This window comes from Citrobacter amalonaticus, assembly GCF_037053465.1.
Classification (GTDB): domain Bacteria; phylum Pseudomonadota; class Gammaproteobacteria; order Enterobacterales; family Enterobacteriaceae; genus Citrobacter_A; species Citrobacter_A amalonaticus_H.
Map to the genome: position 1 here is coordinate 57,672 of NZ_JBALIF010000010.1, position 92,910 is coordinate 150,581.

General features: G+C 52.8%; 82 protein-coding genes and 1 riboswitch (1 of these 83 cut by a window edge). Of the genes, 50 read left to right on the top strand and 32 right to left on the bottom strand.

Translation table 11 applies throughout. The features are described 5' to 3' along the window. The 3 genes from rhaD to rhaB all read right to left on the bottom strand — a co-directional run. A protein-coding gene (gene rhaD, locus WB371_RS16715) for a rhamnulose-1-phosphate aldolase (RefSeq protein ID WP_336221160.1) crosses the window boundary here: on the bottom strand, positions 1-593 show its 5' portion. It extends 235 nt beyond the left edge of the window; 593 of the gene's 828 nt are visible here — the first part of the coding sequence; its start codon is at positions 591-593; its stop codon lies off the left edge, out of view. Between the two features lie 149 nt (positions 594-742). Next, positions 743-2,002 carry an L-rhamnose isomerase gene (gene rhaA / locus WB371_RS16720; RefSeq protein ID WP_336221161.1) on the bottom strand — a complete coding sequence of 420 codons (1,260 nt, stop codon included), beginning with the start codon at positions 2,000-2,002 and terminating at the stop codon, positions 743-745. After that, positions 1,999-3,468, bottom strand: a complete 1,470-nt coding sequence (rhaB, locus tag WB371_RS16725) for a rhamnulokinase (RefSeq protein ID WP_336221162.1) — start codon at positions 3,466-3,468, stop codon at positions 1,999-2,001. Before rhaB ends, rhaA begins: the two co-directional genes overlap by 4 nt. Positions 3,469-3,768: 300 nt before the next feature. Here rhaB and rhaS point away from each other — a divergent pair, with 300 nt between their 5' ends. Beyond that, positions 3,769-4,605 (top strand): HTH-type transcriptional activator RhaS, encoded by an 837-nt coding sequence (rhaS, locus tag WB371_RS16730; RefSeq protein WP_336221163.1) that lies wholly within the window; start codon positions 3,769-3,771, stop codon positions 4,603-4,605. Positions 4,606-4,757: 152 nt separating this feature from the next. Beyond that, positions 4,758-5,606 carry an HTH-type transcriptional activator RhaR gene (gene rhaR, locus WB371_RS16735; RefSeq protein WP_336221164.1) on the top strand — a complete coding sequence of 283 codons (849 nt, stop codon included), beginning with the start codon at positions 4,758-4,760 and terminating at the stop codon, positions 5,604-5,606. Here rhaR and rhaT read toward each other — a convergent pair. Continuing rightward, positions 5,603-6,637: an L-rhamnose/proton symporter RhaT gene (rhaT, locus tag WB371_RS16740; protein ID WP_336221165.1), complete on the bottom strand. Its 1,035-nt coding sequence runs from the start codon at positions 6,635-6,637 to the stop codon at positions 5,603-5,605. The two genes, rhaR and rhaT, sit on opposite strands and share 4 nt — an antisense overlap. 288 nt (positions 6,638-6,925) lie before the next feature. On the opposite strand from rhaT, the gene sodA reads away from it, so the two are divergent. After that, positions 6,926-7,546: a superoxide dismutase [Mn] gene (sodA, locus tag WB371_RS16745; RefSeq protein WP_336221166.1), complete on the top strand. Its 621-nt coding sequence runs from the start codon at positions 6,926-6,928 to the stop codon at positions 7,544-7,546. A gap of 59 nt (positions 7,547-7,605) precedes the next feature. On the opposite strand, the gene WB371_RS16750 is transcribed toward sodA, so the two are convergent. Then, the gene (locus WB371_RS16750) at positions 7,606-8,496 is read right to left on the bottom strand and encodes a dihydrodipicolinate synthase family protein (RefSeq protein ID WP_336221167.1); all 891 of its coding nucleotides are present in this window, start codon (positions 8,494-8,496) and stop codon (positions 7,606-7,608) included. A 154-nt stretch (positions 8,497-8,650) separates the two neighbouring features. On the opposite strand from WB371_RS16750, the gene yiiM reads away from it, so the two are divergent. From yiiM to WB371_RS16770, 4 genes are all read left to right on the top strand, one after another. Then, positions 8,651-9,325, top strand: coding sequence for a 6-hydroxyaminopurine reductase (yiiM, locus tag WB371_RS16755; protein ID WP_336221168.1), 675 nt, complete (start codon positions 8,651-8,653; stop codon positions 9,323-9,325). A 229-nt stretch (positions 9,326-9,554) separates the two neighbouring features. Further along, the gene (locus WB371_RS16760; protein ID WP_336221169.1) at positions 9,555-10,259 is read left to right on the top strand and encodes a GntR family transcriptional regulator; all 705 of its coding nucleotides are present in this window, start codon (positions 9,555-9,557) and stop codon (positions 10,257-10,259) included. An 8-nt stretch (positions 10,260-10,267) separates the two neighbouring features. Then, the gene (locus WB371_RS16765) at positions 10,268-11,224 is read left to right on the top strand and encodes a sugar phosphate isomerase/epimerase family protein (RefSeq protein WP_336221170.1); all 957 of its coding nucleotides are present in this window, start codon (positions 10,268-10,270) and stop codon (positions 11,222-11,224) included. A gap of 115 nt (positions 11,225-11,339) precedes the next feature. After that, positions 11,340-12,590, top strand: a complete 1,251-nt coding sequence (locus WB371_RS16770) for an MFS transporter (protein WP_336221238.1) — start codon at positions 11,340-11,342, stop codon at positions 12,588-12,590. A gap of 40 nt (positions 12,591-12,630) precedes the next feature. Here the strand turns inward: WB371_RS16770 and cpxA are convergent, their stop codons facing one another. Both cpxA and cpxR read right to left on the bottom strand, forming a co-directional pair. Continuing rightward, a complete protein-coding gene (gene cpxA, locus WB371_RS16775) occupies positions 12,631-14,004 on the bottom strand; it encodes an envelope stress sensor histidine kinase CpxA (RefSeq protein WP_336221171.1) in 1,374 nt (457 codons plus the stop codon). Next, positions 14,001-14,699: an envelope stress response regulator transcription factor CpxR gene (cpxR, locus tag WB371_RS16780; protein WP_336221172.1), complete on the bottom strand. Its 699-nt coding sequence runs from the start codon at positions 14,697-14,699 to the stop codon at positions 14,001-14,003. Before cpxR ends, cpxA begins: the two co-directional genes overlap by 4 nt. A gap of 150 nt (positions 14,700-14,849) precedes the next feature. Here cpxR and cpxP point away from each other — a divergent pair, with 150 nt between their 5' ends. The 13 genes from cpxP (at position 14,850) to WB371_RS16845 (ending at position 28,832) form a co-directional block, all read left to right on the top strand. Then, positions 14,850-15,350 carry a cell-envelope stress modulator CpxP gene (gene cpxP / locus WB371_RS16785; RefSeq protein ID WP_336221239.1) on the top strand — a complete coding sequence of 167 codons (501 nt, stop codon included), beginning with the start codon at positions 14,850-14,852 and terminating at the stop codon, positions 15,348-15,350. A 262-nt stretch (positions 15,351-15,612) separates the two neighbouring features. Further along, on the top strand, positions 15,613-16,626 hold the full coding sequence (locus tag WB371_RS16790; RefSeq protein WP_336221173.1) for a DNA-binding protein: 1,014 nt from the start codon (positions 15,613-15,615) through the stop codon (positions 16,624-16,626). Positions 16,627-16,635: 9 nt separating this feature from the next. After that, positions 16,636-17,100, top strand: coding sequence for a type II toxin-antitoxin system death-on-curing family toxin (locus tag WB371_RS16795; protein ID WP_336221174.1), 465 nt, complete (start codon positions 16,636-16,638; stop codon positions 17,098-17,100). A gap of 236 nt (positions 17,101-17,336) precedes the next feature. Further along, on the top strand, positions 17,337-18,239 hold the full coding sequence (fieF, locus tag WB371_RS16800) for a CDF family cation-efflux transporter FieF (protein ID WP_336221175.1): 903 nt from the start codon (positions 17,337-17,339) through the stop codon (positions 18,237-18,239). A gap of 184 nt (positions 18,240-18,423) precedes the next feature. After that, a complete protein-coding gene (gene pfkA / locus WB371_RS16805) occupies positions 18,424-19,386 on the top strand; it encodes a 6-phosphofructokinase (protein ID WP_042998908.1) in 963 nt (320 codons plus the stop codon). A 222-nt stretch (positions 19,387-19,608) separates the two neighbouring features. Then, on the top strand, positions 19,609-20,598 hold the full coding sequence (gene sbp, locus WB371_RS16810; protein WP_336221176.1) for a sulfate/thiosulfate ABC transporter substrate-binding protein Sbp: 990 nt from the start codon (positions 19,609-19,611) through the stop codon (positions 20,596-20,598). Between the two features lie 100 nt (positions 20,599-20,698). After that, positions 20,699-21,454, top strand: a complete 756-nt coding sequence (locus WB371_RS16815; RefSeq protein WP_336221240.1) for a CDP-diacylglycerol diphosphatase — start codon at positions 20,699-20,701, stop codon at positions 21,452-21,454. A gap of 268 nt (positions 21,455-21,722) precedes the next feature. Continuing rightward, the gene (locus WB371_RS16820; protein ID WP_336221177.1) at positions 21,723-23,057 is read left to right on the top strand and encodes an MFS transporter; all 1,335 of its coding nucleotides are present in this window, start codon (positions 21,723-21,725) and stop codon (positions 23,055-23,057) included. Between the two features lie 10 nt (positions 23,058-23,067). Beyond that, a complete protein-coding gene (locus WB371_RS16825) occupies positions 23,068-24,012 on the top strand; it encodes an aminoimidazole riboside kinase (protein WP_336221178.1) in 945 nt (314 codons plus the stop codon). A gap of 24 nt (positions 24,013-24,036) precedes the next feature. Further along, complete coding sequence (locus tag WB371_RS16830; protein WP_336221179.1) at positions 24,037-25,077, top strand: ADP-ribosylglycohydrolase family protein; 1,041 nt, start codon at positions 24,037-24,039, stop codon at positions 25,075-25,077. 60 nt (positions 25,078-25,137) lie between these two features. Further along, on the top strand, positions 25,138-25,860 hold the full coding sequence (locus WB371_RS16835) for a GntR family transcriptional regulator (RefSeq protein WP_336221180.1): 723 nt from the start codon (positions 25,138-25,140) through the stop codon (positions 25,858-25,860). A gap of 83 nt (positions 25,861-25,943) precedes the next feature. Continuing rightward, positions 25,944-27,248, top strand: a complete 1,305-nt coding sequence (locus WB371_RS16840) for an SLC13 family permease (RefSeq protein WP_336221181.1) — start codon at positions 25,944-25,946, stop codon at positions 27,246-27,248. A gap of 111 nt (positions 27,249-27,359) precedes the next feature. Then, entirely contained in the window at positions 27,360-28,832 is a 1,473-nt protein-coding gene (locus WB371_RS16845; RefSeq protein ID WP_336221182.1) for a DASS family sodium-coupled anion symporter, read from the top strand. 40 nt (positions 28,833-28,872) lie between these two features. On the opposite strand, the gene tpiA is transcribed toward WB371_RS16845, so the two are convergent. Together tpiA and WB371_RS16855 are read right to left on the bottom strand one after the other, a co-directional pair. After that, positions 28,873-29,640, bottom strand: a complete 768-nt coding sequence (gene tpiA, locus WB371_RS16850) for a triose-phosphate isomerase (RefSeq protein ID WP_103779982.1) — start codon at positions 29,638-29,640, stop codon at positions 28,873-28,875. 229 nt (positions 29,641-29,869) lie between these two features. Further along, positions 29,870-30,469 (bottom strand): YiiQ family protein, encoded by a 600-nt coding sequence (locus WB371_RS16855; RefSeq protein ID WP_336221183.1) that lies wholly within the window; start codon positions 30,467-30,469, stop codon positions 29,870-29,872. Between the two features lie 100 nt (positions 30,470-30,569). Here WB371_RS16855 and WB371_RS16860 point away from each other — a divergent pair, with 100 nt between their 5' ends. Beyond that, positions 30,570-31,004 carry a DUF805 domain-containing protein gene (locus tag WB371_RS16860; protein WP_336221184.1) on the top strand — a complete coding sequence of 145 codons (435 nt, stop codon included), beginning with the start codon at positions 30,570-30,572 and terminating at the stop codon, positions 31,002-31,004. Positions 31,005-31,052: 48 nt separating this feature from the next. Here the strand turns inward: WB371_RS16860 and fpr are convergent, their stop codons facing one another. The 4 genes from fpr to glpF all read right to left on the bottom strand — a co-directional run bounded on the left by fpr (position 31,053) and on the right by glpF (position 35,534). Continuing rightward, positions 31,053-31,799: a ferredoxin--NADP(+) reductase gene (gene fpr / locus WB371_RS16865; protein ID WP_336221185.1), complete on the bottom strand. Its 747-nt coding sequence runs from the start codon at positions 31,797-31,799 to the stop codon at positions 31,053-31,055. Positions 31,800-31,895: 96 nt separating this feature from the next. Next, a complete protein-coding gene (glpX, locus tag WB371_RS16870; RefSeq protein WP_336221186.1) occupies positions 31,896-32,906 on the bottom strand; it encodes a class II fructose-bisphosphatase in 1,011 nt (336 codons plus the stop codon). A 252-nt stretch (positions 32,907-33,158) separates the two neighbouring features. After that, positions 33,159-34,667: a glycerol kinase GlpK gene (gene glpK / locus WB371_RS16875; protein WP_336221187.1), complete on the bottom strand. Its 1,509-nt coding sequence runs from the start codon at positions 34,665-34,667 to the stop codon at positions 33,159-33,161. A 21-nt stretch (positions 34,668-34,688) separates the two neighbouring features. Then, positions 34,689-35,534, bottom strand: coding sequence for a glycerol uptake facilitator protein GlpF (gene glpF, locus WB371_RS16880; RefSeq protein WP_336221188.1), 846 nt, complete (start codon positions 35,532-35,534; stop codon positions 34,689-34,691). A 388-nt stretch (positions 35,535-35,922) separates the two neighbouring features. Here glpF and zapB point away from each other — a divergent pair, with 388 nt between their 5' ends. The 3 genes from zapB to WB371_RS16895 all read left to right on the top strand — a co-directional run bounded on the left by zapB (position 35,923) and on the right by WB371_RS16895 (position 37,385). Continuing rightward, positions 35,923-36,168: a septal ring assembly protein ZapB gene (gene zapB / locus WB371_RS16885; protein WP_336221189.1), complete on the top strand. Its 246-nt coding sequence runs from the start codon at positions 35,923-35,925 to the stop codon at positions 36,166-36,168. A gap of 165 nt (positions 36,169-36,333) precedes the next feature. Next, the gene (locus WB371_RS16890) at positions 36,334-37,002 is read left to right on the top strand and encodes a hypothetical protein (RefSeq protein ID WP_336221190.1); all 669 of its coding nucleotides are present in this window, start codon (positions 36,334-36,336) and stop codon (positions 37,000-37,002) included. Further along, a complete protein-coding gene (locus WB371_RS16895) occupies positions 36,999-37,385 on the top strand; it encodes a hypothetical protein (RefSeq protein ID WP_336221191.1) in 387 nt (128 codons plus the stop codon). Before WB371_RS16890 ends, WB371_RS16895 begins: the two co-directional genes overlap by 4 nt. A 35-nt stretch (positions 37,386-37,420) precedes the next feature. On the opposite strand, the gene rraA is transcribed toward WB371_RS16895, so the two are convergent. The 7 genes from rraA to priA form a co-directional block, all read right to left on the bottom strand. After that, positions 37,421-37,906: a ribonuclease E activity regulator RraA gene (gene rraA, locus WB371_RS16900; protein WP_042998924.1), complete on the bottom strand. Its 486-nt coding sequence runs from the start codon at positions 37,904-37,906 to the stop codon at positions 37,421-37,423. A 92-nt stretch (positions 37,907-37,998) separates the two neighbouring features. Continuing rightward, positions 37,999-38,928 (bottom strand): 1,4-dihydroxy-2-naphthoate polyprenyltransferase, encoded by a 930-nt coding sequence (gene menA / locus WB371_RS16905; RefSeq protein WP_336221193.1) that lies wholly within the window; start codon positions 38,926-38,928, stop codon positions 37,999-38,001. Between the two features lie 66 nt (positions 38,929-38,994). Continuing rightward, positions 38,995-40,326 (bottom strand): HslU--HslV peptidase ATPase subunit, encoded by a 1,332-nt coding sequence (hslU, locus tag WB371_RS16910; RefSeq protein WP_336221194.1) that lies wholly within the window; start codon positions 40,324-40,326, stop codon positions 38,995-38,997. Positions 40,327-40,335: 9 nt separating this feature from the next. After that, positions 40,336-40,866, bottom strand: a complete 531-nt coding sequence (hslV, locus tag WB371_RS16915) for an ATP-dependent protease subunit HslV (RefSeq protein ID WP_015966504.1) — start codon at positions 40,864-40,866, stop codon at positions 40,336-40,338. A gap of 91 nt (positions 40,867-40,957) precedes the next feature. Beyond that, positions 40,958-41,941 (bottom strand): cell division protein FtsN, encoded by a 984-nt coding sequence (ftsN, locus tag WB371_RS16920; protein ID WP_336221195.1) that lies wholly within the window; start codon positions 41,939-41,941, stop codon positions 40,958-40,960. 85 nt (positions 41,942-42,026) lie between these two features. Beyond that, the gene (gene cytR / locus WB371_RS16925; RefSeq protein WP_336221196.1) at positions 42,027-43,052 is read right to left on the bottom strand and encodes a DNA-binding transcriptional regulator CytR; all 1,026 of its coding nucleotides are present in this window, start codon (positions 43,050-43,052) and stop codon (positions 42,027-42,029) included. A gap of 157 nt (positions 43,053-43,209) precedes the next feature. After that, positions 43,210-45,408 carry a primosomal protein N' gene (gene priA / locus WB371_RS16930; RefSeq protein ID WP_336221197.1) on the bottom strand — a complete coding sequence of 733 codons (2,199 nt, stop codon included), beginning with the start codon at positions 45,406-45,408 and terminating at the stop codon, positions 43,210-43,212. A gap of 204 nt (positions 45,409-45,612) precedes the next feature. Between priA and rpmE the strand changes: the two genes are divergently transcribed. Beyond that, entirely contained in the window at positions 45,613-45,825 is a 213-nt protein-coding gene (gene rpmE / locus WB371_RS16935) for a 50S ribosomal protein L31 (RefSeq protein ID WP_206164585.1), read from the top strand. A 51-nt stretch (positions 45,826-45,876) separates the two neighbouring features. On the opposite strand, the gene metJ is transcribed toward rpmE, so the two are convergent. Continuing rightward, on the bottom strand, positions 45,877-46,194 hold the full coding sequence (metJ, locus tag WB371_RS16940; protein WP_042325599.1) for a met regulon transcriptional regulator MetJ: 318 nt from the start codon (positions 46,192-46,194) through the stop codon (positions 45,877-45,879). A gap of 277 nt (positions 46,195-46,471) precedes the next feature. On the opposite strand from metJ, the gene metB reads away from it, so the two are divergent. Beyond that, a complete protein-coding gene (gene metB, locus WB371_RS16945) occupies positions 46,472-47,632 on the top strand; it encodes a cystathionine gamma-synthase (RefSeq protein WP_336221198.1) in 1,161 nt (386 codons plus the stop codon). 2 nt (positions 47,633-47,634) lie between these two features. Continuing rightward, a complete protein-coding gene (metL, locus tag WB371_RS16950) occupies positions 47,635-50,067 on the top strand; it encodes a bifunctional aspartate kinase/homoserine dehydrogenase II (RefSeq protein ID WP_336221199.1) in 2,433 nt (810 codons plus the stop codon). Positions 50,068-50,130: 63 nt separating this feature from the next. Here the strand turns inward: metL and WB371_RS16955 are convergent, their stop codons facing one another. Further along, a complete protein-coding gene (locus WB371_RS16955; RefSeq protein ID WP_336221200.1) occupies positions 50,131-50,502 on the bottom strand; it encodes a carboxymuconolactone decarboxylase family protein in 372 nt (123 codons plus the stop codon). Between the two features lie 89 nt (positions 50,503-50,591). Between WB371_RS16955 and WB371_RS16960 the strand changes: the two genes are divergently transcribed. The 3 genes from WB371_RS16960 to katG all read left to right on the top strand — a co-directional run bounded on the left by WB371_RS16960 (position 50,592) and on the right by katG (position 54,891). Next, positions 50,592-51,497: a LysR family transcriptional regulator gene (locus WB371_RS16960; RefSeq protein ID WP_336221201.1), complete on the top strand. Its 906-nt coding sequence runs from the start codon at positions 50,592-50,594 to the stop codon at positions 51,495-51,497. A gap of 157 nt (positions 51,498-51,654) precedes the next feature. After that, the gene (gene metF, locus WB371_RS16965; protein ID WP_336221202.1) at positions 51,655-52,545 is read left to right on the top strand and encodes a methylenetetrahydrofolate reductase; all 891 of its coding nucleotides are present in this window, start codon (positions 51,655-51,657) and stop codon (positions 52,543-52,545) included. A 165-nt stretch (positions 52,546-52,710) separates the two neighbouring features. Next, positions 52,711-54,891 carry a catalase/peroxidase HPI gene (gene katG / locus WB371_RS16970; protein WP_336221203.1) on the top strand — a complete coding sequence of 727 codons (2,181 nt, stop codon included), beginning with the start codon at positions 52,711-52,713 and terminating at the stop codon, positions 54,889-54,891. A gap of 51 nt (positions 54,892-54,942) precedes the next feature. Here the strand turns inward: katG and gldA are convergent, their stop codons facing one another. The 3 genes from gldA to ptsP are packed head-to-tail and all read right to left on the bottom strand — an operon-like array spanning position 54,943 to position 59,234. Next, complete coding sequence (gldA, locus tag WB371_RS16975) at positions 54,943-56,046, bottom strand: bifunctional L-1,2-propanediol dehydrogenase/glycerol dehydrogenase (protein ID WP_336221204.1); 1,104 nt, start codon at positions 56,044-56,046, stop codon at positions 54,943-54,945. 12 nt (positions 56,047-56,058) lie between these two features. Beyond that, complete coding sequence (gene fsa, locus WB371_RS16980; RefSeq protein WP_336221205.1) at positions 56,059-56,721, bottom strand: fructose-6-phosphate aldolase; 663 nt, start codon at positions 56,719-56,721, stop codon at positions 56,059-56,061. An 11-nt stretch (positions 56,722-56,732) separates the two neighbouring features. Next, positions 56,733-59,234: a phosphoenolpyruvate--protein phosphotransferase gene (gene ptsP / locus WB371_RS16985; protein ID WP_336221206.1), complete on the bottom strand. Its 2,502-nt coding sequence runs from the start codon at positions 59,232-59,234 to the stop codon at positions 56,733-56,735. A gap of 308 nt (positions 59,235-59,542) precedes the next feature. Between ptsP and WB371_RS16990 the strand changes: the two genes are divergently transcribed. From WB371_RS16990 to WB371_RS17010, 5 genes are all read left to right on the top strand, one after another. Beyond that, complete coding sequence (locus WB371_RS16990; RefSeq protein ID WP_336221207.1) at positions 59,543-60,622, top strand: PTS fructose transporter subunit EIIC; 1,080 nt, start codon at positions 59,543-59,545, stop codon at positions 60,620-60,622. 14 nt (positions 60,623-60,636) lie between these two features. Then, positions 60,637-60,957, top strand: coding sequence for a PTS fructose-like transporter subunit IIB (locus WB371_RS16995; protein WP_336221208.1), 321 nt, complete (start codon positions 60,637-60,639; stop codon positions 60,955-60,957). A gap of 224 nt (positions 60,958-61,181) precedes the next feature. Next, positions 61,182-63,479, top strand: a complete 2,298-nt coding sequence (locus WB371_RS17000; RefSeq protein ID WP_336221209.1) for a formate C-acetyltransferase — start codon at positions 61,182-61,184, stop codon at positions 63,477-63,479. After that, the gene (locus tag WB371_RS17005; protein WP_336221210.1) at positions 63,445-64,323 is read left to right on the top strand and encodes a [formate-C-acetyltransferase]-activating enzyme; all 879 of its coding nucleotides are present in this window, start codon (positions 63,445-63,447) and stop codon (positions 64,321-64,323) included. Before WB371_RS17000 ends, WB371_RS17005 begins: the two co-directional genes overlap by 35 nt. Before the next feature lies 1 nt (position 64,324). Continuing rightward, positions 64,325-64,681: a PTS fructose-like transporter subunit IIB gene (locus WB371_RS17010; RefSeq protein WP_336221211.1), complete on the top strand. Its 357-nt coding sequence runs from the start codon at positions 64,325-64,327 to the stop codon at positions 64,679-64,681. Here the strand turns inward: WB371_RS17010 and WB371_RS17015 are convergent. The 4 genes from WB371_RS17015 to argE form a co-directional block, all read right to left on the bottom strand. Then, positions 64,668-65,519, bottom strand: a complete 852-nt coding sequence (locus WB371_RS17015) for an AraC family transcriptional regulator (RefSeq protein ID WP_336221212.1) — start codon at positions 65,517-65,519, stop codon at positions 64,668-64,670. The two genes, WB371_RS17010 and WB371_RS17015, sit on opposite strands and share 14 nt — an antisense overlap. A 414-nt stretch (positions 65,520-65,933) precedes the next feature. Then, positions 65,934-67,667 (bottom strand): phosphoethanolamine transferase CptA, encoded by a 1,734-nt coding sequence (locus WB371_RS17020; protein WP_336221213.1) that lies wholly within the window; start codon positions 67,665-67,667, stop codon positions 65,934-65,936. A gap of 207 nt (positions 67,668-67,874) precedes the next feature. Beyond that, positions 67,875-70,526, bottom strand: a complete 2,652-nt coding sequence (gene ppc / locus WB371_RS17025; RefSeq protein WP_336221214.1) for a phosphoenolpyruvate carboxylase — start codon at positions 70,524-70,526, stop codon at positions 67,875-67,877. A 337-nt stretch (positions 70,527-70,863) separates the two neighbouring features. Next, entirely contained in the window at positions 70,864-72,015 is a 1,152-nt protein-coding gene (argE, locus tag WB371_RS17030; RefSeq protein WP_336221215.1) for an acetylornithine deacetylase, read from the bottom strand. 88 nt (positions 72,016-72,103) lie between these two features. Between argE and argC the strand changes: the two genes are divergently transcribed. The 3 genes from argC to argH all read left to right on the top strand — a co-directional run bounded on the left by argC (position 72,104) and on the right by argH (position 75,377). Next, positions 72,104-73,108 (top strand): N-acetyl-gamma-glutamyl-phosphate reductase, encoded by a 1,005-nt coding sequence (argC, locus tag WB371_RS17035; RefSeq protein ID WP_336221216.1) that lies wholly within the window; start codon positions 72,104-72,106, stop codon positions 73,106-73,108. Between the two features lie 7 nt (positions 73,109-73,115). After that, a complete protein-coding gene (argB, locus tag WB371_RS17040) occupies positions 73,116-73,892 on the top strand; it encodes an acetylglutamate kinase (protein ID WP_336221217.1) in 777 nt (258 codons plus the stop codon). 111 nt (positions 73,893-74,003) lie between these two features. Continuing rightward, entirely contained in the window at positions 74,004-75,377 is a 1,374-nt protein-coding gene (gene argH, locus WB371_RS17045; protein ID WP_336221218.1) for an argininosuccinate lyase, read from the top strand. 104 nt (positions 75,378-75,481) lie between these two features. Here argH and araD read toward each other — a convergent pair whose 3' ends face one another. Next, positions 75,482-76,174 (bottom strand): L-ribulose-5-phosphate 4-epimerase, encoded by a 693-nt coding sequence (araD, locus tag WB371_RS17050; RefSeq protein WP_336221219.1) that lies wholly within the window; start codon positions 76,172-76,174, stop codon positions 75,482-75,484. Between the two features lie 444 nt (positions 76,175-76,618). Here araD and WB371_RS17055 point away from each other — a divergent pair, with 444 nt between their 5' ends. The 8 genes from WB371_RS17055 to oxyR all read left to right on the top strand — a co-directional run bounded on the left by WB371_RS17055 (position 76,619) and on the right by oxyR (position 85,758). Then, complete coding sequence (locus WB371_RS17055; RefSeq protein WP_336221220.1) at positions 76,619-77,428, top strand: DeoR/GlpR family DNA-binding transcription regulator; 810 nt, start codon at positions 76,619-76,621, stop codon at positions 77,426-77,428. A 145-nt stretch (positions 77,429-77,573) separates the two neighbouring features. Beyond that, the gene (locus WB371_RS17060; protein ID WP_336221221.1) at positions 77,574-78,578 is read left to right on the top strand and encodes a substrate-binding domain-containing protein; all 1,005 of its coding nucleotides are present in this window, start codon (positions 77,574-77,576) and stop codon (positions 78,576-78,578) included. A gap of 62 nt (positions 78,579-78,640) precedes the next feature. Beyond that, entirely contained in the window at positions 78,641-80,155 is a 1,515-nt protein-coding gene (locus WB371_RS17065) for a sugar ABC transporter ATP-binding protein (protein ID WP_336221222.1), read from the top strand. Next, positions 80,148-81,140 carry an ABC transporter permease gene (locus WB371_RS17070; RefSeq protein WP_336221223.1) on the top strand — a complete coding sequence of 331 codons (993 nt, stop codon included), beginning with the start codon at positions 80,148-80,150 and terminating at the stop codon, positions 81,138-81,140. The genes WB371_RS17065 and WB371_RS17070 overlap by 8 nt, the downstream gene beginning before the upstream one ends. Positions 81,141-81,153: 13 nt before the next feature. Beyond that, the gene (locus WB371_RS17075) at positions 81,154-82,200 is read left to right on the top strand and encodes an ABC transporter permease (RefSeq protein WP_336221224.1); all 1,047 of its coding nucleotides are present in this window, start codon (positions 81,154-81,156) and stop codon (positions 82,198-82,200) included. Next, a complete protein-coding gene (locus WB371_RS17080) occupies positions 82,200-83,117 on the top strand; it encodes an L-ribulose-5-phosphate 3-epimerase (RefSeq protein WP_336221225.1) in 918 nt (305 codons plus the stop codon). The genes WB371_RS17075 and WB371_RS17080 overlap by 1 nt, the downstream gene beginning before the upstream one ends. Continuing rightward, positions 83,092-84,576 carry an FGGY-family carbohydrate kinase gene (locus WB371_RS17085; protein WP_336221241.1) on the top strand — a complete coding sequence of 495 codons (1,485 nt, stop codon included), beginning with the start codon at positions 83,092-83,094 and terminating at the stop codon, positions 84,574-84,576. Before WB371_RS17080 ends, WB371_RS17085 begins: the two co-directional genes overlap by 26 nt. A 264-nt stretch (positions 84,577-84,840) precedes the next feature. Continuing rightward, positions 84,841-85,758 (top strand): DNA-binding transcriptional regulator OxyR, encoded by a 918-nt coding sequence (oxyR, locus tag WB371_RS17090; protein WP_336221226.1) that lies wholly within the window; start codon positions 84,841-84,843, stop codon positions 85,756-85,758. Here oxyR and sthA read toward each other — a convergent pair. After that, positions 85,741-87,141, bottom strand: a complete 1,401-nt coding sequence (sthA, locus tag WB371_RS17095) for a Si-specific NAD(P)(+) transhydrogenase (RefSeq protein WP_336221227.1) — start codon at positions 87,139-87,141, stop codon at positions 85,741-85,743. The two genes, oxyR and sthA, sit on opposite strands and share 18 nt — an antisense overlap. A 198-nt stretch (positions 87,142-87,339) precedes the next feature. Between sthA and fabR the strand changes: the two genes are divergently transcribed. Continuing rightward, complete coding sequence (gene fabR / locus WB371_RS17100; RefSeq protein WP_336221228.1) at positions 87,340-87,993, top strand: HTH-type transcriptional repressor FabR; 654 nt, start codon at positions 87,340-87,342, stop codon at positions 87,991-87,993. Beyond that, positions 87,990-88,349 (top strand): YijD family membrane protein, encoded by a 360-nt coding sequence (locus WB371_RS17105; protein ID WP_336221230.1) that lies wholly within the window; start codon positions 87,990-87,992, stop codon positions 88,347-88,349. Before fabR ends, WB371_RS17105 begins: the two co-directional genes overlap by 4 nt. Positions 88,350-88,441: 92 nt before the next feature. Here the strand turns inward: WB371_RS17105 and trmA are convergent, their stop codons facing one another. Beyond that, positions 88,442-89,542, bottom strand: coding sequence for a tRNA (uridine(54)-C5)-methyltransferase TrmA (trmA, locus tag WB371_RS17110; protein WP_336221231.1), 1,101 nt, complete (start codon positions 89,540-89,542; stop codon positions 88,442-88,444). A gap of 114 nt (positions 89,543-89,656) precedes the next feature. After that, a riboswitch (cobalamin riboswitch) is annotated at positions 89,657-89,851 on the top strand. 64 nt (positions 89,852-89,915) lie between these two features. Here trmA and btuB point away from each other — a divergent pair. Continuing rightward, on the top strand, positions 89,916-91,754 hold the full coding sequence (gene btuB, locus WB371_RS17115) for a TonB-dependent vitamin B12 receptor BtuB (RefSeq protein WP_336221232.1): 1,839 nt from the start codon (positions 89,916-89,918) through the stop codon (positions 91,752-91,754). Continuing rightward, positions 91,699-92,550, top strand: coding sequence for a glutamate racemase (gene murI, locus WB371_RS17120; RefSeq protein WP_336221233.1), 852 nt, complete (start codon positions 91,699-91,701; stop codon positions 92,548-92,550). The genes btuB and murI overlap by 56 nt, the downstream gene beginning before the upstream one ends. Positions 92,551-92,910: the final 360 nt, after the last annotated feature.

A 92,910-nucleotide genomic window follows, 5' to 3' on the forward strand; every position in this document is an offset into this window, starting at 1 on the left:
GCGGTGGCCTCGCCGATCTCGTCGGTACCTGGCACCATCCACGGCAGAATGCCCACGCCATCCGGGAATACCACCAGACACTCGGTACTGCCTTCCCACAGTTTGCGGGTAAAAAGCGCCGTCGTGTTTTCCAGCACATAGGTCAGGGCGATCAGGTTGGTGGCGTGGCAGTGCATGATCACGCGATCTTTACCGTGGGTTGTCCGGATGCGTTCGCAGTGAGAGAGGAAGTGCGCGGGCAGTTCAGAGGTGGGCACGGCGTCGTCCGTCAGTCCCCAGAGGATGTGGTAGCCCGCGCCATCGCTGTCCACTTTTACCACGCCTAAGTTAGCGGCGGGATCGAGCTGTACGTTGCGGAAGAATTTGCCGGAGCCCGTCACGATGAACGGCGTGTTCGCCAGCAGCGGCATTGGCTGGCTCAGGGCGATGTAGCGCGGCGTATGGTGGAAATCGGCGCTGAAGGGCGCGATATCTTTTTCATCGAGACGCAGCGTCAGGTTGCCGCCGTTGCGTTCGTCCCACCCTTTCAGCCAGGCGTCGGAGGTGGCTTTAATCATGCCCTGAACGAACCAGGCGTTGAGAATATTTTGCATGTTCGGTGTTCCTGTCTATTTTGTTGCCCGAAATCGCTCGGGTCTTATGTAGGCCGGATAAGCGCAGCGCCATCCGGCATTTGTTTTCTATTTATTGCCGGATGGTGTCGCGATGCGTCTTATCCGGCCTACAGACCAATGGCGTCCGGTTAACGACGTTTGCTCAGAATATCTTTCTCGTAGGCACGCACGCTTTCCAGCCACTGGCTACCGGCGGGCGTGTCATGGCGCTGGCAATACATCTCCCATACCGCCTGCCACGGCAGGGATTTCTGCTCTTCCAGTAGCGCCAGACGCGCGGTGTAATCACCGCTGGCTTCCAGTTGACGCAGGTGTTCGGTGGGTTCCAGCAGGGCGCGCAGCAGCGCTTTTTTCATGTTGCGGGTGCCGATAACCCATGCCGCGATGCGGTTGATGGAAGCATCGAAGAAGTCGAGGCCGATATGAACACGGTCGAACAGGTTGTGGCGCACGATCTCACTGGCAATCGCCTGAGTTTCATCGTCCAGCAGTACCACGTGGTCACTGTCCCAACGCACCGGGCGGCTGACGTGCAGCAACAGGCGCGGTACGAACAGCATGGCGGCGGAGATCTTGTCGGAGATCACTTCTGTTGGGTGGAAGTGGCCCGCATCAAGGCACAGCGCGGTCTGGCGGCTGGTGGCATATCCCATGTAGAACTCGTTGGAGCCGACGGTGTAGCTTTCTGCGCCGATGCCGAAGAGTTTGCTTTCCACGGCGTCGATATGGTGCGCCGGGTCCAGTTTTTCGCTGATGACTTCATCCAGTGCCGCCAGCAGGCGCTGGCGTGGGGCCAGACGGTCCACGGTGATATCTTTCATGCCATCCGGGATCCAGATATTCATCACTGACGGTGTGCCCAACTGTTCGCCAAAGTAAGCGGACACGCGGCGGCTGGCTTTGCAGTGATCGATCCAGAACTGGCGGATGTTGTCGTCGGCATGTGCCAGCGTGAACCCCTCCGCGCTCAGCGGGTGTGAGAAGCAGGAGGGGTTGAAATCCAGCCCCAACTGGTTGGCTTTCGCCCATTGCACCCAGTTTTTAAAGTGCTCCGGCTGGATTTTGTCACGGGCGACCGGGGTGTCTGACTCCAGGTAAATGGCGTGCAGGTTCAGACGTTTTGGGCCGGGGATGAGGCTAAACGCCTGTTCCAGATCGGCGCGCAGTTCATGGGCGTTGCGCGCTTTGCCCGGGTAGTTGCCGGTAGCCTGAATGCCGCCGGTAAGCGATCCTTCCGGGTTTTCGAAACCGGCCACGTCGTCGCCCTGCCAGCAGTGCATTGAGACCGGCAGACGATCGAGCTGGCGCAGGGCCTCCTCGACATCAATACCTACTGCGGCGAAGCGTTGTTTCGCCAGTTCCCAGGCTTGTTCCAGTTGAGTGGTCATGCGCAAAGCTCCTTTGTCTGTCGTTTGGAATGAAATTGCGCAACATAGCGGGCAATTTCACTGTCAGGATTCGGGATAAACGTCGTCAGGTTGTAGTTGGCGGCGATCACCTGACGGAAGTCATCGACGTTGTTCAGTTCATCCAGCGTCATCAACTGGATACCGATATTGCCGAGCGTGGAGGCCTCAATAGGACCCGCCATCACGCGGATTCCACAGGCATCGGCGCAGAGTTGGTTCAATAGCGCGTTCTGACTGCCGCCGCCGACAATGTGCAACTGGCTGAACGTTTCGCCGCGCAGCGTCGCCAGCTCCTGCAAAACGTCGGCATACAGCAGCGCCAGGCTGTCGAAAATACAGCGCGCCAGCTCTGCGTTGCTGTCGGGCACCGGCTGGCCTGATTCGCGGCACGCGGCCTGGATCTCGACGCTCATTTCGCTCGGGTTGATAAAACGATCGTCGTTGGGGTTGATCAGGAAGCGGCAGGCGGGCAACGCCTGTGTTTCGGCAATCAGGGCGGGCAGATCGTCAACTTGTCGCTCTTTCAGCACCCGTTGCAACAGCCACAGCCCCATAATATTTTTCAGTACGCGATAGCGGCCTTCCGCCCCGCCTTCATTGGTGATGTTCGCGGCAAGCGCAGCATCGTTGGTGTACGGCGTTCTGCTTTCAAAACCCATCAACGACCAGGTGCCTGACGAGAGATAGGCGCTGTGTTGATTGGCAAGCGGTGAGGCGATAACCGCACTGGCGGTATCGTGGCTGGCTACGGCCACCACCGGGATCTTATTTTTCTGCGGGCAAATCCAGTAACCGATGACGTTTCCCGGATGCGAGGGGCGACCAAACCAGGTTTTGCTGGCGCCGGTCCACGCCAGCAGGGTTTCATCCCAGTCGTCGCTGTTGATATTGACCAGTTGGGTGGTGGTGGCGTTGGTATATTCCCAGTTCAGTTCGCCCGTCAGACGGTAACTGAAGTAGTCAGGCATCAGCAGCGCATGCGCCACCTGCGCAACCAGTTCCGGTTGTTGTTCAACCAGCGCACGCAGTTGATACAGCGTGTTGAACGGCAGGAACTGGATCCCGCTGCGCTGATAAATATTGCTTTTACCGAGCTGTTCCTGCGCGCGTTGCATTACGCCGGTAGTGCGGCTGTCACGATAAGAAACCGGAAGCCCGACGCGCTGGCCTTGCTTATTGATCAGGACATAGTCCACGCCCCAGGTATCAATGCCGATGCTGTCAATGCGGATGCCTTCATCGCACACTTTTTCCAGCCCCAGGCGGATAGCGTCTTCCAGACTGTCGGGGTCCCACGTGTCGAAACCGTCCTGCTTTTGCAGGCCGTTCACGAAGCGGTGAATTTCCCGTAGCGTCAGGGAACGATGTTCACTGTCGTAACGCGCCAGCATTACACGTCCGCTGGAGGCGCCGAGATCGACAGCGACACAATGGCGAAAAGTCATAGCGAGGTCCTTCTGAGTTTCAATGCGCCCAGTCTAAAAAACCCCGGAATAGCGCACCTTCTCGTTACTGACAGGCAAAATTAGCCGTTGGCAAGAAAGCAAAGGTGAACGTGACGGCATTCACAGTTTCTGCGAATAAGCCGGTTTTCCCCTGATGTGACGGTGTCCGCATTTCCCGATCTTTCCCCGCTTTTCTTGAAAAATTGACCGGGTTTGCGCGATTTTGTGTCGAAAATTTAAGGTGCGGTAATTAACCCTTATTTACTATTTCGGGCATGTTCACTCGATCAGGAAGCCGTCATGACCGTACTGCATAGCGTGGATTTCTTTCCCTCAGGTAAAACGCCGGTAGCCATTGAACCCCGGCTTCCTCAGGCTGCTTTTCCCGAGCATCACCATGATTTTCATGAAATTGTCATTGTTGAACATGGCACGGGTATTCACGTGTTTAACGGTCAGCCCTATACCATTAGCGGCGGGACGGTCTGTTTTGTCCGCGACCATGACAGGCATTTGTATGAACATACGGATAACCTCTGCCTGACCAATGTGCTCTATCGTTCGCCCGATGCATTTCAGTTTTTGGCCGGGCTGAATCAGTTGCTGCCGCAGGAGCAAAATGGCTTATATCCTTCTCACTGGCGGGTGAATCAGAGCGTATTGCAGCAGGTGCGCCAGTTAGTGGCAAAGATGGAACAGGATGACGAGGAGATGGATCTTCCCGGGGTGGCAAATCGCGAAATTCTGTTTATGCAATTGCTGGTGTTGTTACGCAGAAGCAGCCTGATGGAAGGGGGGGATAATAACGATGCGCGTCTGAATCAACTGATGGCCTGGCTGGAAGATCATTTTGCAGAGGAGGTGAGTTGGGAAGCGCTGGCCGATCAGTTTTCGCTTTCCCTGCGCACGCTCCACCGCCAACTGAAGCAGCAGACCGGGTTGACGCCTCAGCGCTATCTGAACCGACTGCGGTTAATCAAAGCCCGTCATTTACTTCGCCATAGTGATGCAAGCGTTACAGAAATTGCTTATCGCTGTGGTTTTGGCGACAGTAATCACTTTTCGACGCTGTTTCGCCGCGAATTCGACTGGTCTCCGCGTGACATTCGCCAGGGACGCGATGCGGTGCTTCAGTAACGCGAAGACTATCAACGTTTTTCGCCGCCAGAATGTGAATAATCATCGATCTGTGATGCCGGATGGCGACGCGATGGCGTCTTATCCGGCCTGGGTGTTTACGTAATTTATCGGCCGGATAAGCCAAGCGCCATCCGGCAGGGAAGACGCGGGTGGCGAATCATCTGGTGCTTTTGAAAGACGACTTCTTTGCGAATGCCAAACAGGCCGTCGCCGTCGCCGATCGCTACCCGCAAAGTGTGTTTGCTGAACACTCGCATGACTTTTGTGAACTGGTGCTGGTCTGGCGCGGTAACGGTTTGCATGTGCTTAACGATCGTCCCTATCGTATTACCCGTGGCGATCTTTTTTACATTCGCGCCGAAGACAAACACTCTTACACCTCTGTCAACGATCTCGTCCTGCAAAACATCATCTATTGCCCGGAACGGCTGACGCTGAATCTGCGTTGGGAAAGCGCAATTCCCGGTTTTAACGGAACGCAAAAGCAACCGCACTGGCGGCTGGGCAGCACAGGAATGGCACAGGCGCGGCAGGTGATAAATCAGCTTGAGCATGAAAGTAATCAGCACGATCCGCTCGCCAACGAGATGGCGGAATTGCTTTTTGGTCAACTGGTGATGATGCTCAAGCGCTATCGTTATGCGACCGATACGCTACCGGCAACCTCCAGCGAAACGTTGCTGGATAAGCTTATCACCGCACTGGCAGGCAGCCTGGAGCGTCCGTTTGCATTAGACAAATTTTGCGATCGGGAAGGGTGTAGTGAGCGCGTACTGCGTCAGCAGTTTCGCAGCCAGACCGGGATGACCATTAACCAGTATCAGCGTCAGGTTCGTGTCTGCCATGCGCAATATCTTCTGCAACACAGCCGCCTGATGATCAGTGAAATTTCGATGCAGTGCGGATTTGAGGACAGTAATTACTTTTCCGTCGTGTTCACGCGGGAAACCGGGATGACGCCCAGCCAGTGGCGTCATCTCAGTAACCAGAGCGATTAGCTGGCCATTCCCAGACCGACGATGTTTGCGGCGATAATGATCACCACACATCCCAGACTCAGTACAGTCACGGGGCGTCGACCGGCGTTCTTCCATTCTTTCAGTACCAGACCGACGATGCCGCCGCACAGGACGTAGAAGCTCATGTGCAGCATCCAACTGATGTAGTCATACTGCGCCGGAATGCGGGCGTGACCCCAGGCGTAGAAAAAGAACTGCAAATACCACATCAGTCCACCCAGTGCGGACAACAGCACGTTGCTGATGATCAGCGGTTTTGCCAGCGAGAAGTCGGCTTTTATCGACAGATCCTTCACTTTTGCCAGACGGATAAAGCAGAATCCCAGGTTTACCAGCGCGCCGCCGCCCATGATGACCACGTAGCTTGGCAGCGCCACATACAACGGGTCTACACCGAGTGCCGCCGCTGCTTCATGCATCGGCTTCGCGGCATTCATCGCAAACGACATCCCTGCGGAGAAAATGCCACACATAATTGCCAGCATCAGCCCTTTTTTCAGGTTGAACTCTTCAGCTTTAATGCCCATTTTGCGCTCTTTGAGCTGGCCCGCGCGGGTGACAATCCCGACGCCAATCAGCGCAACCAGCACTCCGAGCAGGGTCATGCGCCCACCTTCGGTGTGAATCAGCACATCAAAGTTGCCATTGATGATAGGCGTCATCAGCGTACCGACAATCAGCGTGATGCCAATGGCAATGCCAATCCCCATCGACATACCGAGATAGCGCATGGTCAGGCCGTAGTTAATATTGCCGATGCCCCACATTGCGCCAAACAGGAAGACGGGAAGCAGCGTGGAGAGACTGAAAGAACGGTAATAAGCCCAGAAATCAGGCAGCAGCATGGCGCTGATGGCCCAGGGAAGAATCAGCCACGAGACAATCCCGCCAACCGACCACATCGTTTCCCATGACCATTGTTTAACTTGTTTGAACGGCGCATAGAAACAGGCCGCACTGGCCGCACCGATTAAATGCCAAAAGATACCCATCGTAATCGCGTTACTCATCACGTCATCCTCATTGTTTTTTTTCGTCGGTTTTACCCTTCCGACGTCATGAGTTTAAAAATTGCGCAGATGCATAACCTTTCGACAATTGCCGCAGTTCTTCTCTTTCTGGCAATGACTCCGTTAAGTGGGTGATTGGGTTCACATAATCAACAACAGGCGCAACGGAAATAACCTTAGCAAAAGTACGGCATTGATAATCATTTTCAATATCATTTAATTAACTATAATGAACCGACTGCTTACGCGGCGTTAACACCCGGCCGCTCGACAATAATGGAGATGAATATGAGTTATACACTGCCATCCCTGCCGTACGCTTATGATGCGCTGGAACCGCACTTCGATAAGCAGACGATGGAAATTCACCATACCAAACATCATCAGACTTATGTAAACAACGCCAACGCGGCGCTGGAAAGCCTGCCTGAATTCGCCAGCCTGTCTGCTGAAGAACTGATCGCTAAACTGGATCAACTTCCTGCGGACAAGAAAACCGTTCTGCGTAACAACGCGGGCGGTCATGCTAACCACAGCCTGTTCTGGAAAGGACTGAAAAAGGGCACCACCCTGCAGGGCGATCTGAAAGCGGCTATCGAACGTGATTTCGGTTCTGTTGATAACTTCAAAGCAGAATTTGAAAAAGCGGCAGCGACCCGCTTCGGTTCCGGTTGGGCGTGGCTGGTGCTGAAGGGCGACAAACTGGCGGTCGTTTCTACGGCTAACCAGGATTCCCCGCTGATGGGTGAAGCGATCTCTGGCGCGTCTGGTTTCCCGATTGTGGGCCTGGATGTGTGGGAACACGCTTACTACCTGAAATTCCAGAACCGCCGTCCGGACTACATCAAAGAGTTCTGGAACGTAGTGAACTGGGACGAAGCGGCTGCCCGTTTCGCAGCGAAAAAATAAGTCTTAGTTAACAAGACATCGCATTTCTATAGCCCCGCCAGCGCTGCTGGCGGGGCTTTTTAACGGCCAAATACCTCATCAATCGTGCGGCATTCATACTCACTCAGTTCCCCGCCCGCATTACGCGACACGCCAGTACAGTAACCATATTTACGCGATACCACGGTTTTGATAGTCGTAACAAAATCCTCACCGATGGCATAAATCGACATGTACACGCCAATCTTCTGCTGAATGTCGCGCAAAGTTGCCAAATCGCCGGCCTTAAACGCCTCGCGCGCGCTGACAAAAAGCTCCGGCATAACGTTGTTTAACCCGGAGATAATGCCAGCTCCGCCTGCCAGAAGATTAGGAATGAAATATTCGTCATAGCCTGAAAGTACGGCAAAATCATCACGCACCGCACGGGTGGCCTGGATCATACTGCGGGTATGCGACTGGCAGTCGACGGTATCTTTAATACCGGCAAAGTTCGGGAACTCGCAGGCAAGTGTTGCCACCAGTTCGGGGGTTAAATCGCAGCCAGTGCGTGCCGGGAAGTTATAGGCAAACCATTTCCCGCTAATCTTTTGCCCCAACTCGCGAAAGTAGCTCAATAACTGTTTCGGCGTTTGACCGTAGTAATACGGTGGCAGGACCATTACTGCATCGTAACCGGTGCGGTGCGCTTCCTGCGCCATCTGTAATACGTCGTGGACGCAGGTAGAAGAGACGTTAGCCACCATCTTCAGCGGGCTCATGGCACGCGCCTCGCGAATCAACAGTAGCCGTTCGTCAAGGGTGAAGGAAGCGAACTCTCCGATACTGCCCATCAGCAAAATAACGTCGATTTTTGCTTCAGTCAGGCGTTGAAGATGTTGCTTCAGACCGTTGAGGTCGATATTTCCGTCCTGGTCCATTGGCGTAATGGAGGGGCACCAGACGCCAGCAAACTGCGTTTGACTTGTCACGTTGTTGACTCCTTATTATGAAATGGTGTTTCAAAATCACCTGTTATAGATAGCATGCCTGTCTGCGCGTCGTGTGAACCGTGCTCTCATTTTGCACGGCTGAGGTTAAATAATTATGGTTAAATAGGGCAAATTCATCGGAGAGAGGGACCAGATGCGATATCCAGTAGACGTATTCAGCGGCAAAATTCAGGATTATCCGGGAAGCCGTCCCAGCGCGATTGGCAAAATTCAGGTTGATGGTGAGCTGATGCTGACGGAGCTGGGGCTGGAAGGCGATGAGCAGGCGGAAAAGAAGATCCACGGCGGGCCGGATCGTGCGCTGTGCCACTACCCGCACGAGCATTATCTGTACTGGGCACGAGAGTTTCCGGACCAGGCTGATCAATTCGTTGCCCCGGCTTTTGGTGAAAACCTCTCTACCGATGGCCTGACGGAACAACATGTTTATATCGGCGATATCTTTCGCTGGGGCGACGCGCTGATTCAGGTTACGCAGCCGCGTTCGCCGTGCTTTAAGCTCAATTTTCACTTTGGCATTAGCGATATGGCAAGTCTGATGCAAAATTGTGGCAAAACAGGCTGGCTGTACAGCGTTGTTGCGCCGGGCATAGTGTCAGCCGATGCGCCGCTGGAACTGGTCTCCCGCGTCAGCGATGTCAGCGTCCAGGAGGCTGCCGCCATAGCCTGGCATATGCCCTTTGATGATGAGCAGTACCATCGTTTGCTGTCAGCGGCGGGGCTGTCAAAGAGCTGGACGCGAACGATGCAAAAACGTCGGTTAAGCGGCAAGATCGAAGATCAAACCCGGCGTTTGTCGGGAAAGTAAAGTTACCCGTCTTTGCGATTAAATCAGGTGTCTGCACCTGATTTAATCTCCCTTCGATTTACTCCCCACATAGCGAAAAATCGGATAAAAACCCTGCCTGTTACGACGTGCTTTAAAGCCATTCCTGATACCTGGTCCACAAAAAAGAAGTTTGTATCGAAAAAAAACTTGTGTATTCCCTGCACTCAAATATCTTATCTACAAATTGGTTTAAACCAGATTGGTAAAGATGAAAAAGAAAAACAATGTTGATGTGCTCAGAGAGCGCTTTGAAAACTGGTTAAACGAGAAAAATTTACCTGCGGGCTCTAAACTGCCCTCAGAGAGGGAGTTATGTGAGTTGCTGGATGCAAAGCGCATGACCTTACGCCAGGTGCTTATCGAGCTTGAGATTGATGCACGTATTTTCAGAAAGAACCGCAGTGGCTGGTTTATTTCTTCGAAGCGATTTATTTATAACCCTAAATCACTTTCAAGCTTCAATGCCGAAGCGCGTGCGCAGGGGCGCGAGCCTTTTTGGGATTATTTAACAAAAGAAGCTGTTGAGTCGGTTCCACACCATGTTGATGATGTTTTTCTGTCTTCTGGCGATCGGTATCTTATTACCGGCTGGTGCGGCCTCGATTCACATAAAGTATTTTATCATGAATCCTATATTGATGCCGATGTTGCGCCAGGGTTCATTAACAAACTGGGAAATCAGTCTTTTGCCAGCGTCTGGGAAAATGCGTTTGGGCAGCTTTTAAACATTAAAGAAATGGTTTTTAAACCAGTTAATATGCCAGAAATTGCCTGCAAAGAGCTGGGGGTTGCACCTAATACTTATGGAATTTTAGTAGAGAAACATCGGGCTACCCGAGATAAAAAAGTGGTTCAGGTCGATTTTGAATACTGGCGGCTTGAATCTGTGGAACTAGTTATTCGTGATGAATGAGAAAAATAATGGGAAAATGTAACCATGAACTTCTTGCTGAACGCGCGAGAAATATACCACTGTATCTACATGCTTATGCCTTCCATCTGAACATGCGCTATGAGAGAGTCCTCCCGGGCGATCTTTTGGATATTGCACATCAGCAGAAATTAAAGGGTGTGAAAATACATGTTGAGGATGGTGAGTCCCAGTCATTGCAGAAACTGAACGCACAGCAGTTACAAGATTTTAAAGAGAAGGCTACGAAATATAATCTGGATGTGCATATCGAAACAAGTGCTTCGGACAAGGAGACGTTGACAGATGCTATCCGTATTGCGAAGGCTACCGGAGCAACATCAGTACGTTTTTACCCGCGTTATGAGGGATACCTGAACGATGTCATGTTGAAAATTGCCAATGATATAGGGTGGTTGTCGCAGTATGATGATTGCGGATTAAGTTTTACCATCGAGCAGCACGAAGATCTGCAAAGCCATGAACTGGTGAAGCTGGTTAAGAATAGTGGAATGAAGAACCTCTCTATCCTGTTTGATTTTGGCAATATGATTAATGCTAATGAGCAGCCACTTTCTGCGCTTGAGGTCATGTCTCCGCTCATCACTCAGGTACATATCAAAGACGCTAAAATTATTAAAGAGGGTAAAGGCTGGGGGCATGAGGCTTGTCGTTCAGGATACGGTGATTTACCGATGGAAGATATGCTTAAGGCATTATTACTTTTAGGTGAAGAACAACCGCAAGTATATGCATTTGGACTTGAAGAGGAGGTTGAATACTATGCTCCGGCATTTCGTTTCGACGATGAGGGAGATAATCCCTGGATCCCCTGGCGCGAGGCAAGTTATACACCATTACCCGATAGTAACATGATTGATACACGACTGGCACAGGAAACAGAAGATGCTCTTTCTCAAATTAAATACATCCGTAGTTTATGTGACAAGATTATAAGTAACAAATAAAATAATTAAAATGCATAGCTAATGTTTAAAGGGTTATGAAAATAACTCTCAGGTTATTATTAATAAAATAATTTAAATATTTCTCTCAACAAGCAATGAGGGTTAAATCATGTTCATGAATAAATGGGCAAGACTCTGCTTTCTGATTTTAGGCGGCGGTACAATATTCAAACTTTCAAGTATGAAAGATGTTTTTTATGTACCAATGCAGAATGACTGGGGTTTAACCAATACACAAATTGGTTTGAGTTTTACGGTTTATACGATTGTTCAGACAACGGGGCTTTTTCTTTCACTTTATATAGCCGACCGTTATTCCAAAAAAATATTATTACCGTTAGGTTTGATCGGTGTTGGGCTATGTGGCTTATATTTAGCGACACTACCCTCATTTATCGGGTATCTCGTTTGCTTTGCCGCAATGGCTTTCTTTGCCGATGTAGTTTATTGGCCGGTGTTGCTAAAAGCCGTTCGTCTGTTGGGTACGCAAGAAGAGCAAGGGCGCATGTTTGGCTTTTTAGAAGCCGGACGTGGTGTGGTGGATGTGATTGTCGCTTCCGGTGCCTTGTTTGTCTTCGTCCAGTTCGGTGAAGGAAAAGCAGGTATGCAGGCGGGTCTTCTGTTTTATACGGTAATTACGCTTGCAGCGGGTATTGTGACTTACTTTATTGTCGATGATGACAATGTGAAAGGTGGCGAAAAATCCAGCGCCAACATGGAAGTGCTCAAAGGTATCAAGCATGTTTTGTCCTGCCCTAACGTCTGGCTGGCTTCTTTAGGGATTTTCTTCGTTTACGCCGCTTATTGTGGGCTGACTTACTTTATCCCGTTCCTCAAGGATATCTATATGTTACCGGTTGCGCTCGTCGGCGCATACGGCATCATCAATCAGTATGCGTTAAAAATGGTGGGGGGACCGATTGGCGGACTGTTGGCGGATAAGGTCGCTAAATCACCGACGGTGTACCTGAAATGGACCTTTCTTATCTCAGCCGTTGCGATGCTTGTTTTCATGCAGTTACCGCATCAAACAATGAATGTGTATATCGGCATGGTGGCAACACTCGGGTTCGGGGCGATTATTTTCTCACAGCGAGCCATTTTCTTTGCACCGATGGATGAGATTGGTACTCCGCGTGAATATGCGGGTTCGGCTATGGCATTTGGTTGCATCATCGGCTACATGCCAGCGATGTTTGCGTACACGCTATACGGCTATTTGCTGGATAACAACAGCGGAATCACTGGATATAACTATGTTTTTAGCGTGATGATTGCATTTAGCTTAATGGGCTTTATCTGCTCGACGATTCTGGTTAAGCGGATTAAAAAGCAAAAGCTGGCGGCTACGGTGGCAGCAGCGTAAATTAAGGGCTTCCCCGGTACTTCATCACCGGGGAAGCATGTTACGAGCGCTTATACAGCGGCAACCAAATCACCAGTCGTAATCCCCCCAGCGGGCTGTCTTCGGCTTTTACCCAGCCGCGATGCTGCTGAATGGCGGTTTCCACAATCGCCAGACCGAGACCGGTTCCGCCGGATTCGCGATCGCGCGCTTCGTCGGTACGATAGAACGGGCGGAAAATCTGCTCCCGGTCTTCCGGGCTGACGCCTGGGCCGTCATCATCCACCGTTATCGTAATGCCCTCTTTATCCACCGCGAAGCCGACTTCAATTTTCGTATGCGAATAGCGCAGGGCGTTACGGACGATGTTTTCCAGCGCACTTTCCAGCGCGTTCGGGTTACCGTATAGCGGCCACGGGCCTGGCGGGAAATTCACCGTTAATGATTTCCCCATCTGCTCCGCTTCAAACGCGGCGTTATCCAGCACTTCGCTCCACAGATGATTGGCTTTCATGGTTTCGCTGACCAGCGCGTTTTTCTGCTGATTACGTGACATCACCAGCAGGTCGTTGATCATGCTGTCCAGACGCTGGGCTTCGGTCTCAATACGCTCCAGCTCTTTGCTCTCACCGCTGCGACGACGCAATAGCGCGGTTCCCAGTTGTAAGCGGGTAAGCGGCGTTCTGAGTTCGTGCGAGATATCCGACAACAGGCGTTGCTGGGTGGTCATCATCCGCTCCAGCGCAGTCACCATCTGGTTAAAACTGGCCCCGGCGGCAAGGAACTCCTGCGGGCCGGCTTCCAGCTCCGGATGTTGGCGCAGGTTACCCTGAGCCACCTCATCCGCTGCGTTTTTCAACTTACGCGCCGGTTTCGCCAGGCTCCACGCCAGCCACAACAGCAGTGGCGAGCTGACCAACATCGTGACAATTAACAGCAATAGCGGGCGGTCAAACAGCAGGTTGATAAAATCGGATTGGGAACTGCTGGCTGGTCGAATCAGGTAAAGCTGGTAGTTATCTTCCCCATCTCTGACGGAGAATGGCCCTACCATTTCTACGCGACCGTATTTTTTCTTCTGCGGATGATCGGCGTTATCCGCCTGACCAATAAAGTTGCGAATGATCTGCATTTCACTGCGTTCTGCGCCGATCACGCGCCCTTCGGTGGTCACAAGTAATAGCCGCTGTCCTGGCGGCGCCCACTTATCAATCGCACGGAACAAGCGACGCCACCACATTAAATCATTGGGTGGATCGTTCGCCAGTTCAGCTTCTACGTGTTGCTCAATCATCAACCCCTGGCGCTGCTCGCTGTCCAGTAGCTCGGTCATCTGGCGTGAGTCGAGCTTGGGTAACATCAGTACCAACATCAACACCAGTGCCAGCGTCAACCAGAAGATGGCAAAGATGCGTGCGGTTAAGCTCCCTATCATGAAGCGGAAACCATCAGATAGCCGCGACCACGCAGAGTTTTAAACCAGGGGTGTCCGTCTTTACGCTCCGGCAGTTTACGACGCAGATTCGAGATATGCATATCGATGGCACGGTCAAAAGGCGTCAGGCGCTTGCCCAGCACTTCCTGGCTCAAATGTTCACGCGAGACCACCTGGCCGAGATGCTGCGCCAGCAGATAGAGCAAAGTGAACTCGGTGCCGGTTAACTCCAGCGTCTGACCATCAAAGCTGGCTTCCTGGCGACCCGGATTGAGGCTCAGGGCATCCACTTCCAGCGTTGGTGAGCTGTTATCGTTACTCTGTTGCTGTTCGCTCCAGTGCGAGCGGCGCAAAATAGCGCGGATACGCGCGACCAGTTCGCGATCGTTAAACGGTTTGGGCAAATAGTCATCCGCGCCCAGTTCGAGGCCAAGTACGCGATCCAGTTCGCTGCCGCGAGCGGTCAGCATAATAACGGGGGTCTGGTGTGTCTGGCGAAGCGCTTTGAGCGTATCAATGCCGTTTTTCTTCGGCATCATCACATCAAGCAAAAGTAAATCAATGCTGTCGTCCAGAAGCTCAAGCGCCTGCTCCCCATCGTGGGCAACCAGCACATTGAAGCCTTCCATTTCGAGCAGCTCCTTTAGCAGGGAAGTCAGCTCTCGGTCATCATCAACTAACAGGATTTTATTCATCGTTTAAGTACCTCCGAGGCAGAAATTACGTCATCGGGCGTCGCTAATCCATGACTTTACGTTGTTTTACACCCCCTGACGCATGTTTGCAGCCCGAATCGTAAACTGTCTCTCGTTGAATCGCGACAGAAAAGATTTTGGGAGCAAATGATGCGCAAAGTTACCGCTGCCGTCATGGCCTCAACGCTGGCACTCAGTACTGTTAGCCATGCTGCTGAAGTCGTTACAGGCGATAACTGGCACCCGGGCGAACCCCCTGCGCCGCGCACTGTACAAAGCCATATGTTTGACGGCATAAGTTTAACCGAACATCAACGTCAACAGATGCGAGATCTGATGCAACAGGCCCGACATGAACAGCCGCCTGTTAATGTTAGCGAAATGGAGACGATGCATCGTCTTATTACCGCAGAAAAATTTGATGAAACCGCTGTACGCGCTCAGGCAGAAAAGATGGCGCAGGCACAGGTTACCAGACAGGTCGAAATGGCTAAGGTGCGTAACCAGATGTATCACCTGCTGACGCCGGAGCAGCAAGCGGTTTTAAACGAGAAACATCAACAACGAATGGAGCAGTTGCGCGACGTGACGCAATGGCAAAAAAGTTCATCGTTGAAGTTATTGAGTAGTAGCAACTCACGTTCCCAGTAGCAAACCCTGTTTTCCTTGCCATAGACACCATCCCTGTCTTCCCCCACATGATGTGGGGGTTTTTTTTATCAATAACTTAGAAAAAACCCTTAAAAATCAGCCTATCATTAAACCGCTATAAGCAGTTGTAAGGTGCCTGGAGCGTTTGATGTAGACATTATGTAGACAGCATGTATTCCTGAAAAAGCGACTCCATAATCTAAAAAGCAGTGTAATTAAATGGTATCTTAACGGCATCAACACCCCTCTCAAAGGCATGGGTATGGCTAAAGATCTCACTACTTCAGCACATGACAGACAAAACATTCTCAATAATTCGTATGCACTTAAGCACGCCGAAAAGCATCTGGCTCTGGGAGGTGTGGAATTTGGAGGCGAAAAGGTTTTTACCAAAAATCAACTCGTTGAGTTATTTGCTGTAAGTGATGCAACGATCGAAAGATACATCACAAGTAATCTTGATGAATTGAAAAACAATGGCTACATGGTTCTGAAAGGAAGAACTCTTAGAGATTTCAAAGAGGTAGCTGATGGTACCCTCATGGGTGAGGGTACCAAAACATCAATACTTGGTGTGTTCAAGTTTAGAGCCGTGCTGAACCTGGCGATGTTGCTTGTAGAGAGTGAACAGGCAAAGATCGTTCGTACTCGTTTACTTGATATCGTAATTGATACATTGGCTGAGCGCGCTGGCGGGCAGACCAAGTATATCAATCAGAGAGATGAAGATTATCTGGTTGCAGCATTCAAAGAAGAAAGCTACAGAAAACAATTCACAGACGCTCTTAATGAGTATGTCGATGGGCCAGGATGGAAGTTTGGGAAACTGACTAATTCGATATACCAAAGTATTTTCCACGAGAATGCTAATGAGTACCGCACCGTATTGAAACTACATCAAAACGACAAAATTCGTGACACTATGTACTCGGAAGTATTGACTCTCATTGCAAGTTTTGAAGCTGGGCTAGCCCATGAAATCAAAGAAAAATCGGTCCAACTAGGCAGAAAACTGACATACAAGGAAGCCGAATCAATTTTGTTAATAATGGAAAAACATCCACTTTACGAACCAATGTTAGTGGATGTCAGGACCAAAATGGCGAGTCGTGATTTATGTTTTCGTGATGCATTGCACGAGAAGTTGGAAGCATATGTGAGAGCTGTTCCAGAAGGTGATTTCGAACGATTTCTGGGAGAAAAAAGTAAATCGCTGGAAGATAGACTCATTGATCCTGAGACCCTAGAAGTATTTAAACGATTGAAAGATCGATAAGGGGTTAAAATGGAAGAAATCCCGTTTATTTACTTTGATATTGAACATGCAATACGTGTGCATGATTGGATCATTGATAACACTGGTGGGCTTCATGGCATCAAGGATCGAGGTGTCCTTGAGAGTGTACTCGAACATGTGCAAAACGATTTGTATTACCCGAGCCTTGAAGAAAAGCTGACACATTTACTTTTTTCAATCAATAAGTTTCATGCTTTCTCCGATGGAAATAAAAGATCAAGTATTGCACTGTCAGCCTACTTCTTGGAAATCAACGGGCTTGGGCATTGTGTGCAACTTTTTGTCCATGAAATGGAAAATATTGTCGTTTGGGTTGCTGAAGGGGCCATAGACAAGGGGCTGTTGATGGGTATTGTTCATGATCTTGTTCTTTGCGAAGAGCTTCAAGAGGGAACTAAATTGGAGATAGCGATCACTGTTTCAGTTCATAGGGATCAAGTGGCAGGGCAATAAACTACCCTTGCCGCGAATTTTAAGCGGTCAAGGGTATATCGAAGTGTAGTCAAAATGTAGACGAAGATTAGAATAAATCCTTTTATTCCAGTTTGTTACGTGCTGAATATCTTCACCATCCCTGTCTTCCCCCACATGATGTGGGGGTTTTTTTTGCCTGAAAATTGTCATCATCATAATCACTGACTGTCTTACGTCATCCGTTATACTAGCGGCATAAGATGGCAGGAGTGTTTATGAATCAATCCTATGGGCGGTTGATCAGCCGGGCGGCGATTGCCGCAACAGTGATGGCATCGCTGTTACTTTTGATCAAAATTTTTGCGTGGTGGTATACCGGTTCGGTCAGTATTCTGGCGGCACTGGTCGATTCGCTGGTGGACATCGCCGCATCGCTCACTAACCTGTTAGTGGTGCGCTATTCGCTACAGCCTGCGGATGATGAGCATACCTTTGGGCATGGGAAGGCGGAGTCACTGGCCGCGCTGGCACAAAGCATGTTTATTTCCGGTTCGGCGCTGTTTTTGTTTTTAACGGGTATTCAGCATTTGATAACGCCAACGCCGATGAACGATCCTGGTGTCGGGGTTGTCGTTACGATTATTGCCTTGATATGTACTGTGGTTCTGGTCTCGTTTCAGCGTTGGGTGGTGAAGCGGACGCAAAGCCAGGCGGTACGGGCGGATATGCTTCATTATCAGTCTGATGTTATGATGAACGGTGCTATTCTCGTGGCGCTCGGGCTTGCGTGGTATGGCTGGCATCGTGCAGACGCATTGTTTGCATTGGGGATTGGCATCTATATTTTATATAGTGCATTACGCATGGGCTATGACGCCGTGCAGTCCTTACTGGATCGCGCGTTACCCGATGCAGAACGTCAGGATATTTTTGAAATCGTGACCTCCTGGCCTGGCGTCAGTGGTGCTCACGATCTCCGAACGCGGCAGTCAGGGCCGACCCGCTTTATTCAAATTCATTTGGAAATGGAAGATAATCTGCCGCTCGTTCAGGCGCATAGGGTGGCTGAACAGGTAGAGCAGGAGATTTTGCGGCGTTTTCCGGGTTCCGATGTCATTATTCATCAGGATCCGTGTTCCGTCGTTCCCACGGAAGACAAAAGGTTAGAGCTTTCGTAAGTGAGAGTAAAAAAGAGAGCCAGACCCGCATTTTGTGTATAAATTACCGCCATTTGGCCTGACCTGAATCAATTCAGCAGGAAGTGATTGTTATACTATCTGCATATTCGTTGGATCGTATCGATGTGCAGGATCGACTTCCGGCAACAGATTTCATTTTGCATTCCAAAGTTCAGAGGTAGTCATGATTAAGAAAATCGGTGTGTTGACAAGCGGCGGTGATGCGCCGGGCATGAACGCAGCAATCCGTGGTGTGGTGCGCGCAGCACTGACGGAAGGTCTGGAAGTCATGGGTATTTATGATGGCTACCTGGGCCTGTATGAAGACCGCATGGTGCAGCTTGACCGTTACAGCGTGTCCGACATGATTAACCGCGGCGGTACTTTCCTGGGTTCTGCGCGTTTCCCGGAGTTCCGTGACGAAAACGTCCGTGCCGTGGCTATCGAAAACCTGAAAAAACGCGGTATCGACGCGCTGGTTGTTATCGGCGGTGACGGTTCATATATGGGGGCAAAACGCCTGACTGAAATGGGTTTCCCGTGCATCGGTCTGCCTGGCACCATCGATAATGATATCAAGGGTACTGACTACACCATCGGTTACTTCACCGCGTTGGGTACGGTGGTTGAAGCGATTGACCGTCTGCGCGACACCTCCTCTTCTCACCAGCGTATCTCTATCGTTGAAGTGATGGGGCGTTACTGTGGCGACCTGACTCTGGCGGCGGCGATTGCCGGTGGCTGTGAGTTTGTGGTGGTGCCGGAAGTTGAGTTCAGCCGTGATGATTTGGTCGCTGAAATCAAAGCGGGCATCGCGAAGGGTAAGAAACACGCGATCGTGGCGATCACTGAGCACATGTGTGACGTTGATGAGCTGGCGCATTACATCGAGAAAGAGACGGGCCGTGAAACCCGCTCGACCGTACTGGGTCACATTCAGCGCGGCGGTTCTCCGGTGCCTTATGACCGTATTCTGGCGTCCCGTATGGGTTCCTACGCCATTGAACTGTTGCTGGAAGGCCACGGCGGTCGTTGTGTCGGTATTCAGAACGAAAAACTGGTTCACCATGACATCATTGACGCTATCGAAAACATGAAGCGTCCGTTCAAAGGTGACTGGCTGGATTGCGCGAAGAAATTGTACTGATCGCAATTGCCAGATGGCGGCTTGCGTCTTATCCGGCCTACAAGTGCACTATGTAGGCCGGATAAGCGTAGCGCCATCAGGCATAAAGGCGGAGTAATTCCCGCCTTTTTTACTTTCATTTATATTCCCCGTAGTTATAGCCAATCTTTTTTTATTCTTTAATGTTTGGATTCCTTTCTGGCACGCTTTATTCATCACAACACAACATAAGAGAGTTGGACGATGAACAAATGGGGCGTGGGGTTAACCTTGCTGCTGGCATCCGGCAGCGTTCTGGCAAAGGATATTCAGTTACTTAACGTGTCTTACGATCCAACGCGCGAGTTGTACGAGCAGTACAACAAAGCGTTTAGCGCGCACTGGAAGCAAGAAACGGGCGACAACGTGGTAATTCGTCAGTCGCACGGCGGCTCTGGCAAACAGGCGACTTCCGTTATCAACGGGATTGAAGCGGATGTGGTGACGCTGGCGCTGGCCTATGACGTGGATGCCATTGCGGAGCGTGGCCGCATTGATAAAAACTGGATTAAGCGCCTGCCGGATAACTCTGCGCCGTACACGTCCACCATTGTATTCCTGGTGCGTAAAGGCAACCCAAAGCAAATTCATGACTGGAACGATCTGATTAAACCCGGAGTGTCGGTTATCACACCGAACCCGAAAAGTTCTGGCGGTGCTCGCTGGAACTATCTGGCTGCCTGGGGCTATGCGCTGCACCACAATAACAATGACCAGGCGAAAGCGCAGGATTTCGTAAAGTCGCTGTTTAAAAACGTCGAAGTGCTGGATTCGGGCGCGCGCGGTGCGACCAACACCTTTGTGGAACGAGGCATTGGCGACGTACTGATTGCCTGGGAAAATGAAGCGCTGCTGGCGACCAACGAACTGGGCAAAGATAAGTTTGAAATCGTCACCCCGAGTGAATCCATTCTGGCTGAACCGACGGTCTCCGTCGTGGATAAAGTGACCGAGAAGAAAGGCACTCAGGCCGTAGCGGAAGCCTACCTGAAGTATCTCTACTCACCGGAAGGTCAGGAGATAGCAGCGAAAAACTTCTATCGTCCGCGTGATGCTGACGTTGCGAAGAAATACGAAAATGCGTTTCCGAAGCTAAAACTCTTCACCATTGATGAGGTATTCGGTGGCTGGACGAAAGCGCAGAAAGAACATTTCTCCAATGGCGGTACGTTCGACCAGATCAGTAAGCGTTAAGTTGTGATCGAAAGCTGGCCCGGTGATTCGTCGCCGGGCTTTTTTATTTGCCATCATTTTACGTTACTCTTGCAGGCCGTTGAAATCCAGGGAACGCGTGATGAGAAAAACAGGTTATGGACTGCTGGCCGTTGTGGTTATAGCGGCCGTAGCGGGGTTGGGCTACTGGAAGCTGGCGGGCGATCCGGATGCCTTGCGTAAGATTGTGCTTGAGCAATGTGTGCCCAACCAGCGGCAGCATCAAAACCCTGCGCCGTGCGCTGAAGTGAAGCCTGATGCCGGCTATGTGATTTTCAAAGATCGTAACGGCCCTCTGCAATATTTGCTGATGCCAACCTGGCGGATTAATGGCACCGAGAGCCCGCTTCTGCTGGAGCAGTACACGCCGAATTTCTTCTGGCTGGCCTGGCAATCGCGCGATTTCATGAGCAAAAAATATGGACAGGAGATTCCGGACAGCGCTGTTTCTCTGGCTGTCAATTCGCGCAGCGGACGAACGCAAAATCATTTTCACATCCATATTTCCTGTCTTCGTCCTGATGTCAGGGCGCAACTGAATGCCAACCAGAACAAAATTAGCACCCGCTGGTTACCGCTACCTGGCGGATTGCGTGGGCATGAATACCTCGCGCGTCGCGTGACGGAAAACGAGCTGGCGCAGCGAAGCCCATTTATGATGCTGGCTGAAGAGGTACCTGAGGCGCGTGACCATATGGGCAGCTATGCGCTGGCGATGGCGCGTCAAAGCGATGATGCGTTTGTGTTGCTGGCGACGAAGCGTAATCTGCTGTCGCTGAATCTCGCCTCTGCTGAGGAAATTCAGGATCACGATTGTAAAATCCTGACTCAGCCCTGATCCGATACGCCGATGTTCTGTCGGCGTTTTATTGTACAACCTCTCACTTCAGACTGACGATGATGTATCGTTGGTTAAAATATTGTGAATTTGATCAAAAGATATAAAGGTATACCTTTATATCTTTTGGGGTTCCATTACACTCCCTCATACCGCTTGAGCCTGTCTTTTGGGGCCAGGTGTTACTCATAAAAGCTTTTATTTCACGTAGTTACGTCATTCTTTTTTTCGACATTCTTGCGCTATACGGCGCAAAAGGAATACCGATATGAAATTGTCTATCGTGGAAAAAATAGGTTTCGGCGCCGGGGATATGGCGATAAACGTAGTGATTATTGCCATGCAGCTCCTGCTGGCATATTTCTACACGGATATTTACGGTTTACGCGCAGCCGATGTGGGTGTGCTGCTGGTTGTGGTACGGATGATCGATGCCATTATCGACCCGGCAATGGGGATGCTGACTGATAAAGTGTCGACCCGCTGGGGACGCTATCGTCCGTGGTTGTTATGGTTTGCCATTCCGTTTGGCTTTGCTGTCTATCTGATGTTTATCACGCCGGATATGGCTTATACGGCGAAGCTGGCTTGGGCCTATTTCACCTATATTCTGATGACGCTGGTCTATACGGCGATCACCATTCCCTATATCTCTCTGATTGGCGTTATCACTGACGATCCCGGCGAACGTTTGAGCGCTAACGGGTATCGTTTTGTGATGACCAAAATCGCGGCGTTTCTGGTAACGATTGTGGTACCCATGCTGGCGGTCTGGCTGGGACAGGGCAATAAAGCGCTCGGCTATCAGCTCTCCATGGGGTTAATGGGGGCCATGGGCGCGGTGCTGTTTATTTTCTGCTTTATGACCACCCGCGAACGCAGCGAGCCTGAACTCCCTTCACTGACCGTGAAACAGCAGTTTGCGAATTTACTGCGTAACGACCAGTGGTTGATTCTGGGCGTGGTCATTATGTTGTTGATGTGCGGCTATGTGATCCGCGGTTCAGTGGCTGCCTACTACGCCAAATATTACCTGAATGGCGGTGACAGCCTGATTTCGCCTTTCCTGACGGTGGGCGTTGTCGCGTCGATTCTGGCGATGATTGCAACCACATGGGTGACGAAGTTCTGGGACAAAATAAAAATGTTCCGCTACACCCAACTGATCACCTTCGCATTGAGCATTGCGATGTATCTCTGCGTCGGGCAACAGAATCTTATTCTCGCTTTTGTCTTTTACTTCCTCATCAACTTCTTCTGTGACATGCAAATGCCGGTGTTCTGGTCTTCTATCGCTGAAGCGGTTGACTACGGCGAGAAGAAAACCGGTCTGCGCGTCTCCGGTCTGGCTTTCGGCGGCATTCTGTTTTTCCAGAAATTCGGGATGGGGATTGCAGGCGGCGTGCTGGGATTCCTGTTAAGCCACTTCGGCTACCAGGCGGATGTTGAACAGAGCGCAAGTTCACTGACCGGTATTGCGCTGATGATGACGCTCATCCCCGCCGTCTTCCATCTGGTGATTGGTGTGGTGATGAAAAAATACCTCATCAACAACGACTATTACCGCGATATCCAGAATGAGCTGGCACAGCGCCAGGCCTGAGGAGGAGCACATGAATCATCTCAATAAAGTCTGGGTGATTGGCGATGCTTCCGTGGATCTGGTGCCGGAAAGAGCGGATTCCTATCTGAAATGCCCTGGCGGCGCGTCAGCGAACGTGGCCGTGTGCGTCGCACGGCTGGGAGGTAACTGCGGATTTATTGGTTGTCTTGGCGAGGATGATGCCGGGCGTTTCCTTCGCCAGACCCTTGCGCAAAACGGTGTTGACGTGGGTTCCTTGCGCCTCGACCCGCAACAAACCAGCGCGGTGTTAATTGTCAATCTGACGCCAGAAGGTGAGCGCAGTTTTACCTATCTTGTGCATCCCGGTGCGGACACGTTTGTCTCGGTGCAGGATTTACCCACTTTCAGCGCCAGTGAGTGGTTTTATTTCAGCTCTATTGGCCTGACTGACAGCCCGGCACGTGAGGCGTGTCTGGAAGGTGCCAGGCGTATGAAGGCCGCAGGGGGGCACGTGATGTTTGATGTCAATCTGCGCGTCAGCATGTGGCGGGATGTACGCGAGATAGCCCCCTTGTTGGCCGAATCTATTGCTCTGGCCTCGGTCTGCAAAGTGTCAGCAGACGAGTTGTGCTGGCTGGGAAAGGTCAGTCACTGGCGGGATGCGCGCTATCTGATGCGTGAGCTTGGCTGTGAAACCACGGTGATTTCTCTGGGTGAAGAGGGCGCGCTGTTGGTGTCGCCAGAGGGCGAGTTTGCTTTCCCGGCAGCGAAAATTTCCGTCGTGGACACTACCGGCGCTGGCGATGCTTTTGTCGGTGGCCTGCTTTATACCCTCTCACACACCGCGAACTGGGACATGCGCTTGCTGATGGAAGCGATTGGCACCGCTAACGCCTGTGGGGCAATGGCGGTCACGGCAAAGGGGGCGATGACCGCGCTGCCTTATCCTGAACAACTCGCCGCCTTTCGTGCCGCTCATCCGCTGGAAAAATAATGCAAAACTGTTAAGGAGTCATTTATGCACGTTGAAACGAATAAAATACTGGGCTGCCTGATTGGTGCCGCTGCGGCGGATGCAATGGGCGCGGCGACCGAAGTACGTACTCAGCAACAAATTCGCGAATACTTCGGTGGCTGGGTGACCGGTTTTGAGAAACCGCCTGCCGATACCTTCGGACGCTGTAACGAGGCCGGGATGTGTACCGATGACTTTATTCAGGCGAAGTACATCATGGATGCCCTGCTACAGCACGATCGCCAGGTAAGCGATGACGCGATGCGTGAAGCTTTCCAGCGCTGGTTAGCCTATCCGTATTATGCCAATTTTACCGGACCAACCACCCGGGCCGCGATGAAAGCCATCTTTAACGATAACCGCGCCTCGCTTCAGGGGGAGCTGGAAGGCGAAAAACAGTCGGTGCAAATCATTAATAAAGGCAACGCGGAAGCCACGAACGGTGCGGCGATGAAGATTTGGCCCGCTGCCGTATTGCATCCTGGCGATATAGAAAAAGCGATTCAGACTGCGCTGGATATCTGCCGCTTTACCCATAACAACGTGCTGGCGATGTCTGGCGCAGCGGCGATGGCGGCGGCGACCAGTGAAGCGTTGGGGGCTGTCGCCACGGCGGACAGTATTATTGCCGCCGGAATTTACGGTGCCGATCGGGGTTACGCGCTGGCGGCAGAGCAGGGCGCAATGAGGGTTGCCGGGCCGTCTGTCGCGCGTCGTATCGAACTGGCGGTGGCGATCGGCAAACGGCACGCCCACTGGGAGACGGCAATTGTCGAACTCGCTGATATTATTGGCTCCGGCCTGCATGTCAGCGAAGCGGTTCCGGCGGCGTTTGGCCTGTTCGCGTGTTGTCCGAATTCCGCCGTTGATGCTATTATTTCCGCCGTTAATATCGGCAATGATACCGATACCGTCGCCACCATGGTTGGGGCACTTTCCGGCGCCTGGCACGGTGCTGACGCTTTTCCTGCCGACTACTTAACTACCGTTAATCGTATGAATCATTTCGATTTGGCAGAACTCGCCAGACAGATTAAAGGGTAGCGGCTGCCCTTCGGGGGCGGCGCGACCGTCCCCGTCTGGCAGACTTTCGAGGTAAATGGCTTGCAGGTTGATAAGACGAGTTTTACTCCACTGTATAAGCAGTTGTTTTATATCATTTGCCAGCAGATCCAGAACGGCACTTTGCCGCTGGGTAGCCAGTTGCCTACGCAAAAGGCGATCGCGCAAACCTATAATGTATCGCTGATTGTCGTGAAGCAGGCGTGGAGTGAATTGATCAACGCCGGTGTGATTACCTCACAGCGCGGGAGTGGTTCCGTAGTCTGTGCAGTACCAGAAGGCGTCAGCTATGGGCATACCTTTCGCGGTATCACCAGCGATCTGCGCGATGCCAGCGTAGCGGTGGAAAACCGCATTCTTGATATTGCCACGCGACGCGCGCGTGACGCGCAGGAAGACGGTTTAAGCCTGCCGGCCCATCATCATTATCTCTACATCTCCCGGGTGCGATACCTGAATAATCGCCCGTTTAACCACGAGAAAATTTATCTCGATCTCTCTTTTTTTCCGGGATTAACTTTGACGGCGGAAGAACTGGCTCACACCTCGCTTTACCACTTGTTGAATGTGAAAAGCGATTCGGCGATCGAGAAAGTGGATGCGATTCTGCCGGGGCCGGATCTCTGCGAAAAGTTGCAAATTGCTGAGAACAAACCGCTTCTTTCCGTCGCGCGCCAGACATTTATGGCGGGAGAAACGCAACCTTTTGAGTACTGCCGCTACTATGTGCTGTCTGACTATTTTGGTGAAATCCATTATCACTAACCCTCTGCTTTTTTAGGGGGAGCCGCGCGTTTACAGAAGGGGAATGCCCCCGTATTCTTGTTGAAAAAAAACAGGAGACAGGCATGTCGCTCTGGCTTACACACCCGCTGTTCCTTCCCTCACTGGTGGTTGGCATCACCATCCTGCTCTGGGCAACCTCGCTGTTGCCGGAGTTCATTACTGCGCTGCTATTTTTCACCGTGGCGATGGTGGCGAAAATCGCCCCTGCGGACGTGATTTTCGGTGGTTTTGCCTCGTCGGCGTTCTGGCTGGTGTTCAGCGGCTTTGTGCTGGGTGTGGCAATCCGCAAAACCGGACTGGCGGACAGGGCGGCAAGGGCATTGTCTTCACGGCTCACGGACTCCTGGCCGCTGATGGTCTCAAGCGTGGTGTTATTAAGCTATGCCCTGGCGTTTGTGATGCCGTCCAATATGGGACGCATCGCGCTGCTGATGCCCATTGTGGCGGCAATGGCGAAACGCGCCGGCGTGCTGGAGGGAACACGCGCGTGGTACGGTCTGGCGCTTGCGGTGGGATTTGGCACTTTCCAGCTCTCGGCCACCATTTTGCCTGCCAACGTGCCGAACCTGGTAATGAGTGGCACGGCGGAAGGTTCTTACGGAATCCACCTGAATTATCTGCCCTACCTGTTGTTGAATACGCCGGTATTAGGCTGGCTGAAAGGCGCGCTGTTGATTGTGCTCATCTGTTGGCTGTTTCCCGGAAAACCCCATGCGCCGCGAGAGTTAGCGCCGTCTGAACCGATGAGCCGTGATGAAAAACGGCTGGCCTGGATGCTGGCGGTGGTGTTGGTGATGTGGGTGAGTGAAAGCTGGCACGGCATTGGTCCGGCCTGGACCGGACTGGCGGCGGTGGTCATTACTCTGCTGCCGCGCGTTGGCTTTATCAATGGCGAGGAGTTTTCCACGGGCGTTAACATTCGTACCTGTATTTACGTTGCCGGAATTCTTGGACTGGCGCTCACCGTGACGCAAACCGGAATCGGTGACGCCGTCGGTGAGGCACTGCTAAACGTGATGCCGCTTGACCCGGACCGGCCGTTCACCAGCTTTCTCGCGCTGACGGGCATTACGACCGCACTTAACTTCATCATGACCGCTAACGGCGTGCCGGCGCTGTATACCACGCTGGCGCAGAGCTTTTCCGACGCGACCCACTTTCCGCTATTGTCGGTGATTATGATTCAGGTATTGGGTTACTCGACCCCACTGCTGCCGTATCAGGCGTCGCCCATTGTGGTGGCGATGGCGCTCGGGAAAGTCCCGGCCCGGGCCGGGATGTTGCTGTGTCTGGTGCTGGCGGTAGCGACATGGCTGTTACTGCTTCCGCTGAACTATGCGTGGTTTAATCTATTAGGAAAATTGTAGGATAATTAACCAAATATTTTGCTTTTGTGAGAGGGTGATGAGATTTACCTGAACGAATGACGGTTAATAGCGAAGTGCATAAAGATGCACAGAAAACTCAAGGATTGATCCATGGACAGATTAACCCCCATTCGTTTTTGGCCAGCCATTATCTCGATCGCTATCACGCTGACCATCTGGTTCGTTATCCCTTGTCCTGCGGATGTGACCCCGCAGGCGTGGCATCTGTTGGCGCTGTTTATCGGCACGATCGCCGCTATTATCGGTAAAGCGATGCCAATTGGGGCCATCGCGATTGTGGCGATTATGCTGGTGGCGATGACCGGCGTGACCAACCCCGGTAAGCCTTCTGCTGCCCTGAACGATGCGCTAAGCGGTTTCTCTAATCAGTTGATCTGGCTCATCGGTTTATCGATTATGCTGTCGCAAAGCCTGCTAAAAACAGGACTCGGCTCGCGCATAGGTTACGGATTTATTGCCCTGTTTGGTAAGAGAACTTTAGGTATCGCGTGGGCGTTAACCCTCGCAGAAACGCTGATTGCCCCTGTTACCCCAAGCAATACGGCACGGGGAGGCGGAATTATCCACCCGGTCATGCGGGCCATTTCCGACAGTCTGGGTTCCAAACCTGGCGATCCTGAAAACGGGTCAACGGGCCGCTATCTGGCGCTGGTCAATTACAACATTAACCCAATCAGTTCGGCGATGTTTATCACCGCAACGGCCCCAAACCCGCTAATTGTCAGCTTTTTAACCAAGGGGACCGATGGCGTACTGAATATGACCTGGGGAATGTGGGCGATTGCCGCACTTCTTCCCGCAGTGGTTTCGCTGGTGGTGATGCCCATTGTCATCTGGTGGCTTTACCCACCGGCGATCACTCGGACACCTGATGCCCCGCAATTTGCCCGGCAGAAGCTGGATCTGCTGGGTCCCCTGTCGCTGGCTGAGAAGATCACGCTGGGGGTATTTATTTTGCTGCTTTGTCTGTGGGCGGGCGTTCCGGCGATGATCATGGGTAGTGGCTGGACCGTTAACCCCACCAGTGCCGCGCTGATCGGATTATCCATTCTGTTACTGACGGGCGTTCTGAGCTGGGAGGATATTCTGAAGTGCCGCGGCGCGTGGGATACCATCGTCTGGTTTGCCGCGCTGGTGATGATGGCGGATTTCCTCAGTAAGCTGGGGCTGGTTGGCTGGCTCGCGACCAGCGTTGGCACAGCAATCGACCATCTTGGTGTCCACTGGAGCGTGGCGACGCTGCTGCTGATCCTGCTTTACGTCTATTCACACTACTTTTTCGCCAGCACCACGGCGCATATCACGGCCATGTTCTCTGCCTTTTTCATCGCGGGTCTGGGACTTGGCGCACCGCCTGCGCTGCTGGGGCTGATGCTTGGCTTCTCCTCCTCGCTGATGATGTCGCTTACCCATTATGGTACGGGTACTGCGCCGATTATTTTCGGCTCGGGCTACGCGACGCTGGCAGAATGGTGGAAAACGGGGCTGGTGATGAGTGTGGTAAACCTGACTATCTGGGGCGTAACCGGGGCCTTCTGGTGGCACTGGCTGGGATACTGGTAATGTGGAGATAAGCCGGGGAAAGTTCCCCCGGCTGTGCAACTTAGGCCTGTTTTGCGGCTTCAGCAGCTTTTACAATCACAGCGAAAGCGTCGGCTTTCAGAGAAGCACCGCCAACCAGCGCGCCATCAATGTCCGGCTGAGCAAACAGTTCTGCTGCGTTGGATGCGTTTACGGAACCGCCGTACTGGATGATTACCTGCTCAGCAATTTTCGCGTCAGCTTTGGCAATGTGGTCACGAATGAATTTGTGAACCGCCTGTGCCTGCGCCGGGGTTGCAGATTTGCCAGTACCGATCGCCCAGACAGGTTCGTAAGCGATAACTACGCCTTCGAATGCCGCTGCGCCCTGAGTTTTCAGCACTGCGTCGATCTGGCGAGCGCACACTTCTTCCGTTTTGCCCGCTTCGTTTTCGGCTTCGGTTTCACCGATGCACAGAACTGGCGTCAGACCCTGCTCTTTCAGCACGGCGAATTTTTTCGCGATCAGTTCGTCAGACTCTTTGTGGTAAGTACGACGCTCAGAGTGGCCGATAATGATGTACTGCGCGCCGATGTCTTTCAGCATTTCTGCGCTTGTTTCACCGGTGAATGCGCCAGACAGGTTCAGGTCAACGTTTTGTGCGCCCAGGATGATATGGCTACCGGCCGCAGCGTGTTTCGCCAGGTCGATATACATTTCTGGCGGCGCAATGGCTACCGCACAGCCAGCAACGCCAGCCAGCTCTTTACGCAGGTTAGCAACCAGTTCGTTTACCATGTGGCGGCTGCCGTTCAGTTTCCAGTTACCCATCACTAAAGGATGTCGCATTTCTATTCTCCACGCTTTATCAGCGAATTAAGGAAGATGGCCGCCCTTCAGGGCAGCATGGTCTGTGAAACAGTATAGAGATCACTCCCCGGAAAGGCTTTGCTTTTTATCATCTCCCCGTCATTCTCCGCGTTGCAGGTGCGTTGGCTGTACTCTCTCACCCCAGTCACTTACTGATGTAAGCTCCTGGGGATTCGTTGCGTCGCCGCCTTCCTGAAACGTGGATAATTTAGGGGGAATTGGACCCGTCCAGGTTTTCCGATAACGCAAGCTTAATCGGTTCAACTGCGAAGGTCAGCCCTTTTTCGCCGTTATCTGCGACAATATAGCGAATGGCGCCTTCGGTCTCCGCGTAATAACGTTTATTTTTCCCTGCGGTAAGCAACATTTGCAGCTTTTTCTGGCTCTGCTCTTTGGTCAGTAAGGGCGCAACCGTGCGGATCACTGCCGCCATGTACTCCAGTGCTTTCGCTTTCGCTGCTTTTTGTTCCGGTCCCTGTATCGGCAGCCACGTCACCTGCATACTTTTAATCTTCAATGTCCCGCGTTCGAGGGCGGTAGACGCATAGAGATTTTCATTAATTTTACTGGCCGCACGGGTGAGATTAGCCTGGTCCCGGCTGCTGTCGATGGCGCGGAATTCATTTAAGGTAAGCTTCGGATTTTGTGTATTAAAGTTTTCGCGAAACTGGCTGATGGAGAGATCAAACGTGGGCGCACCGGCGAGTAAATACGGTGCGGTCGCCGCCAGCGGTTCGGCGGACCGCGCGGCGAGGCTGGCGGTCATTGCCGAAAACAATAATAAAAACAGTGTACATCCTGGCTTCATCAATCTTACCTTTCGTGATAACTGTACTCGATTAAAACGATAACCGCCTGGCTTGTCAAAAGGGTAAACTGTCGGGAATGGTAAATTTAAAGGAACCGACATGACCCTACAGCAGTGGTTATTCTCATTTAAAGGGCGCATTGGACGTCGTGATTTCTGGATCTGGATTGGGCTGTGGATTGTCGGCATGGCGGTGCTGTTTTTTCTGGCGGGTCGCGATCTCCTCGCGATCCAGACGGCGGCATTCTGCCTGGTTTGCCTGCTGTGGCCTACGGCGGCGGTCACGGTGAAACGTCTGCACGATCGCGGTCGCTCCGGGCTGTGGGCCTTGCTGATGATTCTCGCGTGGATGTTGTTAGCCGGTAACTGGGCGATTCTGCCGGGAATGTGGCAATGGGCGGTTGGGCGCTTTGTGCCGACGCTTATTCTCATCATGATGATTATCGATCTGGGTGCGTTTGTCGGCACCCAGGGCGAGAATAAATACGGTAAAGATACGCAGGACGTGAAGTTTAAAGCCGATCACCAGGCGTGAAGCAAACCGTACGCCGGAATGGCCCCACGGATATCCTCCGGCAAAGCATTACCAGTAATGCTCGGCGGTCATGTGACCCGGTCGACGGCGCAGGTGTTTGGTCATTTGCCGGGTTTCTTTCAGAAGCTGCTGTGTGTCGCGTACCATCTGCGGATTGCCGCACAGCATGACATGGCTGCTCTCCTTATCCATTGATAAACCGACCGCTTTTTCCAGTTCGCCACTCTCAATCAGCGCCGGAATGCGTCCGGACAGCGAATCAGCGGTCGTTTCACGACTTACCACCGTCTGAATGCGGAGCTTGCCTGCGTAACGTTTTTGCAGCGTCTGCATCAACGGCAGATAGCTTAAATCGGCGGCATAGCGTGCGGCATGGACCAGCACCAGATTTTGGAAGCGATCCAGATCGTTACCCAATTGCAGAATCGATAAATAAGGGCCGATGGCCGTTCCGGTTGCCAGCATCCACAGCGTGTCGCAGTCCGGCACTTCATCCAGCACAAAGAAACCGGCGGCTTCACTCACCACCTGGACTTCATCGCCCGGCTTGAGTGCCGCCAGACACGGACTCAGTTTGCCATCGGGCACGGTGACCAGATAAAACTCAAGATCGGGATTATTGGGGGCATTCACATACGAGTAAGCACGCTGGACGCGTTCGCCGTCAATCTCAAGACCGAGCTTGGTAAACTGACCTGCGGTGAAAGGTTGAACGGGGGCGTGAACGGTCAGACTAAACAAGGCATCGGTCCAGTTCTCTACCTTCGTGACTTTGCCTGTTACCCAATCTGCCATGGTTTTCTCCTGTACGGTTCTCGTCCCCTTATCTTCGTTTGTTGCAAGAAAGATTTCCAGCCCGGCGGGGCTGGAAGGCTCGAACGAACAAATCAATTACAGGATGTGCGCCTGCACGTCCGGGTCTTTACGGTCGAGATAGTGGATCGACTGAATACGGCGGATGGTGCGCGATTTACCGCGGATCAGCAGCGTTTCCGTGGTGGCGATGTTGCCCTTACGGCTAATGCCTTCCAGCAGATCGCCTTTGGTAATGCCCGTCGCGGAGAAGATGACGTTGTCGCTGCGCGCCATTTCATCCAGGCGCAGGGCTTTGCCAGCCTCTATGCCCATGGCCTGGCAGCGTGCCAGTTCCTGTTCGCCAATACGACGGTTCTCTTCACTGTCGCCTTTGACATGGTGGCGCGCCAGCAGACGGCCCTGCATGTCGCCGTCCAGCGCGCGGATCACCGCCGCAGACACCACACCTTCCGGCGCGCCGCCAATGCCGTACAGTACATCCACTTCGCTGTCTGGCATACAGGTCAGAATGGAGGCAGCGACATCGCCATCGGGGATCGCGAACACGCGCACGCCCAGCTTCGCCATTTCTGCGATCACCTCATCGTGACGTGGTTTCGCCAGAATGGTCACCGTCAGTTCACTGAGCGGTTTACCCAACGCGTTAGCGATATTGCGCAGATTATCTTCCAGCGACAGGTTGAGATCGATGCTGCCTTTGGCACCCGGACCGACAATCAGCTTTTCCATGTACATATCCGGCGCATTGAGGAAGCAGCCTTTATCACCGACAGCCAGTACCGCCAGCGCGTTGGCCTGGCCCATCGCGGTCATGCGGGTGCCTTCAATCGGATCAACCGCAATGTCCACCGCGTCGCCGCGACCGGTTCCGACTTTCTCACCGATGTAGAGCATTGGCGCTTCATCGATTTCACCTTCGCCGATCACGATGGTGCCGTCGATATTGACCTGATTGAGCATGATGCGCATAGCGTTAACCGCCGCGCCGTCAGCGGTATTTTTATCGCCGCGTCCTAACCATTTGTAGCCAGCCAGCGCCGCCGCTTCGGTGACGCGGGAAAATTCGATGGCAAGTTCTCGTCTCATAGCAAACTCGTAGCAGAAAGGAATTGGCGCGAAGTGTAGCACAGGGGAGGGGATGAGATTATTGATGTGTATGCGGGGTTACCCCCGCATCAATGTGACACAACCTGTAGGCCGGATAAGACGAAGCCGTCATCCGGCATTAACAACGCATTCATGCCTGATGGCGCTGCGCTTATCAGACCTACGTGGGAGTTTCAGGAACTGACGACATTGTAGGCCGGATAAGGCGAAGCCGTCATCCGGCAGGCAACATTACTCGTCGTGATCTTCCCATGCCAGTGCACGTTTAACCGCTTTTTTCCAGCCGCTATAACGGTAGTTACGTTCGGTGGTTTCGATGCCTGGGCGGAATTCACGTTCGATAACCGCTTTTTCCTGTAACTCATCGAGGTTCTGCCAGAAGCCAACCGCCAGACCCGCCAGGTACGCCGCACCCAGCGCCGTGACTTCTCGCACTTCCGGACGCTCAACGCGTGTACCGAGAATGTCAGACTGGAATTGCATCAGGAAGTTGTTGGCGACAGCGCCGCCGTCCACGCGCAGGGCGTGCAGGCGAATACCGGAGTCTGCCTGCATTGCTTCCAGCACGTCGCGGGTCTGGTAGGCAATGGATTCCAGCGTTGCGCGGATGATGTGGTTGGAGTTCACGCCACGGGTCAGGCCGAAGATCGCACCGCGTGCATATGGGTCCCAGTACGGCGCGCCCAGACCGGTAAAGGCGGGCACAACATACACACCGTTGGTGTCTTTCACTTTGGTCGCGAAATATTCGGAATCGAATGCGTCGCTGATGAGTTTCATTTCATCACGCAGCCATTGAATGGATGCGCCCGCCATGAACACGGCGCCTTCCAGCGCGTAGTTCACTTCCCCGGTCGGACCGCAGGCGATAGTCGTCAGCAGCCCATTTTCTGACTTCACTGCTTTCTCACCGGTGTTCATCAGCATAAAGCAGCCGGTGCCGTAGGTGTTTTTCGCCATCCCTTCCTTCACGCACAGTTGACCAAACAGCGCTGCCTGCTGGTCTCCAGCGATACCGGAGATAGGAATACGCGTACCGCCTTTACCACCAATGTTGGTCTGGCCGTAGACTTCGGAAGAACGACGCACTTCCGGCAGCATTGCGCGCGGGATATCCAGCGCATCCAGCATTTTGTCGTCCCAGTCCAGCGTGTGGATGTTGAACAGCATGGTACGTGAGGCGTTTGTGTAATCCGTTACGTGTACGCGTCCCTGCGTCATTTTCCAGATAAGCCAGGTGTCAACGGTCCCGAACAGCAGTTCGCCGCGACGAGCGCGTTCACGAGAGCCTTCGACGTGGTCAAGGATCCACTTCACCTTGGTGCCGGAGAAATACGGGTCAATCACCAGACCGGTGTTATTGCGGATGTACTCTTCCATGCCATCGCGCTTCAGTTGTTCACAGATATCCGCAGTACGACGGCACTGCCAGACAATCGCGTTATAAATCGGTTTACCGGTTTCGCGTTCCCAGACGATGGTGGTTTCACGCTGGTTCGTAATCCCGATTGCTGCAATCTGATCGGAACTGATGTCCGCTTTAGCCAGAACTTCCACCAGCGTAGAGCTCTGTGTCGCCCAGATTTCCATCGGGTCGTGTTCTACCCAGCCTGCTTTCGGGTAGATTTGCTCAAATTCGCGTTGTGAAACGCTCACGATATTCGCATCGTGATCCATCACAACAGCGCGAGAGCTGGTGGTGCCCTGGTCAAGCGCAACGATATACTTTTTCTCAGTCATAATTTTTGTCCCGTAGTCACATTACAGCGAAGCGTTTTGTTGTGAAGTGGTCGTGGTTTCCTTCTCTTCCACGGCACAGACATCGCACGGCAAATGGCGGCCGATCAGTTTGCGATAGGCGAACGCGCCCAAAATAGCGCCAACGATGGGGCCAAACAGCGGCACCAGGAAGTAAGGAATATCTTTGCCACCAGTGAAAGCAACGTTACCCCAGCCAGCAAGCCAGGCGAACGCTTTCGGGCCGATATCACGCGCCGGGTTCATCGCAAATCCGGTCAACGGCCCCATGGATGCGCCGATAACGGCAATCAGTAAGCCAATCAGCAGAGGCGCCAGCGGACCACGTGGTACACCGTTACCATCGTCAGTCAGCGCCAGAATAAGCCCCATCAGAATAGCGGTAATCACCATTTCAACCGCGAAAGCCTGCACAAAATTAATGTGCGGGTTTGGATACGTTGAGAAAGTGCCAGCCAGATCAACACTTTCGATGCTGCCACGTACAATGTGGTGCGTTTGTTCAAAGTCGGCGAAAAGATTGTAATAAAGCCCGTAAACTAACGCCGCTGCACAAAATGCACCGGCAAATTGAGAAAGGATAAAAGGAACAACTTTGCGTTTGTCAAAACAGGCAAACAGCCATAATGCGATCGTAACCGCCGGATTAAGATGTGCGCCAGACACACCTGCGGTCAGGTAGATAGCCATCGCTACCCCCAGCCCCCAGATGACGCTGATTTCCCACTGACCAAAAGACGCACCCGCGACTTTAAGCGCAGCGACACACCCTACACCGAAGAAAATCAACAACCCGGTACCGAGGAATTCTGCAATGCACTGGCCTTTTAAGGTTGATGTTTGACTCATAATCGGATCCTGAAGAGTTTAATGTTTATTGTAAGCGAGGAGGTCACTGACGTCCGCGATGCCCTGTCGGCATACTGTTAATTTATCGTTAACGCTCAAAAACGAGAAATATCGAAATTAAAATGTGTGTGCCACGTCAATAAAATGAGCGTTATCGCGCTATCTGGCGCGTTTTGTTATACATAAAGCCTATGAGCTGAATCAATTCATTAACCAATTTATTAACACTTACGAGTTAGACGAACATTGTCTGTCAGAGTTGACTGAAAAGAGTTGTTCACCGCAATCTACGCGGGATGGCGCTGGACAGGGACGACGGGGCTTCATACAATCGGCACTATATTTTGTGCGCGTACACATGTAGCGTCGCCTTGCCATTCAGGAGAGTATGACCATGTCTTTAGAAGTATTTGAGAAACTGGAAGCGAAAGTACAGCAGGCGATTGATACCATCACCCTGTTGCAGATGGAAATTGAAGAGCTGAAAGAGAAGAACAATAGTCTGGCGCAGGAAGTACAGTCTGCACAGCATGGCCGTGAAGAGCTCGAGCGCGAAAATCAGTCTTTGAGAGAACAGCAGAACGGCTGGCAGGATCGTCTGCAGGCGTTGCTCGGCCGTATGGAAGAAGTCTAATCCTCGTAATCGCTCATGCTGTTCTTTCCGTAGAGTAGGCCGGATAAGGCGCTTGCGCCGCCATCCGGCAATCAGCGGGAATCAATAAAAAAGGCACCTTTTGGTGCCTTTTTTATTTCAGTGAGAATAGAATCGCTTTTTATTGCGACTCACAAGGAATGCGATATGAGCAAAAGAAACGATATCATTGATGGTTCAGATAGATTTATTACTCGTGATATTACGCATGGATTAGTATACACAGAGAATCTGGGATGGATTGACTTAGGGCATGCGAATCCGAGCGGTGCTGAACACTTATGGTCACAAATGACGACATCTCATAGTAGTAATGATAGATATTTTGAGGTTAATTATTTTCAAAGTATGTCAACAAATATTGCTGGTATGAGAACTACAACAGGAATTTACAAGAAATTTCATGTGCGAAGAGGTTTAAGTGAACCATTATTAAAAAGTGTAGCTTTATCTATTTTTTTGAGTACATCCGTACAATTTGAGACACTACAAAATCTCTGGCCATATATAATCATTACAGATAGCGGCTATAGTGTCGAAGATCTCGTTTCAGACCTTTTTGGCTTTTACCAAGCTGTCGACTATGCAGATTATACCCCTTTTCTTCATATATGTTCCAAAGAAAAGGCTTACCGTATTTGGGACTATTATGGTCCAGTAGGACAGTTTAAAAACAAAAACATTCTTCCTTTACTTTTTCCAGATCCCCTCGATAAAAGTATAAAACATCAACCCTATTTCGGACATCTACCTGCGTTCATGTGCACGGTAAACCCTATAGCAGATCCAAATATTGTTCGTGAGGTATTCATATGAATAGGCTCATTATCATCATTTTAATTATTATATTTGCGTTGCTTTATTGCCTTTTTACTCTTATGCCATTTATCAATGAAGAATACATGCAAAGTGATTTTATTGAATATTATATTTTAACTCCGAAACCATTAAAATCAGCTCCCAGGGTAACAGCGAACTGGTATTTTATAAGCCAAACTGATGAGGGTAGTGGTCAAAAAATAAATTCTCTTATATTCACAGGGATAAAGACACAGAATCTTCAGAAGTTGCGTGAAGAACTAGATTCATATATTGAAAACTATCCAGATAATCATGTAATTATGTCTGTTTCAGAGGAAGTCGATAATGGAAACGTTCGTCTTCGCCTTAACTATTACGATAGCTTTGATGACAGATAAAAGAAAGGCCATCTTTCACAGACGGCCTTTTTTGATCACTCGATGTCGAGCGGGTCTTCGGAGAGGATGATTCCGGTGTTGTCGGCGTACAAATGGTCGCCGGAGAAGAACGTCACACCGCCAAAATTGACGCGGACATCGCTTTCCCCAATCCCTTCACCTGCGGCACCGACCGGAATCGCGGCAATTGCCTGAATGCCGATATCCAGTTCTTCCAGATCGTCGACCTGACGCACCGCGCCATAGATGACCAGACCTTCCCACTCATTCTGTACCGCCAGACGCGCCAGTTCGGCGTCGACCAGCGCACGACGGACAGAACCGCCACCGTCGACCAGCAGAATGCGACCACGGCCATTTTGTTCGAGCAGATCATAGAGCAACCCGTTGTCCTCGAAACATTTCACCGTGACGATTTGTCCGCCAAACGACGACCGTCCTCCAAAGTTAGAGAACAGCGGTTCAACGACGTTGACATCTTCCTGATAGATGTCACAAAGCTCGGAAGTATCGTATTTCATAGGCTTAACGTTCAGTTGCTGCGAGAATTTTTAGTATATCGCGCTATGTGTACTGTTGGCAAAATCATCAATTGTTAATTGATATTTGTCAGTTATCTGCCCCACTGACTTAAAAAGATACCCACGACAAACAGCAGGTTAGTTAGCAGCGCCGCTTTTACGGTGCGCTCAAGCATCGGGCGCATCGCCGACGGCTCCATTTGGCGCATCACGAAACGTGCCTGTTTCACCAGCAATGGCGCAGCCAACAGGAACAACCATCCCCACGGGCTTTGCAGTGAAAGTAGGTTAAACAACGCCAGACAAACCAGCGTTCCCATCAGCAGACAGGCATGGTAACGGCGGGCGTTGAGCGCGCCCAGGCGGACCACCAGCGTATTCTTACCGTTCTCACGATCGCTGTTGATGTCGCGCAGGTTATTGATATTCAGCACTGCGGTTGCCAGCAAACCACAGGCGGTAGCCGGAAGGATTAACGCTGGAATAAGCGTATGGGCCTGTAAATACCAGCTTCCCACCACGCTCAACCAGCCAAAGAAGACCAGTACGGAAATATCCCCCAGCCCAATATAACCATAGGGGCGATTGCCCACAGTGTAAGTGATGGCGGCGATAATCGATAAACCGCCCAGCACCAGGAAACCGACAAAATCGGTCAGAGTGTGACAGGCGACTGCGACCAGCGCCAGACCGGAAAGGCAGATCAGCACGACGGTGATAATCAGCGCCCGCTTCATCTCCTGCCGGGTGATCACGCCTTTCTGCATTCCCCGCAGTGGCCCAATGCGATCCGGTTTGTCGCTCCCCTTAACGGCATCGCCATAATCATTCGCGAGATTCGACAGGATTTGCAGAAGCCCCGCCGTAATCAGAGCCAGTAAAGCGACCAGCGGATCAAAGTATCCTTGCCACCACGCCAGAGCCGTACCGACGATGATCGCCGCGAAGGCGAGCGGCAGGGTCTTAGGTCGTAAACTTTCCAGCCAGGCCTGAGAGCGGCTAATTTGTTGTTGTTCAGTCATATTTAGCGCCAATAAAAATGGGGCTTATCAGCCCCATCAACAGTGATGAAAATGCATTGCACGCGATTATAGGATAAAACGGCTTAGATCTTCATCTGCGACCAGCGCATCCAGATGTTTGCTCACATAATCCGCATCAATTGTGATGTTCTGACCGTTCAAATCACTCGCATCATAGGAAATATCTTCCATCAGACGCTCAAGTACAGTGTGCAAACGACGAGCCCCGATGTTCTCGGTGGTTTCGTTAACCTGCCACGCCGCTTCCGCAATACGTTTAATACCGGATTCAGTAAATTCGATGTTGACGCCTTCGGTCGCCATCAGTGCTTTATACTGCACGGTGACAGAGGCATTCGGCTCCGTCAGAATGCGTTCGAAGTCGCCGGTGGTCAGAGCCTGCAACTCCACACGAATTGGCAGGCGCCCCTGCAGTTCCGGGATTAAATCAGACGGCTTGGCGATCTGGAACGCGCCTGAGGCGATAAACAGGATGTGATCGGTCTTCACCATGCCATGCTTGGTGGAAACCGTGCAGCCTTCAACCAGCGGCAGCAGGTCGCGCTGTACGCCTTCACGGGACACGTCCGGGCCGGAGGATTCGCCACGCTTACAGATTTTATCGATTTCGTCGATAAACACGATCCCGTGCTGTTCAACGGCGTCGATGGCTTCCTGTTTCAGTTCTTCCGGATTGACCAGCTTGGCGGCTTCTTCTTCAATCAGCAGCTTCATCGCGTCTTTGATTTTCAGCTTACGCGCTTTTTGCTTTTGCCCGCCCAGGTTCTGGAACATGGACTGCAACTGGCTGGTCATCTCTTCCATTCCCGGAGGCGCCATGATTTCCACACCCATCGGCGCAGCGGCAAGATCGATCTCGATTTCTTTATCGTCGAGCTGGCCTTCACGCAGTTTTTTACGGAATGCCTGACGCGCCGCTGAGGGTTCAGACTGCTGTTCAGACTGGCCCCAGTTATTTTTGGCCGGCGGGATCAGCACATCAAGGATGCGCTCTTCAGCCATCTCTTCTGCGCGATAACGGTTTTTCTCGATTGCCTGAACGCGCACCATTTTGATGGCGGCATCAGTCAGATCGCGGATGATAGAATCCACTTCTTTACCGACATAGCCCACTTCGGTGAATTTTGTCGCTTCGACTTTGATGAACGGCGCGTTGGCCAGTTTTGCCAGACGACGGGCAATTTCGGTTTTACCGACACCGGTTGGGCCGATCATCAGAATGTTTTTCGGTGTCACTTCATGGCGCAACTCTTCGTCAAGCTGCATGCGGCGCCAGCGGTTACGTAGGGCAATCGCCACGGAACGCTTCGCGTTATCCTGGCCGATGATGTGCTTGTTCAGTTCGCTGACGATTTCGCGTGGGGTCATTTCAGACATGGGAGATCCTTACGCTTTAGAGGGTAATTCTTCAATGGTATGGAAATGGTTGGTGTAAATGCAGATATCCCCTGCAATATCCAACGCTTTTTCCGCAATATCGCGAGCGCCGAGCTCGGTGTTTTCCAGCAGAGCGCGTGCCGCAGCCTGGGCGTAGGGACCGCCGGAGCCGATGGCAATCAGATCGTTTTCCGGCTGCACGACGTCACCGTTACCGGTGATGATGAGAGAGGCGGTTTCATCCGCGACCGCCAACAGCGCTTCGAGTTTGCGCAACATGCGATCGGTACGCCAGTCTTTCGCCAGTTCCACTGCGGCTTTGACCAGATGCCCCTGATGCATTTCTAATTTGCGCTCAAACAGTTCGAACAACGTGAACGCGTCCGCTGTACCTCCCGCAAAGCCTGCGATGACTTTGTCGTTGTACAGACGACGCACTTTTTTCACGTTGCCTTTCATTACGGTATTACCCAGTGTGGCCTGGCCATCGCCAGCGATAACCACATGGCCGTTACGGCGTACGCTTACTATTGTTGTCACGAGCAGACCCCTTGGTTACAAATGCAGAATACAAGCCCCGCACAGTGTACGGGGCATAATGCAACTATAGATGGGGGGGATTTTGGGGGTTTCAACCCCCGGAGGCGAGTCGAATACAGTTTGTGTGACCTGCCATCTTCAGGCGGCTGATGGTGCTGTCGGCATTCTCTTTGCCTTTCACCGGCCCGATAACGACGCGGTTCCAGCCGTTGTTAGTGGTGATTTTAGAGTCAAAGCCTTCGAATGCCAGTTGCGCACGCACGGTTTCTGCCTGCTCAGCGCCTTTAAACGAACCACACTGTATCATCCAGCGACGTTCGTCTTTCTTCTCTGTTGTCGGCTTCGGTGCTTCTGGCACACGCTCAACCGGCGCGGCCTGTTGCGTTTTCGGCGCAGACGCAGTTGTGTGCGCTGGCGTCTGTAACAGATCCTGATACGGCTGCGATGTGGCGGCAGGTTTCTGCTGCTGGGTGGCTTGCTTTGGTGTCTGCTGTACCGGTGCCGTTTGCGCCGTACGCGTTTGCTGCTGTGGCTGCGTACGCGGCTGCTGAACCGGCGGAGTGGTGTTCCACTGCTGCTGTTGCTGCTCAGCCTGACGCTGCTGGGCCTGACGCTGTAGCGTTTGCTGACGTTGTGCTGGCGTCTGCTCGTTCCACGGAACCTCGTTAAGCTGCGTTGGCTGCTGACGCATATCGGCCTGCATTTGCGCAAGCAACTGGCGCTGTTCGTCAGTCAGTTGATCCGGTTTCATCACCTCACCACCCGCAGACGGTTCGGTAGGCGCACGTACGCCTGGCTGGCGACTTTCCAGTTCTTTAATATAGCGCCAGCGCTCTTCCGGTTTGGGCGGCAGCCCGTTGCCGGTCACTTTCTGGCCCTGCAACGTTTCTGCTTCTTCTTTTTTATGATGTGTAATGAAGTACAGACCACCGATAAAGGCCACAAGGACAGCGGCGGCAATGGCGACCATTGCGGGCGATACCGCAGACATGTTGCGTTGCTTTTTCCGTGATGTACTCTTTTTGCGCCGCGAAGGTGCCGGTTGACCGCGACGTACATAATCTCGTTGTGCCACTATCGTTTCGCTGTATTTATTCGTTCGTCAGCCCGCCATGTTACTTAAGCGGCGGGCCTTTGACCAGAGACCGTGTCTGAAAGGTTTATGTTAAGGCGCGCGTTGTACCGCGAAGGATCAGCTCACAGTCCATCAATCGCGAGCCGCTGCTCACATTTTGCCCCTGAATCTGGTCGAGCAGCAATAGCATCGCTTCCCGGCCAATCTCAAAACGCGGTTGCGCAACAGTTGTCAGCGGTGGATCGCTAAATTCGGCTAACGCGATATTATCGAAGCCAATGATCGACAAATCACCTGGCACCTTGATTCCCTGACGCTTAGCCCACGAGAGCGCGCCAAGCGCCATGACGTCGCTATGGCAGAACACCGCTGTGGGCGGCTGCGGTAAGTCAAAAAGCTGTTTTAGCGCGTTGCCGCCAGCTTCGTAGGTGAAATCCCCACGGGCGATGTAATGTGGATCAACGACAATGCCACTGCGACGCAGCGCCTGCACGTAACCTTGCAAGCGGTAGTGACACAGCGGCATCTCTTCCGGCCCGGCGATGCAACCAATGCGCTGATGTCCCAGTTCATGCAGGTAGTTCACGGCATTGAAGGCGGCAGTCAGGTTATCGATATGTACGGTGGGCAGTTCCAGCTCCGGTGCAAATTCGTTTGCCATTACCATCGGCGGCAGATTGCGCTGTTCTTCAATGCTGGCGTCAAATGGCAGACGAGAGCCCAGCAGTAACATGCCATCGATCTGCTTGGTAATGATCAGATTGACGAACGTTTTTTCCTGCTGGTTCTGGTGCGCGCAATCGCCGATCAGCACCAGATAACCATGACTCGCAGCCGTGACTTCGATCCCACGGATCAGTTCACTAAAGAAGGGATCGCAAATATCCGGCACAATTACCAGGATGGTTCGCGATTCATTACGTTTAACGTTGCGTCCCGCCGACTGCGGCAAATACCCGACTTCCATAGCGGCCTGTTCGACCCGGTTTCGGGTGGACTGGGAGACTTTATCTGGGTTCATCAGCGCGCGGGACACGGTTGCCGTTGAGACTTTCGCCTTCATAGCAACATCTTTCATTGTAGCGGCAGCAACCTGCTTATTCGGTTTCACTCTTTCTCCTCGCCTGGGAAACCCGGCGCAGCACAATCCTTGTTTAAATTCACATCGGAAACATTTTTATCAGATAGCGAATGGAAACGGTTACAGAATTTTCATAAAAAGTGTGATGGATGTTGAATATTTCGATCCGCCTCGCATCGTGAGAGGATTATCCCTCAATAGGATCGACATCCAGCACCCATTTCACCTTGCGTGAGTCCGGTAGCGTGTTGATGAGCGTCAGCGTACCACTGATAATATGCTGCAAACGAATTCGCGACGGATGCTGCAACAATATCTGCCAGCGATAGCGGCCGCCGCGCTTCGGCGCCAGCGCCGGAACCGGGCCGAGCACCCAAAGCTTATCGTCAGCCAACGGGCTGGCCTGGATCAGATTACGTAGCTGCTGCAAAAAGATTGGCGCCTGTTGATTATTATGATCTTCCGCGCGAATGATGACGTGGCTGGTCCACGGCGGCAATTGCATCGTTTGTCGTTCGGCCAGCGCCTGCCCGGCAAACGCGTCGTAGCCTTTATGTAACAAGGTTTGCAGCAACGGATGCTCCGGATGGTGCGTCTGCAACACCACTTCCCCCTGTTTACCCGCGCGTCCGGCGCGCCCGGAAACCTGAGTATAAAGCTGGGCGAAACGCTCCGCTGAACGGAAGTCTGCCGAAAACAACGCGCCATCGACATCCAGTAATGCAACCAGCGTCACATCCGGAAAGTGATGCCCTTTTGCCAGCATCTGGGTGCCAATCAGGATCCTCGCGCCGCCGCGATGCACTTCTGCCAGGTGCTGTTCAAGCGAACCTTTGCGGCTGGTCGTATCGCGGTCAATACGCGAAATGGGCACGCCGGGGAAGAAGGGGGCCAACGCCTGTTCAAGCTGCTCGGTGCCTAATCCTACCGGCACCATATGCGTAGAGCCGCAGGAGGGACATTGACGTGGCACCGGGCGCTGGCTGTCGCAGTGGTGACAACGCAGATGGTGTTGTGCCTGATGCAGCGTGTAGTAGTGATCGCAACGCGGACATTCCGCTATCCAGCCACAGTCGTGGCACAGCAGCGCAGGGGCAAACCCCCGGCGATTGAGGAATAAAATCACCTGGTTGTCGGCCTGTAAATGCTGGCGCATGCGGGTGATAAGCGCGGGAGCCAGTCCTGCCTGCACCTGCTGGCCTTTTAAATCCAGCACGTGCTGGGTGGCGGGACGCGCATTCCCGGCGCGGCGCGTCAGGCGTAACAGGCGGTATTTTTTCTGCCGGACATTGCACAGCGTTTCCAGCGCTGGCGTGGCGGAGCCGAGGATAATCGGGATTTGCTCGCTGTGGGCGCGATACACCGCCAGATCGCGGGCGTGGTAGCGCCAGCCTTCCTGCTGTTTATAAGAACTGTCGTGTTCTTCATCGATCACGATAACGCCGAGATTTTTGAACGGCGTAAATAACGAGGAGCGGGTGCCGATGACAATGGCCGCCTCACCGTTTTTCGCTTTCAGCCAGGCGGACAGACGTTCACTGTCATTGAGACCGGAATGCAGGACTTCCACTGGCGCGTTAAAACGTTCACGAAAACGGGCGATGGTTTGCGGCGTCAGACCGATTTCCGGCACCATGACCAGCGCCTGCTTACCCTGCGCCAGAACGTTTTCCAGCACGCTCAAATAAACTTCGGTTTTACCTGACCCCGTCACCCCTGCTAACAGCCAGGCGGAGAAGCTGTCCGACGCGCTGTGAATTGCGCCAACGGCAGTGGCCTGTTCCGTGTTCAGCCGCAGACGTTCGCCACTGACGGCGTAGCGCGTACGCCAGTCGCTAAAGCCGGGCGTTTCGCTGGCCAGTTCGCATAAGCCTTTTTTACGTAGCGCCTGCAACGCAGCATCATTGAATTCGAGGTCGGCTACCCGATCGCGCCAGATTTTTCCCTGCCGCAATGCAGCCAGCGCCTGTTGCTGTTTCGGGGAACGTTTCAGGCTATTGAGATCAACAACCTGTCCTTCTTCGGTGGCAAACCAGTACCACATTGGCGCGTTGGTTGCGGGTTTCCCCTGGCGTAGCAGGATGGGCAGCGCATGGAACAGGACGTCGCCGATGGGGTGATGGTAATACTCCGCAGCCCAAAGCAGCAGACGCCATACTGAATTCGAAAAGACCGGCTCGCTATCCAGCGCGCCCACGACCGCCTTCAGTTCATTGATGGGCAGTTCGCTTTTATCGCTGACCGAAACCACAATGCCGACGCGTTCCTGCTGCTTGCCAAACGGCACACGCACGCGACAACCCGCTTTGACGCTCATGCCTTCCGGCAGAAGATAATCAAAGGTCCGGGGAAGCGGAACGGGTAAGGCAACGTGCGCTACGGGCATAAATCGTCCTGACTTGAAATCTGGCGGGTTAGTATACACATTAGTCGTGGGTGACGAACGAATCAGTTTGCATGAGCGGGCTAATTTCTGTATGATTCGCCGCCTTTGATGCAAATTGATTGTGTCAAAACTATACTATCAACATCGCGTGGTGTCTGGCGTTAGGGCTGGAAGAGCGACGCGGCCTTAAACTGAGGTTTCCCCATGAAAAAAGATATTCACCCGAAATACGAAGAAATTACTGCTACCTGTTCTTGCGGTAACGTCATGAAAATTCGCTCTACCGTTGGTCACGATCTGAACCTGGACGTGTGCGGTAAATGCCACCCGTTCTACACTGGCAAACAGCGTGATGTTGCAACCGGTGGCCGTGTTGACCGCTTCAACAAGCGTTTCAACATCCCGGGCGCGAAATAAGTTTCGCGGTCAGAGAAAAGCGCCGAAAGGCGCTTTTTTTGTGTCCGTAAATCAGTATTCCCACGTTTCCGGGTCGATCCCCAGTTCCCGCATGATCTCTTTCGCCGCTTCCGGGATTTCATCACTGCGTTCTTTACGCAGGTCTGCATCGTTCGGCAGGGGCTGCCCGGTAAAGGCATGCAGAAACGCTTCACACAGCAACTCGCTGTTGGTGGCGTGGCGCAGGTTGTTCACCTGACGACGCGTGCGTTCATCGGTGAGGATTTTTAACACCTTCAGAGGAATGGAAACCGTAATTTTCTTTACTTGCTCACTCTTCTTACCGTGCTCAGCGTATGGGCTGATATATTCGCCGCTCCATTCAGCCATGAGATACCTTAATCCTCTTCGTCATTAATATGAGGCAAGGCCATACTATTTGCATGGTTACTCGCCGTAATTCCGCATAGTTTACCGTACAGGCGATACCGTGACACGGATAAAGCGCCTGTAGTTGTGCGCTAATGCAGATAATTTTAACGGCTATTTCCAGTTTGCTCAATCTATACGCAAAGAAGTTTAGATGTCCAGATGTATTGACGTCTATTGTTAACCTGTTTACTCTGGAGCCTGACTTTTTATCGACTCAGCTCAGGAACACCCTAACATGACGCGTAAACAGGCCACCATCGCAGTGCGTAGCGGGTTAAATGACGACGAACAGTATGGTTGCGTCGTTCCGCCGATTCACCTTTCCAGCACCTATAATTTTACCGGTTTTAATGAGCCCCGCGCTCATGATTACTCCCGCCGCGGCAACCCGACGCGCGATGTGGTTCAGCGTGCGCTGGCCGAACTGGAAGGCGGCGCTGGGGCGGTTCTGACCAATACGGGCATGTCGGCTATCCATTTAGTGACGACCGTATTTCTGAAGCCGGGTGATTTGCTGGTGGCACCGCATGACTGTTATGGCGGTAGCTATCGCCTGTTTGACAGCCTGGCGAAGCGCGGATGTTATCGCGTACTGTTTGTCGATCAGGGAGATGAAAAGGCGTTGCAGGCGGCGCTGGCCGAAAAACCGAAACTGGTGCTGGTGGAAAGTCCGAGTAATCCGCTGTTACGCGTGGTGGATATTGCGAAAATCTGCCAACTGGCGCGGGATGCAGGCGCCGTGAGCGTTGTTGACAACACTTTTTTAAGCCCGGCACTGCAAAATCCGCTGGCATTGGGCGCCGATCTGGTGTTGCATTCATGCACGAAATATCTGAATGGTCACTCTGATGTGGTGGCGGGTGTGGTGATTGCAAAAGATCCGGAAACGGTCACCGAGCTGGCATGGTGGGCAAACAATATCGGCGTGACCGGTAGCGCGTTTGACAGTTACCTGCTGTTGCGCGGTCTGCGCACGCTTTCGCCGCGCATGGAAGTGGCGCAGCGCAATGCGCAGGCCATTGTCGATTATCTGCGAACCCAGCCGCTGGTGAAAAAGTTATATCATCCGTCGCTGCCGGAAAATCAGGGCCATGAGATTGCCGCGCGTCAGCAAAAAGGTTTTGGCGCAATGTTGAGTTTTGAACTGGATGGCGATGAGCAAACGCTGCGTCGTTTCCTGAGCGGGTTGTCGTTGTTTACGCTGGCGGAATCCTTAGGGGGGGTGGAAAGTTTAATCTCTCACGCCGCCACTATGACGCATGCCGGTATGGCGCCCGAGGCGCGTGCCGCCGCCGGGATCTCCGAGACGCTATTGCGTATCTCCACCGGTATTGAAGATGGCGAAGATTTAATTGCCGACCTGGAAAATGGCTTCCGGGCTGCAAACAAGGGGTAAACATGAGTGTGATTGCGCAGGCAGGGGCGAAGGGTCGTCAACTGCACAAATTTGGTGGTAGTAGCCTGGCTGACGTGAAGTGTTATCTGCGCGTCGCGGGCATCATGGCGGAATACTCACGGCCTGACGATATGATGGTGGTTTCCGCTGCGGGCAGTACGACCAACCAGTTGATCAGTTGGCTGAAATTAAGCCAGACCGATCGCCTCTCTGCGCATCAGGTGCAACAAACATTACGTCGCTATCAGTGTGAACTGATTAGCGGCCTGCTTCCCACCGACGTGGCGGAGGGTTTAACCCGCCTGTTTATCAGCGACCTGGAACGTCTGGCAAATTTGCTGGACAGCGGCGTCACTGACGCCGTCTATGCGGAAGTGGTGGGCCACGGTGAAATCTGGTCTGCCCGTCTGATGTCTGCCGTGCTGAACCAGCAAGGTATGGAATCGGCCTGGCTGGATGCGCGTGAATTTCTGCGTGCCGAGCGTGCCGCGCAGCCGCAGGTGGACGAGAGCCTTTCTTACCCGTTACTGCAACAACTGCTGATCCAGCATCCGGGCAAACGTCTGGTAGTCACGGGCTTTATCAGCCGCAGTCAGGCGGGTGAAACGGTGCTGCTGGGCCGTAACGGTTCTGACTATTCCGCCACCCAGATTGGCGCGCTGGCGGGTGTCTCTCGCGTTACCATCTGGAGTGATGTGGCTGGGGTGTACAGCGCCGACCCGCGCAAAGTCAAAGATGCCTGCCTGCTGCCGCTGTTGCGTCTGGATGAAGCCAGTGAGCTGGCGCGTCTGGCGGCGCCGGTTCTGCACGCCCGCACCTTGCAGCCGGTGTCCGGCAGCGATATCGATCTGCAATTACGCTGTAGTTATACGCCGGATCAAGGCTCCACGCGCATTGAACGCGTTCTGGCATCCGGGACCGGCGCGCGTATCGTGACCAGCCATGATGATGTCTGTTTGATTGAATTTCAGGTTCCGGCCAGCCAGGACTTTAAGCAGGCGCATAAAGATATCGATCAGATCCTCAAACGTGCGCAGGTACGTCCGCTGGCCGTTGGCGTGCATACCGATCGCCAGCTTCTGCAATTCTGCTACACCTCGGAAGTGGCTGACAGCGCCCTGCGCATTCTTGATGGCGCGGGTTTGCCGGGCGAACTGCGTTTGCGTCAGGGACTGGCACTGGTGGCGATGGTGGGAGCGGGCGTCACCCGTAATCCGCTGCATTGCCACCGTTTCTGGCAGCAACTGAAAGGGCAGCCGGTGGAGTTTACCTGGCAGTCGGAAGAGGGGATAAGCCTCGTGGCTGTTCTGCGTACCGGCCCGACGGAGAGCCTGATTCAGGGGTTGCACCAGTCGATTTTCCGTGCGGAGAAACGTATTGGCCTGGTGCTCTTTGGTAAGGGTAATATCGGTTCACGCTGGCTGGAACTGTTCGCCCGCGAGCAGAGTACCCTCTCGGCGCGTACCGGTTTTGAATTTGTGCTGGCAGGCGTGGTGGATAGCCGTCGCAGCCTGCTGAACTACGAAGGGCTGGATGCCAGCCGCGCACTGGCATTCTTCAATGATGAAGCCATTGAGCAGGATGAAGAGTCACTGTTCCTGTGGATGCGTGCGCATCCCTACGATGACCTGGTGGTGCTGGATGTGACCGCCAGCGAACAACTGGCGGATCAGTATCTCGATTTCGCCAGCCACGGCTTCCATGTAATCAGCGCCAATAAACTGGCCGGGGCGAGCAACAGTAATAAGTATCGCCAGATCCACGATGCGTTTGATAAAACCGGGCGTCACTGGCTGTATAACGCCACCGTAGGCGCAGGGTTACCTATCAACCACACCGTGCGAGATTTAATCGACAGTGGCGACACGATTTTGTCGATCAGCGGGATCTTCTCCGGCACGCTCTCCTGGCTGTTCCTGCAATTCGACGGTTCTGTACCGTTCACCGATCTGGTGGATCAGGCCTGGCAGCAGGGGCTGACGGAGCCGGATCCGCGTGTCGATCTGTCGGGTAAAGATGTGATGCGTAAGCTGGTGATTCTGGCGCGTGAAGCGGGTTACGACATCGAGCCGGATCAGGTTCGCGTTGAATCACTGGTTCCTGCACACTGTGAAGAGGGGTCCATCGACCATTTCTTTGAAAATGGGGATGAACTGAACGACCAGATGGTGCAACGTCTGGAAGCAGCCCGGGAAATGGGACTGGTACTGCGTTACGTGGCGCGTTTTGACGCCAACGGTAAAGCGCGCGTTGGCGTGGAAGCGGTGCGTCCGGAGCACCCGCTGGCGGCGCTGCTGCCGTGCGATAACGTCTTTGCCATTGAAAGCCGCTGGTATCGCGATAACCCGCTGGTCATTCGTGGACCCGGCGCGGGTCGCGACGTGACCGCCGGGGCGATTCAGTCGGATATCAATCGTCTGGCGCAACTGTTGTAGTTTTTTGCCGGATGGCGCTGCGCTTATCCGGCCTACGGTTCGTCAATCATGCTGGCCGGCGCGTTACCGGCCGGCAAACACCTCTTTGGCGGCGAACAGGCCGTTTAACGCGGCTGGAAAGCCTGCATATACTGCCATCTGCATTATCACCTCAATAATCTCCTCCTGCGTTAACCCGACATGCAGCGCGGCTGCAATGTGAACCTTGAGCTGCGGTGCGGCGTTGCCCAGTGCGGTTAAGGCGGCAACGGTAGCGATTTCCCGACCGCGTAAATCCAGCCCAGGCCGGGAATAGATGTCGCCAAAAGGAAACTCAATCAGATAACGGACGAAGTCGGGAGCAATGTCCTTCAGGCTCTCAACGACGGCATCGCCGCCTTTGCCATCGACCTGCTGCAACATGTTTTGACCGGTAATAAAACGTTCCGAATGCATGGTGTTTTCCTCGTTTGTGTCATGTATGGCGTGAGGATAGGGCGGGCGGAATCATTTGGATAATACCGTTTCCGTGATACCTTTTCGGTATGACAACACCCCCTCTGCACTCTCTGGATATCCGCCTGCTGCGCTACTTTGCGGTAGTGGCGGAAGAGAACAACATGAGCCGGGCGGCGCAGCGACTGTTTATGTCGCAGCCACCGCTTAGCCGCCATATTCGCCAGCTTGAAGAACGGCTGGGGGTAAGGCTTTTTGTTCGTCATACCAAAGGCCTGATGCTAACGGATGAGGGCGCTCGCGTGCTGGAGCTGGTGCGTCCGCTACTGGAACTGCAGGATAAAACTTACGCAGCCCTGAGTCAGTTGGCACAAGACGGTGTGAGGTCGCTGCGGCTGGGCTTAACGACAGCCTTTGAGCAGGGGATCTTTGCTTCGCTGGAAACGCAGGTGAATAGCCAGGTCGAGTCACTACGGATTGTGCGCCAAAGTTCGCCTGAGCTGGTGCGTCAGGTCCGGCGCGGAAAACTGGATGCCGCCGTGGTGGCGTTGCCGCTGGAAACGGCGGGAGTTGCTGTAACACCGCTTGACTGGCAGGAACCGCTGATTGCCTCATTGCCTGCTCTCTGGGCAGAATCGCACAGAGCATCCCTTCTGCTGGCGTCACTCAATGCGCGGCCGCTGTTCTGGTTTAACCGGGAGCGCAATCCCGCCTTCTTTGACTACACCCGGGAGCACTTTCGCCGGGTCGGTTACACACCTGCATGTCTTGAGGAGCCGCTGGAGCATGACGTTCTGCTTGCACGCATTGCCCATGGCGACGGTCTGAGCTTACTTCCCGCCTCGTTTGCCGCGATTCAGCGTCAGGGCGTGGTGTTTCGCCCGTTAGGTGACGATGCGTTACGTCTGCATGCAGGGCTAGTGATGTTGCCAGAGAACGCTACGCGCTTGCAGTGGCTTAAAAACATGACGCTGACTGCTGATATTTCCGCCTGACGTGAAAATTTTTCATCTTCCCTGATTTTTCCTCACCATCAACAGTGATTTTTCAGTTGACGTCATCCCGCTTTTCCGTCATTTTTACATCTGGACGTCTAAACGGATAGATGTTCACAACACAACATATAATGACAAGTGATTGATGAGGTAAGGTATGAGCTTTTTTCACGCCAACCAGCGGGAAGCCCTGAATCAGAGCCTGGCGGAAGTCCAGGGTCAGATTAACGTTTCGTTCGAGTTTTTCCCGCCGCGCACCAGTGAAATGGAGCAAACCCTGTGGAACTCTATCGATCGCCTGAGCAGCCTGAAGCCGAAGTTTGTTTCGGTGACTTATGGCGCGAACTCTGGCGAGCGCGACCGCACGCACAGCATTATTAAAGGTATTAAAGATCGTACGGGTCTGGAAGCTGCACCGCATCTTACCTGTATTGACGCCACGCGTGACGAACTGCGCACCATCGCCCAGGATTACTGGAATAACGGTATTCGCCACATTGTTGCGCTGCGCGGCGATCTGCCTGCCGGTAGTGGTAAACCAGAAATGTACGCCGCGGACCTCGTGAGCCTGCTTAAAGAGGTGGCTGATTTTGATATCTCTGTCGCCGCTTATCCGGAAGTCCACCCGGAGGCAAAAAGCGCGCAGGCGGATCTGCTCAATCTGAAACGTAAAGTGGATGCCGGTGCAAATCGCGCCATCACTCAATTCTTCTTTGACGTCGAAAGCTACCTGCGTTTTCGCGACCGCTGCGTCTCTGCGGGTATTGATGTGGAAATCATTCCGGGTATTCTGCCGGTCTCGAACTTTAAGCAGGCGAAGAAGTTTGCTGATATGACCAACGTTCGTATCCCGGCGTGGATGTCACAAATGTTTAACGGCCTCGACGATGACGCGGAAACCCGCAAGCTGGTGGGGGCGAATATCGCCATGGACATGGTGAAAATTTTAAGCCGGGAAGGGGTAAAAGATTTTCACTTCTATACACTTAACCGCGCTGAAATGAGTTTCGCGATTTGTCACACGCTCGGTGTCAGACCGGGTTTATAAATGCCCAGACCCTCTGCGGAGGGTTTTTTTACACCTCATTTTGATCTACATCTCTGTAACGAAAAATATAAAAGGCACTGGCTATCGAATCTGTGGATTATTTCGACTATATCTTATCTCTGTAGGTGTATATCGTAATGTAAACACTGTAAAGGGAGCATATAGATGAGCACGCCAGACGATATTCATAACCCGACGCCCGCCGGAAAATGTCCTTTCCACCAGGGCGGCCACGATCAGAGCGCTGGAGCAGGAACCACCAGCCGTGACTGGTGGCCAAATCAGCTCCGCGTCGACCTGTTAAATCAACACTCCAGTCGTTCGAACCCGTTAGGTGAAGAGTTCGATTACCGTAAAGAATTCAGCAAATTAGATTATTCCGCCCTGAAAGGCGACCTCAGAGCGCTGCTCACCGAATCTCAACCGTGGTGGCCTGCCGACTGGGGAACATACGCCGGTCTGTTTATCCGCATGGCCTGGCACGGGGCTGGTACTTACCGTTCTGTTGATGGACGTGGCGGTGCGGGTCGTGGTCAACAGCGTTTTGCTCCTCTGAACTCCTGGCCGGATAACGTGAGCCTCGACAAGGCGCGTCGTCTGCTGTGGCCTATTAAGCAAAAATACGGACAAAAAATTTCCTGGGCCGATCTGTTTATTCTGGCGGGTAACGTCGCACTGGAAAATTCGGGGTTCCGTACCTTTGGTTTTGGTGCGGGCCGCGAAGACGTCTGGGAACCGGATATGGATGTGAACTGGGGCGATGAGAAAACATGGCTTGCGCATCGCGACCCGGAAGAACTGGCAAAACGTCCTTTAGCGGCAACCGAGATGGGGCTTATCTACGTTAACCCGGAAGGCCCTAACGCCAGCGGTGAACCTCTTTCTGCGGCCTCAGCGATTCGTGCAACCTTTGGCAACATGGGAATGAACGATGAAGAAACCGTCGCGCTGATTGCGGGCGGTCACACTCTGGGCAAAACCCACGGTGCAGGTCCGGCGACGCATGTCGGCCCGGATCCGGAAGTCGCGCCGCTTGAAAACCAGGGGTTAGGCTGGAAAAGTGATTTTGGCAGTGGTGTAGGCGCCGATGCCATTACTTCCGGACTGGAAGTGGTCTGGACGCAAACTCCAACGCAGTGGAGCAACTACTTCTTCGAGAACCTGTTCAAATATGAATGGGTGCAGACACGCAGCCCGGCTGGCGCAATCCAGTTTGAAGCGGTCGATGCTCCGGAAATCATTCCTGATCCGTTCGATCCGTCGAAAAAACGTAAGCCCACCATGCTGGTCACCGACCTGACGCTGCGCTTTGATCCGGAATTTGAGAAAATTTCCCGTCGTTTCCTGAACGATCCGCAGGCCTTTAACGAAGCCTTTGCCCGTGCGTGGTTTAAACTGACGCACCGCGATATGGGGCCAAAAGCGCGTTACATCGGACCGGAAGTACCAAAAGAAGATTTAATCTGGCAGGATCCGCTGCCGCGTCCGACCTTCCATCCGACAGAAGAAGACATCCTGAAACTGAAATCTGCGATTGCGGATTCCGGACTGTCGGTGAGTGAACTGGTTTCAGTCGCATGGGCCTCTGCCTCTACTTTCCGTGGTGGTGACAAACGCGGTGGGGCGAACGGTGCGCGTCTGGCATTAGCGCCGCAGCGCGGCTGGGATGTCAATGCGATTGCCGTACGTGCATTGCCGGTTCTGGAAAAAATCCAGCGTGATTCCGGTAAAGCCTCCCTGGCTGATATCATTGTTCTGGCAGGTGTTGTAGGGGTTGAACAAGCCGCCAGCGCCGCAGGGGTCAGTATTCACGTTCCGTTCACCCCGGGCCGTGTGGACGCAAGTCAGGATCAAACCGACATTGAGATGTTTGAACTGCTCAAACCTGTCGCTGATGGTTTCCGTAACTATCGTGGTGAGCCTGGCGTGGCACCAACAGAGTCTTTGCTGATCGATAAAGCGCAGCAGTTGACCCTGACCGCACCGGAAATGACCGTGCTGGTGGGGGGACTGCGCGTTCTTGGCGCGAACTTCGATGGCAGTAAGCACGGCGTCTTTACCGAACGCCCGGGCGTACTCAGCAATGACTTCTTCGTTAACCTGCTGGATATGCGTCACGAATGGAAACCGGTTGATGAGTCAAACGAACAGTTTGAAGGTCGCGATCGTCAGAGTGGTGAAGTGAAATACACCGCGTCCCGTGCAGACCTGGTGTTTGGTTCTCACGCGGTGCTGCGTGCGCTGGCGGAAGTGTATGCCGGTAGCGATGCGCACGTGAAGTTTGTGAAGGACTTTGTCGCGGCATGGGTGAAAGTGATGAACCTGGACCGTTTCGACCTGCTGTAAGTCGTTATCGCTAAAATAATCCCCGCTGACGCGGGGATTATTATTTGGTGCTTATTCCCACTCTTGCAGGTAGCGCTGACCGTACTGGTCGGCAACCAGCAACGACGCGTAAACCTGATCCGGCGTAACGCCGCCAGGCATGTTATGAATGGTTTCGCCTTCCGCACAAGAAGCTTCTGCCACAATGCGCATTTTAGTCGGAATATCCTGTTTGATATCCAGTTGCGCCAGGGTGATCGGCAGGCCCACGGAATGGCACAGGGCGGCAACGGTTTCAATCTCTTCAACCGGGGCGTTTTCCAGTACCAGTTGGGTCAGCGTACCAAATGCCACTTTTTCACCGTGATAGTAGTGGTGCGCATCCGGGATTGCCGTCAGGCCGTTGTGGATCGCGTGGGCCGCTGCCAGACCGCCGCTCTCAAAGCCGACGCCGCTCAGATAGGTGTTCGCCTCAATCACGCGTTCCAGCGCCGGGGTGACGACATGCTGCTCGGCGGCCAGCATCGCTTTTTCAGCCTCTTCAATCAGCGTGTTGTAGCAGAGTTCAGCCAGTGACAGGGCGGCCTGAGTGCATTTTCCGCCCGCCATGGTGGTTGCGCCACTGCGTGCGCAGGCGCGGGCTTCGAACCAGGTTGCCAGCGCATCGCCAATCCCTGCCGCTAACAAACGTGCTGGCGCACCGGCAACGATTTTAGTGTCGACGATAACCATATGCGGGTTGTGCGGTAGCAGAAGATAACGGTCAAATTCACCGTTATCGGTATAGATAACGGACAGGGCGCTGCACGGTGCGTCAGTTGATGCGATGGTTGGCGCCACTGCCACAGGGATGTTCATAAAATGGGCAAGGGCTTTTGCGGTGTCCAGCGTTTTACCCCCGCCAATGCCGAGAACGGCGCCGCATTGGGCTTTTTCCGCCACGTCGCGCAGACGATTGATCTCGTTTTGTGAGCATTCACCGCCAAACGGCGCTATTTCAAACGCAATCCCCGCGTCTTTAAAACTTTTTTCCAGTTCGCCCTGAGCAAAGCCTAAAACAAATTTATCTCCGACCACCAACCAGCGCTCTGCCAGCGGTTTGAGGTATTCACCAAGACGTGTGATGACATCTGCTCCCTGGATGTACTTACCAGGTGATTGAATAATCCGATCCATATTTCAATTCCCTCAAAGGTTGATATTACCAAATGCGTTTTTCCAGTCTTGCTCAAACTTCTCTATCGCTGACTCTACCGCAGGGGTATCGAGCATTTGTTGCGCTACATCTAAAGGAAGTGTGATTGCCTCGCAGCCCGCCAGTAAGCAATCCAGTGCCTGACGCGGCGTTTTAAAACTGGCCGCCAACACCATACAGTTGGGCGCATGCAGTTCCAGCAATGTCTGCAACTCCTGTACCGTACGGATCCCGTCTCCACCCTGGGCATCGACGCGGTTCACGTAAGGCGCGACATACTTCGCCCCCGCCAGCGCCGCCAACAGTCCCTGGGATGCGCTGTAAACGGCAGTCCCCAGCGTGGTAATTCCCTCTTTTTTCAGTTGTTTGATTGCCGCCAGACCTTCGGAGGTGACCGGAATTTTCACCACAATGCCCGGAACCGCTTCATGCAGGCGTTTGGCTTCGCTCACCATGCCCTGCGCATCGCGACTCATGGTTTGAGCGAACAGGATGCCCTCTTTACCAATGGCTTTTTGCAGGCGAGGCAGTACATCCCAGATGGATTCTTTGCTCGCTGCCACAATACTCGGATTCGTTGTGACGCCGGCGATAGGGAAGATACGGGCCAGACGTTCAACTTCAGCGACGTTTGCGGTATCCAGATACAGTTCCATTTTGCTTCCTCTTAAAGTTCAAGCTCGTGTTGCAGCAGGCTGGCGATAGCGTCAGCAGACGCGGCATTGACCAGCGCATTGCGGAATTCTTCATGCATGATGCGGCGTGCCAGGCGCGAGAATATCCGCATATGCTGGTCGCCCGCGGCGTGTTTGTTAAGCGTCAGCATGATGATGAACTGCGCATCGTCATCACCCCAGCGCACGGGCGCTTGCAGGCGCGCCACGCTGATGGTGGATTGCTCAATATGTTCAGATTTGCTGTGCGGAATGGCGAAGCCGAAGCCCAGCCCGGTGGAGAAGACCGCTTCGCGCGCCCACAGATCGGCTTCCAGTTTACGCGGATAACGGCAACGACCCGCCAGCAACAGATTGTCAGTCATGCCTTTGATGACCTCTTCTTTGCTGCGCCAGTCACTGTCCAGCGTGATGCACTGAGCGGTGACCAGTGGTGCATCCTGTTGGGTCATGCGGAACTGCGCCAGCAGATGCTCAACTTCCAGCGAGGTGCGACAGGCCATCGCCTGGTTCAACAACTGACGGCAGGCACGGCTGTCGAGTTGCGCCATTCGTGCCTTGGCAGCCGGAATCGACGGCGCGCTCATGCTGATTTCGTCCAGTCCCAGGCCAACGAGAAGTGGCAGAACAGAGCCTTTCGCGCCCAGTTCGCCGCACAGGCCAATCCATTTCCCCTGACGATGTACCGCCTGTACGGCGAAATCCAGAGCGCGCAGAAAGGCCGGATTCAGACTGTTGTAGTGGCGGGTGACTTTGGCGTTATCGCGGTCGACGGCCAGCAGGTATTGCGTCAGGTCGTTACTCCCAATACTAAAGAAATCAATCTCTTCGCAACACTGATCGATGATAAACATCACCGACGGAACTTCCAGCATGATGCCGAGCGGGATCGTCTCATCAAACGCGATGTGCTCATTGCGTAGCTGCTGTTTGGCTTCCGCCAGTTTCTCTTTCACCCACAGGATCTCTTCCATTGAGGAGATCATCGGGATCATAATTTTCAGCTTGCCGTGTGCCGATGCGCGCAGGATCGCGCGTAACTGCGTGGTAAACAGCGCGGCATATTCTTCATAAATACGCACCGCGCGATAGCCGAGGAAAGGGTTGGTTTCGGCAGGAATATTAAGGTAATCAACCGGTTTATCACCGCCAATATCCATGGTGCGCACAATAATGCTGCGCCCTTGCGCGGATTCCAGCGCCTGACAAAAAATGTTGTATAACTCCCCCTCGCCAGGCGCGCTGATGCGGTCCATATACAGCATTTCGGTACGAAAGAGACCAACGGCTTCCGCCCCGTTACCGAATGCCGCTTGCGCTTCCACGGAGTGGGCGATGTTTGCTGCGACTTCCATACGGATGCCGTCAGCCGTGCGTGCTTCCTGAGTCAGCCAGACGCGCTGTTGTTCACGCAGGATCGCCTGAACTTGAGCTTCCTGCTGATAGTAGCGCGCGACCGGTTCGTCCGGGGCCACGACGATAGCGCCCGCATTCCCGTCGATATAAACCGTCTGTTGCAGCCAGGGCGTTAAGCTGTCGATTTCCACGCCAACCAGCGTGGGGATATTGAACGAACGGGCAAGAATCACCGTGTGTGACGTGGTGCCGCCACTTTTCAGCAGCAGGCCTTTGAGGAACGTTTTGTCCAGCTCAAGAAACTGGCTCGGTGTGAGTTCTTCGGCCATACAGATGGCGGGTTGCGTCAGTTTACCCGGTGCCGGAAAGCGTTGTTCGCCGTAAATGTGCTGCAACAACTGAAAGCAGACATCGCGTACATCCAGCGCACGCTCCTGCAAATAGCTACTGCTGGAGCGGGCGAACTCATCACAAAAATGGTTGGCGCTTTCCACAATTGCCTGGGCGCAACTTAGTCCCCGGGTGACGCCTGACAGCAGATGTTGACGCAAAGAGGTATCGCCCGCCAATGAACGATGCGCTTCCAGAATCGCGCTGGTCGCCCCGTCGCTGTCCAGCAAACGAAACTCAATGTTTTTCATCAGCAGCGTTAAGCCGCGATCCAGCGCTGACTGCTCGCTTTCTGTGTCTTTCGCGACCGGGAGATCGCCGAGGGCATTGAGATCCAGCGAGGAAAGCAGCGTCAATATGCCGCCTGCGCTACCACTACAGACGCTGCGGGCGCGGAAAAGCTGAGGGTTGAGGTGAGTCAGTGACGTTGGAAGCGGCTCTGATTCGCTATCTTTGACTTCTGCCAGCGGCGCATCGCAGTGGGGGAATTCGTCTCGTAACCATTGCGCCAGACGTCGGTGGGCGTCGGCCTCATCGGCGCCTGAGATCAGTAACCGGCAGTTGTCCCCTGCCAGCGTATCGGTGCCAATTAGCGCCAGCGCGCTTTTGGCGTTTCCCTTACGATCGGTACGAAGGTTGTGCCACTCAATGTGTGAGGTAAACGTATTGCACAGCGTTTCAACATGGCTTGCCGGACGTGCATGGACGCCATTGGGCAGCTCACAGGTAAATTCCACAATCAGGGCCATTGCCTCTCTCCCATAACGATTTTCTGGTTACAGAATAAAAGGGCTTCGTTGCCTCCTGCCATGTGACAAATCTGCCAAAAGCTGGACAAATGTAATGTAAGCCAGAAAGTGCGAGATACTTCACAAGTCGGCGGATTATCTGCGGGTTCTGATATTTCATAACTTATGAGGCGGATCTCATTTTTGTACTGACATTACAAAAATCCAGTAAATGGCCTTTTTATCCACTGTCTGCGCTGTTCCGGATTGCCTATTGTTTGCCTCAACAACATTATGGATATGGGCTTTTACCAGCCCGGGAGCAGCTTATGAAAGAGTTGGTGCAGATCCTGAAAAATACCCGGCAGCATCTTATGACGGGTGTGTCGCATATGATCCCCTTTGTCGTAGCAGGCGGCATATTACTGGCGATTTCTGTCATGCTGTACGGCAAAGGTGCAGTACCGGATGCCGCCACCGATCCTAATCTCAAAAAATTGTTTGATATTGGTGTCGCTGGATTAACGCTGATGGTGCCATTTCTTGCGGCGTACATCGGTTATTCAATTGCAGAACGTTCCGCACTGGCGCCTTGCGCGATTGGTGCCTGGGTGGGGAATAGCTTTGGCGCGGGGTTCTTCGGGGCGCTAATTGCCGGGATTATCGGCGGCATTGTCGTCCATTACCTGAAAAAGATCCCTGTTCATAAGGTGTTGCGTTCGGTGATGCCGATCTTTGTGATCCCTATTGTCGGTACCTTTATCACCGCAGGCATCATGATGTGGGGGCTGGGTGAACCAGTGGGCGCGCTGACGGCCAGCCTGACCCAGTGGCTGCAAGGGATGCAGCAGGGCAGCGTTGTGATGTTAGCGGTCATCATGGGGCTGATGCTGGCTTTTGATATGGGCGGCCCGATTAACAAAGTGGCTTACGCCTTCATGCTGATTTGCGTAGCGCAAGGGGTTTATACCGTTGTGGCCATTGCTGCGGTGGGGATCTGCGTTCCGCCATTGGGCTTAGGACTGGCGACGCTGATTGGCCGTAAAAATTTCTCTTCTGAAGAACGTGAAGCCGGTAAAGCGGCGCTGGTGATGGGCTGTGTTGGTGTGACCGAAGGCGCCATTCCTTTCGCCGCGGCGGACCCGCTGCGCGTTATTCCTTCCATTATGTTGGGCTCTGCCTGTGGCGCGGTGACTGCAGCTCTGTTTGGCGCTCAGTGCTACGCCGGTTGGGGTGGTCTCATCGTTCTGCCAGTGGTTGAAGGCAAGCTGGGCTATGTCGCCGCGGTTGCGGTGGGCGCGGTCGTCACGGCGATCTGCGTGAACGTGCTGAAAAGCCTGGCGCGGAAGAATGCTTCTTCGGTCGATGAGAAAGAAGACGATCTCGATTTAGATTTTGAAATGAATTAAGTGAGGAATGAGCCATGACGAAAATTATCGCAGTAACCGCATGCCCTTCAGGCGTTGCACATACCTATATGGCCGCTGAGGCGCTGGAAAGCGCAGCAAAAGCAAAAGGCTGGGACGTAAAAGTGGAGACCCAGGGCTCGATTGGTCTGGAAAATGAATTAACGCCGGAGGATGTGAAAGACGCGGATATCGTGATTCTGACCAAAGATATCGGGATCAAATTTGAAGATCGCTTTGCCGGAAAGACCATCGTGCGCGTCAACATCAGTGATGCGGTAAAACGCGCCGACGCGATCATGAATAAGATTGGCGCGCATCTGGCGCAAACAGCGTAACCGCTTTGTTTGCCGGATGACGCTTCGCTTATCCGGCCTACGAATCAGAGCAAGTTTTAAGTTTAAGGGGAAATCTCATCAGGCGTCATCGTTGCAGGCAGTTTGAACACGGACAGCGCACAGGAACCCGAGCGTACAAGTAGTACGTGAGGGTTACGAGCACTGCCCAGGTTCAAAATGACAAATAAGATAGCCTGATAGGTTTGGCCCCACAGGAGTTCCTCATGACCACCCGTACCCATCGCTTAAAAGCGGCACTCTTCCAGAACAACCGTGAAATTTCACTTGAGCGTGCGCTGTTGTATACCGCCAGCCATCAGCAAACTGAAGGAGAGCCGGTCATTTTACGTCGGGCGAAAGCGACGGCGTATATCCTTGAGCATGTTGAGATTTCGATTCGTGATGAGGAACTGATCGCCGGTAACCGCACCATCAAACCCCGTGCGGGCATTATGTCTCCGGAAATGGATCCGTACTGGTTGTTGAAGGAGCTGGACCAGTTCCCGACCCGTCCCCAGGACCGTTTCGACATCAGCGAAGAAGATAAACGCCTCTATCGTGATGTGCTTTTCCCCTATTGGGAAAAACGCTCGATGAAGGATTTCATCAACGGTCAAATGACGGATGAGGTGAAAGCCGCTGTCAGTACCCAGATTTTTAGCGTTAACCAGACTGACAAAGGGCAGGGGCATATCATTATCGATTATCCCCATTTATTGAACCACGGGCTGGGCGAACTGGTATCACAGATGCGTGCGCACAGCGAGCGGCAGCCGGACAATCATTTCTATCAGGCGGCGTTACTGCTGCTTGAGGCCTCGCAGCGTCACATTCTGCGGTATGCCGTCCTGGCAGAAAAGATGGCGCAAGGGTGTCCGGATACGGGGCGGCGCCAGGAGTTACTGACCATTGCCGCCAACTCGCGGCATAACGCGCAGCATAAACCCCAGACTTTCTGGCAGGCGTGCCAGCTGTTCTGGTACATGAACATCATTCTGCAATATGAATCCAATGCCAGTTCGCTGTCGCTGGGGCGTTTTGACCAGTACATGCTGCCGTTTTACCAGGCATCACTGACGCAAGGCGAAGACCCGGCGTTCCTGAAAGAGTTGCTTGAGTCGCTGTGGGTGAAATGCAACGACATCGTGCTTCTGCGTTCAACGAGCAGCGCACGCTATTTTGCCGGGTTCCCGACGGGGTATACCGCACTGCTTGGCGGGCTGACAGAGAACGGGCGCAGCGCCGTCAACGTGCTTTCCTTCCTGTGCCTGGACGCTTACCAGAATGTACAACTGCCGCAGCCGAATCTGGGCGTGCGCACTAATGCGCTTATCGATACGCCATTCCTGATGAAAACCGCAGAAACCATTCGTCTCGGTACCGGGATCCCGCAAATCTTTAATGATGAAGTGGTTATTCCCGCGTTTCTGAACCGTGGCGTTTCGCTGGAGGACGCGCGTGATTATGCGGTCGTCGGGTGCGTGGAACTGTCTATCCCGGGCAGAACATATGGCCTGCATGACATCGCCATGTTCAATTTGCTGAAAGTGATGGAAATTTGTCTGCATGAAAACGAGGGGAATACTACCCTGAGTTATGAAGGATTACTGGCGCAGATCCGTGCCAAAATAAGCCATTACATCGCGCTGATGGTTGAAGGTAGCAATATTTGCGATATCGGCCACCGTGACTGGGCCCCTGTGCCTCTGCTCTCGTCCTTTATCAGCGATTGCCTGGACAAGGGGCGTGACATTACCGATGGCGGCGCACGCTATAATTTCTCCGGGGTGCAGGGGATTGGTATCGCCAACCTGAGTGACTCTTTGCATGCGCTTAATGGGTTGGTGTTTGAGCAAAAACGCCTGAGTTTCGATGAGTTACTTTCCGTATTGAAGGCCAATTTTGCCTCACCGGAGGGGGAGAAAGTTCGCGCCAGACTGATCAACCGCTTTGAAAAGTACGGTAACGACATTGATGATGTCGACAACATCAGCGCTGAGCTGCTGCGCCACTACTGCAAAGAGGTAGAAAAATACCAGAACCCGCGTGGTGGGCAGTTTACGCCTGGCTCTTATACCGTTTCCGCGCATGTGCCGCTGGGGGCGGTTGTCGGTGCGACGCCAGACGGGCGTTTCGCCGGGGAACAACTGGCGGACGGTGGACTCTCACCGATGCTCGGACAGGATATGCAGGGGCCGACGGCGGTACTGAAATCGGTCAGCAAGCTGGATAACACACTGCTGTCTAACGGGACCTTGCTGAACGTGAAATTCACGCCCGCGACGCTCGAAGGCGAAACAGGCTTACGTAAACTGGCTGATTTCTTGCGCGCGTTTACTCAACTTAAATTGCAGCATATTCAGTTTAACGTGGTAAACGCCGAAACGTTGCGTGAAGCGCAATTACGACCGCAGGATTTCGCCGGGCTGGTGGTTCGTGTAGCAGGGTATAGCGCCTTCTTTGTCGAGTTGTCGAAGGAGATTCAGGATGACATCATCCGCCGCACCGCACATCAGTTGTAAGGTTTTAGCGTCGCGCGATGAGGACGTCGCGCGGATTTTCAATATTCAACGCTATTCCCTGAATGACGGACAAGGTATTCGCACGGTGGTCTTTTTTAAAGGCTGCCCGCATACCTGCCCGTGGTGTGCGAACCCTGAGTCTCTCTCGCCGCGCATTGAGACGGTGCGGCGGCAAAGTAAATGCCTGCACTGCGCGCCGTGTTTGCGTGATGCCGACGAGTGTCCCTCCGGGGCGTTTGAACGGATTGGCCGTGATATCACCCTGGATGCGCTGGAACATGAGGTGATGAAAGATGATGTTTTCTTTCGCACCTCCGGCGGCGGCGTGACGCTGTCGGGCGGTGAGGTACTGATGCAGGCACCTTTCGCCACCCGGTTTTTACAGCGCATTCGTCGTTGGGGCGTCCACTGTGCGATTGAAACGGCGGGCGATGCTCCTGCCAGTCGCTTGCTGCCGCTGGCGAAAATGTGCGACGAAGTATTGTTTGATTTAAAAATCATGGACGCAGAGCAGGCTCATAAAATAGTGAATATGAATCTGCCGCGGGTTGTGGCGAATCTTAAGCTGCTGGTGGCGGAGGGAATCAACGTCATTCCCCGGTTACCGCTCATCCCCGGTTACACGCTTACGCATGAGAATATGCAGCGTTCGCTGGCATTACTCACATCGCTTGGGATCGGGCAGGTACACCTGCTGCCATTTCATTTGTATGGCGAACCGAAGTACCGTTTACTTGGGCAACAGTGGTCGATGAAGGATGTTCCCGCCCCTTCGGAAGACACAATGGCGCAATTTCGCATAATGGCTGAGAACGCGGGTTTCCAGGTGACCACAGGAGGTTAATATGACCGTATCATCGGGGCGATATCTGGTTGCGGTGACGGCCTGCGTAAGTGGTGTGGCGCATACTTACATGGCCGCTGAGCGACTGGAGAAGTTATGCCAGCAGGAAAAGTGGACCATCAAGATTGAAACCCAGGGCGCGCTCGGTATCGAGAATCGTTTAACCGATGAGGATATCAGCCGGGCGGATGCGGTACTGCTGATTACCGACATCGAACTGGCAGGCGCGGAGCGATTTATCCAATGCCGCTATGTTCAGTCGGGAATTAATGCTTTTCTGCGTGAGCCGCAGCGGGTGATGAGCGCGGTACGTAAGCTGCTTTCAGCTCCCCAGCATACCCATCTTATTCTGGAGTGATCTGCTTTTCCGTTAGCTGGCTGTGATACTGACGACGGTATTCCGACGGCGAACGCTCGGTGTTTTTTCGAAACAGGCGGCAAAAGTAATTGCTGTCCACAAATCCGCAGGTGTGAGCCACCTCCTTCACTTTTAAGTCATAGCCCTTCAACAGCGTTTTCGCATGTTCCAGCCGCGTATGGTTCAGGTATTCGTTAAAGCCAATAGCGCCTGTTTTTTGAAACAGATGCGAGAGATAGTTCGGTGAGATGTAAAACGCCTGCGCCACCGATTCACGGGTCAGAGGGGAGGCGTAACGTTCATCAATGTAACTGCGGATAGCCTCAAACAATGCCTGGCTGCGCGAGGCAGTTTGGATCTGGCTACCGAGGAGATCGCGGCAGTGGCTGAGCAGGCTGGCGACAATCAGCCGTGCCGTCTGCTGCTCCTGCGGCTGCATCTGCATTTCATTGAGCGTTTGCAGCAAAAAGGAGCCAATACGCGGACCACGGCGCGCAACGTGCTGTTTTGCCAGATTCTGGTACGTTTTTCCGTCCCACTGCACAATGCTGAATCCCAGTTGCTGTTTGCCAAACAGAATACTGAGCGTGGTCACCGGCGTTTGCCACTGCGGCAGGTTCCAGCCGCCCGCCGGAACATAGAGAACGTCGCCGGGCGTGAGTGTTGTGGAGACGCTGGCATCTGAAATTTCTCCCTCCAGGACGATTTCCAGGCGCGGAAAATCCACCTGATACGCCAGTTCTGGTGTGGGGGTAATGGTGCCGACAAAAAAAATCTGGCGCAGCGACGCCGGGCCGTTGATCAGGCGGGATAGAAGATGGCTGACGTCTTGATACATGATGATCCCTTGCTTTACGCAGACAGGGAAACAGTAACCGTCATGGTGAAAAAAGGCCACCCTAAAAGAGTGGCCTGAGATGGCTCATAAACGATGAGATGCCCGATGGCGCAAGCTTATCGGGCCTACAGAGAATGTATAACGTATTGATATTGCGATCTTATGTAGGCCGGATAAGGCGTCAGCCGCCATCCGGCGAAGACCTTCGCCGAGGCTTAGGCCACCCTAAAAGAGTGGCCTGAGATGGCTCATAAACGATGAGATGCCTGATGGCGCAAGCTTATCGGGCCTACAGAGAATGTATAACGTATTGATATTGTGATCTAATGTAGGCCGGATAAGGCGTCAGCCGCCATCCGGCGAAGACCTTCGCCGAGCATTAGGCCACCCTAAAAGAGTGGCCTGGACTGTGATTTATTGATTTCCGACCTGATCGCCATACGGCAAGCTGTCGTAATCAATCAGCGCATTTTTCTTATACGGGTTGCCAATCCAGCGCGTCACCTCTTTGAACTGCGGGCTGGTGACCGAACGCGTGGGATCGTAATCGTCGTAGGTCAGACCGGCTAAGTCTGACCAGGTGTGGATCAGCTCAGAACTGCTGTACTTACGATTCACATCCTGTGAGAAATCACGCGGATGGGCGGCCTGCCATTTCTCGGAAGTCCACAACAGGAACGGTACGGTATACATATGGCGCGTCGGGCTATCTTCGTTGCGGCCCTGCGTTTTATGCGGCGGTGTGTCATACACCTCTTCACCGTGATCGGAGAAATAGAGCAGGAAACCGTTTGGATCAGTGGCTTTATAGTCTTTAATCAGGCTCGCAACGACCTTGTCGTTATACAGGTTAGCGTTGTCGTAATCGTTATAGGACTCCAGCTCCTCCGCACTCAGGCCCGGCGGGACATGGTCGGTGTTGCCATCGAATTTGCCCTGGTCTTTCGGGTAACGGAATTCGTACTTAATGTGTGTACCCAGCAGATGAACAATGATGAACTTTTTCGGTGCCGGGTCAGCCAGGACTTCTTTAAAAGGCGCCAGCACATTAGTGTCATATTCGCGTGCGCTTTGCGTGCGCTGCTGGTTCATATAAAACTGCTCGTCTGTCTGCTTAGAGAAAACCGTCAGCATGGTATTACGGGCCGTCATTGTCTGCTGATTGGTGATCCAGAAGGTTTTATAGCCTGCCTGTTTCATCATGTTCATCAGCGACGGTTTTGTCAGATAGAGGTCCGGGTTCTTCTCATTTGCAAAGGTCAGCGCCTGCTGCAAAATTTCAATAGTGTAAGGACGCGAGGTGACGACGTTATTGAATACGGTCAGATTCGGGTCAGACTTATGCAACGCGTCCAGTTCGGGTGTGGTTTCACGCGGGTAGCCGTACAAACTCATGCGGCCACGCTGGGTGGATTCGCCGATCACCAGCACCAGTGTACGCGGCGCATCGCCGGAGTTGTCTTTAAAGTTAGCCAGTGGCGGCAGGGCATGGTTCTGGCTTAACAGGTTGTTAAGCGAGGTCAACTGGCGCTGATACTGATAATAGCCAATGACAAACTGCCACGGTGCTGCGGGTTCCATGCGCGAAGTAAGCCCACTTAGCGTTTTTTCATACGGCGAGTCGCCAAAGGCGGAACGTACGACAAACGGGTTCAGGATCAGACCATAGAGCAACGCAAACGAGACCAGCCAACGCCAGCGTCCGGGGATATAGACGGGGCGCAGTCGTGTCCAGAGAAACACGGCGACGACGGTATACGCCAGCGCGATGGCAATGATTTTCAGACTGAAATACTGGCTCAGGTATTCGCTGGCTTCATTGGCGTTGGTTTCAAACATCACAAAGAGGACGCTTTGCGAGAACTCTTGTCCATAAATGACGTAATAACATAGTGTTGCCAGAGACGTCGCCCACAGCACAATCCCGACCACTGCGGCAATAATCCGGGTCCGGCTGGGAAACAGGAAAATCGGAATCAGCCAAAGAGAGCTATAAAGCAGTGAATCACGCAGCCCGTTGGTGCCGCTGAATCCGGAAACTAAAATAATGACCTGCAGTAAGGAAGAGAAAAACCAGAAATAGAGAAGCGCCCAGCCAAGGGCTTTCCAGCTAAATGATGGCGTAGACTGGAGGGTTGTGGATTGCATAGTGTCAGCCTGTCTTTAAACGTGGTGCCAAACGTAGCGACTAAACCTTAAGAGAATCTGAAGCAATCACGGCAAAGGCACGAAGTTGCTCCGGATAAATCTTTCGGTAGGAAAATCAGACAGGAATATAGTGAAAGTGTACAAAATATGACAGAAATATTTCGATACCCCCCGAGCGAGCGCACGAGGGGGCATGAACGGGATACGTTAGCCGGTGTTACGCATCCCTGCCGCAATGCCGGCGATAGTAACCATCAGCGCCTGTTCAACGCGCGGATCGGGCTCTTTACCTTGTTCTTCCGTCAGACGCGAACGGTGTAACAACTCGGCCTGCAGGACGTTTAGCGGGTCGGTGTAGATATTCCGTAACTGGATAGATTCGGCAATCCACGGTAAATCCTCCATCAGATGGGAATCGTTGGCAATGGCCAGCACCACTTTGATGTCCTCTTCCAGCAGATCGCGCAACTCTTTCCCCAACGGCCACAGCTCTTTGGCAACCAGTCGCTGATCGTAGTATTCCGCCAGCCACAGATCCGCTTTCGAGAACACCATTTCCAGCATGCCGAGACGGGTAGAGAAGAACGGCCAGTCGCGGCACATCGCCTCCAGTTCGCTCTGTTTGCCATCTTCGACCACTTTTTGCAGCGCGGTGCCAGCACCCAGCCAGGCGGGCAGCATCAGGCGGTTCTGTGTCCAGGCAAAGATCCACGGAATGGCGCGCAGTGACTCGACGCCGCCCGTCGGACGACGTTTCGCCGGACGTGAACCGAGCGGCAATTTACCCAGCTCCTGCTCCGGCGTAGCGGAACGGAAGTACGGTACGAAGTCTTTGTTTTCACGCACGTAGCCACGGTACAAATCACAGGAGATGACGGAAAGCTCGTCCATGATATGGCGCCAGGCGTCTTTCGGCTCCGGCGGCGGCAGCAGGTTCGCTTCCAGAATCGCGCTGGTATACAGCGACAGACTGCTGACGGTCACTTCCGGCAGACCGTATTTGAAGCGGATCATTTCGCCCTGTTCGGTTACGCGCAGACCGCCTTTCAGACTGCCTGGCGGTTGTGACAACAGCGCGGCATGGGCCGGTGCGCCACCGCGACCGATGGAACCGCCACGACCGTGGAACAACGTCAGTTCGATACCGGCTTTCTCACAGGTTTTGATCAACGCATCTTGCGCCTGATACTGCGCCCAGGACGCGGCCATCACCCCGGCGTCTTTCGCCGAGTCGGAATAGCCAATCATCACCATCTGCTTGCCCTGAATCAGACCGCGATACCAGTCGATGTTCAGTAGTTGCGTCATCACATCGTCGGCATTGTTCAGGTCATCGAGCGTTTCGAACAGCGGGGCCACCGGCATAGCGAAGCCAATGCCGGCCTCTTTCAATAACAGATGCACAGCCAGCACGTCAGATGGCGTTTTCGCCATAGAGATAACGTAGGCGGCAATCGAGCCTTTCGGCGCTTCGGCGATAACTTTACAGGTATCAAGCACTTCACGGGTGTCGTTGCTCGGTTCCCAGTTGCGCGGCAGCAGCGGGCGTTTGGAGTTCAGTTCGCGGATCAGGAAGGCCTGTTTGTCCGCTTCTGACCAGCTTTCGTAATCCCCGATGCCGAGGTAGCGGGTCAGTTCACCCAGCGCTTCGGTGTGACGGGTGCTTTCCTGACGGATATCGATACGCACCAACGGGACACCGAAGCATTTCACGCGACGCAGGGTGTCGAGCAGTTCACCATTGGCGATAATGCCCATGCCGCAGGCTTGTAGCGACTGATAACAGGCGTACAACGGTTCCCACAACTGTTCGTTTTGCGTCAGCAGGCCAGCCGGTTTCGGCAGTTTTTCGCCTCTCAGACGCGCTTCCAGCCAGGCCTGCGTCGCCATCAGGCGAGTGCGCAGGTTTTTCATCAGGTAGCGATACGGTTCTGATGCGCCTTCTTCGCCTACCATTGCCAGCAGCTCTGGCGTCGCTTCAACCATCGACAGTTCAGAGACCAGAATCTGGATGTCTTTCAGGAACAGATCGGTCGCTTTCCAGCGGCTCAGCAGGAGAACGTGGCGAGTGATATCAGCCGTGACATTTGGGTTGCCGTCGCGGTCACCGCCCATCCACGAAGTAAAACGTACCGGAACGAAATCGACGGGTAACTGGTAACCGAGATTTTCTTCCAGTTGTTCGTTGAGTTCGCGCAAATAATTGGGGACGCCCTGCCACAGGCTGTTTTCAACTACTGCAAAGCCCCATTTGGCTTCATCCACAGGCGTTGGACGGATCTTGCGAATTTCATCGGTATGCCAGGACTGCGCAATTAGCTGGCGCAGGCGGCGCATGAGCTGGTGGCGTTCGTAATCGACAATATCTTTGTTATCAAGCTGTTTCAGGCAGGCGTTGATTTCACCCATTTTGTGGATCAGGGTGCGACGGGTAATTTCCGTCGGATGTGCGGTCAACACCAGTTCCAGCGACAAGGATTCCACCGCTTTTTTGATGGTGGCTTCGTTAAGTTCAGGCTGATTTTTCAGTTTGCGCAGGGTGCGGGCAATCACTTCCGGGTTGCTGGCGCCTTCGCCTTTTGGGGAAATACTGTGGTATTGCTCGGCGGTGTTGGCCAGGTTCAGGAACTGGCTAAACGCGCGTGCGACCGGCAGCAGCTCATCATTCGATAAATTCTGTAACGTAGTGAGCAACTCCTGGCGATTCGCTTCATTGCCAGCGCGTGAGGACTTGGACAGCTTACGGATTGTTTCTACGCGATCAAGAATGTTCTCTCCCAGCGCATCCTTGATGGTTTCTCCCAGCACTTTGCCGAGCATACTGACATTACTACGCAACGCGGAATATTGTTCGTTCATATTAACCCAGACACCCCATCTTTAATCTATGCGTCCTGTATCTTTCGCGCCACAGCGGCGTTGGCTGCGCTCGCCCACCCAGGTCACTTACTTATGTAAGCTCCCTGGGATGAGCTCGTTTGCCGCCTTGCTGTGACACGAAATCTTTCGGACTTTGTTTATTAGCCGTCTTTTATAAAGCCACGTAAAACCCGTGGCGTCAATTGCTGCGAAATCGCTTCAGCAAACGAATAAATGGCGACAATTTACGAAATTTAATTCACTTTGCAGCAGATAAGTATTACTTATGGAATTGTGACAAAAGTCACCCTCCAGTGTTACCGGAGAGTGATGAAGGTCAGTGCCAGCAAAAGTGATGCACAACCTGGGTGATTAATTCCCGGGTGGGTTTGATAAAACGCGTCTCAAGGTATTCATCCGGCTGGTGCGCCTGATTAATAGAACCTGGGCCCAGGACCAGCGTCGGACAAAGCGTCTGAATAAACGGCGCTTCGGTACAGTAGTTCACCACATCGGTTTTTTCTCCGAGTAGTTTTTCAACCACTTCAACCAACTGATGGTCCGGCGGGCATTCGTAGCCTGGAATAGGCGGATGGAGTTCAGAAACGGTCAGGCGGCCCGGCCAGCGCTCACTGACCGGTGCCAGCGCTTCCGTCAGCAGGCCATCCAGATCGCCCAGCGTCATCCCCGGCAGCGGACGGATATCCATATGCAGCTCGCAACAGGCGCATATGCGGTTTGACGCATCGCCACCGTGCAAACTGCCCAGATTCAGCGTCGGGTACGGCACGGTGAACGCGTCGTAGTGATAGCGCTCTTTCAGGGCGTCGCGCAGTTGTATGATGCGACCGATTGCGTCATGCATCAGCTCAATAGCGTTAACGCCGCGCGCCGGGTCGCTGGAGTGGCCGGACTGACCTAACACGCGTACCGCCGTCGAAATATGGCCTTTGTGCGCGCGAATGGGCTGCAATGACGTTGGTTCGCCGATGATGGCGCAGTCGGGACGAATCGCCGTGTTTTCCGAGAAATAGCGCGCCCCGGCCATGCTGGTCTCTTCGTCGGCGGTCGCCAGAATGTAGAGCGGTTTTTTCAGTTTGGTCACATCGACGTCGCGTAGCGCGTCGAGGATAAAAGCGAAGAAGCCTTTCATGTCCGCCGTGCCCAAACCATAGAGTTTGTTATCGTGTTCGGTCAGGGTGAAGGGATCGCGCGTCCAGCGCCCATCGTCAAACGGCACGGTATCGGTATGGCCCGTCAGCAGCAGCCCGCCCGCGCCTTGTCCGGTACTGGCGAGCAGATTGAATTTATTGCGCGTACCCGGGACCGGTTGAATCTCAACAGTGAACCCCAGATCGCTGAACCAACCCGCCAGCAGATTGATTAAAGACTCATTGCTCTGGTCCAGCGCTTCTTCGGTCGCGCTGATAGATGGTGTGGCAATCAGGGCGCGGTAAATCTCGATAAATGGCGGTAAGTTCATTTTCATTGTTGACACACCTTAGGTCGTGATAGTATCAATATTCATGCAATAAATGTGAATAAAAATACATTAACGTTGAGCATAAAGGAACCTGATGTTGAATACGCTGATTGTAGGCGCTAGCGGTTATGCGGGCGCAGAGCTTGTAAGCTACGTGAATCGCCACCCACACATGACCATAACCGCTTTGACCGTCTCAGCGCAAAGCAATGATGCAGGAAAGTTAATTTCTGATTTGCATCCGCAACTTAAGGGAATCGTCGATCTGCCGTTGCAGCCGATGTCCGATATCAGCGCGTTTACCGACGGCGTCGATGTGGTGTTTTTAGCCACCGCCCACGAAGTCAGCCATGACCTGGCGCCGCAATTTTTGGCTGCGGGTTGCGTGGTCTTCGACCTTTCCGGTGCCTTCCGTGTGAACGATGCCGGGTTCTATGAAAAATACTATGGCTTCACCCATCAGTATCCCGATCTGCTTGAACAAGCGGTTTACGGTCTGGCGGAGTGGAGCGCCGATAAACTGAAAGAAGCGAATCTGATTGCGGTGCCGGGGTGCTATCCCACGGCGGCACAGCTCTCTTTGAAGCCGCTGATCGATGCGGGACTGCTGTATTTGGCGCAATGGCCGGTGATTAACGCGACCAGCGGCGTCAGCGGTGCAGGGCGGAAAGCGGCGCTGTCGAACAGTTTCTGCGAAGTGAGCCTGCAACCGTATGGTGTGTTTACCCATCGTCATCAGCCGGAGATCGCGACGCATCTCGGCACTGAGGTGATTTTCACCCCACATCTGGGCAATTTTCCCCGTGGTATTCTGGAAACAATCACCTGCCGCCTCCAGGCTGGCGTGACGCACGAGCAGATCGCGCAGGTATTGCAGCAAGCGTACGGTGATAAACCGCTGGTGCGCCTGTATGACAAAGGCGTTCCGGCGCTGAAGAATGTTGTTGGGTTGCCGTTCTGCGATATCGGTTTCGCCGTACAGGGTGAACATTTGATTGTGGTGGCAACCGAAGATAACTTGTTGAAAGGTGCGGCGGCACAGGCAGTGCAGTGCGCCAATATCCGTTTCGGCTTTGCTGAAACGCAGTCTCTTATTTAAGGGTGCAATGATGAATCCATTAATTATCAAGCTGGGTGGCGTATTACTGGATAGCGAAGAGGCGCTGGCGCGTCTTTTTACCGCGCTGGTGAACTATCGTGAGTCGCATCAGCGTCCGCTGGTCATTGTGCACGGCGGCGGTTGTGTCGTTGATGAGCTGATGAAAGGGCTCAATTTGCCGGTGAAAAAGAAAAACGGCCTGCGCGTGACGCCTGCCGACCAGATCGACATCATCACTGGCGCGCTGGCGGGAACGGCAAATAAAACGCTGCTGGCCTGGGCGAAGAAACACCACATCGCCTCCGTAGGTCTGTACCTTGGCGATGGCGATAGCGTAAAAGTGACTCAGCTTGACGAAGAGCTCGGCCATGTCGGACTCGCGCAGCCGGGTTCGCCTAAGCTTATTAACACGCTGCTGGAAAATGGTTTTCTGCCGGTCGTCAGCTCGATTGGAGTGACGGAAGAAGGGCAGTTGATGAACGTGAACGCGGACCAGGCGGCGACGGCGCTGGCGGCAACGCTGGGTGCGGATCTGATTTTGCTTTCCGACGTGAGTGGTATTCTCGACGGTAAAGGGCAGCGCATTGCTGAAATGACCGCCGCGAAAGCGGAACAATTGATTGACCAGGGCATTATCACCGATGGCATGATTGTGAAGGTGAATGCCGCGCTGGATGCAGCGCGTACGCTGGGGCGTCCGGTGGATATCGCCTCCTGGCGTCACGCAGAGCAACTCCCGGCACTCTTTAACGGTATGCCGATCGGTACACGTATTCTGGCTTAATTCTTTTTGTGCCCGATGGCGGCTACGCCTTATCGGGCCTACGAAAACACAACCTGTAGGCCGGATTAGCGCAGCGCCATCCGGCAATTCAAGAAATTAAGGAAGCAAGTTATGGCACTTTGGGGTGGGCGTTTTACTCAGGCAGCAGATCAGCGGTTTAAACAGTTCAACGACTCGTTGCGCTTTGATTACCGTCTGGCGGAACAGGATATTGTTGGCTCTGTCGCCTGGTCCAAAGCGCTAGTCACCGTGGGCGTATTAACCGCTGACGAACAGCTTCAGCTTGAAGAGGCGCTTAATGTTCTGCTGGAAGAGGTACGTGCGAATCCTCAGCAAATCCTGGAAAGCGACGCAGAAGATATTCATAGCTGGGTGGAAAGTCGCCTTATCGATAAAGTGGGTCAGTTGGGTAAAAAGCTGCATACCGGGCGGAGCCGTAACGATCAGGTCGCGACTGATTTAAAACTGTGGTGCAAAGAGACGGTCACCGAACTGCTCACGGCGAACCGCCAGTTGCAAAGCGCGCTGGTTGAGACGGCGGATAACAACCAGGATGCGGTGATGCCGGGCTATACTCACCTGCAACGTGCGCAGCCCGTTACCTTTGCGCACTGGTGCCTGGCCTATGTCGAGATGCTCGCCCGTGACGAAAGCCGTTTGCAGGATGCGCTGAAACGTCTGGACGTCAGTCCGTTAGGCTGTGGTGCGCTGGCAGGAACAGCTTATGAAATCGATCGCGAACAACTGGCGGGCTGGCTGGGTTTTGCGTCAGCAACGCGTAACAGCCTGGACAGCGTGTCTGATCGCGATCATGTACTGGAACTGCTGTCCGACGCCTCTATCGGCATGGTTCACCTGTCGCGTTTTGCTGAAGATCTGATTTTCTTTAATACCGGTGAAGCGGGTTTTGTTGAGCTTTCTGACCGCGTGACTTCTGGTTCTTCGCTGATGCCGCAGAAGAAAAACCCGGATGCGCTGGAACTGATTCGTGGCAAATGTGGCCGCGTTCAGGGCGCGTTAACCGGTATGATGATGACGCTGAAAGGCTTACCACTGGCGTATAACAAAGATATGCAGGAAGACAAAGAGGGTCTGTTCGACGCCCTCGACACCTGGCTGGACTGCCTGCATATGGCCGCGCTGGTGCTGGACGGCATCCAGGTAAAACGTCCGCGCTGTCAGGAAGCGGCGCAACAGGGTTATGCCAACGCCACCGAACTGGCGGATTATCTGGTTGCGAAGGGCGTTCCGTTCCGTGAAGCACACCATATTGTCGGTGAAGCGGTCGTGGAGGCGATTCGTCAGGGGAAACCGCTGGAAGATCTACCGCTCGCCGATCTGCAAAAATTCAGCAATGTGATTGGTGATGATGTCTATCCGATCCTCGCGTTGCAGTCCTGTCTGGACAAGCGTGCGGCAAAAGGCGGCGTTTCGCCACAGCAGGTCGCACAAGCTATCAGCTATGCGAAAGCGCGTCTCGCCTGACGGCTATTCGGTTTGTAGGCCGGATAAGGCATCAGCCGCCATCCGGCAACAGGATTTAAGAGCCTGGCGTTACGCCGGGCTTTTTTACGCCTTCAGGCCACATCTCACTGGCCGTAATAGGCATTTGCGCCATGTTTCCTTAGAAAGTGCTTATCCAGTAACGTTTGCTGCATGGCGGTAAGCTGGGGTTGTAACTGCTGGGTGAACAAATTCATGTAGGCTATTTCTTCCAGCACTACCGCGTTATGCACGGCATTTGCCGGATCGGTTCCCCAGGCAAAAGGTCCATGACTGTTGACCAGTACCGCAGGAATATCGCGGGGAGAAATCCCCCGTTGTTTAAAGGTTTCAATAATGACGTTGCCGGTGTCGTATTCATAGCGTCCGTTGATTTCGTCATCCCGCATCGGGCGTGTACAAGGAATGGCACCATAAAAATAATCTGCGTGGGTAGTCCCCAGCGGCATCAAATCTTTCCTCGCCTGCGACCAGATGGTGGCGTGGCGAGAATGGGTATGAACAATACCGCCAATTTCAGGAAAGGCCTGATATAGCGCCAGGTGAGTATCTGTATCAGATGAGGGCTTTTTATTCCCTTCGACGACTTTTCCGCTGTGAATATCAATAACGACCATATCATCCAGGCACATGTTATTATATTCGACCCCTGAGGGTTTGATGACCATGAGCCCTTTTTCACGATCGATACCGCTAACATTTCCCCAGGTGAAAGTGACCAGTTGATGCACGGGCAGGGATAAATTAGCGTCAAGCACGTTTTGTTTCAGCGTATTCATTCTGAACTCCTGAATTACCATTTTAATGTTTAATAAAAGCGCAGGCCTGTGCTTTTATTAATTTTTCTAAGATGAAGGAATGGTTATTTAAATTACGCCGAATATAGGAGATGTAAAATATGGACGGTCGTTGCAGGCGGATAAAACCACGAAAACGGGCTAACTCGGAAGAATTCGGGCATAAAATGTGTTTGCCTGTATGCCCGTTAATGCCCGATATGAGGTTTTGTTGTGGAATTCACGAAACAAAAAGAGGGTAATATGTGATGCATATCACTTTATTTTGCCGGGTTCTCTTTTTGTTACATTGTGATTGATGATTTCTGTCGCGCTGCTGGCGGTATGTTATTCTCGCAAAACGATCCTTGACACGACTCACTTTAATTTACAGCAAAAAGATTAATTATAGCGTCATGATGAAATCGGTTGTTGTAGGTCGATATTATGTTGCAGGCAGAACGCTATAAAATGATTTGTGCGCATGTGCAAAAACTTGGAGCGGTGCGCGTTGCGGAGCTGTCGCAATTATGTCAGGTATCGCAGGAAACGATTCGTCGGGATCTGACAAAGCTGGAAAAGAATAAGAAGCTGACTCGTAGCTTTGGGGGCGCGGTTTCCCTGGATATGCCGGACGTTACGTCGGTCGCTTTTGAAGATAACGCCAGACAGATAAACAGCGTGGATCGTGCGGAATCATTTCGCAAGCGTACCGAAGAAAATCCGGATATCAAAGCCAAAATCACCAAGGCTGCGCTCCAGTTTATTCATCCCGGTGATTGCATATTAATGGATAACAGCAGTACCTGTTGGTTTCTGGCCAGACAAATTCCGGATATTGATATCACCGTCGTGACCAACTCGCTCCGTATTATCCAGGCGCTGGCTTGCCGGGATAAAGTCCGCATAATTGGTGTCGGCGGTGAGTATTCAGAACGTCATGATGATTTTCATGGTCCGGTTGCGGAAAACGCTATCAGAAATTTTCAGATTAACAGTTTCTTTTTCTCCTGCCAGGGGGTGAATCTGGAAAACGGTATTCGTGATGGCAGTGAGATCAATGCCAGACTAAAACAGGTTATGCTCCAGGTTTCAGCACAAAAAATATTAATGGTTGACTCCAGTAAATTCGAGCAGTTTGCCTTTAGTAAAATATGTATGCTGGATGAAATTGATATTATGGTCACCGACAGTTGCCGTGATGATCGTTACCGTAATTTGCATCCTCAGTTAAATATCGTCGAAGTCAATAAGTGATTGGTGTAAATCGTTTACTGAATAATTGAGGTCGCTACCCGATTATTTAGCCAGTACCAGAGAAAAGTCGAAATGAATAAAAGGTCAGGCTGATATTTTTATCGGGTTTTCCTGACATATAACGCTATTTCTTAAGGAAATTACGATGAAAAAATTACTCTTACCCTGCCTGATTACTGCTGTTTTAACGTCTACTGCGGCGTGGGCGGAACAAACCGCCACACCGCAGAAAGCCAACAAGCCTTTTACGATGGGCGTGGTGGTCAAAGTCGGGGGCATTCCGTGGTTTAACGTGATGGAACAAGGCATTAAGGAAGAAGGCAAAGCATTGGGCGTTAATGCCTGGCAAGTCGGGCCAACGACTGCGGATCCGGCGGAGCAGGTCCGCGCGATTGAAGATTTAATTGCCAAAAAGGTCGATGTGATTGGTGTTGTACCAAATGATGCAAAAGTTCTGGAGCCTGTGCTGAAGCGCGCTCAGGAAGCGGGTATCAAAGTTATTACTCATGAGTCGCCAGACCAGGCCAATGCTGACTGGGATTTTGAATTGCTGAACACCCAAACAATGGGCGCCAACCATATGAAAGACATGGCGAAATGTATGGGTGAAGAGGGCAAATACGCCATGTTTGTGGGCAGTCTGACCGTTCCCCTGGTCAATGACTGGGCTGATGCCGCAATTGCGTACCAAAAAGAGCACTACCCGAAAATGACACTGGTGGAGGATCGCTTTGGCGTGGCGGAGTCAGTCGATGATTCGATGCGTACTGCCAACGACCTGATGTCTAAATATAAAGATCTCAAAGGCATTATGTCGTTTGGTTCACAAGGTCCGATCGGCGCTGGCCGCGCAATTGATAAGCGTAAGAAAAACGATGCGATTTGCGTATTTGGTACTTTCACACCCGGTCAGGGAATTAAGTTGCTGGAAAAAGGGGCCATTGACGGCGGCTATATTTCTAATCCGATGACAGCGGGTAAAGTTTTTGTCCAGGTCGCAACCGCCATGATGAACGGCGAACCCATCAAAGATGGCGTAAAACTTGGCGATATGGGGGAAATTAAAGTTCAGAACAACACCATTCTGAGCGATAACCCGGAAAAACTCGATCTGGAAAATACCAGACGTTTAGTGAAATTAGGTCTGTAATCCATTTGCACTGCCGGGCCGTCATTGGCCCGGACATCCTTTCGTCGTTCAGGAGTAGCACGATGCCTCAAAGTGCAGAGCGAAATTCGGGTGAGCCGTTAGTGACATTGAAATCACTGACTAAAAGCTTTGGCGGCCATCAGGCATTAAAAAATATTCATCTCACGTTAAATAAAGGTGAGGTCCACTGTCTTGCAGGGGCAAACGGCTGTGGTAAAAGCACGTTGATAAAAACACTGAGCGGTGTTTATACCCCGGATACCGGTAGCGAAATTATTATTGATGATAAGTCCTGGTCCAGACTCTCACCTGATAAGGCGCGCGAATTAGGCATTCAGGTGATTTACCAGGACCTCTCCTTATTTCCTAACCTGACGGTGGCGGAAAATATTGCCTTTGAATACAACCTGAAAGGGTATTTGCGTTGGCATAAAAAATCTCATCTGAAAGCCGTATCGCAGAAAATAATCCAGGAATTGAATTTTAACCTCGATGCGGACGCGCTGGTTCAGCATTTGCCGATAGCCCAACGCCAGCAGGTGGCTATTTGCCGTGCGCTGGTGGCGGAAGCCCGGCTGGTCATTATGGATGAACCCACGGCGTCACTGACTCGCACTGAAGTTAAGCAGCTTTTACGCACGGTGAATTATCTTCGCGAGAAAAATATTACGGTGGTTTTTGTCAGCCATCGTCTGGATGAAGTGAAAGAAATTTCCGACCGTATTACGGTGATTCGCGATGGCGAGATTATCGGCACCTGGGCCGCAGATGCACTGTCACCGGGGCGAATTACTGAACTAATGACCGGTAAAACCATCGTTCATCAGAAAAAGTTGCCGAACAGTATTGGCGGAAAAGTCGTTCTTGAATTGAATAAATTGAGCCGGAAAGGGCAGTTTGACGATATTTCTTTCCAGCTTCATCAGGGTGAAGTGTTGGGGTTATGTGGTTTATTAGGCTCAGGACGAACGGAACTGGCGTTGAGTCTTTTTGGCATTACCCATCCGGATAGCGGTGATATTTATCTGGAGGGGAAAAAAGTGGTGATTAAAGATAATACGCAAGCCGCAAAGCTCGGAATTGCTTATGTCTCTGAAGATCGTCTGACATTAGGCGCCGTTTTGCCACAGTCGGTCAGCGACAATATGGTGCTCTCAATCCTCGATCGGTTAAAAACACCGTGGCAGTGCATTGATGAAAAGCGTCAGGCGACTCTTGTTAAAGAGTGGATTCAGGATCTGGATATTAAAGTCACCGATCCGAATAACCCTCTGTCCACGCTTTCTGGCGGCAATCAGCAAAAAGTGGTGCTGGCGAAATGGATTTTAACCCGTCCGAAAGTCCTGATTCTTGATGCGCCAACCGTTGGTGTTGATATCGGTGCGAAAGACAGTATTTATCAGCTTATTCATCGGCTCTCTGGAGTGGGTATTTCCGTGTTGCTGATTACCGATGAAGCGCCAGAAGCCTGGTACAACTGCGATCGTATTTTTCACATGCAGCGTGGAAGGATTATTAATGAACTGCTGCCTTCTGATTATACCGAACAGCAGCTCGCGGAGGTGATTAATGGCTAGTGTATTGCAGCTCCGGTTTCCACGCTCGGTTGAAGGCTGGCTGGGGTGGGTCATTGTTCTGATGCTGGCGTTTTTTGCTCTGATGAGCGATGAGTTCCTGTCGATTCAGAATCTGCTGGATTTGACCGAAAGCTATGCCGTCACGGGCATTTTTGCTCTCGGCTTGTTTGTCGTTCTGGTAACCGGAGGCATTGATATTTCATTTGCCGCCGTCGCTTCCGTCGTTCAGTACGTGGTGGCGTCGTTGCTGCTCAATGGAATGATTGCCAACCCCTTGTTGTGTCTTGGACTGGCGATCGCGCTGGGGGTGATATTCGGCCTGATTAACGCAGTGCTTATTTATTACCTCAATGTGGTTTCCATCATTATCACCATCAGTATGCAGTCACTGCTGTTCGGCATGCTGATGTGGCTGACCAACGGCCATAGCATTTACGACTTACCCGACTGGTGGGTGACGCAGCGATCCCTTTTTAGCTTTGGTTTTGAAGGGGAAACGTATCAGGTCGGTTTGCCGCTGGCGGTGATGTTGGGCATGGCCGGCATCACCTGGATAGTGATGAATAAAACGCATATCGGGCGTCAACTGTATGCCGTGGGCGGTAGCACTGAATCGGCGCGGCGCATCGGTATCCGGGTCTCACTGATTTATCTGTTCGCCTATGGCTATCTTGGCGCGGCGGCGGCGATTGGCGGAATGTTACAGGCGTACCGTATGAGTGAGGTGGTTCCCAATGCGCTAGTCGGTGGTGAGCTGGATGTTCTGGCGGCGGCGGTGCTGGGTGGGGCGAGCTTATCCGGTGGGCGCGGTTCAGTGATTGGTACGCTGATGGGCGTGTTTCTTATCGGTATTCTCAAAAATGGCCTCAACCTGGTAGGTGTGTCCAGTTACTTCGTCAATATCGTCATTGGGGTGGTCATTGTCTCGGCAATCTGCGTCACCCATTACAAAAAGCGTAAAGAAACGGACGTTGGTTTCGTCTGACAGGGGGCTTGAAATGAAAAAACAGGCATTTTTACCAATCGATGGCACCAGCTCCGGTCTACTGGCGATCTGTTTTTTGGCTGTGGTGGCGTTTAGTCTGGCGATGCCAGGACGGTTTTTTACCGATAATACGTTTCTGAGCATTGCCTTCCAGTTACCGGAACTGGGGCTGCTCACCTTCGCGATGTTTGTCCCCATGCTGAGTGGCGGGCTGAATCTGGCCATTATCGGTACCGCGAATCTGACCAGTCTGTTTATGGCCTGGTTATTCATTCAGTTTGTGCCTGCGGATGCGTCCATCGCTTCGCAATTGGGGTGGCTATTTGTGGCGCTACTGGGAGCGATGATGATTGCCGTCGCCATAGGCGCCATAACCGGGATGATTATTTCCCGGGTCGGGGCTCACCCGATCCTGGTGACGCTGGGCAGCATGACGATCATCAGCGGCATAGGTATTTATCTCACCAAGGGCGCCGCGCTCAGTGGAATGCCGCCCATTGTCCGCAGTATAGGATCGGACGTGATTTGTGGCGTCCCGGTTCCTATGGTGATTTTTATCGTCACGACGATCATGCTGGCGCTGTTTCTCGGAAAAACCCGCACGGGGAAAGTGATCTACATGTGCGGAAGCAATATCAATGCGACCTGGTTTAGCGGTATTCGCACCGACCGCGTGCTGATTGCGATTTATGCCCTTTCCAGTCTGCTCTGCGTTCTGGCCGGACTTATTATGCTGGCCCGCTTTAACTCTGCACGTATGGGCTATGGCGATTCTTATCTCCTGCTTACCGTGCTGGCGATTGTGTTGGGCGGTACTGACCCGTTCGGTGGGGTTGGAAAAGTCGCTCATGTCTTTTGCGCGCTGTTGGTACTCCAGGTGATCGCCACAGGATTAAGCCTGTCCGGGCTGAGTCTACATTTCAATCTGGCCGTTTGGGGAATGACGCTGATCGCCGCCCTGGCATTCAAATTCTTTAAACAGAAATGGCAGGCGCGGCGTGCCATGAATAACAGCCGGAAAGCATTTCAACAACAACTGGCCACTCGCGAGGGAAGATAATGCGTAGCCATCCATTAGGTATTTATGAAAAGGCGCTCCCCAGGAACACCAGTTGGGTAGAAAAACTGGCTCTGGCGAAATCATGCGGTTTCGATTTTGTTGAGATGTCGGTGGATGAAAGTGAGGAGCGACTGGCTCGTCTGGACTGGTCGCTTGCCGAACGCATGGAGGTCATTAGTGCGATTCAAAAAACCGGCGTACGTATTCCGACGCTGTGTTTATCTGCGCACCGTCGATTTCCGTTCGGCAGCCACGACAGCGATATTCGCCAGCAGGCGCGAGTGATCATGCAAAAAGCGCTACGACTGGCGCAGGATTTGGGGATTCGCACCATCCAGCTTGCCGGGTATGACGTTTACTATGAACCGCAAAATGACAACACCATCGCCTCATTTGAAGAGGCGATGGGCTGGGTGGCGGAGCAGGCTGCGGCTGCGCAAGTGATGTGTGCGGTGGAAATTATGGATACGCCTTTCATTAACTCCATCAGTAAATGGAAAGTGCTGGATGCGAAAATCAATTCTCCGTGGTTTACCGTTTATCCGGACGTCGGCAATCTCACTGCATGGGGCAATGAGCTGGAGAGCGAACTGGCAAAAGGTATCGACCGGATTGCAGCCATCCATCTTAAAGATACCTTTGCGGTGACCTCTGAGTCCCCTGGGCAATTTCGTGATGTTCCCTTTGGTGAGGGCTGTGTGGACTTTGTGAAGTTGTTCAAAATTTTACGTCGCCTGAACTATCGCGGCACATTCCTGATTGAGATGTGGACAGAAAAATCCACCGAACCGCTACTGGAAATTATCCATGCGCGCCAGTGGATAGAAAGTAAGATGCAGGCGGCGGGATGGTATGACGATCGGTCGCTTGTCGCTGGCCTGGGAGAAGACAATGAACCATTACTTTATGGGCATTGATTTGGGCGGCACCGTTACCAAGGCGGGTATCTATACCGCCGAGGGCCAGGAAATCGCGGTGGCAGCACAGACCTTACCACTCCTCAGCCCACAGCCGGGTTTTTGCGAACGCGATATGGAAGATCTCTGGCGGGCTACCTGTGAGGTGATCCGGCGTGCGCTGGCTGAAAGTCATCTGTCGGCGGAACAGATTCGTGGGATTGGTTTTTCCTCACACGGCAAAGGCCTTTACCTGGTGGATAAGTCAGGAAGGCCGGTACGCAACGGGATTGTTTCTTCGGATTCGCGGGCGCAGTCTTTGGTCGCAGACTGGAAAGCGCAGGAGATCGATTGTCTGGCCTATCCACACAGTTTTCAGCAGTTGTGGCCTTCACATCCTGCGGCCCTGCTGAGGTGGCTGAAACAGCATGAACCGGAAAACTATGCGCGAACGGGCTATGTGTTGATGGCTCACGACTATATTCGTTTTCGTCTGACGTCGACGTTTACCTGCGAAGAGACCAATATTTCGGGCAGTCAGTTATTTAATTTGCAGCGTAATGCTTTCGACCCAACGCTGTTTACCCTGTTCGGCATAGAGGAGATGATCGAATGCATGCCGAAGGTGATTGGCTCGGCAGAGCAGGCGGGGACGCTCACGCCTGAAGCTGCGGCATTATGTGGATTGAAAGCAGGAACGCCCGTCTTTGGTGGGCTGTTTGATGTCGTCGGCGCAGCCATCACGTCCGGCGTCTATGACAGCTCTCAATTAAGCGCTGTCGCCGGAACCTGGTCGATTGCCACCCGCGTTTTTGAGCGCATTATTCCGGCGGATTATCCGTATGTATGGGGTAAATTCAGTATTCCGGGGCGCTATTTTGCTCATGAAGGTAGCCCCACCTCCGCCAGTAACCTGACGTGGTTTATTCAGCATTTTTTCCCGGACTTAAAGGATGATCATGACACCCTCAATCAATGGGTGGCGCGTGGGTATGAGAAACCTGACAGCATTCTGTTTTTCCCCTGGCTGTATGGCTCGAATTATTGTGATTCATTGAGTGGTGGGTTCTTTGGGGTGAGGGGGCATCACAACGCGGAGGACATGGTTTTCGCCATCTATCAGGGGATTGTGTTTTCCCATTTGCTGCATCAGGACAAATTGTTGCAGCTCAGTGAAGGCATCCAAACCCTTCGTTTTACCGGCGGCCCTACGCATTCACGCATCTGGATGCAGATGTTTTGTGATGCCAGTAATCTTCCGCTTGAGATCGTGGATGTGGCGCAGTCTGGATGCCGGGCAGCGGCGATGTGTGCGGCCGTAGGTGCAGGGGATTATCCCGGTTTCGAACAGGCGATTAACGCGACCCAGACGCCGGTGATTCGTCTGGTACCGGATGCAGAGAAACATCAATTGCTGCGCAGACGGTTTGAGCGGTTCAGGCGTGTCGCAGATGCCCTGAGTTCTGTGGGTTGCGATTAACAGCGCGTAACAGAGTTACCCTCGCCTGGCGTTAAGCCGGGCTTTTTTACGTAAAAAAAAGCGGACCATGGGGTCCGCAAAAGTTCACGTTGGCTTTAGTTATTTGGGTTTGAGAGAAACTCTCTGAACGGGCAGTGGTTTCAAGGGTTAAACGATACCGCTCCGTTTCTGTGATGTATTATTAATCAGAAAGCTTGATAGGGATAATCGTTCATTGCTATGCTACCTATCGCCATGAACTATCGTGGCGATGGAGGATGAATAATGAATATTCGTGATCTTGAATACCTGGTAGCATTAGCCGAACACCGCCACTTCCGGCGCGCGGCGGACTCCTGCCATGTCAGTCAGCCGACGCTGAGCGGGCAGATCCGCAAGCTGGAAGATGAGCTGGGCGTCATGCTACTGGAGCGGACGAGTCGTAAGGTTCTGTTCACCCAGGCAGGTTTACTGCTGGTGGATCAGGCTCGCACCGTACTGCGTGAGGTCAAAGTGCTCAAGGAGATGGCAAGCCAGCAAGGTGAGACCATGTCAGGCCCGTTGCACATTGGTTTGATTCCCACCGTTGGCCCTTATCTGCTGCCGCATATTATTCCGATGCTGCACCAGACGTTCCCGAAGCTGGAAATGTATCTGCATGAAGCGCAGACCCATCAGTTGTTGGCGCAACTGGACAGCGGCAAGCTCGATTGCGTGATTCTGGCGCTGGTGAAAGAGAGCGAGCCCTTTATCGAAGTGCCGCTGTACGATGAGCCTATGCTACTGGCGATCTACGACGATCACCCGTGGGCGAATCGTGAATGCGTACCGATGTCGGATCTGGCGGGTGAAAAACTGCTGATGCTGGAAGACGGTCACTGTCTGCGCGATCAGGCGCTGGGCTTCTGCTTTGAAGCCGGTGCTGACGAAGACACCCACTTCCGGGCGACCAGTCTGGAAACGTTGCGCAATATGGTTGCGGCGGGAAGCGGTATTACCTTGCTGCCAGCGCTGGCCGTTCCGCAGGAACGTAAGCGTGATGGTGTCGTGTATCTGCCTTGCATTAAACCGGAACCACGCCGTACGGTAGGGCTGGTTTATCGTCCGGGATCACCGCTGCGCAGTCGCTATGAGCAACTGGCAGAGGCCATCCGTGGTGCGATGGATGGCCATTTCGACAACGCGTTAAAAAAGGCGGTTTAAGCCATTTAACGCGGCAACCCGATAGGCTTCTGCCATGGTCGGGTAGTTAAAGGTGGTGTTAACGAAGTACTCGATTGTGTTACCACCACCTTTTTGCTCCATAATCGCCTGACCGATATGAATAATCTCGGCTGCGCGCTCGCCAAAGCAGTGGATCCCCAGAATCTCTTTCGTATCCCGATGGAATAAAATCTTCAGGGTACCCACATTCATGCCGACGATTTGCGCCCGCGCCAGATGTTTAAACTGGGCGCGACCCACCTCGTAAGGCACTTTCATTGCGGTCAGTTGCTGTTCAGTTTTGCCGACGGAACTGATCTCCGGAATGGTGTAAATCCCGGTGGGAATATCTTCAATCAGGTGCGCGGTCGCTTCACCTTTCACTAACGCCTGGGCCGCTATGCGCCCCTGGTCGTAAGCGGCTGAGGCGAGGCTTGGGTAGCCAATCACATCCCCTACGGCGTAGATGTGCGGCAGGGCGGTCTGGTACATGCTGTTGACTTTGAGCTGTCCACGGCTGTCAGTTTCCAGTCCGATGTTTTGCAACGCCAGTGAGTCCGTGTTCCCGGTACGACCGTTGGCATACAGCAGGCAGTCGGCTTTCAGCTTCTTACCTGATTTCAGGTGCATGATCACGCCGTCGTCACACCCTTCAATCTTTTCATACTCTTCATTGTGGCGAATGACGACGCCGCTGTTCCAGAAGTGGTAAGAGAGGGAGTCGGACATCTCTTGATCGAGGAAGGCCAGCAGACGATCTCGGGTGTTAATGAGGTCAACTTTGACGTCCATTCCGCGGAAGATCGACGCATATTCACAGCCAATCACCCCCGCGCCATAAATGATAACGTGGCGAGGTTCATGGTGCAGGCTGAGAATGGAATCGCTGTCGTAAATGCGCGGATGCGAGAAATCCACGTCTGTTGGATGATAAGGACGTGATCCGCAGGCAATGACAAACTTTTCTGCCGTCAGGGTTTCAACCGTACCGTCATGACATTCCAGCGCCAGGGTATGTTCGTCAACAAAATGAGCGTTACCCTGCAGGATTTCACAGTGATTACGCTCATAAAAACCTTGTCGCATCCGTGTTTGCTGATTAATCACGTTGTCGGCATGGTTGAGAATATCGGCGAAAGAGGATCGAAGCAGACGGGAGTGATCGCTGTACAGAGGATTCTGATTAAATTCGATAATACGACTGACTGCGTGGCGGAGCGCTTTCGATGGGATGGTGCCCCAGTGGGTACAACCGCCGCCAACGTTATGATAACGCTCGATAACGGCAACGTGCGCTCCTTGCTTAACCAGACCCATCGCAGCGCCTTCGCCGCCGGGGCCGGAACCTATTACTATGGCATCGTAATCGTAGGAATGTGGCATGGTAAGGCTTACCTGTTCTTATACATAAAAGCAACAGAATAGTAACATCATTGCCGGGATAACCCAATTATCGTTGTGCTTTTTTGCGAAGCCGAAGCACAAACTGCGCGTAAACAAGCATTCACAACGCTGAACAAACAGATTAACTTTGAACTCTGGTATAGTGCCAGCCAGGGCATACGGAAGGATTCAGATATCGTGATGGGCGTTAGAGCGCAGCAAAAAGAAAAAACCCGGCGTTCGTTGGTAGAAGCCGCATTTAGTCAACTGAGCGCGGAGCGTAGCTTCGCCAGCCTCAGTTTGCGTGAAGTCGCACGTGAAGCGGGCATTGCGCCAACCTCCTTTTATCGTCATTTCCGTGATGTTGATGAACTCGGCCTGACCATGGTGGATGAAAGCGGCTTAATGCTGCGCCAACTGATGCGACAGGCGCGGCAACGTATTGCCAAGGGCGGGAGTGTGATCCGTACCTCGGTCTCTACATTTATGGAGTTCATCGGTAACAACCCTAACGCCTTCCGTTTATTATTGCGTGAACGTTCGGGAACCTCTGCCGCGTTTCGTGCCGCCGTTGCGCGAGAAATTCAGCACTTTATTGCGGAACTTGCGGACTATCTGGAACTCGAAAATCATATGCCTCGTGCGTTTACTGAAGCACAAGCCGAAGCGATGGTGACGATTGTTTTCAGTGCTGGCGCCGAGGCGTTGGATGTGGGCGCGGAACAACGCCGACAGTTAGAAGAGCGACTGGTACTGCAACTGCGCATGATTGCGAAAGGGGCTTATTACTGGTATCGCCGTGAACAAGAGAAGATGTCCCTCATTCCGGGACATGTGAAGGAAGAGCAATGAAACAGTCAGTTCAGGATAAAGGTACGCTGTTGCTGGCGCTGGTCGCTGGCTTGTCGATCAATGGTACATTCGCGGCGCTGTTTAGTTCCATCGTGCCGTTCTCTGTATTCCCGATTATCTCGCTGGTGCTGACAGTCTATTGTCTGCATCAACGCTACCAGAATCGCACCATGCCTGTGGGGTTACCGGGTCTGGCCGCCGCCTGCTTTATTCTCGGTGTGCTGCTCTACAGCACTGTGGTGCGTGCGGAGTATCCGGACATCGGTTCCAACTTCTTCCCGGCGGTGCTGTCGGTTGTTCTGGTCTTCTGGATCGGTGTAAAAATGCGTAACCGCAAGCAGGAAGTGTCGGAATAAAAACTGTCGGTGTCCAGGCCGGATAAGGCATTTATGCCGCTATCCGGCGCGGTATTGCCTGATGGCGCTGCGCTTATCAGGCCTACAACGTATCATTTTGCCGTCAACAACACCCCGCACTCCATGTGGTGCGTATACGGGAACTGATCAAACAGCGCCAGACGTGACACATTGTGCGTCTGGCTCAGTGTTTCCAGATTCTTACACAGTGTCTCCGGATTGCAGGAGATGTACAGAATGCGCGGATACGCCTGCACCATCTTCTCCGTTTCACTGTCCAGGCCGCTGCGTGGCGGGTCGACAAAAATGGTTTCGCACTGATAGCTTTTTAGATCAATCCCCTGCAAGCGGTTAAACTCGCGTACCCCGTTCATTGCCTGAGTGAACTCTTCAGCCGCCATGCGGATAATCTGCACATTATCAATCTGGTTCGCCGCAATATTGTACTGCGCTGCGGCAACGGACGGTTTGGCAATTTCAGTCGCCAGGACGCGGTCAAAGTTACGCGCCAGCGCTAACGAAAAATTACCGTTTCCGCAGTACAGCTCAAGCAGATCGCCTTGCGACCCTTTAGTGGCATCCAGCGCCCATTCCAGCATCTGAATGTTCATTGCTGCATTGGGCTGCGTAAAGCTATTCTCGACCTGACGGTAGATCATCTCTTTGCCTGCAACCGGCAACCGTTCATCGATGTAATCCTGATCCAGCGTGATTTTGGTTTTCGTCGCGCGGCCGATCAGATGGACGTTCAGGCTTTGTGCGCGCAGCGCGTTGCGAAGCGTTTCGGCCGCTTCACGCCACTCCTCATCCAGCTTTTTATGATACAGCAGGGAAACCACCGCCTGATTACTCATCGTAGTGAGGTAATCAATCTGGAACAGCTTGTGGCGCAGTATGTGATTGTCGCGTACGCCGGCGATCATCGCCGTCATCAGTTGGTTAATCAGTTCACTTGCCGCCGGGAAGCTATCGACGCGGATCCGGCTTTTGGTCTGCTGATCAAACATGATGTGGTACAGATCATCGCCGTCGTGCCAGATGCGAAACTCCGCACGCATACGGTAGTGACTGACCGGTGAGCGAAACACTTCCGGAACCAGGCCAGAAAAGGGCGCCATCATACTCTGCAAGCGCCCCACTTTTTCGGCGAGCTGCGCGTCATACTGTTCTGTCGGAAGGTGTTCGGGGGTCATGATGCATCCTGAATAGTAAAAGTACGCGGGGATTGTAGGGATTGCTCAACAGATGTCCAGTCATTGATGATTTCTCATATTTAACAAACTGTCTGGACAGTAAGTTGTAGCAGACGGTAGCATTTGTGTGCCGGTCCTGTGAGTTAAAAGGGAATCCAGTGTGAATCTGGAGCTGACGCGCAGCGGTAAGGAAAGGTGAAATGAGAGCGTAAGCAGACACTGCCTTCGGGTGGGAAGTCTTCATTTCTGCTATCCCTGAAAAGGATAACCTTCCAAGCCCGAAGACCTGCCGGCTGACGTCGCAACTGGTTTCCATCATCGCGTACTATCGGTGGGGCCTGCGGCATCCTTCATATATTATGGATGCTTTACAATGATTAAAAAAACTTCGCTGTTGACGGCGCTTTCCGTCACGGCTTTTTCTGGTTGGGCACAGGATGCCACCTCTGACACGCTTGTCGTCACTGCAAATCGTTTTCAACAACCTGTTAACACTGTTCTGGCTCCGACGGATATTGTCACCCGTGAAGATATTGAGCGCTGGCAATCCCGTACCGTTCTGGATGTGATGCGTCGTCTGCCTGGCGTCGATGTCGCACAAAACGGTGGGATGGGGCAGAGTTCTTCTCTTTTTGTCCGGGGAACCGAAGCAAAACACGTGCTGGTGTTAGTTGACGGTATTCCGGTCGCTCGTCCGGGTATTTCAAATGACTCTGATATCGACCAGATCCCGGTCTCGCTGGTGCAACGCATCGAATATATCCGTGGTCCGCGTTCGGCGATTTATGGTTCCGGCGCGATTGGCGGCGTCGTCAATATCATCACTATGGCGGATGAGGAGCGTTCACAGATCAATGCGGGCGTTGGTTCGAAAGGCTATCAGCAATATGACGGTACCTGGCGCCAGCGCTTTGGCGATACCGTGGTAACCGCGGCCGGGGCTTATCAGACCACCAAAGGCTTCGATGTTCAGCCGCGCTCCAGCTACAGCGGTGATAGCGACCGCGATGGTTATCGCAATAAGCTGTTCTGGGGTGGCGTAGAACATAAATTCAACGATCAATTTGATGGCTACTTCCGTGGCTATGGCTATGCGAGTAACGCTGATTATGACCAGGGTAACTGGGGCTATGACGGCGGAAACGACGAGCATCAGAATTACACGCAGTCGTGGGATACCGGGTTACGCTTCAATTCGGGTGTCTATTCTTCGCAACTGGTCGCCAATTACCAGCGCATTAAGGACTATAACTACAGCAGCCTGAACGGGCGTTACGCGACAGGCTACAGCCTTGATGACATGGAACAGCGCTATATCCAGTGGGGCAACAATGTTGTTGTGGGGCATGGCGCGATCAGTGCTGGTGCTGACTGGAAACAAGAAAAGCTGATGTCCTTTGGCGAGTATGGGAAAGACAACTACAAGCGTGATAACACCGGGCTCTATCTGACCGGTCAACAGCAGATTGACAGCGTAACGCTGGAGGCGTCTGGTCGTGAAGATCATGATGATCAGTTTGGCTGGCATGGTACCTGGCAAACCGCGGCGGGATGGCAGTTTGTTGAGGACTATAAAGTGACACTCTCCTATGGCACAGGCTTCCTGGCGCCGTCATTGGGTCAGCAGTTTGGCGCAGAGCGATTTGGTATCGCCTCTAATCCAAACCTGAAGCCAGAAGAGTCGAAGCAGTGGGAAGCCGGGTTAGAAGGACTCACAGGGCCGGTTGACTGGCGCTTGTCGACCTACCGCTACAAAATTCAGAACCTGATCGACTACAACAACAATACCTACTTCAACGTCAAATCCGCGACCATCAAAGGTCTGGAATGGACGGGGAACCTGACAACCGGGCCGGTCGATCATCGCCTGACGTTGCAGTATGTTGATCCACGTGATGATGAAACCGATCAGCAGCTTTATCGCCGCGCTAAACAACAGGTGAAGTATGAGCTGAGCGGACAGGTCTACGATCTGGGCTGGGATGTGACCTATCAGTATATTGGCGAGCGTTACGATTACGACTATGACAATTCGCGTAAGGTAAAAATGGGAGGGTTGAGCGTGTGGGATATCGGACTTTCATATCCGGTCACCTCACACCTCACAGTTCGTGGTAAAATAGCTAACCTGTTCGATAAAGATTACGAGACAGTTTATGGCTACCAAACTGCAGGACGGGAATACACCTTGTCTGGCAGCTACACCTTCTGATCCACGACCCACCGTACTGGTATTTGATTCCGGTGTCGGTGGGCTGTCGGTCTATGATGAGATTCGACAACTCCTGCCGGATCTCCACTATATATACGCTTTTGATAACGTCGCATTTCCTTACGGGGAGAAGAGTGAGGCGTTTATCGTTGAACGCGTTGTTGAGATTGTGACAGCAGTACAACAGCGTTACCCCCTGGCTCTGGCGGTTATCGCCTGTAATACGGCCAGCACCGTCTCTCTTCCTGCACTTCGCGAGAAATTCGCTTTTCCTGTCGTGGGTGTCGTTCCAGCCATCAAACCGGCCGCACGTTTAACGGCAAATGGTGTGGTCGGTCTCCTGGCGACACGCGGGACGGTGAAGCGTCCTTATACGCATGAACTTATCGCCCGCTTTGCCAATGAGTGCCAAATCGCCATGCTGGGCTCCGCAGAGCTGGTGGAACTGGCGGAAGCGAAGCTGCATGGTGAACCCGTGCCGCTGGAGGAGTTGCAACGGATCCTGCGTCCGTGGCTGCGGATGCCGGAACCTCCTGATACTGTGGTGCTTGGCTGCACTCATTTCCCGCTATTACAGGATGAACTGTTGCAAGTCCTGCCAGAAGGCACACGGTTAGTGGATTCCGGGGCCGCGATTGCGCGTCGAACGGCCTGGCTACTTGAGCATGAAGCGCCAGATGCGAAATCAACGGATGCGAATATTGCTTATTGCATGGCGTTGACGCCGGAAACAGAGCAATTATTGCCCGTTTTGCAGCGCTATGGCTTCGAATCGCTCGAAAAACTGGCGGTTTAAATCCATTTTGGGTAAATATTGCGCGGTTGATAAATAATTTTTAAATTCCCCTTGTCAGTCCGGAATAACTCCCTATAATGCGCCACCACTGACACGGAACAACGGCACGCAAGCCGCCGGGTCAGCGGGGTTCAGCGATGAATTCCGGCAGGGAAAAGCAAAATAAATGCTTGACTCTGAAGCGGGAAAGCGTATTATGCACACCCCGCGCCGCTGAGAAAAAGCGAAGCGGCACTGCTCTTTAACAATTTATCAGACAATCTGTGTGGGCACTCAAAGTGACAGGAATTCTTAACGTCGCAAGACGAAAAATGAATACCAAGTCTCGAAGAGTGAACACGTAATTCATTACGAAGTTTA

What these genes read in the sequence shown, in the direction of transcription:
- rhaA (WP_336221161.1), bottom strand. Translation starts at nt 2,002, where the DNA reads ATGACCACTCAACTGGAACAAGCCTGGGAACTGGCGAAACAACGCTTC.
- rhaB (WP_336221162.1), bottom strand. Translation starts at nt 3,468, where the DNA reads ATGACTTTTCGCCATTGTGTCGCTGTCGATCTCGGCGCCTCCAGCGGA.
- rhaS (WP_336221163.1), top strand. Translation starts at nt 3,769, where the DNA reads ATGACCGTACTGCATAGCGTGGATTTCTTTCCCTCAGGTAAAACGCCG.
- rhaT (WP_336221165.1), bottom strand. Translation starts at nt 6,637, where the DNA reads ATGAGTAACGCGATTACGATGGGTATCTTTTGGCATTTAATCGGTGCG.
- sodA (WP_336221166.1), top strand. Translation starts at nt 6,926, where the DNA reads ATGAGTTATACACTGCCATCCCTGCCGTACGCTTATGATGCGCTGGAA.
- yiiM (WP_336221168.1), top strand. Translation starts at nt 8,651, where the DNA reads ATGCGATATCCAGTAGACGTATTCAGCGGCAAAATTCAGGATTATCCG.
- WB371_RS16760 (WP_336221169.1), top strand. Translation starts at nt 9,555, where the DNA reads ATGAAAAAGAAAAACAATGTTGATGTGCTCAGAGAGCGCTTTGAAAAC.
- WB371_RS16765 (WP_336221170.1), top strand. Translation starts at nt 10,268, where the DNA reads ATGGGAAAATGTAACCATGAACTTCTTGCTGAACGCGCGAGAAATATA.
- WB371_RS16770 (WP_336221238.1), top strand. Translation starts at nt 11,340, where the DNA reads ATGAATAAATGGGCAAGACTCTGCTTTCTGATTTTAGGCGGCGGTACA.
- cpxA (WP_336221171.1), bottom strand. Translation starts at nt 14,004, where the DNA reads ATGATAGGGAGCTTAACCGCACGCATCTTTGCCATCTTCTGGTTGACG.
- cpxR (WP_336221172.1), bottom strand. Translation starts at nt 14,699, where the DNA reads ATGAATAAAATCCTGTTAGTTGATGATGACCGAGAGCTGACTTCCCTG.
- cpxP (WP_336221239.1), top strand. Translation starts at nt 14,850, where the DNA reads ATGCGCAAAGTTACCGCTGCCGTCATGGCCTCAACGCTGGCACTCAGT.
- WB371_RS16790 (WP_336221173.1), top strand. Translation starts at nt 15,613, where the DNA reads ATGGCTAAAGATCTCACTACTTCAGCACATGACAGACAAAACATTCTC.
- WB371_RS16795 (WP_336221174.1), top strand. Translation starts at nt 16,636, where the DNA reads ATGGAAGAAATCCCGTTTATTTACTTTGATATTGAACATGCAATACGT.
- fieF (WP_336221175.1), top strand. Translation starts at nt 17,337, where the DNA reads ATGAATCAATCCTATGGGCGGTTGATCAGCCGGGCGGCGATTGCCGCA.
- pfkA (WP_042998908.1), top strand. Translation starts at nt 18,424, where the DNA reads ATGATTAAGAAAATCGGTGTGTTGACAAGCGGCGGTGATGCGCCGGGC.
- sbp (WP_336221176.1), top strand. Translation starts at nt 19,609, where the DNA reads ATGAACAAATGGGGCGTGGGGTTAACCTTGCTGCTGGCATCCGGCAGC.
- WB371_RS16815 (WP_336221240.1), top strand. Translation starts at nt 20,699, where the DNA reads ATGAGAAAAACAGGTTATGGACTGCTGGCCGTTGTGGTTATAGCGGCC.
- WB371_RS16820 (WP_336221177.1), top strand. Translation starts at nt 21,723, where the DNA reads ATGAAATTGTCTATCGTGGAAAAAATAGGTTTCGGCGCCGGGGATATG.
- WB371_RS16825 (WP_336221178.1), top strand. Translation starts at nt 23,068, where the DNA reads ATGAATCATCTCAATAAAGTCTGGGTGATTGGCGATGCTTCCGTGGAT.
- WB371_RS16830 (WP_336221179.1), top strand. Translation starts at nt 24,037, where the DNA reads ATGCACGTTGAAACGAATAAAATACTGGGCTGCCTGATTGGTGCCGCT.
- WB371_RS16840 (WP_336221181.1), top strand. Translation starts at nt 25,944, where the DNA reads ATGTCGCTCTGGCTTACACACCCGCTGTTCCTTCCCTCACTGGTGGTT.
- WB371_RS16845 (WP_336221182.1), top strand. Translation starts at nt 27,360, where the DNA reads ATGGACAGATTAACCCCCATTCGTTTTTGGCCAGCCATTATCTCGATC.
- tpiA (WP_103779982.1), bottom strand. Translation starts at nt 29,640, where the DNA reads ATGCGACATCCTTTAGTGATGGGTAACTGGAAACTGAACGGCAGCCGC.
- WB371_RS16855 (WP_336221183.1), bottom strand. Translation starts at nt 30,469, where the DNA reads ATGAAGCCAGGATGTACACTGTTTTTATTATTGTTTTCGGCAATGACC.
- WB371_RS16860 (WP_336221184.1), top strand. Translation starts at nt 30,570, where the DNA reads ATGACCCTACAGCAGTGGTTATTCTCATTTAAAGGGCGCATTGGACGT.
- fpr (WP_336221185.1), bottom strand. Translation starts at nt 31,799, where the DNA reads ATGGCAGATTGGGTAACAGGCAAAGTCACGAAGGTAGAGAACTGGACC.
- glpX (WP_336221186.1), bottom strand. Translation starts at nt 32,906, where the DNA reads ATGAGACGAGAACTTGCCATCGAATTTTCCCGCGTCACCGAAGCGGCG.
- glpK (WP_336221187.1), bottom strand. Translation starts at nt 34,667, where the DNA reads ATGACTGAGAAAAAGTATATCGTTGCGCTTGACCAGGGCACCACCAGC.
- glpF (WP_336221188.1), bottom strand. Translation starts at nt 35,534, where the DNA reads ATGAGTCAAACATCAACCTTAAAAGGCCAGTGCATTGCAGAATTCCTC.
- zapB (WP_336221189.1), top strand. Translation starts at nt 35,923, where the DNA reads ATGACCATGTCTTTAGAAGTATTTGAGAAACTGGAAGCGAAAGTACAG.
- WB371_RS16890 (WP_336221190.1), top strand. Translation starts at nt 36,334, where the DNA reads ATGAGCAAAAGAAACGATATCATTGATGGTTCAGATAGATTTATTACT.
- WB371_RS16895 (WP_336221191.1), top strand. Translation starts at nt 36,999, where the DNA reads ATGAATAGGCTCATTATCATCATTTTAATTATTATATTTGCGTTGCTT.
- rraA (WP_042998924.1), bottom strand. Translation starts at nt 37,906, where the DNA reads ATGAAATACGATACTTCCGAGCTTTGTGACATCTATCAGGAAGATGTC.
- menA (WP_336221193.1), bottom strand. Translation starts at nt 38,928, where the DNA reads ATGACTGAACAACAACAAATTAGCCGCTCTCAGGCCTGGCTGGAAAGT.
- hslU (WP_336221194.1), bottom strand. Translation starts at nt 40,326, where the DNA reads ATGTCTGAAATGACCCCACGCGAAATCGTCAGCGAACTGAACAAGCAC.
- priA (WP_336221197.1), bottom strand. Translation starts at nt 45,408, where the DNA reads ATGCCCGTAGCGCACGTTGCCTTACCCGTTCCGCTTCCCCGGACCTTT.
- rpmE (WP_206164585.1), top strand. Translation starts at nt 45,613, where the DNA reads ATGAAAAAAGATATTCACCCGAAATACGAAGAAATTACTGCTACCTGT.
- metJ (WP_042325599.1), bottom strand. Translation starts at nt 46,194, where the DNA reads ATGGCTGAATGGAGCGGCGAATATATCAGCCCATACGCTGAGCACGGT.
- metB (WP_336221198.1), top strand. Translation starts at nt 46,472, where the DNA reads ATGACGCGTAAACAGGCCACCATCGCAGTGCGTAGCGGGTTAAATGAC.
- metL (WP_336221199.1), top strand. Translation starts at nt 47,635, where the DNA reads ATGAGTGTGATTGCGCAGGCAGGGGCGAAGGGTCGTCAACTGCACAAA.
- WB371_RS16955 (WP_336221200.1), bottom strand. Translation starts at nt 50,502, where the DNA reads ATGCATTCGGAACGTTTTATTACCGGTCAAAACATGTTGCAGCAGGTC.
- WB371_RS16960 (WP_336221201.1), top strand. Translation starts at nt 50,592, where the DNA reads ATGACAACACCCCCTCTGCACTCTCTGGATATCCGCCTGCTGCGCTAC.
- metF (WP_336221202.1), top strand. Translation starts at nt 51,655, where the DNA reads ATGAGCTTTTTTCACGCCAACCAGCGGGAAGCCCTGAATCAGAGCCTG.
- katG (WP_336221203.1), top strand. Translation starts at nt 52,711, where the DNA reads ATGAGCACGCCAGACGATATTCATAACCCGACGCCCGCCGGAAAATGT.
- gldA (WP_336221204.1), bottom strand. Translation starts at nt 56,046, where the DNA reads ATGGATCGGATTATTCAATCACCTGGTAAGTACATCCAGGGAGCAGAT.
- fsa (WP_336221205.1), bottom strand. Translation starts at nt 56,721, where the DNA reads ATGGAACTGTATCTGGATACCGCAAACGTCGCTGAAGTTGAACGTCTG.
- ptsP (WP_336221206.1), bottom strand. Translation starts at nt 59,234, where the DNA reads ATGGCCCTGATTGTGGAATTTACCTGTGAGCTGCCCAATGGCGTCCAT.
- WB371_RS16990 (WP_336221207.1), top strand. Translation starts at nt 59,543, where the DNA reads ATGAAAGAGTTGGTGCAGATCCTGAAAAATACCCGGCAGCATCTTATG.
- WB371_RS16995 (WP_336221208.1), top strand. Translation starts at nt 60,637, where the DNA reads ATGACGAAAATTATCGCAGTAACCGCATGCCCTTCAGGCGTTGCACAT.
- WB371_RS17000 (WP_336221209.1), top strand. Translation starts at nt 61,182, where the DNA reads ATGACCACCCGTACCCATCGCTTAAAAGCGGCACTCTTCCAGAACAAC.
- WB371_RS17005 (WP_336221210.1), top strand. Translation starts at nt 63,445, where the DNA reads ATGACATCATCCGCCGCACCGCACATCAGTTGTAAGGTTTTAGCGTCG.
- WB371_RS17010 (WP_336221211.1), top strand. Translation starts at nt 64,325, where the DNA reads ATGACCGTATCATCGGGGCGATATCTGGTTGCGGTGACGGCCTGCGTA.
- WB371_RS17015 (WP_336221212.1), bottom strand. Translation starts at nt 65,519, where the DNA reads ATGTATCAAGACGTCAGCCATCTTCTATCCCGCCTGATCAACGGCCCG.
- WB371_RS17020 (WP_336221213.1), bottom strand. Translation starts at nt 67,667, where the DNA reads ATGCAATCCACAACCCTCCAGTCTACGCCATCATTTAGCTGGAAAGCC.
- ppc (WP_336221214.1), bottom strand. Translation starts at nt 70,526, where the DNA reads ATGAACGAACAATATTCCGCGTTGCGTAGTAATGTCAGTATGCTCGGC.
- argE (WP_336221215.1), bottom strand. Translation starts at nt 72,015, where the DNA reads ATGAAAATGAACTTACCGCCATTTATCGAGATTTACCGCGCCCTGATT.
- argC (WP_336221216.1), top strand. Translation starts at nt 72,104, where the DNA reads ATGTTGAATACGCTGATTGTAGGCGCTAGCGGTTATGCGGGCGCAGAG.
- argB (WP_336221217.1), top strand. Translation starts at nt 73,116, where the DNA reads ATGATGAATCCATTAATTATCAAGCTGGGTGGCGTATTACTGGATAGC.
- argH (WP_336221218.1), top strand. Translation starts at nt 74,004, where the DNA reads ATGGCACTTTGGGGTGGGCGTTTTACTCAGGCAGCAGATCAGCGGTTT.
- araD (WP_336221219.1), bottom strand. Translation starts at nt 76,174, where the DNA reads ATGAATACGCTGAAACAAAACGTGCTTGACGCTAATTTATCCCTGCCC.
- WB371_RS17055 (WP_336221220.1), top strand. Translation starts at nt 76,619, where the DNA reads ATGTTGCAGGCAGAACGCTATAAAATGATTTGTGCGCATGTGCAAAAA.
- WB371_RS17060 (WP_336221221.1), top strand. Translation starts at nt 77,574, where the DNA reads ATGAAAAAATTACTCTTACCCTGCCTGATTACTGCTGTTTTAACGTCT.
- WB371_RS17065 (WP_336221222.1), top strand. Translation starts at nt 78,641, where the DNA reads ATGCCTCAAAGTGCAGAGCGAAATTCGGGTGAGCCGTTAGTGACATTG.
- WB371_RS17070 (WP_336221223.1), top strand. Translation starts at nt 80,148, where the DNA reads ATGGCTAGTGTATTGCAGCTCCGGTTTCCACGCTCGGTTGAAGGCTGG.
- WB371_RS17075 (WP_336221224.1), top strand. Translation starts at nt 81,154, where the DNA reads ATGAAAAAACAGGCATTTTTACCAATCGATGGCACCAGCTCCGGTCTA.
- WB371_RS17080 (WP_336221225.1), top strand. Translation starts at nt 82,200, where the DNA reads ATGCGTAGCCATCCATTAGGTATTTATGAAAAGGCGCTCCCCAGGAAC.
- WB371_RS17085 (WP_336221241.1), top strand. Translation starts at nt 83,092, where the DNA reads ATGAACCATTACTTTATGGGCATTGATTTGGGCGGCACCGTTACCAAG.
- oxyR (WP_336221226.1), top strand. Translation starts at nt 84,841, where the DNA reads ATGAATATTCGTGATCTTGAATACCTGGTAGCATTAGCCGAACACCGC.
- sthA (WP_336221227.1), bottom strand. Translation starts at nt 87,141, where the DNA reads ATGCCACATTCCTACGATTACGATGCCATAGTAATAGGTTCCGGCCCC.
- WB371_RS17105 (WP_336221230.1), top strand. Translation starts at nt 87,990, where the DNA reads ATGAAACAGTCAGTTCAGGATAAAGGTACGCTGTTGCTGGCGCTGGTC.
- trmA (WP_336221231.1), bottom strand. Translation starts at nt 89,542, where the DNA reads ATGACCCCCGAACACCTTCCGACAGAACAGTATGACGCGCAGCTCGCC.
- btuB (WP_336221232.1), top strand. Translation starts at nt 89,916, where the DNA reads ATGATTAAAAAAACTTCGCTGTTGACGGCGCTTTCCGTCACGGCTTTT.
- murI (WP_336221233.1), top strand. Translation starts at nt 91,699, where the DNA reads ATGGCTACCAAACTGCAGGACGGGAATACACCTTGTCTGGCAGCTACA.